The sequence below is a fragment of the Leptothoe sp. ISB3NOV94-8A genome, assembly GCF_043421595.1.
Taxonomy (GTDB): domain Bacteria; phylum Cyanobacteriota; class Cyanobacteriia; order Phormidesmidales; family Phormidesmidaceae; genus Leptothoe; species Leptothoe turfae.
In genome coordinates this window covers 3114265-3229607 of the sequence record NZ_JAXSQW010000001.1, presented here as the reverse complement: position 1 = coordinate 3229607, position 115343 = coordinate 3114265, and the positions used below count along the sequence as shown (strand labels likewise).

General features: G+C 47.9%; 71 protein-coding genes (2 of these 71 only partly in view). 22 read left to right on the top strand and 49 right to left on the bottom strand.

Going from position 1 to position 115343, the window contains the following annotated elements; all coding sequences use genetic code 11:
* The 6 genes from SPB21_RS13705 to SPB21_RS13680 form a co-directional block, all read right to left on the bottom strand.
* A protein-coding gene (locus tag SPB21_RS13705) for a ComEC/Rec2 family competence protein (protein WP_499866861.1) crosses the window boundary here: on the bottom strand, nt 1–499 show its 5' portion. The gene continues 629 nt to the left of window position 1, outside the view; the window shows 499 of its 1128 coding nt (coding positions 1–499); its start codon is at nt 497–499; its stop codon lies off the left edge, out of view.
* Nucleotides 500–1063: 564 nt separating this feature from the next.
* A complete protein-coding gene (locus tag SPB21_RS13700) occupies nt 1064–16603 on the bottom strand; it encodes a Tc toxin subunit A-related protein (protein ID WP_499866859.1) in 15540 nt (5179 codons plus the stop codon).
* Between the two features lie 560 nt (nt 16604–17163).
* Nucleotides 17164–17292: a hypothetical protein gene (locus SPB21_RS13695; protein ID WP_499866858.1), complete on the bottom strand. Its 129-nt coding sequence runs from the start codon at nt 17290–17292 to the stop codon at nt 17164–17166.
* A 71-nt stretch (nt 17293–17363) separates the two neighbouring features.
* Entirely contained in the window at nt 17364–18473 is a 1110-nt protein-coding gene (locus tag SPB21_RS13690) for a DUF1822 family protein (RefSeq protein ID WP_499866857.1), read from the bottom strand.
* Nucleotides 18474–18548: 75 nt separating this feature from the next.
* Nucleotides 18549–19892, bottom strand: a complete 1344-nt coding sequence (locus SPB21_RS13685) for a hypothetical protein (protein WP_163663048.1) — start codon at nt 19890–19892, stop codon at nt 18549–18551.
* Between the two features lie 25 nt (nt 19893–19917).
* Nucleotides 19918–20067 (bottom strand): hypothetical protein, encoded by a 150-nt coding sequence (locus SPB21_RS13680; protein WP_499866856.1) that lies wholly within the window; start codon nt 20065–20067, stop codon nt 19918–19920.
* A gap of 344 nt (nt 20068–20411) precedes the next feature.
* Between SPB21_RS13680 and SPB21_RS13675 the strand changes: the two genes are divergently transcribed.
* Nucleotides 20412–21920, top strand: a complete 1509-nt coding sequence (locus SPB21_RS13675) for a CAP domain-containing protein (RefSeq protein ID WP_499866855.1) — start codon at nt 20412–20414, stop codon at nt 21918–21920.
* A 150-nt stretch (nt 21921–22070) separates the two neighbouring features.
* Here the strand turns inward: SPB21_RS13675 and SPB21_RS13670 are convergent, their stop codons facing one another.
* The 8 genes from SPB21_RS13670 to SPB21_RS13635 form a co-directional block, all read right to left on the bottom strand.
* Complete coding sequence (locus tag SPB21_RS13670; protein ID WP_499866853.1) at nt 22071–22865, bottom strand: ABC transporter permease; 795 nt, start codon at nt 22863–22865, stop codon at nt 22071–22073.
* Nucleotides 22866–22869: 4 nt separating this feature from the next.
* Entirely contained in the window at nt 22870–23553 is a 684-nt protein-coding gene (locus SPB21_RS13665; protein WP_499866852.1) for a response regulator transcription factor, read from the bottom strand.
* Nucleotides 23554–23579: 26 nt separating this feature from the next.
* Nucleotides 23580–24977, bottom strand: coding sequence for a HAMP domain-containing sensor histidine kinase (locus SPB21_RS13660; RefSeq protein ID WP_499866851.1), 1398 nt, complete (start codon nt 24975–24977; stop codon nt 23580–23582).
* Between the two features lie 192 nt (nt 24978–25169).
* Nucleotides 25170–30719, bottom strand: coding sequence for a CHAT domain-containing protein (locus tag SPB21_RS13655; RefSeq protein ID WP_499866849.1), 5550 nt, complete (start codon nt 30717–30719; stop codon nt 25170–25172).
* Nucleotides 30720–30936: 217 nt separating this feature from the next.
* Nucleotides 30937–31734 (bottom strand): DUF928 domain-containing protein, encoded by a 798-nt coding sequence (locus SPB21_RS13650; RefSeq protein WP_499866848.1) that lies wholly within the window; start codon nt 31732–31734, stop codon nt 30937–30939.
* 30 nt (nt 31735–31764) lie between these two features.
* Nucleotides 31765–34143: a CHASE2 domain-containing protein gene (locus tag SPB21_RS13645; protein ID WP_499866847.1), complete on the bottom strand. Its 2379-nt coding sequence runs from the start codon at nt 34141–34143 to the stop codon at nt 31765–31767.
* 298 nt (nt 34144–34441) lie between these two features.
* On the bottom strand, nt 34442–35380 hold the full coding sequence (locus SPB21_RS13640; protein WP_499866846.1) for a DUF1822 family protein: 939 nt from the start codon (nt 35378–35380) through the stop codon (nt 34442–34444).
* Between the two features lie 65 nt (nt 35381–35445).
* Nucleotides 35446–36339, bottom strand: coding sequence for a hypothetical protein (locus SPB21_RS13635; protein WP_499866845.1), 894 nt, complete (start codon nt 36337–36339; stop codon nt 35446–35448).
* A gap of 349 nt (nt 36340–36688) precedes the next feature.
* On the opposite strand from SPB21_RS13635, the gene SPB21_RS13630 reads away from it, so the two are divergent.
* Both SPB21_RS13630 and SPB21_RS13625 read left to right on the top strand, forming a co-directional pair.
* Nucleotides 36689–38224, top strand: a complete 1536-nt coding sequence (locus SPB21_RS13630; RefSeq protein WP_499866844.1) for a calcium-binding protein — start codon at nt 36689–36691, stop codon at nt 38222–38224.
* Between the two features lie 364 nt (nt 38225–38588).
* On the top strand, nt 38589–38792 hold the full coding sequence (locus SPB21_RS13625) for a hypothetical protein (protein ID WP_499866843.1): 204 nt from the start codon (nt 38589–38591) through the stop codon (nt 38790–38792).
* Nucleotides 38793–39003: 211 nt separating this feature from the next.
* Here the strand turns inward: SPB21_RS13625 and SPB21_RS13620 are convergent, their stop codons facing one another.
* The gene (locus tag SPB21_RS13620; protein WP_499062314.1) at nt 39004–40596 is read right to left on the bottom strand and encodes a helix-turn-helix domain-containing protein; all 1593 of its coding nucleotides are present in this window, start codon (nt 40594–40596) and stop codon (nt 39004–39006) included.
* An 873-nt stretch (nt 40597–41469) separates the two neighbouring features.
* Between SPB21_RS13620 and SPB21_RS13615 the strand changes: the two genes are divergently transcribed.
* The 7 genes from SPB21_RS13615 to SPB21_RS13585 all read left to right on the top strand — a co-directional run bounded on the left by SPB21_RS13615 (nt 41470) and on the right by SPB21_RS13585 (nt 50762).
* The gene (locus SPB21_RS13615) at nt 41470–41988 is read left to right on the top strand and encodes a hypothetical protein (protein WP_163663087.1); all 519 of its coding nucleotides are present in this window, start codon (nt 41470–41472) and stop codon (nt 41986–41988) included.
* Between the two features lie 322 nt (nt 41989–42310).
* Nucleotides 42311–43312: an arsenosugar biosynthesis radical SAM (seleno)protein ArsS gene (gene arsS, locus SPB21_RS13610; protein WP_499866842.1), complete on the top strand. Its 1002-nt coding sequence runs from the start codon at nt 42311–42313 to the stop codon at nt 43310–43312.
* 93 nt (nt 43313–43405) lie between these two features.
* Nucleotides 43406–44179, top strand: coding sequence for a TVP38/TMEM64 family protein (locus SPB21_RS13605; RefSeq protein WP_163663093.1), 774 nt, complete (start codon nt 43406–43408; stop codon nt 44177–44179).
* Nucleotides 44180–44342: 163 nt separating this feature from the next.
* Entirely contained in the window at nt 44343–45011 is a 669-nt protein-coding gene (locus tag SPB21_RS13600; RefSeq protein WP_006514881.1) for a TVP38/TMEM64 family protein, read from the top strand.
* A gap of 146 nt (nt 45012–45157) precedes the next feature.
* Complete coding sequence (locus SPB21_RS13595) at nt 45158–46807, top strand: mechanosensitive ion channel domain-containing protein (protein ID WP_163663096.1); 1650 nt, start codon at nt 45158–45160, stop codon at nt 46805–46807.
* A gap of 792 nt (nt 46808–47599) precedes the next feature.
* A complete protein-coding gene (locus tag SPB21_RS13590; protein WP_499866841.1) occupies nt 47600–49408 on the top strand; it encodes a calcium-binding protein in 1809 nt (602 codons plus the stop codon).
* Between the two features lie 505 nt (nt 49409–49913).
* Nucleotides 49914–50762 carry an XDD3 family exosortase-dependent surface protein gene (locus SPB21_RS13585; protein WP_250564955.1) on the top strand — a complete coding sequence of 283 codons (849 nt, stop codon included), beginning with the start codon at nt 49914–49916 and terminating at the stop codon, nt 50760–50762.
* Between the two features lie 64 nt (nt 50763–50826).
* Here SPB21_RS13585 and SPB21_RS13580 read toward each other — a convergent pair whose 3' ends face one another.
* The 6 genes from SPB21_RS13580 to SPB21_RS13555 all read right to left on the bottom strand — a co-directional run bounded on the left by SPB21_RS13580 (nt 50827) and on the right by SPB21_RS13555 (nt 63954).
* Nucleotides 50827–53463 (bottom strand): CHAT domain-containing protein, encoded by a 2637-nt coding sequence (locus SPB21_RS13580; protein ID WP_499866840.1) that lies wholly within the window; start codon nt 53461–53463, stop codon nt 50827–50829.
* A gap of 105 nt (nt 53464–53568) precedes the next feature.
* Entirely contained in the window at nt 53569–56865 is a 3297-nt protein-coding gene (locus SPB21_RS13575) for a two-partner secretion domain-containing protein (RefSeq protein WP_499866838.1), read from the bottom strand.
* A 191-nt stretch (nt 56866–57056) separates the two neighbouring features.
* Nucleotides 57057–59255 (bottom strand): pentapeptide repeat-containing protein, encoded by a 2199-nt coding sequence (locus SPB21_RS13570; protein WP_499866837.1) that lies wholly within the window; start codon nt 59253–59255, stop codon nt 57057–57059.
* A 54-nt stretch (nt 59256–59309) separates the two neighbouring features.
* Nucleotides 59310–61628, bottom strand: a complete 2319-nt coding sequence (locus SPB21_RS13565) for a HEAT repeat domain-containing protein (protein ID WP_499866836.1) — start codon at nt 61626–61628, stop codon at nt 59310–59312.
* Between the two features lie 473 nt (nt 61629–62101).
* Entirely contained in the window at nt 62102–62476 is a 375-nt protein-coding gene (locus SPB21_RS13560; protein WP_163699238.1) for a RidA family protein, read from the bottom strand.
* Between the two features lie 26 nt (nt 62477–62502).
* Nucleotides 62503–63954 carry an alpha-amylase family protein gene (locus tag SPB21_RS13555; RefSeq protein ID WP_499866835.1) on the bottom strand — a complete coding sequence of 484 codons (1452 nt, stop codon included), beginning with the start codon at nt 63952–63954 and terminating at the stop codon, nt 62503–62505.
* 154 nt (nt 63955–64108) lie between these two features.
* On the opposite strand from SPB21_RS13555, the gene SPB21_RS13550 reads away from it, so the two are divergent.
* Nucleotides 64109–66268, top strand: a complete 2160-nt coding sequence (locus tag SPB21_RS13550) for a protein kinase domain-containing protein (RefSeq protein ID WP_499866834.1) — start codon at nt 64109–64111, stop codon at nt 66266–66268.
* A gap of 81 nt (nt 66269–66349) precedes the next feature.
* Here the strand turns inward: SPB21_RS13550 and SPB21_RS13545 are convergent, their stop codons facing one another.
* The 3 genes from SPB21_RS13545 to SPB21_RS13535 all read right to left on the bottom strand — a co-directional run bounded on the left by SPB21_RS13545 (nt 66350) and on the right by SPB21_RS13535 (nt 73401).
* Complete coding sequence (locus tag SPB21_RS13545; protein ID WP_163664879.1) at nt 66350–68143, bottom strand: asparagine synthetase B family protein; 1794 nt, start codon at nt 68141–68143, stop codon at nt 66350–66352.
* Nucleotides 68144–68550: 407 nt separating this feature from the next.
* Complete coding sequence (locus SPB21_RS13540; RefSeq protein WP_499866833.1) at nt 68551–71799, bottom strand: cyclic nucleotide-binding domain-containing protein; 3249 nt, start codon at nt 71797–71799, stop codon at nt 68551–68553.
* A 99-nt stretch (nt 71800–71898) separates the two neighbouring features.
* Nucleotides 71899–73401, bottom strand: a complete 1503-nt coding sequence (locus SPB21_RS13535) for a DNA recombination protein RmuC (RefSeq protein ID WP_499866832.1) — start codon at nt 73399–73401, stop codon at nt 71899–71901.
* 386 nt (nt 73402–73787) lie between these two features.
* On the opposite strand from SPB21_RS13535, the gene SPB21_RS13530 reads away from it, so the two are divergent.
* The 4 genes from SPB21_RS13530 to fmt all read left to right on the top strand — a co-directional run bounded on the left by SPB21_RS13530 (nt 73788) and on the right by fmt (nt 78273).
* Nucleotides 73788–74396, top strand: a complete 609-nt coding sequence (locus SPB21_RS13530; RefSeq protein WP_163664873.1) for a DUF3038 domain-containing protein — start codon at nt 73788–73790, stop codon at nt 74394–74396.
* On the top strand, nt 74393–75934 hold the full coding sequence (locus tag SPB21_RS13525; RefSeq protein ID WP_499866830.1) for a DUF4335 domain-containing protein: 1542 nt from the start codon (nt 74393–74395) through the stop codon (nt 75932–75934). The genes SPB21_RS13530 and SPB21_RS13525 overlap by 4 nt, the downstream gene beginning before the upstream one ends.
* Nucleotides 75935–76071: 137 nt before the next feature.
* Complete coding sequence (locus tag SPB21_RS13520; RefSeq protein WP_163700228.1) at nt 76072–77088, top strand: OmpA family protein; 1017 nt, start codon at nt 76072–76074, stop codon at nt 77086–77088.
* Between the two features lie 195 nt (nt 77089–77283).
* Complete coding sequence (fmt, locus tag SPB21_RS13515) at nt 77284–78273, top strand: methionyl-tRNA formyltransferase (protein WP_163668070.1); 990 nt, start codon at nt 77284–77286, stop codon at nt 78271–78273.
* Nucleotides 78274–78453: 180 nt separating this feature from the next.
* Here fmt and SPB21_RS13510 read toward each other — a convergent pair whose 3' ends face one another.
* Nucleotides 78454–79440, bottom strand: a complete 987-nt coding sequence (locus SPB21_RS13510) for an RNA polymerase sigma factor, RpoD/SigA family (RefSeq protein WP_006514862.1) — start codon at nt 79438–79440, stop codon at nt 78454–78456.
* Between the two features lie 1458 nt (nt 79441–80898).
* Between SPB21_RS13510 and SPB21_RS13505 the strand changes: the two genes are divergently transcribed.
* Nucleotides 80899–81105: a hypothetical protein gene (locus tag SPB21_RS13505; RefSeq protein ID WP_163700234.1), complete on the top strand. Its 207-nt coding sequence runs from the start codon at nt 80899–80901 to the stop codon at nt 81103–81105.
* Here the strand turns inward: SPB21_RS13505 and SPB21_RS13500 are convergent.
* Nucleotides 81102–82289: a n-acyl-d-glucosamine 2-epimerase gene (locus SPB21_RS13500; RefSeq protein WP_163700237.1), complete on the bottom strand. Its 1188-nt coding sequence runs from the start codon at nt 82287–82289 to the stop codon at nt 81102–81104. The genes SPB21_RS13505 and SPB21_RS13500 overlap by 4 nt on opposite strands.
* Nucleotides 82290–82567: 278 nt before the next feature.
* Here SPB21_RS13500 and SPB21_RS13495 point away from each other — a divergent pair, with 278 nt between their 5' ends.
* Nucleotides 82568–82771: a hypothetical protein gene (locus tag SPB21_RS13495; RefSeq protein WP_163668076.1), complete on the top strand. Its 204-nt coding sequence runs from the start codon at nt 82568–82570 to the stop codon at nt 82769–82771.
* A 249-nt stretch (nt 82772–83020) separates the two neighbouring features.
* Nucleotides 83021–83884, top strand: a complete 864-nt coding sequence (locus SPB21_RS13490; protein WP_490794937.1) for a M23 family metallopeptidase — start codon at nt 83021–83023, stop codon at nt 83882–83884.
* 72 nt (nt 83885–83956) lie between these two features.
* On the opposite strand, the gene SPB21_RS13485 is transcribed toward SPB21_RS13490, so the two are convergent.
* The gene (locus tag SPB21_RS13485; protein WP_499062327.1) at nt 83957–85198 is read right to left on the bottom strand and encodes an SGNH/GDSL hydrolase family protein; all 1242 of its coding nucleotides are present in this window, start codon (nt 85196–85198) and stop codon (nt 83957–83959) included.
* Between the two features lie 358 nt (nt 85199–85556).
* On the opposite strand from SPB21_RS13485, the gene SPB21_RS13480 reads away from it, so the two are divergent.
* Complete coding sequence (locus SPB21_RS13480; protein ID WP_499866829.1) at nt 85557–88112, top strand: CHAT domain-containing protein; 2556 nt, start codon at nt 85557–85559, stop codon at nt 88110–88112.
* Between the two features lie 121 nt (nt 88113–88233).
* Here SPB21_RS13480 and SPB21_RS13475 read toward each other — a convergent pair whose 3' ends face one another.
* Nucleotides 88234–88575, bottom strand: a complete 342-nt coding sequence (locus SPB21_RS13475) for a hypothetical protein (RefSeq protein WP_163700246.1) — start codon at nt 88573–88575, stop codon at nt 88234–88236.
* A 540-nt stretch (nt 88576–89115) separates the two neighbouring features.
* Between SPB21_RS13475 and SPB21_RS13470 the strand changes: the two genes are divergently transcribed.
* Nucleotides 89116–89256, top strand: coding sequence for a hypothetical protein (locus tag SPB21_RS13470; protein ID WP_499062329.1), 141 nt, complete (start codon nt 89116–89118; stop codon nt 89254–89256).
* Between the two features lie 40 nt (nt 89257–89296).
* Here the strand turns inward: SPB21_RS13470 and SPB21_RS13465 are convergent, their stop codons facing one another.
* The 6 genes from SPB21_RS13465 to SPB21_RS13440 all read right to left on the bottom strand — a co-directional run bounded on the left by SPB21_RS13465 (nt 89297) and on the right by SPB21_RS13440 (nt 94740).
* Nucleotides 89297–89806, bottom strand: a complete 510-nt coding sequence (locus tag SPB21_RS13465; protein WP_163668087.1) for a DUF1993 domain-containing protein — start codon at nt 89804–89806, stop codon at nt 89297–89299.
* A gap of 156 nt (nt 89807–89962) precedes the next feature.
* Complete coding sequence (locus tag SPB21_RS13460) at nt 89963–90910, bottom strand: nucleoside monophosphate kinase (RefSeq protein WP_499866828.1); 948 nt, start codon at nt 90908–90910, stop codon at nt 89963–89965.
* A gap of 366 nt (nt 90911–91276) precedes the next feature.
* Complete coding sequence (locus SPB21_RS13455; RefSeq protein WP_163700251.1) at nt 91277–91711, bottom strand: GNAT family N-acetyltransferase; 435 nt, start codon at nt 91709–91711, stop codon at nt 91277–91279.
* 87 nt (nt 91712–91798) lie between these two features.
* Nucleotides 91799–93115 (bottom strand): hypothetical protein, encoded by a 1317-nt coding sequence (locus SPB21_RS13450; RefSeq protein ID WP_499866827.1) that lies wholly within the window; start codon nt 93113–93115, stop codon nt 91799–91801.
* A gap of 27 nt (nt 93116–93142) precedes the next feature.
* Nucleotides 93143–94030 (bottom strand): DUF1349 domain-containing protein, encoded by an 888-nt coding sequence (locus SPB21_RS13445; RefSeq protein ID WP_499866826.1) that lies wholly within the window; start codon nt 94028–94030, stop codon nt 93143–93145.
* 68 nt (nt 94031–94098) lie between these two features.
* The gene (locus SPB21_RS13440; protein WP_163700260.1) at nt 94099–94740 is read right to left on the bottom strand and encodes a cytochrome P460 family protein; all 642 of its coding nucleotides are present in this window, start codon (nt 94738–94740) and stop codon (nt 94099–94101) included.
* A 135-nt stretch (nt 94741–94875) separates the two neighbouring features.
* Here SPB21_RS13440 and SPB21_RS13435 point away from each other — a divergent pair, with 135 nt between their 5' ends.
* Nucleotides 94876–95802, top strand: coding sequence for a LysR family transcriptional regulator (locus tag SPB21_RS13435; RefSeq protein WP_163700263.1), 927 nt, complete (start codon nt 94876–94878; stop codon nt 95800–95802).
* A gap of 322 nt (nt 95803–96124) precedes the next feature.
* Here the strand turns inward: SPB21_RS13435 and SPB21_RS13430 are convergent, their stop codons facing one another.
* The 3 genes from SPB21_RS13430 to SPB21_RS13420 all read right to left on the bottom strand — a co-directional run bounded on the left by SPB21_RS13430 (nt 96125) and on the right by SPB21_RS13420 (nt 97838).
* A complete protein-coding gene (locus tag SPB21_RS13430) occupies nt 96125–96655 on the bottom strand; it encodes a GNAT family N-acetyltransferase (protein WP_163700265.1) in 531 nt (176 codons plus the stop codon).
* A gap of 104 nt (nt 96656–96759) precedes the next feature.
* Entirely contained in the window at nt 96760–97185 is a 426-nt protein-coding gene (locus tag SPB21_RS13425) for a hypothetical protein (protein ID WP_499866825.1), read from the bottom strand.
* 224 nt (nt 97186–97409) lie between these two features.
* Nucleotides 97410–97838 carry a GFA family protein gene (locus SPB21_RS13420; protein ID WP_163700271.1) on the bottom strand — a complete coding sequence of 143 codons (429 nt, stop codon included), beginning with the start codon at nt 97836–97838 and terminating at the stop codon, nt 97410–97412.
* Between the two features lie 295 nt (nt 97839–98133).
* On the opposite strand from SPB21_RS13420, the gene SPB21_RS13415 reads away from it, so the two are divergent.
* Nucleotides 98134–99369, top strand: a complete 1236-nt coding sequence (locus SPB21_RS13415; RefSeq protein ID WP_499866823.1) for a hypothetical protein — start codon at nt 98134–98136, stop codon at nt 99367–99369.
* Between the two features lie 98 nt (nt 99370–99467).
* Here the strand turns inward: SPB21_RS13415 and SPB21_RS13410 are convergent, their stop codons facing one another.
* From SPB21_RS13410 to SPB21_RS13355, 12 genes are all read right to left on the bottom strand, one after another.
* Nucleotides 99468–100247 carry a DUF8692 domain-containing protein gene (locus SPB21_RS13410; RefSeq protein WP_499866822.1) on the bottom strand — a complete coding sequence of 260 codons (780 nt, stop codon included), beginning with the start codon at nt 100245–100247 and terminating at the stop codon, nt 99468–99470.
* A 978-nt stretch (nt 100248–101225) separates the two neighbouring features.
* Entirely contained in the window at nt 101226–101519 is a 294-nt protein-coding gene (locus SPB21_RS13405; RefSeq protein ID WP_163668103.1) for a hypothetical protein, read from the bottom strand.
* 12 nt (nt 101520–101531) lie between these two features.
* Nucleotides 101532–105038: a DUF6519 domain-containing protein gene (locus SPB21_RS13400; protein WP_499866821.1), complete on the bottom strand. Its 3507-nt coding sequence runs from the start codon at nt 105036–105038 to the stop codon at nt 101532–101534.
* A 42-nt stretch (nt 105039–105080) separates the two neighbouring features.
* A complete protein-coding gene (locus SPB21_RS13395) occupies nt 105081–107339 on the bottom strand; it encodes a hypothetical protein (RefSeq protein WP_499866819.1) in 2259 nt (752 codons plus the stop codon).
* On the bottom strand, nt 107336–110005 hold the full coding sequence (locus tag SPB21_RS13390; RefSeq protein WP_499866818.1) for a putative baseplate assembly protein: 2670 nt from the start codon (nt 110003–110005) through the stop codon (nt 107336–107338). Before SPB21_RS13390 ends, SPB21_RS13395 begins: the two co-directional genes overlap by 4 nt.
* Nucleotides 110002–112482, bottom strand: coding sequence for a putative baseplate assembly protein (locus SPB21_RS13385; RefSeq protein ID WP_499866817.1), 2481 nt, complete (start codon nt 112480–112482; stop codon nt 110002–110004). The genes SPB21_RS13390 and SPB21_RS13385 overlap by 4 nt, the downstream gene beginning before the upstream one ends.
* Before the next feature lies 1 nt (nt 112483).
* Nucleotides 112484–112843, bottom strand: a complete 360-nt coding sequence (locus SPB21_RS13380) for a GPW/gp25 family protein (RefSeq protein WP_499866816.1) — start codon at nt 112841–112843, stop codon at nt 112484–112486.
* Entirely contained in the window at nt 112843–113166 is a 324-nt protein-coding gene (locus SPB21_RS13375; protein WP_499866815.1) for a hypothetical protein, read from the bottom strand. The genes SPB21_RS13380 and SPB21_RS13375 overlap by 1 nt, the downstream gene beginning before the upstream one ends.
* Before the next feature lie 39 nt (nt 113167–113205).
* A complete protein-coding gene (locus SPB21_RS13370; RefSeq protein ID WP_163668115.1) occupies nt 113206–113739 on the bottom strand; it encodes a phage baseplate assembly protein V in 534 nt (177 codons plus the stop codon).
* The gene (locus SPB21_RS13365; RefSeq protein WP_499866814.1) at nt 113739–114881 is read right to left on the bottom strand and encodes a hypothetical protein; all 1143 of its coding nucleotides are present in this window, start codon (nt 114879–114881) and stop codon (nt 113739–113741) included. Before SPB21_RS13365 ends, SPB21_RS13370 begins: the two co-directional genes overlap by 1 nt.
* Entirely contained in the window at nt 114874–115194 is a 321-nt protein-coding gene (locus SPB21_RS13360) for a LysM peptidoglycan-binding domain-containing protein (RefSeq protein WP_163668119.1), read from the bottom strand. The genes SPB21_RS13365 and SPB21_RS13360 overlap by 8 nt, the downstream gene beginning before the upstream one ends.
* Nucleotides 115194–115343, bottom strand: partial view of a CIS tube protein gene (locus tag SPB21_RS13355; RefSeq protein ID WP_499062339.1) — the end only. 507 nt of this gene lie beyond the right edge of the window; 150 of the gene's 657 nt are visible here — the last part of the coding sequence; its start codon lies beyond the right edge, outside the window; the stop codon is at nt 115194–115196. The genes SPB21_RS13360 and SPB21_RS13355 overlap by 1 nt, the downstream gene beginning before the upstream one ends.

Below are 115343 nucleotides of genomic sequence, written 5' to 3'. Positions count from 1 at the left end.
TCACCTCCTCTGCTATCGGCGCGTCAACTATTGCCTGACTCGGCGACTCTCCATACAGCACCCTACCCATGGATTTTAAATCAGCTTTGGTGAACTCGTGGTCTGCGTGTCCGTGGGTGTTAAATCCTACCTCGTTCGCCTGATGAGTTCCTATGTCCTCCGCATCTGAATCATATCCTTTGTTTATGTTTACTCTCTTTTTCTCTCGTTTCCTTGCTGCCGTGAGGAATTTTTCTCTATTCTTACGTTGAGTGCCCGCGCCTCCATCAATTTGCAATAACTTCCGCGAATTCATTATGTCTAACACACCTGCATCACCAGCGCGGCTGTCAGTTCCTCCACCAAATTGCCTATATTGCGACAATATTGGCCTCCTTGCATCCCATGGAGGAGGCCCCTCTTTTTTCCTTTTCTTTTTACTTGGACCCGATGTTTGAGAGAAATCGGTAGATCGATCTGCCTGTTTCCGCTTCCCTCGACGACTCGGCTTTCTTCTCATTGCGTGGTGCTCCTTTTCACTGTGTGTAGTAATGCAGGTGTTGGTTGGAGTTTTGAGTACAGATGTTTATATTTCGTGGTGCTTTGTGCTTATCCGCTATGTCCCCCTGTGACGTGTCGCATACTTTACCTTTATCTCCGCATCTGTGAATGCGTTATAGCATAAGTATGTGAAACCAATTAGCTCTCAGGTATACAGGCCCCCTTTCCCTCAAAAGATAGATAGCGCTCATTACCAAAATTCAACTCAAACAATAGACCTTATCGGTTATGAGACAGCTACGCTGTTAGTAGAGTTTGCTAATGCCAATAATCTTGTTCTTGGCACTGTGTATGGTGCAGCCATATTATTTCCGATCAAGTCTAATTTATTACTCGTTTTCGAATATCGATCCATAGATGAATCGAAAAATAGCAGTTTCAGATATAGAACAGTGTGAATACTCATCGGTCATCTTCCTATTAAATTCATTAAATATTAACCGCCTTCTTGTCAGCGGCCAACACTATTTTATGGCGCAACTGCGTTAGCATTGCATTCATCATTTCCATTGCAAATACCTTATTAACTGACACTTGCTTTATAAGACAACACCAAATGCATGTTGTCCAGTCTCCCTTTCTCTCCTTTTGCGTCAAATCGCCAATTCATTCCAGCATGTCCCACCACCAAACTGTCCACCAGCAACAAACCATGACTCCGCAAAGTTAAAGCCGGATTCTCGTTCATCACCATCGTCACATTCTCCTCCTCTTCCATTTCAAACACACTATAAATAGCCGTTAGTTTCTGTCCCGCCATATTCGGGAACATATCACGCGTTACCGAAATCTCCAGCTCTTCTGTTTCCCCATAAACAAACGCAAAAAACTCATTTGGAAACATCTTCGCCATATCGAAAAGCACTGCCGCATCATAGGGCTTCAACATCCCCTTCACGGCATCGGCAAATACTTGCCCCCCCTGGCGCGCCGTATATTTCATCTCAATTGCCGCATCTGCCAGCGCGTTGATATCATACGAACCCCGTTTTCCCCCTAACTCCAACCGCCAGGACGACACCGCCCCCGTCCCCTCAAATGGCAGATAACGTTCATCGCCAAAATTCAACTCAAACACCCCACTGCTCGTTTCTGAATATTGATCCACCTCGGAAACTGCAATCTGTTGGTTGGGTCGCCAATCACTACGAATGCTTAAGGGTGGGTTGTCCTTCATATCTATCAGGTACTTCACTGCCTTCGGGTCAGGTTCCATTACTGTTTTATGGCGCAACTGCGTCAGCGTTGCGTTTACCGTTTTTCCTTGCCCCGCATTCAGCTTCACCGCAACCGTTTTTATCTGCCGACAATAGTGACCGGGAAAGTCATAATCAAACAGGGCTTCGGTAAACTGAAATTCACAAACACCCTTGCTCTTGAGATCCAAATAGGCCATCGGATCCAGCTCAATTAGAGAAATGGTTTTCGTAATCTCAAAGTCACGGCTGTGCGTTTCTAGATAGGCCTTTTCCATCCGGTCTAGATCAAAGTCCAGTTGCTCACTGGCTAACAGGCCCCTATGCAGACTATCCCAGTAGGTACCACTAATAAAGTTCACCTGACTTTCCGGCACACCCCGCTCAAAGCTATAGGCCTTCTCCGCCGACTTGGCAATATCATGGGCCATCTTATAGGTTTGGAAATACAAAGCTGACAGCTTACTCTCCATCCACTGATACAGCTGCAGATTCGAGAACTTCTCTCGCATAAACGTGGTGATAGATTCGTTGTGCTCTATCTCTTTGTCATGCACTGCTAGCTCCTGCATGGCTACCTGAATTTGCAATTTTGCTCCAGCGATTTGATGGTCCAGCTGCTCAATCTCTTTTTTGGCCATCTCCAGTTGCAGCTCCCAATCCTGCCGGGTACGTTGATATTGGGCCACAATACCGGCTACCTCGCCAAGCATACTGACACCTTCGGCAACAGACTCTATGGACTCGGCGATAAAGCCCAGCGAAGCGCCCACCGTCGAGCCCCCCGTTTCAGCCCCAATGGTAGTAGGTGCCCCAACTTTCACATCAGGAGCAACATTGGCCACCGCCGCCCCCAGTTGCAAAAATGGTATCAGCAAAAACATGATGGATGCTACACTCATCAGCCCGATCTGCGCCTTTTCTGCCGGAATCAATCCGTCTTTAATGAGAGCATCGTAATGCTTCTTCTGGTACTCAATACTTTCTTTACTTATTTTCAGGCTCTCTAAATTTTCTTTGGCTTCAAGCAGTTGAGCCTCACGGATCTCACGGGTCATCTGTAAAATGACACTTTCCTGTCGACTCTGTAAAAGACTCAGTTCTTCTGCATCTTTCTTTTCAATCGTGCCTAATAGCTCATTGCCAAACTGGCCCAGCTTACCTACCAGCTCCCGCGCCTTGTTGAGCATAAAGGTAAACCGATAATGGGGCACTGCCACCATTTGTCCGGCCAGGGCAGCACTCAGACCACCGCCACCTGCCACTGCCCGCACCAGCGCCATCGGATCAATCGGCGGCTGGAATAAAGGCAGAGGCTGTTTCTCACCCAAAATGTTCAGACTATGGCGAATCTTATAAAGCCGGTCCTCCACCCGGTCCCAGTACTTCAAAATCTGGTCATTCTCCGGGATATAGAAATAAGGATTGCCAACACTTTCATGCATCACGCCCGCATGGGTCAGACTTCTCTCCTCACGCTGATCGTCAGAAATATCAAAGAGAAAATCATAGGCATTATCATCTGTCTCCGCTCCTGTATCCTTCAAAGCTTCGTATGCGATCTCCTCTGAAAGCACCTTTGTACCCAAGCTACTGGGCTTCTTCCCAAGCAAATCATAGGCCAGAATATAGAGCATCCGAGCCTCGTTGATGCTCTCATGGGTATACTGGCCAAATAGCATATCGCCCCAATCCAGCAAATTGTCGATATAGGCCATCACCGTCGTACGACGATAAGCAATACGACGCAACCTAGCAATGGCGTGGGGATCAAACGGATCATCGAGATAGGTTTTTATCTGTTCCAGACCATTTTTTGTCATTAGGGTATAGCGGATCGGTAGCCGTTTGATTAGCGCTATAGTTTCTTGAGCTGTGGCAATATTCGCTAACGTTCTCTCATCATCTGTTTCGGAAAGACTATCTAAAGAGTCTTCAAAATTTGTCACTTCCTGCCAGGTCGTCAAGTTACCCTGGTCATCCCATTTACCAAGGCTGTTAAATATAGAAGCCTCAGCCTCAGCCATTGATGTCTGACCAGACAAGGCAGACGCAAAGGGCATCAGTTTGGCAATAAGCTTTGCAGCTGCGCTCGTCGTATCCTCATCGTTTTCTTTCCAGGGTTCAATCACCGCTATCAAGGCATCAATATCCACCGCCCGGAATGGCAAGAATTTCCAATAATCATCACTTTCAGTTGGGTCAAAAATATACTCGTACCATTGTTTGGCCTCTTCAAATTTCTGAGCTGTATTTAAAGATTGCGCGATCAGAGCGGGAGCATGATAAAACAACTCCCAGTAATACACTCCATTGGCACCTCGAAATTCAAGGTGAGAGTTGACAGGAAAATGGATCTGACTCACTTTGTCAGGGGCAACTCGAATAATCGCATCTTCGGTTGAAGCTTTAGTCAGATCTTGGTTAAAGGTAAACGTTGGCAGCTCATCAATTTCCTGATTTGAGCGCCGCATCAGACCATCAATACCATCAATAAAAAGTGTTTGACTCAATTGACTGCCCGTCATTGAGGAAAGACGAATAATGTCGTAGGGCGGTTTCTGATATTTGAGATACTTCTGCCCAGCAATCAAATATAGATGCTTATCTGTTTTGTTGTAATAAGCCGCATCGAACTTTTCAAACCCTTCTGGCAATTGCCATTTTTGGCTAACCAATCCGTCGCTGTTGCTGCCAGTCTTGGGGGCAAACTCTTGATATCTACTATTTGAAGACTCATGTCCATCATCAAGTAAAATTCCAACGATTTTGCTATCCTGCTCAAAGATTTTGCCCCCACGCTCAAGAACATTACTTATCCAATCTGGAAGCTTGTCGATATTATTGGCTAGCTTTTTGGGATAGCCTATTTCAAGAGAATATCCCGCTTCAGGTAGGGGCACTGTAAGCTCACTCGTAGCGTATCGATAATACTGATCGCCAGAGATCAAATAAGCCCAATCATCGATAGTGAATGCTGCATCGACCCACCCTGTTTCTTGAATATTGTTCCTGACTTTTCCCCAATCCTCCTTAATCGAACGTGGGGACTGACTAGAGTCATCTGATAATGGCTTGCTTTTGATATAACTTTTACTCTTAAAGAACCAAACAATGTCATCGGGTCTTTGTTGGAATGCAGCATCGATAGTGTCCCAACTAGGCAAGCCATCACTACTACCATCTTTTTTGAGAGTTTTAGGATAACCAGAATCTGGAGCAGCCAGAGTTTGCTTGGAGAAGCGCAGGTATTGTTTCCCTGAAACAAGGAAAACCTTGCCATCTTTATTGAACGCTGCATCGACTGTAGATATAGAAGATACAGTCTTTAGCGATGCGATATATTCCTCGATCGTACCTGCTTTTTGCCATTGAATAGGACCTGGACGACTACCTGGAAGTCCATCGAACACCATATACTCCAGAGCATCATTTTCATTTGCTCTTATGGAGAAAAGATACGTTTTTTGCTCTTGACTGTCATAAAAAATACTATCTACATCCTTTCCAGGAGCATTGTGAATCTCTATCTCAATTCTTTGCGAATCATCCTTTGTGTCTTTCTTCCATCGGACGATCGAAGGATTAATTCCATTTCCAGGATCTTGAAGAATATATAAATAGTCCCCCTGAACAAAAACAGCCTTCATATTTTGTGCATTATTTAAATCCTTAAACACTAAGGCTGAAGATCCTCCCTCGTACCTCATATATTCAAGAACTGAATCATTCTCGACAGTTAGGTATACGACTTTACCCCAAGCAAAAGCCGCTTTTATTTTCTCTAAGTCGATATCTGTTGAATTTGTCTGCGTGTAAAGCTTATTCAGTCGCTCTTTTAACGTTTTAGGAGATATGTCTTCAAAGAGAAATTCCCTACGATGATTGAATGAGTATTTCTTACCTTTGTACATGAAGACACTACGAATATTCGACAGCTGCTGCACTGGTGGCCATAGCTTGGAAATCTTCTTAGGTTTCGTCAAGTCTGAAGACGTAACATACTCATTACCGTTGAAAAAGTAACTCGTTTCGCCAATCTGGAAAGCGGCATCAATGCGTTTCCATTTATCTATATTAGGAAGTCCATCAGTATTTCCAGTTAAGAGTCTGGGGTAAGACTCATCGACGTAGTCGTCATATCCGCCATCCGCTTTATGAGTATAGGCAACGTATTGATCGCCACTAAATAGAAAAGTTTTACCGCCTCGAACCAACGCGGCATCTATCTGACCGTTTGATCGAATATTATTTTTGACAAGCCCCCAGGCCTCAGTTGTTTTTGTTGCACTTTCACCCTCAATGAGGAACTCACTTTCTTGGCCACCTTTGTTGGAAAATAGGTAGGCTTTATCGTTAACATGCAAGGTGGCAGAGACAGGTGTAAAGTTATCTGGTAATTTATCAAGTTTTACCAGGTCTTCAAGGTCTCCCGGCTGATTCTGCTCAGTCTGACCGCTAGTAGGTTTGCAGAGGAAACTTCCCCCTTTATAGTCATAACAGACCCAAGATAATAATTGTTGACCCACTGGCACATTTAATAGTACAGGCCGCCCAATCTGGGTAACATCTTCCTGAGGAAACAGTTCTCTAAACAGATCAACACCGACTATCGATATGGACGGTAGCTCCTGCATCACCTGATTGACACTGTTGGTCTCGGGATAGAAGTGAAATGTATTTTCTTCTTCTTTACGGGTGACTAGTTTAAATGTGACCTGTGGTGAATTGGTTGAAGACTCTAGGGCACTCTTATCTTTCTGCTGAACAACGATTTCAGCAGTGCCATTTTCTTGGTAAGCGAGAAATGTATTAGGCTTAGAAATGGGTTGCAATGAATATCCATCCCCTTTTTGCCCCTTAGTGATAAAAAAGAATCTTTCTTGTGCCGCTGTACCCTTACCTGTCTGTCCATTTAGTTCTTTCAGCTGGACATTACCATTAGCCGTATCACAGTACAAATAATGCTTTGGTTGGGATACCGACTCAAAAGCAACTCTTGCAGGGCCTGAGGAATTACTGGGATCAGAAACGACCTTAAATTTCATCCCTGCACTCAAACGCTCTCCTGGGGGTATAAATTGTATGGTCACCTGACCATCTGCCTGTTTGGTTTCCCAAGAATCTAAATAGTGGGGGTTATGCAAATTGGATGCTTTTAAGGAAATTGCTAATTCAACATCTTCATAGTTTTTGGAATCTATCGAAGCATTTTCATCTTTAGTCTTTTGGTTGTTTTCGGAATCTTCTGGAGCGTCTTCATCTGCTGAATTATCTTCCTTCTTAGGGGGCAACGTCACTTGCTTTTCAGTAAAATACTTTGATACATCGTTGCTGCTAAGAAGTAAGCCACTGCCATTATTGAGCTGTGGCTTAATTTGTCGCTCGGTGGTATAGTGGCAACTCACTTGAATATGGTCTAAGTCAGTGGCAACCGCTTCTTTAAGACCATTAAATGTCAAAAAGAAATCGACAATCGTATCATCAGAAGTAATGTCGTAATGGATTTTTTGTGGAGGTACCCATTGTTTATTTAGATTAAAATAGGAGTAATACACCTGCAGCACCGACTCATTCACCACATCACTTTCTGGCTCAAAGCCGCTGCTCATATCTCCTTTTAACCTAACCTTAGTATCAGAACCTACGTTGCTACGTATTTCAACCTTGGCCCAAAAGACAAATATCTTATTGAGGGCAAATACAGGATACACGTGGTCTGCATCAATTTGTACATTGACCTCCATCCAAGGCTTCCACATCACTGAGTCGCTTTGCCCTTCCACAAAGGTGGCCATCCGATAGTAATACTGATGCGGCTCACTTTTAGTGCGTCCAAACAGAATAATATCTTTGTCACCTTCGTTTTCAATACTGTCATAAACGTAGCCACCGGCAATGGTAAGGCGAGAGACTTCGATATAGCGGTCGATGTAGTGGTTAAATGCTCGTGTGATCGTCTCCTCAGTCATTTCTCCCTGGAGTAGATCGTTTTCTAACGTCTGGAACTCAGGAGTTTTCGTATCTCGCAATTCTGGGCGAATGTAGTTTTCTGGATATAGAAATACCTTACGATTGGCTTCCCACACTCGATAGTTGCGCATCCATCGCCAGCGCTCTTTTAAGTCCTCTTTTTGAATGCCACCATTATCAGAAGGCTTTAGGGCGATGTCTTCTAAATTGATAAAATAACGATGGAGGTAAAGCTGAACCGCAGAAATCGCTTCTTTAATGCGGGATATCTGAGCCGACTCCCCCATTTGAACATCGATCAACAGTTTCTCATAGAGGTCCCTGGCATCCTCAATCTCAGGATCTTGGAAAATGATATAGGGAACCAGGGCATCTCTTTTCAGCAGGTTGAGTTTATTGTGAACTTCATCCACCAATACCTGCCAATCGGGGCTGTTGCCATTCTTGACTCCTAAAAGCTCCAATAAAGCGTCAGCCGCTTCTCTTAAATTGGGCTCTGTGTCGTAGCGCTTTAACCAAATATCCTCATAGGCAGACTTTGCGCCAGTCGCCATTTTGTCAGTCAGCGCAAGAATATCAAACATCCGACAAATCAGCTCAAGATTAAACTGAGTTTCTTCCTTGGCGGCGGTTGGCAAAAAGGCATTGTTTCGCTTAAGCCACTTAACCTCTTCAATATCCCAGTTAAAAATATCCGCCAGCAAGGCATAGGGGTGCTTCACATAGCCCTTCAGAAGCTCGACCAGGGTATGCTCCCCGCTGTAGCTATTCTGTAGTGCTTTAAACCGAGTGATTAGCCTAATATCTTCCAGGCGGTAGTCCGACCAGTCACCCCAGCGGTCAGTAAAGTTAACCGGGTAAAACCTTGGCAGACAGCCATAGTCATCATTGAGATAGCGAACATACTGTTCACCTTTGACCAGGTAAGTACGCCCCTCAAAGGTGAACGCACTATCAATGCCGCTTGCAAAGGAATCTGGCACATCAAACGTGGCATTAATACGCTTGGGATATCCGGTTTCCACATAGTACTGCTCTGTATCAGCATACCGAATAAATTGATTGCCCTTGAAGGTATACAGCCTGCCCATGGCATCAACAAATGCCCCATCGATGGGGACTTTGTCGGTGGTTGCAGTGTCGAAGTTATTGGTGATTTTACCCCAGGTGTCTTTGATCGCCTTTAACGTAAGGCTTTCAGTATCGAAATATGTTTTGTCCTTAAAGAGGTAAACAACGTCATTTTCATTTTCATCGTCCTTCCTATCTATTAATGCAGCATCAATGCCAGAGTAGAATTCCATTGGAATGCTGCCTGCTGTTTCAGTGGCCAAGTCATGCGCTAGACCAGTGGCAATCCGTTTGGGATATCCATCGTCAACATAGTCATAATTGGCCTTGGAATATCGCACATATTGATCCCCAGAGAACAGATATGTCTTCCCATCTGTTGTGACAAATGCAGCATCCACATCACCGGTTTCAGCCAGTTGATTACGCCGATGGCCTAAATTCTTGATGCCACAGGTATAGGTTTTATTGTTAGATGAGACATAGCAGTTATTACCCATAAAGACATAGATATGGCGATTATTTGCCACAACGGCATTAATAATCACCGCGTCTTCACTGCTGTTTAATTCCCCTGCATGGCTCTCAAAATCGGGGGGCAGATTCTCAAAGCCTGGCTCTTGCCGGAGATCTTGGGTAATCAATTTGGGATACCCGTCATCAATATGGCTATAGTCGTTGCTGGAATAGCGAATGTATTGATCACCTGCAAACAAATAGGTAACAGCCCCTTGATAAACAAAGGCAGCGTCTACCCTATCTTTGAATTGATTTGGCAGAATCCCCCAGTCATCGCTAATGGGTTTGCGTTCTTTAAATTCACCGTTTGTATGGGCGATATAGCATTCGTCACCAAAGAAGTAGGCTGTACCGTCAGCCCCCATAAAGGCAGCTTGCAAATTTTCAAACAGGTCATCATCCTGATGAATGCCATCCCATAGTGTATCCAGCGACTTGGGTTGAAACCAATGACCGCTAACAACATTGAACTGTAGAAACTCTTTACCTTTAATAAACAAAAGGGTGTCATTATTTTCAAATTCAATGGCATCAAAAGCACCCCATCCCTGAGCCTGGTATTCAGCCGGCATGTCCCAGAAGTCAGCATCGGCAACTTTAGGAAATCCTGGGTCTGGTTGCTCGTAATCGGTCGAGGAATATCGCACATACCGGAAAGTACCATCATAGTCGGGCTTTTCAAATAGGTACGTGTACTCTTCCATCACGTAGGTCACATGAACGCTGGTCAGTCCACCCCAGTGATCTGCAATGGGTTTAATGGCGGGGGCATGGTTTGATTCCCGGAATACATCCTTACCAGGGTAGGTGTCGCCTTCATAGACTACATACTGATCACCACTGAAGATATAGGTTCTGCCATCACGCCCCACAAAACCGGCGTCGATTACATTTTTATCCTGAATATTGTTACGTACTCGCCCCCATTGATCGGCAATGGAAAACTCACGGTTTAACCCCTGATTGAAGAAAGTATCGCCTTTGAACAGATACCAACAAGTATCTGTTCCCTGGAGAACGACATCCAGCCCAATCTTGTAGTTAGGTGGAATATCGACATCGACCAACAGAGGCGGCATTTCGGGTGTCAGCATAATGTCTTGGCCTGGTAGCCCGCTGTCTCTACTTTCTAGACTACTAATGTGATGCCAATCATAGGCTTTAATCCCTTTCTGTCCATTGTTTATCTCCAATATATGGTAAAGAATAGGCAGTTGTTTGATCAGGTCAATCGCTCGTTGGGTAGTAGCAATTTTTCCTAGGGTTGCTTGATCACCATCTGTTGGCAATTCACTTTCAAAAGCCTCTAACTCGGGCCAAGTTTTGTATTTGTCAGTACTCTCATCCCATTCGCGTAGCTGATTGAAGCTGTCAATCATGGCCTGATCAATAAGAGCTGAATTAGATAACGCAAGAGCAAAGGGCTGCAGTCGTCGTACTAACTGCGCAGCCAAATCATTATCGTTTTCTTTCCAGAGTTCAAGATCTTCAATCAAGGCATTAATATCTACTGCTTTCGCAAGGTATACTGCCCCCTGATCCATAAAGGCACAGCCTACATTTATAAATGCAGTATCTCCACTACCCAGGTACTTAGCACAGGGTTCGTCGGAAACAATATGGAAGGTAGAGCCCTTGAGCAGATAAATGTTGCGTCGATCGCTAAAGGCAGCATCAATCCCTTCTTCAAACACCATATCGAGGTCTTTAAACCGGGGCTCATCTTTCAGCAAACCAATGACTTTGGGATATCCAGGCTCGATACGAGTATGGTCAGCGCCTCTATAGCGGAAAAATTGATCGCCACTAAAGAGGTAGGTATGCATGGTCTTAACGATTTCAGTTGTGCCATTCTCCTGTTGTTCTTTCTCCCTGGATTCCACCACGAGAGCCGCATCGACTTTGCCGTATTCTGCAATATTATTTTTTACGTTGCCCCATAACCGGTTTGTCGTACGAGGATAGCCATTATCTAAGTGGCAGTAATCATCACCAGAAAAACGGAAATACTCATTACCACTAAAGAAATAGGTTTTACCATCTTTGCCGGAGAATACAGCGTCGACAGCTGTAACCCCCTCCCACATTTCACTGATTAGTCTGGGTTCTGACCACCAGTTTTGACCACGATCGAAGTAAACAAATACGTTCTCGGGAAAAGTACGATCTAGAACTGATGCAATTTGTCTGATTAGGTCACTTTTTGTTTGATTAGAAATTGATTGACTATTAAGTGTTTCCGCTAAATTCTGAATAAGGGCTGAATCACGTAAAATCTCACCATTTTCTTCACTACCGATAATGATGACGCCACGCTTATCAAAAATACGAGCATGATAAGAATCGCCAATTTTAGCCACAATGACTAAGCTCTTACCTTCTGAGGGAAGGACGGCATCACTCTCAAGTGAAATAAATTTTAGGTCATACTCACGTGAGAATAAAAATGTCTTACCATCCGGTGCGTTAAAAACTGCATCAACTTCTTCAAAATTGTGAGTGCTTTTTATCGCCTCGGGCAAACTCCACCAAAAATCATCAGTTTCTACCTGCTGTTTAGGATAACCATCATCTGGTTGCTCGTAGTCGTTGGTGCTATAGCGAACATAGGCTTTCTGTCCGGTTTTAGTCCCGTCAGCTTGCTCAACCTCACCGTTACCAAATAGGTAGGTTTTGCCATCACGAACAAAGGCTGCATTAATTGCAGTTAATCCACCCCAATCCTCACTCACATCACGGGGATAGCCTGAATCAACCTCAGAATAATCGCTGCTGGAGTATCGAAAATATTGGTCACCACTAAACACATAAATTCGCCCATCTAACCCTGCCAAAGCAGCATCAACATTACCACTGGTCGTCAAGTGGTTTGGAATGACGCCCCAATGTTCTCTGATATTCACGACGGTTGCAGGTTGAGTCGCATCTATCCCAGCGATCGCAACCGATTTTTCACCTTTGAAAAGATGGATATGGCCATCCTCACCTTTAAATGCGGCATCGACGCCAGCGTGAAACTCTCCCGGTAGACCGGGACCAAAGTGATCGACTAAGGGCTTAGGAAAGCCCTCCTGAACCATCACATCCTCATTTTCAAGGCAGTCACGATAGACAAAGACCTGGTCTCCTGACAGAACAAAATACTGAGAGCCGTCTCCGTAAAAAGCATCAACCCGCTGTGTGACCTTTAGGTTATTCTTAACCTTGCCCCATATTTCATGTGTTGACTGAATGTCATCTGGAGCGTTAGTGCTAATAAACTGACCATCTTTAAATAAGTATGTCTTGTTGTCTATTCCATGAAATGCTGCATCCAAAGATCTCTGAAACTCTTCTGGCAGCATGTGATTCCTTCCTTCATCTTTCCAGCTATCCATAATGTTTTTGGGATAGCCATCATCGACGTTGGTAATATCATTGGAATATCGCACATATTCATCGTTAGAAAAGAGATAGGTATAACCAGATTCATCGGTAAACGCTGCATCGATCACCTGTAGATCTTCAAAGTCATGATCGACCTGTCCCCATTCTCGCTCTTGAATTTGCCAAACGCTTCCGTCCTTGGCATCTGTTTCTTTGACATAATAGGTGCCATCAACAATAAGAACATCACGTCCTCGACCGTCTACAAAAGCAGCATCCACACGAGAAGTGCTGATGGTATTGTCTTTGCCACCGGTCAGAAGTGTAGAGAGTTTATTGTCCTCGGCCTCAATTAATTCATGGGTTATAGAAGAATAGGCCCAATATCGAGCATCGCCATTTTTCTCTTTTGCACTTTTGAATAAATAGATCCGACCGTCTGTACTTTCTAGAAGAGCATCCAATTTCGTGCTCTGTTCTTTGCTGCCATCGCTAATGACTTCTGGTAGTCCAATACTCTCTGGATATTTCTCCACCAGATTCTGATCGTGAAAGGCAATGTCAATTTCGTCTTGGTCAAGCTTTAATTTGGCAGCTAGCAAAGAAAACTGCTGGATTCGTCGATAGGCTGTATTAAAGCGGCTGCTATCAGGCTCGCGATCAATTGCATCATGGATATTTACTGTTGCTAAAATGGGCACTAGCCATTCATCTCGCACATTGACAGCATCGCCAAACACCTGCTTAGAGATAGCTGCAATACTGTCTGCTGGGACCCCAAATACATCTTGTAGCGACTGATAAAGCGCACTGTCCTGGTCAGCTACCAGTTTTTTGTGAAGCGCTACGATTTCTTGAGCTGTTTGATCGACTTGTTTTGCGATCTCATGCAATAAAAAGAAAATATCTTTGTTATAGTCTTCAAATGCCTGCACCGTGAATTCAAGGGCATTATTGATATTCAAGAAATACGGCAGCTTATTCGCCAGAATCTGACGCTCTTCTGTGAGATAACCAGTAAAGATTAAAATATCGACTAGTTCTTCGATTTCAGATTGCTCAAACTTGAATGCTTCAAAGGGTGCATTAGTTAGACGGTATTGATCGGCTGTTTGAATAATGGATCGAACACGCTCAAACACGACTCGATTGTGGTTAGGCTCAAACGGCCACGCAATATCTAAGGTTGGTGCATTTTCTAAATTCTTAAAATAGTCTCGCTCTTGTTCCAGGATGCGATCATCTTGTAAATATTCACTGGCCATTGCTTCAAATGCCCAGTCAGCAACTAATTGATCGGCTACATCAAAAAACTGCTCTTTCTTAAAGGTATAGGCCTGACTCTTATGCCGCTCGATATGTGTCTTCAGTACAGTTAAAATTTTGTGTCGGTGCGGATAGAAACGTAATTCTAACAGCATGTCTTCTGCTTTGACCTGTAGCACTGCGATATGATCAGCAAGTACATTCTCTTCATTAATGTATTCGTTAAATCTGAGATTTTCGACCAGATCGTCAAGCTCCAGCTCAGCTAACGGCAAATCAGCGAAAATACTCTTATTAATAGCGATTTTAGTTTGTATGAACTTCTCAATGGCTGTAGACAGAAGAGTATGTACTTCGCTAGCGTATTCACCAATGCCAGCGTGGATCTCAAACAAGTCTAGATTGTCAATAGAGTCAAAGGTTGAGCCCTGCAATAAGGTGCCATCTTCACTCAGAAAACCATTGAAGATCAGGTTGTCATATAGCTCATCTAAATGTGCTTTTGAAAGATCCAGGGATTCAAAATCAGACGGATAGATAGCCGCATCAACATTCTCTTCATTCAAAGATTGGATTATTTCAAACAGGTCTTCCTTGATGTCCGTAAAATCGGTTTCTAGGCTAAAGCTGGATGCAGACTCTGGTAACATCGCCCCGTCTAGCATGCCCTCGTTGCTTAAGTAGCCCATAAGGGTAAGGTTGACAAAAATCTTATCAGCAATTTTTTCTTCAAGGCCAAGCCCCAGAAAATCAGCCTGTGTGATCAGATAAACGCGCTCGATGGCACCAAGAGCGACCTCCATCAACACTTTTTCATGGGTATGAACGAGGCGTTTGTCGGCCTTTACAGCGAGAGCGCTGTTCATGACCCCATTATAGATAATGCGGGCAAATCGGCTGTCAAACGTATTGGAGACAAAGGATGCTGCGTCTAGTAACGAAGGTTTTAGTTGGCCATACACATTATTAAGAAGGGCAATCTTCTCCTTTTTAGCCATAACCTCTGCCGATGATTTTTTCTCATCATTCAGGTCAATGGCTTCTTTCAAATTACGTCGATGCCGGCCAGTGGAAATCTTTAGTAGCTCTTCCGCTGTCAAGCCATTGTCCATCAACCATTTAGTCAGGCTGTGGAGAAGCTGAACCAACCATAGCAATTCCTCGGCTGAGCCCTGCCATAAGATTTTATAACAGTTTTGCTCTGTGATGTTGTAGTCAATAAAAACTCCTGTATTACCCAGCTGACGAACTATCGGATCCCACTCTAGAATATCTAGAAGTATAAAGAGATCTTCGAATGAAGTATCTAAGACCTCTGCGAGTTTACTAGTCCGATACAGGGTGGACAGCATAGACATTTCCTCAGTGGAGCTAGTCCATAAGCTGTCATGATTATCTTCGTCTTCAACATCTTCGTTAGCCCGACTACGAAATCCTCGAATGGCTACCTCTAGCTGTTTTTCAGAAATTTTTAAACCTTGGGCAATGCGATTTCGATAGACTTTATTATCTAATGCCAGAATATCGCCATTGTATTTCAGCTGAGTAAACTCATCAAATTGGATAGGTTTAGGAGAGTTTGCACCTATATAGGTTTTACCCAAACTTGCAAAACTTCCATTAAACACACGGTTGAACAGATCTGTAGGGAGGTCCTCACCACCATGCCCCATATCGCTCATGATACTAAAAAGGGCACATGTTTCATCGATCTTTAGGTCAAACGCTGTGCCTAAGTTTTTGATAATTGCAATTCGCTTAAGACTTTCAGTATTCAGGCTATGGTCACAGCAGTCTCGAATGATGAGATCTAGATCTGAGATCGAAATACCCGTAATTTTAGACAACCGAATGAATCGTTGTACTCGATCAAACCAACTCTCTGGAATGGATGACGGTGAAGTTGATTCAGCACTACTCAACCAAACGATAGCGTCTTCAGTATCGTTGTAGCTGGTACAGCCATCGAGTGCAAAATTGTAGAAGAAGTCCGATTGCCGTTTTTCCGTTAATTCTTCTTTGGACAGCTTGCCTGTAATCAGTTCCTTGAGTTCCAGATGGGTCAGTTCTATGATATCTAGAAAATCTTGGGCTGAAATACTGGTTGTAGCACCTATATCTGATAGGCGGTTACCATATCGAGATCGCAGTTCGTCTCCGCTAGTTTCTGTGGTGATTACAGTTACTTCTTCTGCAGAAAGACCAAGATACTCCCAGGCAACCATCTCCTGATCGTAGGATTGGGCAAATGCTTTATGAAATTTTTCTGGTGTGATGCCCAGGTATTTTTCATACAGAGCAATGAGATCGCACTCAAGGTGAAACGGCAGATTGAACGGATAATTAACCTCTCTTAGAAGGGCATAAGCATCTTTATCAGACTTTGTTTTAACATTCTTTTCTAGGACCTCATTCACAATATCGAGGTATGGAAGGAGTTTAGACGTATTCTCAGCGTCTAGAAGTAGCTCCTGGAGATCGCCCCGTCGTTGGTTAAAATTGGTAGAACCATCAAACTGGTCATCCTGGTCATCATCAAACTGATCATCGAGTAACTGTAATAGATCGACCAGATAAGCGGCTGGAGAATATACCGACCGTTCTTTATCAGCTTCTCGAAAATCAATGTTGCCAAATAGCTTTACATAGTTGGGAAAATTAGAATTACTCATGGGGGCAAGTCTCAGAGTAGATGCGATAGATGTAATCGTCTTAACAGAACATTGAAGGTCTGATGTAAATTCGTCCGTTGGGGATTTTCTCGTAGAGATAGGTATAACTTAAGAAAGCTGTAATCCAATACAATTAGAATTTTAAAGGCATTACTATACTACATAGATCTCAATGTTTATATTTCTGGAGAAGTGATATCCAAAAATCAGAGATAGCCTTAACTCTAAGGAATTCCGTCTAGGTAAAACTAGACTAGTTTTGTTGGAGTAATAGTATATTATTAACTGTTCTTAACGATATACAACCATTAAAATTGAGGCTCACTTTTATTATGAAAATTTATATTTCAAATATTTCAAACAAGTCACAAGAATCCAGCATCTGAAAACTTCAGAAAATTGAATCATAGAATCTAGACATATCAAGAATGTCGCTGAATGAATCACTCTATAAGGATGACTCTCCTCTAGAAGTCATGGATCCCTGACTGTCAACCCAGATAGGGGTGAGTGGCTATGGGGTGAGTGACTGCGGGTGCGATCGCACCCGCAGTTACCCCCTATGCACCTGACACCAAAATGCCCCCAGCGATACTAAGACCAGCCCCCACTAAAAGCTGTAAAGGATTCACCACACGCCATTCTGCAAAAATAATCAACGCCAATCCCGACGTTACCAACGTATTCATATTGTCTTTAATACAACAACCCGTTGAGTATATGGCTGTTTAGCATACGGCTTGTCTCAATCAGCAAGCGCTTATCCCTGGCTGATTTCAAAGCCGAACGGAGGCAGAGTGATGGTAGGACCATTGGGTAACCCGACATCCACTATGAACTGCTCTTGCCAGTAACCAATGACTTGAGTGTACAGATAGGTAACTGACGTCTCTTGGGTAAGTGTAGAACGCGACAATATCTCCTGCTGATCACTCACCATCAGCTCAATGCCAACCGGTAAGGTTTCTCCTGGTGTCGGTCCTAGAATTAAAAACAGGCTCCACTCAGGTACATCATCGACCATCAATGGCCAAACCCACGCATAAAGACGGCAAGGAAAGCCCGCTAAATTAATCTTTTTACAAGCACCCCTTGCCCGTATAGGGATTTCAATGCCCTGAGATGTGAGTTCTTCTACAATATTTTCTATTTCTTCTTTAACAGGTCGCAAGCCATGGGCTGGCGTCAAGGGTGGCAGTAACTCCCAGGCAAGCTGCTCAGCCATGGCATCTAGCTCACCCTGTAGCCATCTCCCCACATTAACCACACCTGTGGTTATAGTCTCAGCAATCGCACTCAGCTGACTAGACGGAGCAGTCTGAATAATTGTCTCTGGCTCTAGACAATTGAGATATAACAAAAGTTGTTCTGGAGTGACCACAAACCGATCAAGGGGAACCGTATAAGCCTGAGTATCTGTAGGGGTATGTTGTTGCACATATTGCTGTAGCTGATCATGGCGTAAACCTGTCACTACACGCACCTGGTTCACTTCTTCTTGCACTTCCGCCAGGACATATAAATGGGCTGCCTGATCCCCTGTTACAGCGACTGTTGGGATGCTCACGGCATCATCAACCACTGAGCCCATGGGCAACACCCATAGACGATAGTCTCCAACATTCAAATTAGACGATTGGGTGAACGTTGTCTCTTGTAAGTCAGCAGGAAGTAAACCAGTATCTTCAAGCCATTGTTTTACCCCTGCCATAGCCAATGCTCTCAAAAAAGTTTGCCATTGGCTATCATCATCCGAAATATCTTGACAAATGTCTGTAGCCCATTGTGTAGAGGTGGTAGATAGCATAACTGTTTCTGTTGAGAGGGGAATTATATCAAATTGTTGAGGATCGAGGGATGAAGTATTCATGGCGTGAAAAAGCGCTGTGACAGTGTGGGTTAACTAGAATGAGATCAGCTTACAGGGAGTATTTTTATAGAGGGGCTATTCATCAGGAGGCGTAGAAGATAAAACTGTTTCACACAGACGACGGGAAAATATGCTATTTGCCGTACGATTCTTAGGAATTTGTGCCTCTGAGGCAGCTTCTGCCATCACTGTTTCTGTTTCTTCAGTCAAAATGTAATCCAGTTGCTGGGCAATTTTGGTTAGCCGGTCAGCAGAAACATGCTGTAACGCATCCGCCTGGACTTGCTCTTTAAGTTGATTTAACCAGTAGATACAAACCTTGGCTCGAAATTGCTTAAGCTGCAACAAACGGGTTACCTTTACCTGATTAGTTAACTCTAACTGTTTCGCAATCACTCCCATGGATAATCCCTGACAGTGAAATAGTATTAGGGCCTTTCGATAAACGCTATCCTGGGGTGGTTTCCTCCTTTTATAGTGGGTGCTATAGCTTTGCACAATATGGTGAATTGCCTGGTCGAGAGTCGTAATAAAGTGAGTCCGATAACGCTTTAAAAAGTCATCTTGAGCTTTCTCTGCGTCATCAGAAGTCGGTGCCGAGAGATTGGAAAGACCTGTCTCAGTGTTATCTAAAGATTGGGTCAATGGGGTACGTCGACGCACTGCAATCCGATATTGTCGCAACTGATCTGCCAGCTCATGTAACTGGGCAAATACCAGGTTAGGAGCCTCATTGGGTACAATCTTTTGGAGCTGTTCATCGGTGGGGTCAACACAGCGACGGGCACGACCCTGGCGCTGTTTTAATCGGTCATTACGATACACCCGATGATAGGCACTGAGTAATTGGCTAGCTGCAGTCAACTCACTTTGACTGAGGTGGGGCAACGCTCTGGGCAACTGCGATATGCGGGTATCGTTGAGAATTGCCCATGGGCTAATGCGATATAACCCTTGTTCCATAAAGAAACGGTTGAGATTCGGATGACTTTTAGTCAGTCGACTGGTCCAGGTACTCAAGGCCGACTGCCTGGGATCGTATTTAGCTAGAATTTGCATCGCCACAGCAGGGTAGGTTGCAGGAACCTGACCATCGTCATCCAAAATCAGGGGCCATAGATCTGCGCCTGTAAAGTTATAGGTCTCACCAAATTGACGAACTAACTGGGTACAGGCAGCTTCAATCTGGTGGGACAACCAACAGCGCAAACACAGTTGAGCTATGGCTGCATTCTCTGCATCGGTTTGGGTTAACTCCCACAAAGCTAACTGACAATCGCGTTCGGACAGGATTTCAGCTTCTAAACGCTGGCCAAATTGGGGCTGAAACCAGCGTTGGGCATCGGGGAATTTCTGTCGCTGTAGTCGCCCTGCAGCCGTTAAAACCATCATTTGCCAATAACGCGATGTGTTAACCATGGTGAATGCAAACAATTACCTGAAATCAGTCTAGAACGGTCGTTGCAGTAGTCAGATAAATTTGAGAATTTATTGAATAATTGCCAGTCGATCCACCGGGTATGGAGGTTGGAGCCAACATACGGTAAAGGATAATGGCCAACAGTAAGGATATGGCATGAAGTAGTTTACTCATGGAGCAAGGCCTCCTCAATGTTCTGTGAGAACTTATTGCTTCATAGCCTTGACTTATTCAAGGTTGTCTTGGGTGTATCTAAGCGCACAATAGCTCAAGAAAAATCTGAGACGGACGACCTCTTATCACCATGGGTAAATGCACTGACGTGTTTTATCAAGTAGAACAGTTTTTGTGTTCTACGGTAACAATCCTAGTCATAGTTTGCTCGGTGGATCTACGACTAATCCCCAACTTCTTCAAAAAAGATGTATGAAGTTGGGTGTTAGCACCATGGGGATGGCCATGGGCCAAGGGATAAAAAAGAACAGTACGGCACGCACCGATCCGAAATACGTATAAAAATGGCTACATTTGTTCAGCAGTTTCTCGCGCTCGTTAATGGTGTGCGCGTTAGGGCAGGCTTGTCTCGACTCACCATCGATCAACAACTCAATCATGCTGCTCAGCGGCATACTTCTGATATTGCTCATAATGATTTAGTTGTTGGCCATAGGGGTTCTAATGGTTCAAACCCAACCCAAAGAGCGAGAGTTGCTGGTTACCAATCTCGAACAGTTGTTGAAAATATTGGTGCGGGGCACTACACAGTGAGAGAAGTGTTTGATGACTGGATGAGCAGTCCAGGCCATCGCGCTAATATTTTAAATCCCAATGTACGGCAGCTAGGGGCAGGCCATGTCTTTTTAGCCAACGATACTGGTAACCATAATTATTTTGATTATTGGACAATTGTCTTAGGCACCAGAATTCCAGGTACTGAACCGGCTCCTCCAACACCACCAAGGCGTCCGACACCAAGGCCCACACCCCCTGCGCCAGCGCCAGCACCCGCACCTGTGCCAGCGCCGACTCCAGCACCTGCGCCAACTACTCCTACTCCAGCACCCGGGCCAGTGCCGACTCCAGCACCTGTGCCAACACCGCCTCCAACTTCTCCTAACCCTACGCCAGCACCTGTTCCCACACCTACACCCCCTACACCTACACCTACACCCACTCCTCCTATTCCGGAGCCCCCTACACCTACACCTACACCCCCTGCTCCCACACCTACGCCTATTCCGGAGCCCCCTGTTCCGCTACCCCCTGCTCCCACACCTACGCCTATTCCGGAGCCCCCTGTTCCTACGCCAGCCCCTCAACCCGACTTACCGCAGCCAGACCTGCCATCACCGCCTATATCCGCACCTTCTCCTACACCAACACCTTCTCCTACACCAACACCTCAGCCTCAAGAGCCCACTCCTAAGCCAGAGCCGCAGCCACCCATAAACAACCCTGACAACAACACTTTAGGTATAGGAACTCCTGGTAATGACAGTATTGAAGTTCGTGATAATACTCAACCCACTGCGGGTGGTTTAGGTGATGATCAGATTTTAGGTAGTGATGGTGATGACATATTGCGCGGCGATCATAATCGGAGAGATCCGGGTGGTCGGGTTGGTGGCGATGATGTTATCTGGGGCCGTCTTGGTAACGATCGCATTGGGGGCAAAGGGGGCAATGATACTCTCTTTGGTGGCGCGGGTGATGATTTGATCTGGGGTGATGATGGCGATGATCTGTTACGGGGTGGCTTAGGCAACGATATTCTCACTGGAGATAACTTTTCTGGAGGTAGCGGTGCGGATAGGTTTATCCTGGCTGCTGGAGAAGGCAGAGATATTATTCGAGATTTTGAAGTCGGGATTGACTTGATTGGTTTAGCCGATGGACTAACCTATGCTGATCTTTCCTTAGGGCAGAGCGGTGATGCCACAGTGATCTCTGTAGATGGAGAGACCCTGGCTCAGGTAAATAACGTGGTTGTCACTGATATGACGAGTGAGATGTTTGTTTTGGTTTAAGTGCACATTCCGATGTCAGAATCCAGGACCTCACTGACCCCTGACCTCTAATACAAAATCCTGACTGATCGCGCCCGGTACCGCAGGGCATCCACAAGGGAATGCCCCTACCCTGGATGGCATCAGCCATCTCAACAGACTTTTCCAACTCTACTTCTGTTTTTTAGGATCAATGAGTTGCATGGCTTGATTAAAAAACTGTCGCTTGATGGCATAGGCAACCAAGATGGCAGTGGTGAGTGTTGCAAAGGCCAACATAAACATAATCAACATCTGGTAAAGCGCGGCATTCAGGGGGTCAGCTCCCCCTAAAATTTGGCCCGTAATCATGCCGGGTAGGGTGACCAGACCAACAACCATCATGGAATTAACTGTGGGAATCAGACCGGCTTTAATGGCCTCCCTGCGATAGGTTGCGATCGCTTGACTTGGGGTTGCCCCCAAACTCAGGTGGGTTTCAATCTCACCACGATGGTTGCGGAGGGCACTGACTAAACGCTCACCTGTCAAAGACGCCGCTGTTAGGGCATTACCCAGCACCATGCCGGTTAGGGGAATGAGATAGCGGGGTTCATACCAGAGCTCAGGACGCACCACGACCGTCATGGTATAGGTAATCGTCAGGGCCGTGCTGGTTAAAATGGCCCCCCACAGCCATAGCATCAGCCGAGGAATGTCTTTCCCAATGCGGTTGCGGGCAGTCAGCGCGGCAACCGTTGTCATCACCAGCAGTACCAGGATAATCAGACCCGGACTGCGGAGGGTAAACACAATGGATAGAAAAATTCCAACCGCAAACAGCTGCACCACGGTGCGCAGGGTGGCCAATACTAGGGTGCCAGCCAGGCCCAGCTGTTGCCAAAGGGATAATCCAATGGCGACAGCGGCTAACCCCAAGGCCCAGGCAATGCGGATCAGGTCAAGTTCGATGGTGGTTGGGTTCAACGAATCACTCCCGCAAAACGTAACCCACACCGCGCACAGTCTGGATCAAACGCTTTTCGCCCTCTGCCTCTAGCTTCAACCGCAGGTAGCGAATGTAGACCTCAATGATGTTGGAATCCCCCATGAAATCATAGCCCCAGACTTTTTCTAAAATCTGGTCGCGGGTCAGTACCTGCCGAGGATGGGCAATCAGGTAATCTAATAAGTCAAATTCTTTTGCCGTTAGCTCAATGCCACGGTTACCTCGAAACACTTCGCGAGTTTTGCGGTTGAGGGTGAGGGTTTCAAACTGTAGCGATTCTGCTTCTTGGGGATCGTTGCGGCGCAGGTGGGCACGGACACGGGCCAGCAATTCTTCAATGCTAAAAGGTTTAACGACGTAATCATCCGCTCCGGCATCTAGCCCAGCCACTCGATCGGCCACGTCGTCTTTCGCTGTTAGGAAAATGATCGGCATCTGCGCACCGGTGCTGCGCAGACGGCGACAAACCTCTACGCCAGCCAATCCTGGCATCATCCAGTCGAGCAAAATCAAATCTGGCATGTTGTCGCGGGCGGCCATGAGACCGGACAGGCCATCGTTGGCTATGGCCACATCATAGCCTTCGTAAGAGAGTTCCATTTGCACAAACTTGGCAAGTTGGGTCTCATCCTCTATGACTAATATTTTGGCTGAAGGTTCTGTCATGATGATTGACTCCAGGGATAACCTGACTACGAAGGTAGGCTGACGGTGAATATACTACCTTCACCTGGCTTGGACTGTACCTTAATTTTTCCTCGCATGCCTTCAACTAATGTTTTAACGATGGATAATCCAAGACCGGTACCTCCGGTGGCCCGTGAACGGTCTTCATCCACTCGGTAAAAGGGCTCAAAAATTTGACTGAGGTCAGCCATGGGAATGCCACGACCGCGATCGCAAATCTGAATCACTGCCCATTCGTCTTCCTGCCTTAATCGTACGGTAACCACCGTACTGGTTTCAGAGTATTTGACGGCATTACTAATCAAATTGATTAACACCTGCTTCAAGCGATTGCGATCGGCCCTGGCATCGATACCTGAGCTTTGAATATCCGCCTTGACCCGATCGCTAGAATAACCGCACATTTCAATGGTGTTCAAAACCATGTCCTTTAGCGGCAACCGTTCAATGTGGAACCGCATATGGCCACCATCGGCCCGCGCCAAATCTAGCAAATCCTGCAGTAGACGAATTGTCCGGTCCGCTTCAGCCGCCGCAATTTCCAGCCCCTCTCGCTGGGGTTCAGTCAGGGTATTGCAACGACGTAAGGTACTTTGCAAATAGCCATGGACCAGAGTTAAGGGAGTGCGCAGCTCATGGGACACATCGCTGACAAAACGACGCTGCTGATCCCAGGCTGCTGACAGTCTGCCCAGCATCATGTTGAATGCCTGGGCTAGATCCCGCACTTCGGTTGGAGCCCGGTCAAATTCCAGATGTGTATCTGCCAGATTGTCAGGGGACACATTGGCCGCCAGCTCATTCATCTTACAAATCGGCTTGATGGACTGGCGCACATAAATGGCAATCACAATGGCAGATAGACCAATGACCAAAATGCTAGCCAGGGTCAAATCACGATTAACCGCCGCAAAACTGCGCTGGTTTTGGGTAATGTCATCAATTACAAACAGATCGCCGACGAGATTCCCCCTCACCTCCAGGGGACTAATGCAAACAATTAGCTGTCGGCCCTGAATATTGACACTTTCCAGTCGACTTTGGGGAGGCAGATCTAACACATCTTCTGCCAGGCCATCTTTCTTCCAAGACCCCATTTCGAGGGTATCGGACTGGGCAACGAGCTCTCCTTCTGGGGAACGAATCCAAATGGCTGTATCCGCAGTTGAGCGGTAGTTGATCACCTTTTCCAGGGCCATGGTGGATGGCATTGTTTCGTCCATCCAAGCAACATCCTGGCCAAAGCGCTCGGCAATCTCCAGGGCATTTTCCTTATGCCCCTTAATCAGAATTTGCTGCATTCTAAAATTGCTCCAGGCGGTCATACCACCAAAGCCAAGGATAGATGCCAACACCATTCCAGCAGTGAGGCGAAATTGAATGCAACCTGGATCAAATTTCATTAGAACAACGCACAGAGGGTGACAGCACAGATTAGAACTTTTTTAACTGTCATGACTGTATCTAGGCAAGCTGAGATAATCCTGATAAATCCCCCAGATGACGCTAATAGAAATGGCTGAAAAATGGGTATCGACTTAAGCAGGAAAAACTAAGTTGGGCCAGGAGACAGGAGAAAAACAATTAATATCTCATTACTCTATGGCACCAATCAGGGTAAAAGCAGCCCAGGCAGCCGGATCTTTATACTGTTCACGGGTTGCCAGCATTGCCTGTCGCAGGGCTTGGGCGTTGTCTAAGGCCTGGCGCTGTTGGTAAAACTCAATCATCAGCTGGGCAGTGGCATCATCGGGCACCTGCCATAGGGAAACCATGACATTATTGGCTCCAGCTGCTAAAAATGACCGAGATAGACCAATTACGCCATCGCCAGTAATTTGCCCACGTCCAGTATCACAGGCACTGAGCACCACCAAGTCAGCCTGTAGCGATTGCCCGAGTATTTCTTCGGCGGTGAGGAAGCCGTCCTGGTTAGCCGTGGGGGCAAAGGCCAGCGAGCCTTGCAAAGGATTGGATTCATTAAAGAAACCGTGGGTGGCCAGGTGAATCAGCGATGCGGTGGACAACTGTTGTTTAATTGCCGTTTCTGTCGCTGCCTCACCGATCAGTGCCGATGTAGACAACAGATCAGCAATGCCATTGGCTTCGATACCGGCGTGGGGCAAGGGCTGTAACCGTTGGGGCATGGGGCTAGGATTGCCCACCACCAGGGGTTGACTAGCAACCGCCTCGTTATCGCTGTCACTGGTTAACCCTAGAACCTGGATGGCTGGAGCTGTGAGAATGGTGTGATGTTCAATTAGGTCGCTGCCATCTTTTGCCTGAAGGGCTGGAAAGGGCACCAGGAAAAGCTGCTCTTGGGGAACAAAAACAACTCGGGCATTGGGGTCGCTGGGCAGCAAATCTGCCATGGGCTCAATTAATAGCTGGTATAGATCTTGCCAATGCTGACGCTGGGTCAAAACAGTTGCAAAGGCTGAGCTATTAACTTTATAAACTTCGCTTAAGGGCACAACCGGGTTAGGCAGGGCAAAGTCTGGGTGATTGAGGGTGACCGTGCGGGCACGAGGATCGATGGTAACAACCCCGTAGGGGGCCCAATCTTGGGGATCTCCTTCACGGCGCACCTGATCGCCAGGGCGAATCGCCAAAGAGCGACTGGTCTCAAAACCACCACGGATGCCGCTGCGATCGCGACTGGTCTCCACCAGCTTCACCAAGGATGTCCCCTGGGCCTGTAATGACGACTCCAGGTCCACCTGGCGTAGATGCATGTCTCCTGTGGGCTGCACCACCCAGATATAGAGCTGCACATCCTCCGGTTCCACCCTGGTTTGCACCGATGCCCCATGGGGCGTATCTGCCACCTGGTCCCGAATAATGGTGTATGCCACCAGGGTGGAGTTTTGAGCCCTGGCGATTTGCTTCATCTGCTCAATGGACGGCGGTGTGATCGGCCCGGCCTGGTTGGGATTTACCTTGCCCCTGGCAATCAGCTCAACAAAGGCTCGGGCGCGACCCCGCTCAGAAATTTCCAGGGCCGGCTCTAGTTTGTTTTGGGTCACCAAAACCTCTTCTAAATTGCGATAGGCTGCCACCTGGGTTTCAAAAATTGCCACCTTAAAGGCATCATGGGTGCCCAGACCGGCCCGAAGAGATTCCCAAATCGTGATGGCATTGTGCAGCACGTCTTCTGCCTCTGGCAAACGGTTGAGATATAGCAACGCATTTCCCATATTGGTCAGGGCAATGCCTTCACCCAACCGTGCCCCCAGCCCTTGGGCAATGGCCAAACTCTGTTGAGCATAGTCATAGGATTGATCATAGCCTTGCTGATAGGCATAGGTCGTACTCAACCCCAACAACATTTGAGCTGTCTCCAGGTCATTGTTCAAATCATCGGCCAAGGCCAGACCCTGTTCATAGGCAGCAATCGAACCGGCAAAATCTCCTTGAATCGCATAGGTATGGCCGAGGTTGCCATAGGCCTGCATTTCACCATAGGTATCCTTGATGCCGCGAGAAATATCCAGACTGGTCTGTTGATAGTCAGCAGCACGGTCATACTCTTTTTCGGCAAAGTAAGCGTTGCCTAAATTACGGTAGGTCAATGCTTTCCACTGGGGGGCTGTTTCGATGGGCATCTTGTCCAGGCTGCGCTGGTAGTAGTCAATGGCAGTGGCATAGTCACCAAGGGCTCCATAGACGGCACCAATTCCCCCCAAGGCAATGCCTTGCTGAGTTGCATCATCCAACTTGATGGCTTTTTCTAGCTGTTGTTCATGAAAATCCAGGGCGGTTAAATAGTCCCCCACCACAAAATGGGCAATGGCTAAATTATTGAGGGAATAGACAACCCAGGCGGAATTATCTAACTCAACCGCTTTGGCCAGGTTTTGCCCATGGCAGTGGATCAGCCCTTCGTAAACCGTCTGGGTACGGGCTGTAGTCATGGCAATCTCTTGCGCCTGGGCCTGACAGCTTTCTAATCCTTGGGGAGGACCCACAACAGTATTTGTATTGAGATGAGTGCCCTCTGGCGTATTGTTGTCTGGTCGTCTGGCAAGGGTTTCCGACCCAGGCACCCCAGGGTCGGGGGATGTACCCGGTTGACCGGGGGCAGAGGGCTCAGGTCCGCCTGGATCGGCGGGCACATCGGTAAGCTCTGGATTTGGCAGAATAATTGGAAAAATATCGGTTGTCGTGCCTGGGTCACCGGGGAGACTGGGAAGTGGATCATTGCCCCCCGGCGTAAATTGCAACCCTAGGTTGGGCAAAAAGCCAGGATTAATGGTGCCGGACGTGGGTACCCTGTTCTCAGGTAAAATCGACAAATTTCCAACAATCAACAAGGAAGCTTCTGGCAGAACGGCTCCTAAAATAGTCAACTCTTCCAAAAGAGGCGATTGGGCCAGCGGCATGCCCAGCACAAAGGTTTGTTCTTCAGGTGCTAAGGCGGGTAGTGGGGGGGCTTGAGCCACTCCTAAGGTGGGATCAAGGGGAAGGTCGATGGTTGGAGGAATATCTGTTAAAGCGACAGAAACTGGCACTGCGGCTGACTGAGAGACGCCATCACTGGCACGCAGGGTAAAGGCCGTAATTTGTCCGGTGGCATCAGTGGGGGGAATAAATTCTAAGGTATCGGTGAGTGCGATCGCATCCCCTGGTTGCACTGCCATCCCGTTCAACAACAATGTCCCCGCTGCAATCGACGCTATTTCGAAAGTGATATTGTCGCTGTTGCTGTCGGTCACTGCTGGGTTGATGTCAGCTAGCGTGAATGTTAATGCTTGATTAGCAGGCGTATCTGGCAGCTGACTATCAGCACTCAGGGTGGGTGGAGCATTCACCGACGTGACCGTTACCCCTGTGGCTGGATCAATATTGGTATCGTTACCCCCATTGGGTAAAACCGGGGAAGAGACTCCACTAAGAACACCATCGGCAATAATATTGCCCGCAGTGCCATTTTCAGAGGCATCTCCCATGGTAAAGGGCACATTGTCAGGGCCGCCATCGTGTTGAATTTGTACGGTGCCGTTCCCCGTTAGCCCCGTGGTTTGAATTGTCGTGCCAGGGGTGACTTCGCCTGTTCCTTGCACCGTACCGTTGGCCGTCAGCGTCACATCCCCACCAGCCCCAACACTCGTCCCGGTACTACTGGCATTAATGGCTTCAAAGGAGATGTCACCTGCAGACGTTACATTCACATCTCCACCGTCTGCAAAGGCAGCTGTAGTATCGATATTGGCCAATTGCACCTCAGCCCCGGTGACATTAGCAGTCCCTCCATTGGTGATCAATTGAGTCCCGACGATGGCGGTGACGCCACCGGTACCGTCACCATTGACATCTGCCGTCACAATCAGGTCTCCACCATTGGTGTCAATAGTGCCTACTTGGACCGCTTCGCCAGAAATGTTGGCATCTCCACCAAAATTTTGCAGCTGAGCCCCCGGATTGGTAACCACTGAGCCGGTGCCATCACCATCAGTGTCAGCCCCAAGGGTAAGGCTACCGTCAGCGGTGACATTGCTATTGATATTGATGTTGTCTCCAGCCTGAAAATTTAAGTCACTGTCAGTGACAATGTTGCCGTTAATGTTGATGTCATTATTTGCGATCGCACTTAACCCCACATTAGTGTTGACATCAGTACTAAACGTGATGTCGTTACTCGCCTGTAGCTCAATATTGGCATTGGCATTGTCTAAAGCAGCAACATCGATCCGGGTGGTATTACCTGCCCCCAAGTCAGGGTCGCTAACGTCATCCACATCCCCCAGATTATTGGTGTCACTTCCAGCCGCCACCACTTCGATATTGGTGGGGTCCAGCAAGAGTGTTCCTGTAGCGCCGTTGGGTGCTGAGGCGTCTACCTGTCCCACAAATACCAGCGAATTACGGCCAGAAATCTCAACAAAACCGCCATCACCTGTGGCACTGGTAACCCTGGCCTCACCTGAGAAATGAGTATGGTCATCGGCCCACACAATAATTTCACCAGCATCACCGATACCATCAGCCTGGAGTTGAGAACTGCCATCAACAAGGGTACGAGATGCATTGGGTACATTACCCTGCCCCTGGAATCCACCTCCAACCCGCACATTTCCTCCAACACTACCGGAGGCATCGACATCAGCACCCAGAAGAGACACACGCTCACCCAGCAGCGCAATGTGTCCACCCTGGTCACCGGCAGTGCTCACTTGCCCTGACACTACAGTACTTCCCGAAAGCAAGGGCACTGTGCTAGATGTCGTTTGAATCTTGACCGTACCGTCGGTATCTGTCACTAATGCCAAATCGGCTGCTCCCAAAGAACCACCGGTCAATAATTCTGGCAAACTCAGTGGGTTTGAAGATTGTGAAGCATCTGCCGTGGGCAAAGCAGAAACCTCTAAACCCAGCAATGTATCTGCTTGATTAATGCGGACCAGCTTTTCTCCCGGCACAGCCAGCAAAGTAAGGGTGCCATCGGCTGCCGACAATTCTCCTCCATTGACCACCGTCCCCCCCATGAGCGTTATATTTTGCCCGGGTGTAACCGATAACGTGCCCAAATTCACAACGCTGCCCGGTTGCTCAGCACTAAACCCAAACTGGTTGGGCGCACCCACCAGCAGCGGATAATCCCCGGTAGAAAGCGCATCCAGCCACTCATCCCCAAACCCAAGGCGATCCGCTGTGGTGGCCGTAAAATCACCATTGAGATTTAGCGCTGCATTAGCTCCAAAAACAATCCCTGCCGGATTGATCAAATAGAGGTTCGCATCGCTGCCACTGATCTGTAGTACACCATCAATCAAGGAGACATTACCACCGCTCACATTGCCCAGGATATTTTGAATCTCTGGACTAGCAATAAAGTTGGCGATCTGGCCTTCCGTGAGGCCAAATTCTTGGAAACTATGGAATAGGTTGGCACCATCGCCAGACACCTGACCACCGGTAATGTCGATCTGGGTGGCACCAGGATTGACAACAGTGCCCACATCGGCAGAACCAGGCGTAATTGCCTGAGCTAGCAGTGTGTCTGTCCTTACCCCATTGCTAAATACGGGGGATGTGGAAGACGTTTCTGCATTGCTCAGTTTGACATCAGATAGGGCAGACTGTCCCAATTCGAACAGAAGTGGGGGGTGCGGAATGTTACCTGGCAGTAGAACAACTGGCAACATGGGAGAAATCTCCAGTTATGAAGAGAGTCTTAGGGGAAGCTATTGATCAAATCCGAAAGTAGATATTGGAGAGACGTTGCATGCAATGCCTGTATATCTAAGCATGGAATCTGATGAATTTTGTTTCCTTGAAAGAGTCGTTAGGATTTGAGTGATGGGTAAAGTCTCAGTGGGAATAAATGAGTAGATAAACAGAGAGAAAGCAGCGGGTCTTTCTCTACAGAGATGTGGATAAGTCTAGTTCTGTATCCGTATGGGGGCAATCGGCAGCTAAACAACAATCGATCGGAGTCGCCTCCATCAGATGATCGAGCTGTACCATAGGATGGGTTAATAAACTCTGCCACTGCGCCGTCCAGGTGTCTGTTTCAGGAAATGTCAAACGCCAGGTGAGTAGAGCATCAACCGTGTCATACCAGAGACCATTGGCCGCCAACAGTGATGGCTTTTCGTTATTTGATGTAGCAGCTAGGGCCGTTTGTAGTTCGTCACCAGGGGCACGACGCACAATCATACCATCCGAGGTTCTCATCCCCCGCTGTGGAACTTGCACCGTACTAAACTGCTCACATTCCAGGCTCACCTGCCAGCGATAGGGACGATTGACTTCCAGAGCTGGTGCTGTATCTGGCAGTGTGTAGAGACTAATTCCTGGCCCTGCAATCTGTTCAAAATTGGCCTGATGAAGAATCTCTCCTGAACTCTCGTCTTTAAGTTCAAACGTTAAATGGGTGGCGGGGGCATTTACGTAAATGCCAAAGGTGGGACGCGCCGCTAACGTTTCTCCCCAGTTAGTCTGGGTGGGTTGTACCGCAGTCAGATCCCCACAGAGTCCAGCCCGGCTCAAGGCATTACGCGTGTGTGACGGTGCACCACGGTTGGGAGGATTGTAATTAACAGCGGTAAGCTCAGGCTGAAGCGCAGACTGACCCATGGCTGGAGTAAACAGACTCAGTGCCGCCACAGGCGCAGCAAACAAACTGATTAAACGAGTTGAATACTGTTGTTTGGCCATGGGTAGATTCTCTCTCTGTATACGTTTTAACTACGATGGTTTGGGTGCTTTTCCGGAGTTGTTTAAAGTATCGTTGTTATGGCTTGCTGTTTTGGACCCATGGGCTAGGGCGATCGCACCCACATTTGTCCCCACTAACCCTAGGGCCGCTGGCACTAACGGCACCCACAGCCCCATGGCAAACAGGCCCCAGCTCGTGCCATAGAGCACAATTACGGCCCCGCCCAGACTGAGTAACCAAACTGGCCAGACTCGCGGTTTAACGGTTAGCCCTATGCCTGCAAGCGTCCACACCGTGATCCACAGTCCGTCACTCCATGCGGGCAACGTTTGCAACACCGATAAGTCATCCAGTGCTGCTGCTGTCACATAGTTAAAGATCTGGGCATGAATATCGATGCCGGGTAGAGTTTCTCGGGGCCATTTTCCTGCTCCAATCGGGGTCAGAAAATACTCCGTCGGATTGGACGTCGGCGCACTCATACCGAGTAATACAGCACGAGTCTCTAAACTTTCTAACGAAATCTCATCCGAGAGTACTTCCGTCAGGGTTATCCGCTGGGCAATATCAGAATTAGGTGAGTACTTTAACAGCGTTTGAAAACCACGACTATCAATGTCTTGATAGCCACCGCTACGATCTTCTAGGGGCGTAAAAATAGCCGCACCCAGCTGTAGCCGATCACGATCCAGATTTTCCGGCTGAATCCCCAAAGCATCTAAATAATGTAACGCTGTGAGCATGGCCAAAGACATCCGACTCGTGCAGAGGCTGGTGGTATCTGGCTGGGCAAACAGCAGCTGCCGCCTCAAAATACCATCCGGATCAGGCACCACATTCCCAAAGCCTACTCGGTTTTCCGGCATACTAGATGGGGGGCCTATGCCAGATTTATTGGCGTCACCGGCCTGGCCAAAACTACAAACAGCCACCAAATTATCCTGTTGCTGAAAATGCTGTCCTAAGGGCCCTGATTCCGGGGTTACCCGGTTACGCGCAATATCAAAACCGATAACGTGCGGTTGATACGGCAGTAACCGATCAATCACCTGCGCCAACACATCATCGGGAATGGGGTACCCATAGGTATTGACATCAGCTTCTGTAACCTCGACAACAAGCAACCGCGAGTCATCAATGGTTTGGGTCGGCTGCTGTCGCATGAACCGATCGTAGGCCAGCAGCTCTGCCCGTTGTAACCCACCTGTCCAACGCAGTAGGCCAACGGCAGCGGTGACTACGGCACTGATGGTCAACAGAGTTTTAATCGGCAAACCACCTACTTTAGGGATAGTCCTAAACCTATGGGGCTGAACAGGCGCAACATCTGCCTTGGCCAGCTGCGACCAGCGTTTGGGCAGAGTTGGATTGACCTGAAAGATAATTGGTAACCAGCTAGCACAGGGAAACCGATCTTCCAGCCCCTGGAGTCTTTCCCTTGCCTGACGAGCCGCCAGGTAAAGGGATTCACCCGCCACAAAAGCATCTAAAAAGTATTTCAAAAATGTTTGAGCAACCCGATCAGGTACAGGTTCACGCATCAGAATCATTTGTGGCAAACCGAGGGGGGCCAGGGCTGACGCCAGACCTAACCCATCGCAAGCGTTAAAAATCGCTAGCTGTAGTCCCTGTTTAATCGCCTGGCGTAACCCATACTTCAGCTCATCTAATGTGAGACTTTCTTGAGGGTTAATATAAATCGTGCCTGCCCCCGACTCAGTGCGACCATGACCGGCAAAAAAAAGTAAGTCCCAGGGTTGTTCCCACAGCTGATCGGTAATCTGTTGTCGCTGGGGTTCCACTAAAAAAGTCACCTCCGCCCCAGGAATCGTCTCCAATAGCTGACGATCTGCGTCTACATCAATGCCACTGCTATCACCGAGAATGGCTAAAATTTTAACGATCTCCTGTGGGGTTTCACGGTCTTCGCCTCGTTTAATCGTGGGCGTGCCCAGGGCAATCTCCACCTTCGGATAGCGATCCACTAACTCCCACAAGTGCCAGGGTAGATGGTGCAAATGGCCATTGGTTGTACGCATTACCATCCGCACCGTATCCGTTGGGCTCAGCTCTTCTCGCAGCGGTTGATCAATCGAGGCAAACGTGGATGATTGTAACCAGGTTTTAAACTGCTGATCCAGATGTTTAGCCTCCTGCTGACAGGCATCAACCGTATGCAGAGACCCCACATAGGTGATTTCTACTGGCTGGATGCGCGAGGGTGTATCTAGGAGACGATAGCTATCTTGCCACTTTTGCAGCTGTTGCAACAGCTGGGGATTGGCAGGCAGAGAGCCAATGGCTTCGATATCTGGCCGAGCACCTTCTTCGCCAATCTCTAGAAGCACGTGAAATCCAGTGGTGGCAATATCACCCTCAAGTTTTAGAGTTACCAGTTTTTCGGTCATGGGTCTGGGAGAGGGATGGGCAGGATTCTAGCGAAGGGAACACAGGAGAGGGGGAGTTTTGGGTTCTTAGTTCTTAGCTGTTTGGTAGGTACTCCCAATTAGCTATCAGATATCCAGGCCCCCTTCCGTTTCCAAGACGTTAAACGGTTGGTTCATATCTTATAAAGGATTGAGCTAGCCTACTTAATTTTGAGCTAATAACTATTTGGTAGATGCGATCTAAGTAAACAGCTCGAATTCAAAATTCAAAATGCTCAGCAAGCTTAGAAGAGCAAAGCTCTACAAAACTCAAGACTTTCTAAATAATAAAGGTTTCAGCAAAGCTGGCGTTTTGCAATGCGACTCTAAGGCTAAATTGTTCGCCGGGGCTGCCGGTAAATTTGAGCTGAATTGCTTCCGTGGCCCTGGCTTCGGCCTGCATCACGTCTTGGTTGTCGGCATCTAGAACACTAAGTTGTAGCTGGGGAGGCAGGTAAGTTTGTTCTTGCGTACAGTAAACCTGCACCTGAATCTCTGTTGAAGATTCGGATAAGGGCAAAAGACCCAGGGCAAGGGTGATATCTTGGTCATTGAGACTAATGCGTTTGCAACGGCCAATTATGCCTTCTCCCAAACCTGTTGTTTGGTTTCTGAAGGCTAGGCTGGCTGGGTTAACAAAGCTGTCTAATGCTTGCCAACTGTCATCGGCCAGGTTTTGTAACCACTGGCTGAGCTGGGTAATTTGTTCGCTGGCCTGTTGGGTCGCTTGCTGCATCCTCTGTTGAGCCATAGACGGTGTGAGCAACTGCGAGAGATCTTCCATGGGCTGCAGCTGCGCTAGGGGAACTGGCTCAGTGGCTTCGCTAACAAATCCAAGCAGGGTGGCCAAGCGTAAATTGTTGTCGAGTTGTACAGCGACATAGCCAATGCGATCGCAACTGACCTCAGGGGCAATGGTCAATTCAGTTTCACCCGGTAGCACCGGGCAACACTCCAGCTGCCCCTGGTCGGCCACCGCTAACCCCGCTGTTCCCAATAACATTTGCTGCACCGGGTTAAGACCATCGCTAGCGTCTAGATCGGGCTCGAACCCCAGACATTCCAAGTAAAAACGAGTGGCATAAATAGCCAGCGTATTGAGATAAACCTGCTTGCCTTTCTGCGGATTTGACTGATTTTTGCGGAATTGTTCGGCCTGGTGATGAGGTTCTAAGGAGAGGGGGACTGTAAAGTCCGAAGGAGGAGGGGAGGTGTTCATGGCGTGTGTCTCACAAGTGGGCAAGCGTTTAAGCGAGTTGTTGAAATAAGTCTGGTAGATTGGGTCTAAAGCAGCTCCCGGAATTGATCCGAAAACTTGTCACAGCAGCGCTGAAAGAAACTGCTAAGGGTGGGGATTTTGATATCAAACTGGGTCGAAATCTCTTCCCAGCTTTGGTCAGCGAACCGAGCTAGGGCAATGGCTTGAAAGCTAGCATCCGGTCGCTTACGAATGTGTGTGGATTTGAATACGTCATCGCGGTCGGCCGCGATATAGTCCTGGACATCCTTCGCCAGGGTGGATGTCGGTTCTGGCTGAGAGAGCCGCTCCAGGTCGTTCAGGTTAGGCAATTCCTGGGTGTTGCGATCGCTAAATTGCCGTCGGCATTCGATCACCATGCGGTCTAGCCGAAAATTCACCCAGTTCATAAACTTTTGCGCCTGACCCCGCTCTGGGTCGTAGGTGTCAATTTTTTGACACACATACACCAGGGTGCGGTTGACGGCTTCTTCATAGAGCAAGTCATAGAAAGAAGGCGAAAACTTGGCCCGGTGGGGATGGGCCAGCCTACCACTGGCCCGAATAGCCTCCACTAGCTGGAGGAGGGCATGCTGCCGTAGAGGGCTAGGATTGGGCTGGCCTTGGGCTTCTAGGGCCAGACCTTTGAGTAAGGGGTCAGTTAGGGCATCTTTAGTCGCCTGGGCCCGCAATTGATAGCCCCAGTTGGGGTCAGTGTCTAGAAGGCTCTGGTCGAGGCAATCCTGTAAAGCCTGGGTGAGCTGTTGGTGAATGCGATCGCAAATTTCCTTATAGATACCGGTCAGGGGCTGACCTCGGGGGGGGCGTCCTATTTTTCGCGATCGCATCATCGTTTCAACCAAATCAGAGAATGCGCGTTCAGCCTCCCCTGGTGCTTGCCCCTGGAGAACCAAGATAAGTTGCTTAAAATGCGATTCCATAGACGATCTTGGTGAAATGTAATTCGAGGGTTCATGTAACCTCCTCAAGATTATCGACTCGTTTCTCCATAACTCGTTCAATTCGATCATTTTTTATGCAAAATGCAATATTTTTCGATGATTGCCACCCTTACCCATCGAAAAATATTTTCTGAAATCCATCAAAGCCTTGCATAGCAAAGGAAATGGCGATCAAGAAAAAACTAATTTCAAAAAAACTAATTTTTTTGCATAAAACCCATTGCAACGCCACGAGTGACTACTGAACGGAAAGAAAACAGCACCAAAACAAACCTGTCAACTTCTTTCCAAAATCTTGTAAGTCTTCACCATTCAGGAGAACCCTTCCATGGCTTTAATTAACGGCACCCCTTTTAATGACAATTTAGTTGGCACAAATCTAAACGACATCATCAACGGTCTCGCAGGCAACGACAGAATTCGTGGTCTCGCAGGTAACGACATTATCTTTGGTGGCTTAGGCAATGACTGGATCGACGGTGGCCTAGGCCTTGACCGTATGGACGGCGGTGCTGGCATTGACACCCTAGATGTGCGCTTCTGGAACGGAGCCTATGTATTCAATATGAACACAGGGGTGACCAACTACGCTGGAGAAACCGCCACCAACTTCGAGAATGTTTTCACAGGGGCAGGCAACGACACCATCACCGGTACTGCTGGCAACAACGTCATCAGCACTGGCGCAGGTAACGACCGTGTATTTGCAGGCGCAGGCAATGACACGATCTACGGCGGCCCTGGCAACGATGTGCTCCGGGGTGGACACGGCAATGACCGCATCTTCGGACAAGCGGGTAATGACTGGATTGACGGTGGTTTTGGTGTTGACCGCATGGACGGCGGTGCTGGCATTGACAGCTTAGATGTGCGCTTCTGGAACGGGGCCTATGTGCTTAACATGAACACAGGGGTGACCAACTACGCTGGAGAAACCGCCACCAACTTCGAGAATGTTTTCACAGGTGCAGGTAACGACACCATCACCGGTACTGCTGGCAACAACGTCATCAGCACTGGCGCAGGCAACGACCGTGTATTTGCAGGTGCAGGCAATGACACGATCTACGGTGGCCCTGGCAACGATGTGCTCCGAGGTCAAAATGGCAATGACCGCATCTTTGGCCAAGCCGGTAACGACTGGATTGACGGTGGCCTAGGCCTTGACCGCATGGATGGCGGTGCTGGCATTGACACCCTGGATGTGCGCTTTTGGAATGGGGCCTATAACCTCAACATGATTACGGGGGTAACTAACTACGTCGGTGAGACTGCCACTAACTTTGAGCGGGTCTACACTGGCGCCGGTAACGACATTATCACCGGTACTTCTGGAGCTAACTATATCCACACAGGGGCAGGCAACGACAGCGTCTTTGCGGGCGCAGGCAACGATACTGTGGTTGGTGGCCTTGGCAATGATGTGCTACGCGGCGAAGCAGGCAACGACTACCTGTTGGGTGATCGTGGTAACGATATCCTAGTCGGTGGTCTCGGCAACGACCGCTTGAATGGAACAACTCTTACCGCCGAAGGCACCGGTGAACGCGATATTCTATTTAGCGGCAACACCAATGACACTGACGTCTTTGTTCTAGGTCAAAATGGTCGCGTCTTCTATAACGACCAGGGCAATACTGACCATGCTGTTCTGCGTGACTTTGATGCCTACAACTTTGTTGGAGATATTGCTGACAGAATTCAGCTAGTTGGTAGCGCAGCCTCTTACTCCCTATCTAACGTCTCAGTGAATGGCGTAGCCGGTGCTGGCATTAGCTTTGGTGGAGACCTAATTGGTATTGTCCAAGGTGTCAATGCCGCTAGTCTCAACCTAGCTAACACTAACCAATTCACCTATGTCTAAGTTCTCCTTGACTGGTGTGTGACGAGTTCAACCCATAAGCGTTGACTGTAATGGCCGATCGGAGCTACCGATCGGCTTTTTTTGTGTCAAGCCCTGGTACTTTTTGGCGTCAGTTTGCCCACTATCCAATGGGGATGGGGGGATGCAATTGCTGTCCTATTCACAACTCTGGAAATTTTGTCCAGTCTGCCTAGGCATCTCCCTAGGCGATTTTTCGGTGCTGTGTGCGGCTGGCTACAGATTTTCTCACGCTTCAGTCGTATAAGAATCCATAGAAGGTGAATCAGTAAAGAGCATATTTCTAAAGCTAGGACTAAAGCTAGGAAGTTGGGGCTAAAACACTCAATACAGGGAGTCAAAAAGAATGAACTACATCATAAATGAAAGCCAAAAAAGGAAAATCATTGATGCACTTAGGTTTGCAGCTGACATAGGCAATGCTAGAGCGGCACAAGATTGGAATAAATTGGCCGACTACCTAGAGGTTTTAGAGTCTGAAAAACCCCAAACCGACCAATTACTATCTGTTTCATCCCCCTCTAAGCCGCCAGTCGCTACACCCCAGTAAGTGACTGGCGCTTGGCAATTGTCTGTAGCCATTTTCTACCAGGCGCGATCGCATCTTAGAAACCACTTAGTTTCCATAACGCCCCTGACCCTCTCGCTTTGGTTTATCAGGGGCTTTTTCATGTGATTTAAAATTGCGCTCTGCTCCACAGCCATACTTGTGTTGAACTCACTTTACCCATGTTAGTGCGATTGTGAGCCTGAGAATCTCCCTAGAAACCCAGGGCTTGTTGCAAACGGACGTGGTCTACAGAACTAATGTTAAATCGCCCTTTTTCGACATCGCGCACCCAACTCTGACTCTTGCCAAGGCGCTCGGCCAGAGCACGCTGAGAAAAGTTTTGGCGTTGGCGGGCTGCTTTGATGGCATGACCGGAAAGCGTCCCTAACGGGTCTGATTGAGACTTCCTGCGACGACGTTTAGGGGCACGGCGATGTACTGTTTGTTGCCAGTCTTCTGATAGCTCAAACCCTGCAAGTCGTGCATTGATCAGCCGCTGCCACTTATCTCGGGGAGCCGTGTCCGTTAAGCTCCGGATCTGGTTAGCATCATTCACCCAAAACTCAAGAGCATCGTCAACATCATCAGGAATGTCAACCGCTTTGGCCCATAACGGCTGAATATCAAAAGAATAAGTCTCTGGATCAAACAGGGGGGTGAGCCCATAATAGTAAATGGCTTCCAGATCGCTTTCAAAGGTTTTAAGCAGACGCTTATGGGCACCCCGTACAGTGGTTGCTGCCACTAATCGATCTGTGCCATAGGCAATGCGCAGCAGGGTGCGAACGGTCAGCCGATGATCACTCCCCAGCCGCAACTTAAACAATAGCCATAGAAGCAAACGGACGGCTCCTTCATGCTGTTGCCAATTACTGAGGACTTCTGTAAGCAAAGATTTGGGTAAGTTGCCGTACTGGTAAAAAGCCGTTTGGTTACGATAGTCTCGCTTATTGAGAAAGTGTTTAGCCCAAATACCGGCTCGCACAGTAAAACTCAGACCAATCAGATGGCGATCTCCCTGGGCATCTGCTTCAAAATAATATTCGGTGTCAAGCAGATGCCATATGGGGTGTTCATCCAGGGAGAAGGCATGGACTTTGCCCTGGCGAGGCCAGTCGACTGCGACGAGCAGTTGACAAGCTTGATACACCAACTGTTTGATTAGAGTAAGCTTATCCAATTTGGTCAGATCTTTACGCTTATCAAGCCCCAAATATTGCTCAATGTGTTGGTTGTTCAATACGAAGGAAGTTTCCCAGGGACAATCAACCGTGACCGCATAGGCAGCAAAAATTAAATGGAGACAGGTGGCACGAATATCGAATTGAGTGATGGCAGCTGTTGCCTCATACTCAGACATGGGAACAGGAGAATGACTTTCGGGGTTTATGGTCAGTCGAAATCGCATTTCTCCTCGATCGCGGTGCACTGGACGGCGATAGCAGAGTTGGCCATCCGCATCAGTTTGCCACGACAGATGCTGGCGCTGCGCTAAAATGTTGCAGGCCTCCCAAATCACCATGGAAGAAGCAAACGGTGTGGTTTTGCCATTGAGAAAGATGTCAGGAATTGCTGGTGGCAATAAGCTACTTTTGTAGCGCCCTTTTTTGGGGCGCAGTGGAGCCAGTGCATCAACGTCACAGGCTTCTACACAGCGTGGAATGTCTACATCTGGGCAACCATCGCAGCGGGTGGGATCAATCCAATAGCTTTCGCCGTCATCTGTAGACTTAATTGCTCCATGGGGGCACTGCGGCTGGCAAATATTACACGCAATACAATTGTCTTTGACAGTGTAGACCATAAACAAAATGCATCCACTGATCAACCCATTAGATTGGTGGCGTCCTATAGATTTTGATCTTTATTACTGAGGCTTGAGTGCAACAATCCTTGTCAACAAAACCTTATGGGTAGAGGGCTCAAAAAATAGGAAGTTGTTACGAGGCGCGGCTCTATTGTTTCTCACTCACATCACTAGATATAACAGCTTAACTGATACCTTGGTTTCTATGTGACCTGGATGCGATTTAACAATTTTTTTAGCAACTATTGAGAAGATGTTTAGGGCGGACCTTTGCCGCTAAAAAAATGTTACTTAAATCACTGTTTTCTAGACAAGAATAACCCATAAAAATCATGGATACTACGCCCATGGTTCGCTGAAACGAACTATCAGATTTGAGTCTTCAAAATACATTCTTCTGTAAGGCCTAACTTTGACTGACACTGCTCTTAAGGGAAGTCTTCTGGGATTTAGGATATGGACTTTGGCTGGAAATATTCCAGGGGTTTCCTGCATAAATTAATCGGTTATATTGTTCTTTTTATAGGTATAGATATTCTTATATGCCAACCCCCAGTCAGTTCGTTATACCTGAGCGTTAATGAAAATTTATTTTCTTGACACCCTATCCGACGTAGAACAACGGCGATGACTCCCCTAGCTGGCGAATGACAACTCAGTAATCGATGGAGACTTGAGTGAAAGATGGAACCTAGCAAAAAGAGAAGCGTTGCAACAGAGCTAGATGATCCAGAATCGTTGTTCTTGCTCTCGGAGTCAGAGAAGATGAGTGAGACGGATGCTGGCGCAGGATGATATAGAAATTGAATGATGTAGTATGGCTAGGCAGTGCGATAGCTGCGATTATTGGGGCTGTTGTCGAGGTATGCCATGAAAGTATCCATAGAACATCTCTATCACTTCAGTTGCGATCGCTGCCAGAAATGGTGGGCTATTGGCGATTTCCCTTGGGGTAGTCAGGCTATGCTGTGGTGCCCGTGGTGTGGACATGAGAACAGGCTGCCAGAGAAGCCGTTAACAGGAGATGATTTCATTGATAATCAGAAGGTGCTGAACCCGTCCCCTGGTCAAATCTATCGCCACTACAAACATAATCCAGCAGCGGGCAAGTGGCATGAATATGAGGTGGTTGTCATCGTTGAAGCTGGGCAAGGGTTTCATGCTTCACCCGCTTACTTCACAGCGATTCATACAGAGTCAGGGAGCTATCATGACATTCTTCCCGCAACAGAAAACTCTACTACAAAGCATACTGGTAATAAGCACTGGGCATTTCCTGAATTAAGTGAGCCACATGTTTGCTACAAAAGTACCCAAGACAATAGCGATAAGTACTGGTTGCGCCCCCTCTCAATGTTTACGGATAAGCGCTTTACACTGGTTTCCTGATATGAGCTTCCATCTCACTAGTGATGCCTTGGTCTTTTCTACTATCAAAAAAAAATGCTTCAGTTAGCAGTTTTTTGATAGCTGTCTATATCAGCTAGTGGCCTGGCCTTGGCATGCTTAAAACTTGGATTAATAAATCCGAATATAAGCCCCCATGATCAATCCATCTATCCCTATTAAAGTCATTGACTGAGCGAGATTGTAGGGCATTAAGCAATTTAGTGTTTTGTTTTCAGGGAAAATTCAGCAAGGTATCGTTCAATGACAGTCGTGGAAGTCAAGCTTCCTGGCTGCAAGCCGTCAACTACCCGTTTATTTAGATATGGTCCAGTCAATTCCTGCTCCACAGACATTGCCCAGTTTCGAGGCTGCTCTAGGTCAACCATTGACCAAAACGCCCATCAGCGTTTTACAAATCAATTTAGGCCGCAAGTGCAACCTCAGCTGTAGTCACTGCCATGTGGAGGCTGGCCCCCATCGCACTGAGGAATTATCCCCTGACGTGTGCAATCAGCTAGTGGAAATGATTCATCAGTTTCCACAAATCCAGACCGTAGATTTAACCGGTGGTGCGCCGGAGATGAACTATGGGTTCCGTCCCATCGTGGAAGCTGCCCGTGCCCAAGGGAAAGAAGTGATTGTCCGTTCAAACCTGACAATCTTTTTTGAATCTGGCTACGAAGATCTACCTGATTATTTTGCCAAAAACCAATTGCGAGTAGTGGCGTCACTGCCCTGCTATCTAGAAGATAATGTGGACAAAATGCGGGGACAGGGCGTCTACCATGACTCGATTCAGGCACTACAGCTATTGAATCAACAGGGATATGGCAACGATCCAAATCTGGTGATTGATTTAGTCTACAATCCGCCCGTGCCCACCTCTGAAAACTTTTCCCTAACGCCGGGACAGACCGGATTAGAAAAGGATTATAAGGCTTACCTCAGCGAACATTTTGATATTCAGTTCAATAGCTTATTCACCATCACCAATCTACCGATTGGCCGTACTAAATTTCATCTGAAACATCGTCAGCTCCATGATCCCTATCTGACGTTTTTAGCCCAGCATCATAATGCTGGCACGGTAGCCCATCTAATGTGCCGCAGTGAGCTATCGGTGGATTACTTAGGTCAGGTCTATGACTGTGATTTTCACCAAATGGAGGGGGTGCCAGCCCTGGATGCCCAAGGGCAACCCGTCACCATCAAGTCCTTGCTTGAGCGTGGCACATTAGACGTGGTCGAACAGGTGCAAACCCGTCCCTACTGTTTTGGTTGTACCGCCGGCAGTGGGTCTAGCTGTGGAGGTTCTCTAGTTTAGAGACCAAGCTCTCTGGAAAGTCTGGGCCTAGACTTTCCAGAGGGGATAGGGAACACCGTCTTTTCAAGATAAACTTACACAGGAGTATTTCTAATGACAGGCTCAAAAAACATGCTTGGCCCTTTGCCAAGTAATCAGTCGAAACTAGCTAAAGTACTGACTAAATTTATGTCATTTGCTTTTATCGGGATGGTGTTGCTGGCAGCGGCTCCAGCTATGGCTCAGGACGCCAGCGGTGGTATCCAGGGCACGCTTCAAAACGCTCTCAACTGGGTTGAAGGCTTGGGACCGGTGGCCCCCATTGTCTTTATCCTTATGTATATCGTTATCACCGTATCGTTCTTACCTGCATCGGTGGTGACTTTGGGCGCAGGGGCCGTATTTGGCATTGTCAAAGGCACCATTCTTGTGTTTATCGGTGCAATGCTGGGCGCTACGGCAGCATTTCTAATTGGGCGCTATCTGGCCCGTGACTGGGTATCCAATAAGGTATCGGGTAATCGCATCTTTAAGGCCATCTATGACGCTATTGAGAAAGAAGGCCGCAAAATCATCTTTTTGGTACGTCTTTCTCCAGCCTTTCCATTTAACTTGTTGAACTATGCTCTGGGACTGACCAATGTGTCTTTAACTGACTATGTGTTGGGCACGGTGGGCATTTTGCCAGGCACTATTTTATATGTCTACCTCGGTGGTGTCGTCGGTAGTGCTGCCACTGGACAAGAGAGAAGTCCTGCAGAATGGGCGTTTTTACTTGTGGGTTTGGTGGCCACATTTGCTGTTGTCTTTATTGTGACTAAGGTTGCTCGCAAGTCTCTACAAGAATCTCTTCCTGAGACTAATCAACCTATTGAAGCCGAGTCTTAGACGCTGAGTCTTAGACGCTGAGTCTTACGGATTACTCAGAAACACTCAGGAGCTCAGTAACATTCATCACTCTGCACCCTGAATTTCCCTCGACGCATCCTCCGCTTATTCTGGGAGGAGCGAGGGAACTTGGTATCATACTCACAATGACACTCGTATCGCCATGGTCCGAAAAAAACATATCTGGGGTCTGTTGATTGTGGCTACAGTGGCCCTTTGGGGTTGGCGATTAGTACATATCCTATTGGACCATCAGGCACTGACCGAGCTCATCGAAAACTCAGGTAATTGGAGAGTTGCTGTTTTTATTGGTGCCCATACCATAGCCGCTGCCGTGGGGATTCCTGGAACAGTGCTGGTGGTTATAGGGGGGGCCCTATTTGGCTTACTTTGGGGCACACTGTGGTCCATCCTGGGGGCAACCGCAGGCGCATTGATGGCCTTCTGGCTAGCGCGATATCTGTTCCATGGTTGGTTTGAGCGACGGTTTTGTCGACACCCTCGGTTTAAGGGGATATTTTTACGGTTAGACAAAACCATGGAACATCAGGCCTTACCCTGTGTGCTGGCGGTCAGGTTTGCCCCCATTTCCCCCTTTAACGTGGTGAACTTCCTCTTCGGTTTAACCAATATTGCAGTGACGCCCTATGCCCTGGGTACTTTGATTGGCATTATCCCTGGCACCATGGCCTATACCTGGTTAGGGGTTACAGGGGTTGATGCTCTGCGCAATGGTGACTGGTGGCCCGTTGTTATTTGTTTAAGCTTATTGGCATTGCTATCCTTAATGCCGATCTTGGCTCAGAAATATCGCCGGAGTGAACTGCGGTAGACATTGAACCAGTGCCTGGACAGCCAGGTCTCTTTAAAACACTGTAGGATAGGCCCAGATCGATGGGATAGCGGACAGTGTTAAGTCAATTTTTTGATCAGCACGTTAGAAAACGTCAGCAGTACTGGCGACTTACGAGCAGATTTGTGATTGGCCTTCTGCTGAGTGTGGCCTTAGGCTTTACTATCTTTGCTTCGCCTGAGTCCTTTGCCCAGGGGATTAAAAACCAGGAAAGTACTGTCCAGGAAGAGGAGATTTCCACCGAGTGGATTGTGGTGGATGGTCAACGTCTATTCCAAGTGGCAGAAACTAAAGAACTGACAGAAACCCGAAGAGCCCAGGGCATCAACTGGGAACTGGCAGAGCTTATGAAATCCAGTGAACCTCTGTCGGTTAGGGTAGATATTTCTAGATATACGCCCATTATCTACAATGGTTCATCGGCGAGGACAGGCCGTCGGTTGTTATCGGTGACGGCCAATGACCTGCGGGCCATGAACCCACCTGTAAATGTTAAAGAAGATACCCTGGATCGCCAGGCTCGAATTTGGGCTGAGAATATTGAGGAAGGGTTGAAGCAAGCACGGTTGGAACGCAGTGGGGATTATTTGCTGCGGGCTACGCTCACATCCCTTGCTGTCTTGTTAGGAGCCGCAGGACTGCATTATTTCCTGGGGTATCTCTGTCGTCGTTATGTATTGCCCCTCTTTCCCATAAGTGTTGCTCAACCGCTACCGGGGACAACTGGCATTGGTCGCACTGAGTTTTCACTGGCACGCTTTAGTCTTCAACTATTACTGTTGGTGTTGCGGGTGGCTCTCTGGCTATCGGCAGTACTCTTCGTGGTCAGGCAGTTTCGATTCACCAGGGCTTGGACCCATCGTATACAGGATGGACTGGCGGAGTTTTTTATTGATCAAGCACTGCCGTTAGGAGAAACGAGCCTCTCCATTGCCGATATTCTGGCTTTGTTTGGGTGGCTGGGAATTTTAGTCCTGGTGGCTAAAATTGCAACAAATGTGTTGCGATCGCGACTTTTACAAGCTTCAGGTCTCAGCCTGGGCATGCAGGCGGCCATTGCTATCTTAATCCGTTACTTCATCTTATTTGTCGGCATCATTGCAGTATTACAGCTGTGGGGCATCGATCTCAGCTCTCTGACGTTGCTTGCCAGTGCCCTGGGTGTGGGACTTGGTTTAGGCCTGCAAAATATTGCCAAAGACATTAGCAGTGGCTTAGTGCTGGTTTTTGAGCGCCCGATCCAGGTGGGCGATTTTATTGAACTGGAGGGGAAAATGGGTCGGGTGGATCGCATTGGCCCCCGCAGTACGGATATTCGCACCCTTGATCAGGTGTCGATTATTGTGCCTAACTCACGATTTTTAGAGCAGGATGTGATCAACTGGAGTCACCGTAATCCCCTATCGCGCATTCATATTCCGGTGGGGGTTTCCTACAACAGCAACCCAGAGACCGTTAAGGCAATTTTACTGGAGGTGGGACGGCAACATTCCCAGGTGATGGCAGCCCCTGCCCCTGAAGTATTCTTGAATGACTTTGGCGAAAGTTCCTTTAATTTTGAGCTGCTGGTATGGATTCGCAAACCTCAGCTATATCCCCAGGTGAAAAGTGATTTAAACTTTGCGATCGCAACCGCTTTCCGCAAAGTTGGCATCGAAATTCCATTTCCCCAGCGAGATATCCATCTCCCCAAAGGACCGCTGCCAGTTACCCTATCCGAAGATAGTCTGAATAAACTCGACAAGCATCAGCGTTGGGATAATAACAAAACCTAGTCAGAAACAGCTTATAGAACAGTTGAAGAGCAGCCTTGCAGATTTCTGCAAGGTGACTTCTCAGATTTTGTCATTCAGGCTTATAGAAAAACCCGATGACGCCCCCTATTTCATCACCTAGTCTTTAGATGGTTCAGTTGTCATAGAACCCATAGGCTGTTGTTTTGAAATACATCTAACAAGACGTGAAACAGTTCCGCATCCATAGGAGTTCAGCCAGAGTCAGAGCTTCGCAAGACGGGTTACGTACAATTGATCAAGCACGTAAACGAAAAGGCTGGGCCAAAAATTCTAAGGTTTGGTACCACTTAGCCTTTATCAGTGAATCTACACTGAAACGATTCTGGCGTAAAAATCGTATTTGTGTAGATAGCTTTATTGGAATCTGTTCAGCTGTGGGGATCGATGATTGGGAAACGATTGTTGACTGGTCAGAGTAGGTAAACGACTGTTAATTCAACCAATTTAATATTCGAAATTGACGTCTGGGCGATACACGTTCCAGACGTTTTTACTTTGAAGATCTAGGAAGAAATTCGCTTATTTTAAAACTGGAAAGGACTCTTGCACTTTTCGTCAAGGAGCCTCTCATGATTTGTCGTTGAAGCTTATAGGAAAACCCGGTGATTGAAAGTTTTTCTCACCCTATTCTTTAGATGGTTCAGTTGAGAGCCACCCCAAAGACAAGAAGAGATATTTGATACAGTAAAAGAATTTTCTCTTTAATCTCTTCAGGTTCCCTGGGTCGTGTGAGTAAAGCATCTAATTCCATTCATTCATTTTGAGGAAAACATGGCTAATATCTACGGCACTAACTACAATGACAACGGCACTTTTAATGGTTTTCCCTTCATTTTCCGCTCCAGTCTTTATGGAACTATTTTTAATGACAACATCTATGGGTTCAATGGTAATGACACTATGTACGGCTATGCTGGAAACGATTACCTCAATGGTGGGTATGGCAACGACTACCTAGATGGCGGGTACGGCAACGATTCCATGTACGGCGGGTACGGCAATGACACCTATGTTGTTAACAGCAGCTTTGACAAAGTTGTTGAGTATTTTGGCCAGGGTATTGACACTGTAAAATCATCCGTTAGCTACACCCTTGGAAACTATGTAGAGAACTTAACACTGACGGGCAGTGCCTACCGAGGAACTGGCAACAGCTACAGCAACGTGTTGAGAGGCAACAACTACAACAATGCACTGTACGGCTATAGTGGCAACGACACTATCTATGCCTATGGAGGCCATGACTACCTGGATGGCGGGTACGGCAACGATTCCATGTACGGCGGGTACGGCAATGACACCTATGTTGTTAACAGCAGCTTTGACAAAGTTGTTGAGTATTTTGGCCAGGGTATTGACACTGTAAAATCATCCGTTAGCTACACCCTTGGAAACTATGTAGAGAACTTAACACTGACGGGCAGTGCCTACCGAGGAACTGGCAACAGCTACAGCAACGTGTTGAGAGGCAACAACTACAACAATGCACTGTACGGCTATAGTGGCAACGACACTATCTATGCCTATGGAGGCCATGACTACCTGGATGGTGGGCACGGCAACGATTCCATGTACGGCGGGTATGGCAATGACACCTATGTTGTTAACAGTACCCTTGATAAAGTTGTTGAATATTTTGGCCAGGGTATTGACACTGTAAAATCATCCGTTAGCTACACCCTTGGAAACTACGTAGAGAACCTAACATTGACGGGCAGTGCCTACCGAGGAACTGGCAACAGCTACAGCAACGTGTTGAGAGGCAACAACTACAATAATGCACTGTACGGCTATAGTGGCAACGACACTATCTATGCCTATGGAGGCCATGACTACCTGGATGGTGGGTACGGCAACGATTCCATGTACGGTGGGTATGGCAATGACACCTATGTTGTTAACAGCAGCTTTGACAAAGTTGTTGAATATTTTGGCCAGGGTATTGACACTGTAAAATCATCCGTTAGCTACACCCTTGGAAACTATGTAGAGAACTTAACACTGACGGGCAGTGCCTACCGAGGAACTGGCAACAGCTACAGCAACGTGTTGAGAGGCAACAACTACAACAATGTACTGTCTGGCCTAAATGGCCACGACTCCATGTATGGTTATAGTGGTCACGACTCCATGTATGGTGGCTACGGTAATGACTCTATGTATGGTGGGTACGGCAATGACTACATTAATGGTGGACACGGTAACGATTCCATGTATGGCGGAGCTGGCAACGATACCATCATAGGGAACAAAGGTAGTGACGTCCTAGTTGGTGGGGGTGGCTATGATATCCTCTACGGTGGTAAAGGTAGTAACACCGATCGTGACAAGTTTGTCATTGGAAGTGAATATAAGGGCAGCGGTTACGCTACTATTAAAGACTTCTTTGGCCATGTGAATGATCATTTTCATATTGTTGGCCATGAGTTAGATACGATTCAATTAGGCAAGAGCGATCGCTACTCATTCCATCAACAAAATGGAGATGTCATTATTAAATATCGGGGCACAAATGACTGGGCAGCGGTCGTTGAAAACGTTACATATGCTGAATTAAAAGACAACATTGTCTATGTGTAATCTTTGTCAAAACCCACATTCAATCTGATTAGTCTATTGACTTAAAAGCTCGAAGTTAAAAAACCTGGCATGAATATGCCAGGTTTTTGACTCTGCGGGATCTCATATGCTGGTATGACATTTGGCACACATTTGAGTGATGCTTCCTTGATGGTAATGATAACAGGGTATTTGACGCCAGTGATGTTCAAATCGCTAATTCATCACGCCGTGGCGTAAGTAATGCTGACACTACAGATACCTACGCCTTCTCCCTAGGGGTGTTTAAGGGTGTTAATGTCCGCTTGAATAGTCTATTCAATAATTGCTTTATGTGGCTTTAATTAGCCTTTTCAATTTGGTTATTTTTTTAACCATTAAGTCAGTGATTTTACGAAAGACGTGACTCTGACACCTAAGTAACAGTAAGGCCGTATGGCGGAAGGCGACACCTAGGTGACGGAGTTATACCTATAGTGTGACTTTTATCACAAGACTCTTCGCTAGATACTGAAACTGCACTCCTATGAAAGGCTTAGCTTTACTGATTGGTTCGGCGTTACTCAGCCTCACCGTTCCCCATGCAGCCCATGCCAGTACATTCCACCAAGGTTGGAACTATAGTATCGATGCATTTACCGATGGCTCTGGCGGCAATCCCTATGAAATTCGAGGCCTGGCCATCAAAGAGACTCAAGACCATGTTTATGTGTCAGTGAGTGGTGGGAGCCCTCTGACTGGCAACAGTTATCATGGTGCAGCTGATGGCAACGTGGGGTGGGGAGATCTGCTCTTCAATGTCACTGGTGACGATATTAATACTGCTAACGGTTCTCTATTCGGCGTACGCTTTGCTGGCACCAATGATTCCGGTGTTGATCAAGTGGGTGTTTTTGGTAATGTAACCGCTCAATCGGTCACTCAAAGCAATGCAGGATATCAGCACTTGAAGCAATATTACCAATACGGTTGGGAACGCCAAAATACCATGGGTGACCTGACCACTAAACAACAAGCCTATGACTATATGGGTGAAACTGACGCTGTACTAACATCCATTGCAGATGGAACGTTATTGGGCAGCATTGACTTTTTATCAGACCAGGATGCAGCAGCAGCAGGGCTAAATTTTGGGCATTTTGATGCCGTTGGTAGCGATACCCACACCTTCCGATTTAACCGTTCTCTATTGCCAGGGGGAGAGTTTATTGCAACATTACTAATGGAATGTGCAAACGACGGTATTGCCCTAATGGGCAACCTAAATCCTGAGCATACTACTCAAGATGTTCCTGAGCCTTCTGCGGTTCTTAGTTTCGCTGCTGTTGGGTTCTTAGCAAGTCTTAGGCTTCGCAGGTCTGAGTCACACTCTTAAATCAAAAAGTGATACGAAGCATTCTCTACTCCCCTATAAACAATCGGCTCCACGGCCATCTTTCCTACAGCCAATTACCAATCAAAATAAAGGGAGCCCAATAATAGGGACTTTTAGAATATTCACCCGCTTGAATAATCTCCAGTTGAGCGGTACGGAGAGCTTCTGCTTTACTGAGATTGGGATCCAGGAGATGCTTATAAAAGCGAGTAATCAGGTCAGCTGTAGCCGCATCATTAACCGCCCATAGGGACGCGATCGCACTTCTCACCCCCGCCCGCACAGCCACACCGGCCAGTCCTAAAGTAGCCCGACCATCACCAATAGCGGTTTCACAGGCCGTCAACGTCAGCAGGTCAATGGGCTCGCTATCGATGGACGAAACACTCCGAATCAGAGCATCCAGTTCACTAATGGTTAGAGCCTTATGGTTTCTCTCGTCAATCTTTTGCCCAGTGACAATAAAGTTGTCTTTGGGCTCGGCTCCAAAACTACCGTGGGTGGCAATGTGCAAAATCCGGTAACTTTTATCCTGTAATGCTTTACGCAGGTTAGTTTCTGAAAATTCTTTATTGCGCAATACTTTACTGCCAGGAAATTGAGCGTTGACTGTGGCCACTTCATCATCCACTTCACTGAGGGGCTGAAAGTATTGATCATTGACATAGGATTCTTCGCTCAATCCCAGAATAAGGGCATTGAGATTATTGCGATTCAACATATTGGGATCCGTTAGCGTCAAACTTGGTGTGGTTGCGATCGCAAATTTCTCAATTAAAAACTGTTGCCCATCAAAGAGAGCGGCCATGGGAATACTGCGCAAAATACCATCGTTAATGAACACAAGCTCATTGACCTGTAGCTGATTTAGCATCGCTTCAAAGGGACGAACCAATTGGTCATACAGCTTTTGAGATGGAGCTTTATAGGCATTGGCGCGAGTGAATCGCCTGCTATCTTCTAGGGCAAATCGTAGTCCATTGATTTCCTCAACCAGGTCCTCTTGTTTGATGTTGATCCATTCGATCTGTTGTTGACCGTTGGGAAAGCTGGCAATAATCGCCGTGCGGTTAGGTAAAATTGCAGTACTAATCACCGCCGTGGCCAATTTTTCACCCACCGTATCCACCCGTGTGGCATTGGGGACAATGACACAATCATTGGCAAAATAGTTTTGCAGTTCTGCCAGTTTGAGAGAATCTAAGGTGGCTAGAACACTATCCACACTCTTAGATTCCACATCTTTGGAGATGGGTACGGAGGTGGGTAACTCCTGAAGCTTGAGGGAGGCAAATTCTCGGTAAATGGGCTCTACGCGATCGCGAAAGTCAAACTGTAACTCCTGATTAGAATTGAGAATATCGCTGCGGATAGCATCGAGAATCTCCAGGGCTTGCGTGTAAGCTACTTTAGCTGCCTCTGAATTACCCTGGGCTTCAAGAATTCGACCCTGCTGCCAGGCCCACAGGTATAAACTATCTTGAGAAGACCGGTCCTGGTCTGCCACCAAACGTGCCTGCCGGGTTAATTCTAGAGCTTTTGTGTCGTCTCCACAACGTTCATATAGGTTGCCAAGCTGCCCCAGGGCAAAGGATTCAGCCCGAGCACTTTGGATGGTTCTCGCAATTGCGATCCCATTCTCCAATAGCTCAGTTTGCTGAGCAACAACCGTCGCACTAGGGCATTGCCGTGTTGACTGAGGCTCCAAATAACCGGCCAGGGTTAAGATGGCAAACACTTTTTCTTGGGAGTCTGGCAGATTGGCAATCAAACTGCGGGTCGTTTGTTGAGCCTGAGATACGTCGTTGGCCTGGTTGAGTGATTGGTAAAGGGGAATCAGATTAAGTAGCGATCGCACCTGGGCAGCGACGCCACTGGTGTTTTTTGCAGCATTGTAGCTCTGCCGCAAAAATTTAACCGCCTGCTGAGTTTGGGTATTGGCCCGTGCGGTCAGCTCCCCAACAGCCCGCAGGTCTCCTTGGGTATCAGCGGATTCAGCACGGCGACGGCTCACCTGGGCTTGGGCGGCATAGGTATTACCCAAACTGTTAAGCACCGCAGCCCTAGCATTGAAACGATCTGTGCCCACCACATCAATCACCGTGAGGCTTTGGTTAAGGGCAACAATCGCCTGTTCATAGTTACCAGTCAGGCGATAGGTTTCTCCAAGACTGCCTAGGGCAGCAGCTTCTCCCCCTGCATCGGTAAGTGCCTGGGAAATCTGGAGAGCACTCCCCTGGTTACAATCGGTAATGGTTTCTCCACATAATAGCGCTAGCGCCCGGCGATGCTGTCCCAGCTGATTATAGGCCTGGGCTTGCTCGGTTAGAGAACGGCTTAATGCTTGTAAATCGCCCAGTTGTTCGTAGCGATCAATGGTCTGTTCCCAATAGGTGATCTCCTGGGAAAATTGTCCAATTTGGCGATGGGCACGGGCCAGGTTTTCTAGCAGAATACTCTGGTGTGTGAGATTATCAGGATCAACAGCATCTAAGGCTTGTTGCCAGGTTGCGATCGCACGGTTATACTCCCCTGCCCTATAGTCATCGACACCACTTTGCACCAGTCCAGGAATATCAATCGCCTGGGCCACCCGCTGTGGCACCCATAAGCCATTGAACCAAATACACAACGTAAAGCTAACAATACAGAGTGCTACAAGAATTTTTCGCAGCTGCGGTTTACGTAAGTTGGGGAACATAGTACAGATTGGCAGAAGTCGCATCTAGATTTTATGGGAGAGTATCTGGATCCAATTAGCAGTGCTACATAATATATTTAAAGAGGGATAAGCAACGCCATAAAACTACCCCTCGCAATCTTTACTCAACACCAAACGACCATCAGACAATTGATAAACAGCCTGGGGCTCCGCAATGGGAGTTCCCAGTGTCCGGCTTTCAGCCTCTACTGAAGCTGCCGTAGCACTATTCGATAGCGTCCGCACAGTATTTGTCTGAATAATGGCAATGCCTCTATTGCCAGGCTGTAGCGGAATACCATCAGCACCCGTTACCACAAGACTGCCGCCGCTTTGCGCCACCTGAGCGATACAGCTAGTGGCCACTAAAGATTCAGTATCAATCAAGGTGTCAGGTAGTTCTGTCAGGCTATTTTCGATAAAGCTAACGTCGGGAAAAGTAATGACACCAGAAGAAAGCTGGCCACTAGCATTAACATCCACACGACCATTGAGATCCAGGTTATTAGGACCATCGCCAGATGATGACGGCACAAAGTTCTGGCCAAAGAAGATAGGCAAGGTAATATTTCCTCCGGCACCATCTTGAGCAAAGGCAAGAATATCACTGTCATCCAGAGCAATTAAAACCTCGGCAAAAACAACAATGTTGCCACCATTACCAGCACCGCTAGCAACGTTGGTGCGAATATCACCATCCCCCGTCATTAAAACTGTGCTAGCACCAATATTAATGCTGCCTCCAGCGGCTTCAGCAGCATCGGTACGAATATCACTGTCAGAAATTTCTAATGGCCCCACGATATCAATAATAATACCCCCAGCATCCCCTGGTCCTGAGGTTTGGGCACCAATAGTTGCACCATCCATGATCAACAATCTGCCAGCACCAATATCAATAAATCCACCAGCAGATTTAACGGCATCGGTACGAATATCGCTATTGGCAACGCTCAGGTCTCCAGAAATATCCACAGTAATGTCTCCAGCATCTCCCTGGTTTAGCGCCCGAGCACTGATGGCAGCTCGATCTCGCATTAAGATATTCAGGGTACGATCAGAGGCTTCTCTAAGAATTACACTACCAGCGTTACCCGATCCTTCAGTAACCGTAAAAATCCCACTTGGCGCTGGATTGTCAGAATTATTCAGCGCCAAACCATTAGCCCCTTCACGATTAATCGCATCCCTTATATTGTCAATATCACCTTCTCCGAAGAGACGTTCTGCATTATCAACCTGTTGACCAAAACTAGGATCTTCGCCTGCAATTAAAATCTGTTCTAAGCCAGTCACTTCAATACTTCCAGCCTCACCATCATCAAAGGTAGAGGCCACTAGCTGCCCACCATCCAGCAACTGCACCCGATTAGCCGTGATATCAATATCGCCACCGCGTAAGTCACTTTCGGTACTCGTATTAATAACTGCATTGCCCTGCACCCGCAGCAGATCAGCCGTGACAATAATATCTCCCCCAGCCCCTGTAGCTGTGGGCAAACTGCGGCTAAACAAGCCGCTGGATGGGGTGCGGGTTTCTCCTAAAATATACTGGTCGCTGATATTAACCGTATTCGCTGTAATATCAATGCGCCCCGCAGTATTTTCACCCTCTGTTGAAACCTCAATCTTGCCCTGTTGAGATAACGAAACGGTATCAGCGTTGATCTCGATGCTGCCCCCTATATCGTCAGGCGCAGCATCCGGATCTCGAAACCTACGAGTAAACGCGTTAATGGAGCTGCTGCCACTTACCTCTAACGCCTGATCGAGCGTGATAACAATGTTGCCAGCTTCACCCACGGTTGTATTACGCGCAGAAATAGCACTGTTATCTAGCACACGTAAGGATTCGGCACGAATCACAACATTGCCACCCCGGCGAGGAAGTAAAGACCGACCCTGGATAACGGTTTCAATCTTGCCACGCTGAGTCATCAGCATGGGGCCTGTAACCGTAATCAAAACAGAGCCAGCATCACCAGTCGCTCGACTGCTAGAGCTAGAAGAAATCCCACTAGAACCAGACCGGCCAGGACCAATCATGGTCAGGCGACCCACATTAATGGTGACAACGCCACCATCCCCATTTCCATTGGTACTCGTAGAGATACGCGCTTGATCAGACGTAGATGTGCCTTCAGCCGTTCTCATCAGTAACGAAGCTGCATTCACCGTCACACTACCCGATGGGTTCTCTCCTTCACGGGTACTGCTGCCGATTTTATTAATAGAGCTACCAATTCTTGACGTATCTACAATTAAGTCTCCTAGAGCTGTCAGCGTAATACTCCCCACATCAGCCGATTCGTCAGGAAGAGTGATCTCTGTCCCCTTTACCTCAGTATTAATTTCGGTCAACAAGAGTCGAATATCACCGTCAGAGTGGAGTCTAATATTGCCACGAACACCTTCGGTACCACTATCGATATTGCTGCGTATCGTTGATTCAGTTGCAACAATACTATCTGTAGCATCCACAACAATATTCCCTACTTGGCGATCTACGGTACTACGATTGCCCCGGAGTCCAGCCTTGAGGGTACTATCCTGTAAAGTGATCCTATCTCCGTAGAGATTAATATCACCATCACCCCTACCTTCAACATTAATTTCAGCATCATCCAGGGTGATATCAGCTCGGCTAATGTTATCAGGAACGTCCAATCTACCGTCAACAAAACTGACACGCCCAGGGGCATCAAGTGCCAGAACTTCGATAATACCGCCGCGAGTGCGAAGTTCTATATCTCCCCTGCCAAGCCTTTCAAGGGTAATGTCGCCACCCACCAGTTGAAGCTGCATTTCATTTTTAAGCTTCAGGTCAGATTGAACAGTGATCGGTTCGGGTAGTGCATTAAAGAGTAATGCTGATGGCCGTATAACGAGTAGATTGCCATCGGGAAGTGCATTACCACCGTCTGCGGCGCTAAAGGTAAAGTCTCCAAATTCGATACCATCGGCAGTGGTGGCCACAAATGAGCCTTCAATATCTAACTCTGCGTCAGGGCCAATAAAAACTCCGTTGGGATTAAGGAGAAATAGGTTTGCATCACCATCATTACGAATCCGAATTTCGCCAAGAATTTCAGAGCGATTACTACCAGTAACTCGGGTAAAGATAGATTCAATATCATCGTCCACAGAGAACTGGATGCGTTCGTTCTCCGGAACATTAAATTCTTGAAAGCTATGGAACAGTAACGTATCGTTACGAACGGCCCCACCTTGAATGCGGTTTCGGTTGGCATTAAATTCTGAGCTATCAGATCCAAGACTAGGATCAGGAATAATCTGAGCCACTACAGTGTTTGGCAGTGCAATCTGACAAACGATATGCGTCACTAGGGTTGTGCCGATGAGGCCAGCACTCTTTTTCCAGCCCTGCCAGTTAGGAAACATGCACCACACTCCTCACCCAGGATATGTATGTCTATACAAGCAGCATACCAGCGACTTATTTGAAAGAATAGAGGCCTAATTTACATTATTAACAATTAAAGGTGTGATAACTGGTGATTCAGTCTTCAAAACCCCTAGCTTTTCTATTTTTTGGCGGTTTCAAATGATTCAGAAAGTAGGGAAAGTCAACTCTAGACTAACGTCAGTAACGCAGCAATGGCCGGTAAAACACTAGAACAGTCTTGCACTAGTTGAGCAGTGCCTGACAAGCCTGCCATTGTTCCCTTAAGTATCTTCATGGCCGTCTTTGCCAGCTTTTTCATACCACCATCACCTGGGTTTTGACCCGTTTCAGCTAAAACTTCTACCTGCTCTAAGGCTTCAACCTTATCTTCATCAGAGAGTTCGGGTTCACTTTCAATGGCATTTTGCAACTGTTGCAATAATTCTTTTAAACCAGGTTCGTTGGGTTTTGATGAATCGGCAAGCTTATTAATTGAGTTTTTCACATTACCACTGATAGTTCCTAAATTTAGAACGCCCTCAACATCACCAGCAACCAGTCCACTGATGTTACTGACATCACCACCCGCTTTAATATTGATTGATTTCTTCTCAGCCACGGTATCACCTACATTACAGTACGTTTCAACATAAAACTTCTCGCTATTAAGAGCCGTCACTAACATGCTCTCTAAACTGCAGATTCTTTCATCCTTCTCTGCACTGCTTGCCAGCAGCGATTGCAAATTGCCATAGGATAAAGACGTAAGCTCATTATACTTATCAAAATATTCCATGCTCAAATGAGAGCGATTGGCCTGGTCCGTTACCCGCGCCTGTACTCGCACCTTCTCATTCCCTCGCCCTTCCAACGATACAACCTCTATGCCAGCTTCTGGATATTGTTCGGAAAGCTGTTGCAATGCTAAGGCTGCAGCACCAGGATCAATGCCATCATGGTGAAAAAGATCAATTGTCTTATAGGTTGTCTCTATGGCTCGAGGATCAACATTTTGCTGTCGGTATAGGTCAAGAACCTTAACAATTGGCGTAATAAATGCTGTAAAATCTCCATCCTCAAAGTTTTCTCTCCTATCATCAGGTTTACGATAGGGGTCAGGATCGTCCTTTGTGGGCAAATGCATATAGACATACTCACATTTAATATCGTCAAATTGAGTATCTGTGGAGATTGCCCAGTCCTGAATGTATGCCCCCGTCATACAGACAGAGCGGAGATTTGTGCCGTAAAGTTGCGCCTGAACCAACTTAGATCTCGATAAATCCGCTCCTTGGCAATTAGTCTCATTTAGTTTTGTACCAATAAAACTAGCATCGATCAGGAGAGCATTCTGTAAGTTCAAACCGGTTAAATCAAGACCATCAAAAATTTGTCCCTGACCTTTCCTTGAGATCACTAGCCGCCGAATCACTGGATGATTTAAATATGTTCCTTCAACTCGCGCTAAATGAATGCCCTTAGCATCTAACCAACAGGTGCGTGTGAGAGTCGCTCGCCTAAAATCGGCATTGGTCAGCAGTGCTTGACTAAAATCGGCTTCTGTTAAATTTGCACCTCTAAACTTCGTTCCTCTGGCACTAACAACAGCAATGGAGATTTTCTTTAAAATAGAAAATCGTTTGTCCTTTTTTGGCAGCTTTAAATTTGTTGTTTGGTAGCTGATATAACCCCCTAAAGCAAATAAAATCAATATTAGTGGAATCACTATGAGCAGGATATTACCTAATTCGTCTTCGGGAATTCCTTGGATACCGGCAAAACATCCTAAGAACGAGCCTATACTCACTGTAGTCAGGATGCTAATGGCGGATGACAACTGTCCAACAGCAGCACTTCCTACCGCGCTTGCTATGGCTGTGAGCAACACTCCTGCACCGATGCCTGCGATCGCAACCGCTTGCAATACAATCAGAGTCATTAGCCCTTCGGCTTTGGTGCCATGACTGACCACAGCAATACCGATCACAATGACAACAGCAATAAAAATGCTTGTCAATCCTAGGGTTATGCCAATACCGCGAGTCAGGGTAATAAAGATAAACAGACCTAAGGCCAAGGACGGAACAATAGCAGAAACAATCAGTTCTTCAAGATCTCGAGAGGCCAGTAGCACATCCACAAAATAGACAGCCGAGAAACCGATTAGGGTGCCAGCTACCAAGGCTAGAGAAACAGTCAGAAAACTAAATACAGCTTTCCATAGGTAGGGCAGACCCACGTTAGCTTCTTTGAAATTTGCTCCAATCAAAATAGCATTCGAAAAATTAGTCCCCCGCAAATTAGACTTACTAAAATCAGCATTGGCAAGATTTTGGCCCCTAAAATTGCGTCCCGATAGATTAGAAGCGGAATAATCTTGAACCATGTAAAAGTACTCCTGTCACCCCAAAACCCTGGAGGAAAATTTATTAAATGTATGTCAATTCCCCCTAATCCGATTGAGCACCTGTCTTACTCGTTTCCTGAACTGTCTAGAACCGGAGGTAGTAGAACTAATATCCAGCGGTTTGAAAGCCTGAGTCGCCCCATACCGAGCAGGGGTGTCGCCATCCTGAAGCGTTTTAATGACTGCCAAAAAAGCCGGTGGTCCTATTCGCCGTAACGCATAGGCAGCAGACTCTTGAGTAGATGGTGAACAACAGCCATCATCGTCTTCTTCAAGTACCTGCATCAATACATCAATGGCTGCCTGTTCTTGAGGAACAATCTGCCCTAATGCATGGGTAACTCGCCAGCGAAGACTGCCGCCTTCATTCTCCAGTAACTTCAGTAACTTTGGAACCGCCGCTTTGGCATCCCAGCCAATTTTGCCCAACGCGCTGGCAGCCGTTTCGCGCTGATCCACATTGCTACTATCAAGCGCCTCAATTAAAGCTGGAACCGCCGTAGGGCCGATCTTCGCTAACGCATAGGGAGACTCATGGGACAGTGATAGCTCAAGCAATACTGGAATAGCAGCATAGGCATCAGGGCCGATATTCCCTAACGCATAGGCAGCCGGGCTCTGCACAGAATATAAGCTCTCACGCTCTAGAAGTTCAATCAGTGCTGGCACAGCCGTACGGGCAGCTGGACCAATATCCCCTAAAGCTGCAGCAGCAGAACTACGGAGGTTTGAATCCTCACTCTGTAGCAGTTGCGTCAGCGCTGGAACAGCTGCCTGGGCGTCGGGACCAATGCCTCCCAGTGTAATAGCTGCATAGTTTTGCATATTTGACGTTTCATCCTGCAGCAGATTGATCAACACTGGCACAGCTGTACGCGCATCCGGTCCAATTTCTCCTAAAGCCGTCGCTGCATTCCTTGCCACCAGTTCATTATTATCTCGCAATAGTTCAACCAATGTCGGCATTGCTGGAGCACCAATACTTTTCAAGTTTTGCCTCAACTCAAACGTTAAAAATTCATTGTCTAATAAGCTAGGCAAAGCCGCTTGGAACGCAGTAACAACAGACGGATGTGCCATCAGTACAGCTGGATCTGTATAGCTCATAACGTCAACAGCTGTCAGGAGAATATCAACATCATCACTTTTAAACGCCTCCACTAAAGCATCAGCGAGTGCTTGTGAATCGCTTATTTCTCCTAAAGCATAAAGAGCCAGGATACGTAGATCAGCATTGTTATCTCGTGACATATCCCTGAGTTCAGGCACAATGCTTGAACCATCAATCACACTTGACTCATCGGTAGAAAGTGTAGCCAGTGTGAACAGAGAAAGTCCTCGCAATTTAGCATCTTTCCCGTGCAGTGTCTTGGTTAAAGCGGGAATAGCCGCCTGTGCCTCTGGCCCAATCTCTCCTAAAATAAATGCCGCATTTCTACGAATGGTTATATCATCAGACTCTAGGGACTTAATCAATTCAGTAATAGCCGCAGGGCCTATTTGACTCAACGCTGATGTTGCCTCAGCTGTAATCAATGCAGACACTGCTGCCTCAGCATCAGGGCCGATATTGCCCAACGCAGTCATAGCATTGCTCTGCACCACATCGTCACTATCTTGAAGTGCATTGATCAGGGCCGGTACCGCATTACGGGCATCGGGGCCAATCTCACCTAAAGCGTTAGCAGCCCTACGACGAAGAAAAACATTTTGATCTGACAGTGCTGCAATCAGGGCTGGCACGGCTGCATGCGCATCGGGGCCAATTTCACCCAAGACTTCAGCAGCGATGGCACGAATATCTGAGTCTTGATCTTCAAGTACTGTAATGATTGCAGGCACAGCATCACGGGCATCAGGACCAATTTGACCTAAAGCGTTGGCAGCATGGACGCTAAGGTCTAAATCTTGGGTTTGAAACGCTTCAATCAATTCTGGCACAGCATCACGAGCCTCAGGACCAATCTGTCCCAAGGTGATCACCACATTTTCACGAACCAGCTCATCACCGTCCTGAAGAGTCTCAATCATAACTGGCACCGCAGCATAGGCCGGTGGCCCAATGGCTCCCAAGGCCTGAACTGCACCATTACGCACAGTTATATTTTCATCTTGTAGATTCTTTATTAGTGCAACAACGGTTGTTTGCACTAGTAAATCATTATCTGCCCAACAAGAGAAAATATTTGTATATGCGGCGGTGGTGTCACATGACGCATCGCGATCGCCAATCACTAAAGTATTTTCTTGCAAAACCTCTATCATCCCAGGCAGTGCATCAGATCCAATATTAACCAAGGCCTGGGCTGCATGGCGAGTCAGGTCACTATCCTCACCCTCCAAGATAGCCATCAAAGCCGGAACTGCTTGGGGACCACAATCAGCTATGGATTTAAATGACGTGGGATTTAGATCATTTGACTGCTCTAGTAAGGCTCTAATATTTTCATTTATACATTTTTGCTCAATAGATTGTTGAACAATCTGTGTTTGCGTCAAATGTGATTTTATACCAAGCGATCTAGGCATTAGGCCTAATGATTGACCAACTATACAGATAAAACTGATAATGACTTTAAGCCATAGATGCGCCAGATACATAATCGATACACCCCTTGGTACGATGCCCGAATTCTACCGACTATAGTCATTTTCGTCCGTTAAACGACTTTTATCGGTATTTCGATTATGTATTTAATTTCTCTAAAAATGTGATAAACAACTAAATTCTTAAACTAAGTCCGTACCCAAAATCCTGTTTCTGATCAGCGCAATAATTTATGGTGTCAATGCTTCACCTCCAAAGAAGATCTGTTTTGAGCACTCTAGATAGCAAACACTGCCTCAATTTCGATCGATACCTCCGGTGAAAACAAACTCTTCACCTGTACCAAAGAACTAGCAGGTAAATGCTCGCCATAATGACGAAACAACACCTGTCGTAATCCATCAATCCCTTCTAGCTCAGTCACAAAAATTGTCACCTTCAACAACGATGCCAAACTCGTATTCTCAACCTTGGCTAACTTGCCTAACTGAGAGAAAATAAACTCCGCCTGCTGATCAATGGACTGTCCCTGAGCGGGTGAGCCAAATGCCGTTGTCCCAGACACATAGAGCGTCCCATTATGCTTTACTGCATGGGAATAAGGTCCTACAACCGGACCTAAATGGTCATAGTTTTTCCGTTCAATTGCCATCTAACTTATCCCAAAATCAGTTTTAATCAAATCGCAAACCACATACGAGCCCTGCGTGCAGGTACTTCAAATGTAAATGAAGACTCCGTAATTTCAATCGGCGGGTCCTCTGTCAGACTATCTTGATAAGGATGAAACCACTTAAACTTAAACTGCGTATCTACGGTAATCTTTCGAGGCTCTTCACATTTGTTGATAGCAACAATACCTTCTTCCTCGCGTCGCCATAGGAGGGTGCAGTCATCGGCGTGTAGTACCTCCATGCTGATGCCTTGCATACGATTGTGGAACGTGATCATGCGGACCATGCGATCGCGATTCCAAACCCCTTGCCAACGACCCCCATCCGTCTGCCCAAATGGGGGATCAGCCGTCGTCCCATCATCAAACACCATGGGCGTTCCACCATCCCGTCCCATAATGTAGGCGTAGGCCAGATCTTCATCTACAGGGTCTAATATCAAATAACGAAACGGATCGTTATAGGGAATATCGTGGGTGGTCACCACAGTCACAGCTCGGCTATTTTCTAGAGCATTACCGGTATCATAGGGCTGTGCAATCTCCGATAGGGGCCTGCCAACGCTAAAGGCTTGTTTGATCGCATTCAACAACGGAAAATCATAGGCTGCAAAGCTAGCCGGTAATTCTCTCAAATAGGGCTCCAGAAACAAATTATATTCATGGTCTCCCACCCCCCCTGTGGTAATGATCTCTGCAAAAATTTGAGTATTATTGGCAATCTCATCGGGGATAAAATATCGAATCGCTGCGTTGGGCATATGTTTGGCAGCATCTACCCGAAACCCACGTACACCCAGATCATAAAGTGTTTGAACATAGTGTTTCCGTTGCTCCAACACCCAGTTATCTCCCGATACGGTATCTCTTAAATCAGGTAAACCGGGATCATCTCCTGCACCACAAATACGTCCCTTAACGACCTCATCGCGGTTGCCATAGTTGCGAATGCATTTGGGCGCATGAAAATCTTGGGAGTTAAACAAACCACCGTCTAAGTCACCGTATAGTCGCTGTCTTTCCCAATAGTCAGGATCTTCAGCGTACTCATCTAATACATCCATCCCAGGAAAGGTGGTCGACCCATTGCGCTCATTCGCCATATGATTCACCACCACATCGGCGTAGGTGAGCACCCCCACTTTCGATAAGGCATTAATCATGGCAACAAAACTCTCTTTATCCCCATCACAGTTACTGATCACCCTAAAATCTTGGGGTTGATAGCGCTGATACCATCGACATTCCTGTGTGATCGGTGATTTGAGAGGGGGCGTGACCAATACAGCCCCATAGCCTGCAGCTGCGATCGCTGGGGCTCGTTCCGTCACAGTAGCATAGCTCCAATCAAACGCATGCAGGATGACATTAGCCTGGGCTGGCTGGTTGGCCGATAACAAGACGGTTACTGCCACCGTGACGGCAGTCAGACAAAAGGTAGCCAATTTTCGAAACATGGCGACATGAGTTAGCAACGATAATCAGAACAATGCTATAGCACCGCTACTTTTACGTTTGACATGGTGAATAAACTCTTCAAATTCAAGGGTTTCTACCAGGTTCCCGAGTAGCGGATGGTACATTATCTAGGACCGCGCATCCTTTCTGAGGATGGGCAAGTTTATTTACGTCCTTGTGGTTCTGGAATGGCTGGATAACCAAGGTCGTTTTTCAGGGTGGCTGATGAGTTTATGCATTAATCCCGATTGTCCCCGGCCTGATCACCCAGGCAATAGTGAGGTAAATAGCTGTCAAGCTTGTGGGACAACCCTCCTTTTACAAGGGCGCTATCGTGTCATGCGCTTGCTGAGCAGCCAAACCGGCTTTGGCATGGTCTACGAAGCCTACGAGCGGGACCTGCCTAAAATCCTAAAAATACTGCGGCTTGAGCATAGCCAAACCTCGAAAATTGTGTCCATGTTTCAGCAGGAGGCCGCTACACTGATCCAGCTGAAACATCCGGGTGTGCCTTTTATGACTGAGGATGGCTACTTCACACTGACACCCACCACCATGACTGAACCGCTGCACTGCATCGTCATGGAAAAGATTGACGGTATCAACCTGACCCAGTGGATGATACAGCAGGGGAATCATCCCATCCGTGAACAGCAGGCGCTACAGTGGCTGACCCAGCTAGTGGAAATTCTGGAGCAGATTCACCAGAAAAATTACTTCCACCGAGACATCAAGCCTGACAATGTCATGATTCGTACAAGCGGTCAGCTGGCCTTGGTGGATTTTGGGGCCGCTCGGGAAATGACCCAAACTTACTTAAATCAGGTGAGCAAAGGTGGCCTCGTCACAGCCATTAGCTCGGCTGGGTATACGCCGCCCGAACAGGAACAGGGTCAGGCGGTACCCCAGTCTGACTTTTATGCTTTGGGTCGCACCCTGATTTATTTATTAACCGCCAAAGTACCGACAGATTCGGCCCTTTACGATCCCTTACACAATCGGTTTGAGTGGCGCTCCTATGCACCCCAAATCTCAGCTGGGTTAGCGGATTTACTCGATAGCATGATTGCTCCACGGGTGGTGGATCGCCCGACCACGGCCCAAGACATTCTGAGGCGGCTAGAGCCGTTGACTGCTCGGGGGGCTGCTCCACCAGACTCAGGCCCACCAGTGCTACCCGCCACCACGCTGCCTAACGGTGCACATCCCCCTAAAGAGGCGACAGCCTTGCAAATGGGCATTACCACGCCATCGTGGCAAACCCTGCCGCAGACGATGCTGCCAGTGGAGCAAAAACGGCGATGGCCCTGGGTCGTTGTCGCTTTAATGGGGGTACTGGCAGTCGGTGGCAGTGCGATCGCACTCCGCCATTACCTAAAGCCTGAACCCATCCCAGTCCAGCTACCAGACCCTACACAGCTTCAGGTACAACTCCAGCGCACCCTATCCGCCCACACCGGTACCATCAACGACTTGCTCATGTTTGCCGATGGTCTACGGATGGTCAGCGCCAGTGCCGATAAGACTATCCGTCTGTGGGATTTAACCTCTGGACAAGTGCTGCAAACTTTCGGCGATCAAACGGGCTTCGTCAATACGGTACTGCTCAGCCCCGATGAAACTCAGCTTTATAGCGGTAATGCCGATGGCGCACTCCAGGTATGGACCATTGCCAGTGGCAACCCCCTTTGGCAAGAATCTGACGCCCACAGTGGTCCCATCAATATCATTGCCCGTACGCCCGATGGTCAGCTGCTGATCAGCGGTGGGGCCGATGGCATGATTCACCTTTGGCAGGCCAGCACGGGAAACTTGGTGCAATCGCTAACCACTGAGCAGGGCACCATCAATAGTCTTGTGGTGACATCGGACGGTCAATACATCATTAGCGGTGGTAGCGATCGCACCATTAAGCTTTGGCGCATTTCTACCAGTGAACTGGAGCGCACCCTGGAAGGGCATGAGAGTTTTATTAACGCCCTGGCCATTAGTCCCGATGGTCGATTTTTATTTAGTGCCAGTGCCGATGGCACCATCCGGCAATGGCAGATCAAAACTGGTGAACCCTTGCACATTTTGTCAGGCCACACCAGCTTTATTAACGATATGGTCTTTAGCCGAGATGGTCGAACTCTAAGTACGGGGAGCGCAGACAAAACCGTACGCATCTGGAATGTAGAGACTGGTGCAGCAGAACAGGTCTTAACTGGATTTAACATGCTGATCGATCATTTGGTGGTGTTGTCGTCCGACCAAATTATTACAGCTAGTCGAACAACCCCCGCTATCAAAGTTTGGCTCAGGAATAAATAGGCCCCCGCTTCTTTGGGGCTAACCTCTGGGGTGCGCGATTCGGGCCATATGCAGCGTCGAAGTGCCCATGATTTTGCACATTTATTCTGATAGTAGAAACAGCGTTGCGATGTCCCAAAGCATGCCGGTAAACTGACGCTGTGTTGGTGTAGTTATCTGTTTAGGTATAATTTTCTCAAAAGCGGAACGTTTGACAAAATCCCAAATGGGAGAATTAATGTGGTCTAGACAATAGTCTCTTAAGTAAATCCTTTTGTTTTCTATCAGTTGAGCTGTTTCTGAATCTGCCCTGTGTATTGTTTTATTTCGGGGGCGTATCTTTCTCACTAATCTGTAGTCTAGAGAATTTCTAATGATTTCATACCAACAATTTACAGTTGATTGTTGAATCTTCCATGTAGTCTCAAAAGGGATGTTACATAATTCGGGTGAGAGACTCAGGATTCGATAATGTAGAGGTTCTGTATATCGCTGTTTTGCTGGAATTGAGTAAGCGGCTTTTATAAAAGGCCGAGTACAGAGGGGAGCAAAGGAGATATGACCTGGGTGCAACGAGCAATTACTGCCGGCCCAGCGTCTAACGCGTTCATATGTATACAAAACGCAGGGGATATCGACTAATTTAAAGCCTTCTTCTAGTGATGTTTCGATAAAACACTTTAAATATTTAGCAGCAGTTTGTACTATTTCATCCTGTAGCAAATCGTGTCGCCGCCAAGTAAGCTTGGCATCGTTTAGATACCTGTAAACATAGTCAAAATTCTTTTGATGAAGGAAAAATTTTGCATTACTGTAATACGCTCTAGCAATCTCGCCACCGCCACCATTTAAGACAACTCCTAGCTGATTGTCCACTGCCTGGTCATTAGGGCGAAATTGTCTGATGGAAATTAAGCCATCTCTCTTGGTAATCCACCTTTGAGCACTTTCGAGCCAACTTTGAAGATTTTGCTCCTTTTTTTCCTGTATTACAGTCCATTTCAATTTGAACTGTTTAGCAATTTTGCTGGCGATTTCTACATCAATTGCCTCTGACGTAACTAGAGAAAAGAATTCTGCATCTATATTATTTTTAATAAGCAAAGAAGCCAGGAGTCGAGAATCACGACCTGCGGTTAAAGGGCAGTATACAGAAGCGCCAAAAGAATACGTTAGCGCTTTCATCATTTGCTCTAGATCGTGGGTAAGGCTTTGTATTTGTTGCTGTGATGTTAGGTGTGTTTGAGGTAGTTGGGAAAGCCGAGCACGCTGAAAATATTTGTGTTTTTGGGGTTCTATGTGACCTTTTTGCCATTGCCAATGTTGACCAGGAGGCAATACTTGAATGCCTTCTCTCAACGTGCGGTCACTAGACGCCCAGCCCCAGGTTAAATAAAGGCTGATCCCTAGCGAATCAAATTTACTGACTTGACCGATACGTTTTAGCAAGTAAACACTATTACTAATAAACCACTGATTTCCCTGTTTCAAGTAATAGACCTGATACATCCCTAAGGGATCATTGATAATCTCTAATGAACTTTCTAGGTTTTTGTGAATACGGGCAATGACAAACTGTCCTTCCAAAATATCTTTCAAGCTATGCCAGTGTTGGTTAAGCTCCTCAAGGTTGTAGACATTAAAATCACCCCTTGGATTGATCATACATCCGTCAAATAAAAGAATTTCCTGCTCAGTCTCCTTGACATAAACTTTTGGTTCAATCAGATGTCTAGATGTATGAATATTGGCTGTAAAAAGATAGTTATTCTGCTTAAATGACCAAAGGGTATTCGGATCAAGTTCAGGGAAAAATTCTTTTAGCTGTAGTAGCTCTGACAATATTTTTGGTATTTGGTAATCTTGACAGTTTAATCCGATTAAGAAAATATTCATTGATGGTGTCTGAATTAATAAGTTGGGTTTAAAAAATCAATAGATAGAGTCTTTAAGAGGATATTGAGTGCTATGGAATTAACATCATTTACTGTTTGTTTGATGAACTAGCTAAAAAAGAGAAAAACTTAGCTTATGCGAGCAAAATTAGCTCTAAACGGGCACCAACTTAGGCCCAAAAACCTTGATTAGCCTAAGAAGGCGAAAAAAGCTTGAATTCAGATTCCTTTCCTGAGGAAGATGTTCTGCTTAAGTGGTATCCGTTAAATGATTCTATGCTTGCATATTGCGAGTAAGGCTCAACTGATTACTGATGAAAATTAGATGATTTATTGATAATTCCTAATATATAGTTATCTTTTGGCTAGACAGTATATATCCTTATCGTCGCTACTAATTACAAGCCTCTAACAATTTTGTAGTGTCTCATCCTCCACATGGGCACCACTCGCCACAAACTTCTTTGCTGATCGAAATTTGTCTGTCTCCCGCAGTTGCTGACTCATAAATCGGCAAATCTCCAACAAAATGTGAGGGCGCTGCGTCGTTAAACTAATAAACCGCTGTTTCTCCAACTTCAGCAACATGCAATCATCTTTCGCAATTGCCCCATTCCAACGGGGTGCATCGTCAAACAAGGCAATCTCACCAAAATAATTACCTGTCATCAGCTGCTTAATCTCTTTTTGTTCATCATCTACAGTCTTCACAATCTGCACTGTTCCCGACGCGATGATATACAGATGAGACCCCCAGCTACCCTCTTCAAAGATAGTTGTACTTGCCATAAACTGCTGAGGCACAAGAGCTTCATCAATTAGTAATAGCTCATCTAAAGAGAGATTTTGAAACAGGGCGACATCTTTGAGGATAATCAGACGATTCATAAGTGTGTCGGGTGTAGATGGCTGTAGTGCTGTGTAGACATCCTGTAGCAGGGGTGGCGTGGGGAACAAGTCACGGGCCACGGACTGAACCACAGGATCTATATCTTTTAACGATGCCCGAGGAATTTTGGCCAAAGCGATTAACGCTCCGGCTCGCAACCAGCGATCTTTAGATTCAATTGCTTCTAACAGAATCTTATAACCTTTATTCCGTAGCCAGTGAAGCGAGGGTTGAGACCCTTGGGCTGTCCCCACGCCGTCGGTATCTTGCTCTAGTAATGGTAACAGTGGCAAGATAAACCGACGGTGGCTGAGGGATGCTAATACCTCGACTGCATTGGAGCGATCGCGACTGTCTGTGGTGGCAAAAATCTGGTTCACCGTATTCACAGTGCGGCTATGGCCCAGGCTGGACAGCACATAGAGCACCTTTTGAATCAGCCGCTGATGATAGTCTTCAATGGCAACGGCCAGGGGCTTCCAGTTGGGGTCATCCTGGGGAATCTGGGTTTGCCAACGACGGGTGTGACCCACCTGCTGAAAATCATCTGCCAGGTGGGCATACAAAATGTCGCTGGCCTGGCGGGTGCGAATTTTACCGATAGCTGCGATCGCACTATTTACTGTCTGTCGATTATCAGACCCCAGCTGTTCCTTAGCCTCAGTCAGACCTCCCTTAGCCGCCAGCAAAGTAGCCGCCTGTTCCCGTACCCGAGGGTGAACGTCGCCTAAGGCAGTGGCCAGGGGCACCAGATTCCCATGGCTTTGTTGCCATAGGGTGAGGGCCGCAATTCTCACCCCAGGTTGCTCGTGGGAAAAATGCTGCTGAGCCAGGGCCAGGGTCTTGAGGCGGGCCGCATCGGGCATGGTTTCACCCAACTTAGTCAGGGTTTCTAGGCCTAGCTGTTTCGTGTCAGCACTGCCGTGGGGCAAAAGGCGTGTGGTCAAAAATTCCAGCAGTGTTTCATCGGCACTGCGTGCCACTACACGGATGACCGCCTTTGCCACCCCTTCATCCAGCCCATACTGTTCAATCTCTGAAAATGCCGTATCCGTGAGCGCAGTTCCCTGCAGTCTGGCCACCATGGCTAGGGATCTCAAACTTAGATCAGCCTGCGCAATCAGCTCATCCAAAATCTCATCCGCAATCGGCTGTTGCTGCACCATGAGAATTTCCAACGCCGTTAGCCGACAGGCGAGCGGCTGCTCTGGTGTCAGTTGCTCTTGCCAAACAGACCAGAGTCCGGCTTCTCCTGTCTCGTCTGGCTCTAGCTCAGCGTTTGGCCCTACCCCTTCTTCTGAAACTCCGTCGCTAAATAACGACACCACCGCCGATCGCACCTGGCGATCTGCCCCTGGCAACAAGGTTAGCACATCGTCTAAAAACTCCCCCGGTTCTCCCACCCGCGTTGCTAATTCCAGACCTTTAATCTGGTCGTAGCGCTCGTCTGACTGTAGCAGGGTCTGAATCGTTGCCTTCAGGGGTAATACCGCCTGACGGCTGGCCAGCTGATCGAGGTCAATGGCATCTGTGCGAATTAGATCTTCTAGCCCAGCGGTATAAAAGCGTCCCATGGGCAGCCGCACTAGCAAAAATAGCATGACCAGACTGCAGACTAGCCAGGTGATTTGCTCCAGACTGAGGGTATGTTCACCCAGCCATAAAAATGCGCCTGCACAGGTTAGCCCCACGGCATAGATAAACCCGTCGCTCAAGGTGCGAATCCGCCCCATAAATTCTTTGGGGATGGCGTTGTAGTTAAGCTGATGGACCGGTAGATTAATCGCTTTATAGAGGGCATCGCTGTTGAGCTGTAAACCAATGGCAGCTGGCAGCTGGCCGTTGACCCCCAGCCCCATAAATGCGGCCAGGGTGGTCAATGGAAAGACCACGTTCATGCGAGCTACCCCCAGCCAGCGCAGTAGAGGCCGAGTCAGACCGTAAAGCACCACCATTTGGACAATGCTTACCACCACTCGCATCAGGCCCAAAAAGCCAGTCAGGGCCCGTTGTGTAAACTCCTGACCGTAGATGCTAAACCAAAGAAATTCAGAGCTGAGGTAAATGATCACCAGCAAAAAGCTGCTGGCCGCCAGAAAAATAACCAGTGGATAGCGCTTGGCCAGTTCGGGAAATGACTGGAGCGATTCGATGACACCAACGGTTTCACTGGGCTGTTTGCTGAGGGGGCGCTGGGTACGGTCGAGATAGGCGAGTTGCAGCAGTGCGATCGCAATCACCACTGGCAAACACAGCAGTAAATTCTGGGTGCTCAACCACCGCGATAACCCACCCACCAAACTACCGCCGACTAAGGCACCCACCGCCTGGCTAATACCAATATAGGGAGCATACTGCTTGTACTCCAGGGTATTAAAGTAGTCAGTCAGCAAACTGGGGTAAAGGATATTGTTACAAATATCCCACTGAAAAAAACTGACAATCAGTAATCCATAGTAAACAGGAGCCATATCCAGGGGCAAAGCCAGCCGTAGAGCGACCACCAGCATCAGCAATACCACCAGTGCTCCACAAAACAGCTCAGTGCTGCGAACCCGCTGCACCACCTGGCTGATGCAGATATAGGCAGGCATGGAGCAGAGGCCAATCAAAATAAATGCAATCGGTAGCCGTTCAGCCCCCAGCTGGCTGACAAAGATAGAATTAGCCACCGCGATCGCCATCACACTCTGCACCAACACCGTCACTGCAAGCAGTAACAGCTGGGTCAGCCGGCTATCCTGTAAAGATTTAAACGCGGTTAGCATCAACGACATCAGTTCATAGCTTTTCCATACTATTAAACGTCCATGACAAAAAAATGAAGAATTTAGTTATCTCGTATTGGTGTATGGCTATGAATGGGTCTAATCTTCCCCCATATCCTCTAATGCTAAAGGCTGTACAGAACGGGGTAACCGATCGATGGGTTCAATGGTGTCCAAGTCATCACCGGCTGCTGCTCCTAGGGCTTTAAATTTACGCGCACTCACCAGCACCCGATTTTCTAAAGATCCCACTGCTTTATTAAAGGTGTCGACGGTAGAATCCAACCCCCGCCGCATTTTTTGCAGATGTCCGGTAAATACCCGCATCCGGTCATACAGTTCTCGACCCAGGGTACTAATCTGCTGAGCATTTTCTGTAACGGCATCCTGCTGCCAGCCATAGGCCACGGCCTTAAGCAAAGCAATCAGTGTGGTGGGGGTGGCTAAAATCACCCGCTGGGCAATACCGGCTTCGATTAGACTAGGGTCTTGTTCCAGCGCAGCACTGAAGAAGATTTCCCCAGGTAAAAACAACACCACAAATTCAGGGCTGGGTTGAAACTGATCCCAGTAGGCTTTTTGACCCAGTTGCTGAATATGTCGACGCACCTGCTGGGCATGCTCCTTGAGTTTATTCAGCCGTAGGGCTTCATCGGTCATATCCAAAGCTTCCAAGTAAGCTGCCAGAGGAGCCTTGGCATCCACAACAATGCGGCGCTGCTGGGGTAGCTGCACCACCATATCAGGGCGTAGTGCACCGTTACCGGTCGTGACCTGCTGGGCAAAATCACAGTGCTCCACCATCCCCGCAATCTCTACCACCCGCTTCAGCTGAATTTCTCCCCAGCGACCCCGCACATTGGGAGCCCTCAGCGCCTTGGTTAAATTGGCAGTTTCCGTTTGGAGCTGCAACTGTCCTGTGGCCAGCTGAGTAATTTGCTCGCTCAGCTGACTATAGGCCGATAGCCGATTACGTTCTAAATCCTGTAAGTAGGTTTCTACTTTGCTCAAAGACGATTGCAACGGCTGCACCAGGCCATCAATGGCTTGCTGTCGTTGCAGTAACTCACTGCTCGACTGAGTATGAAACTGCCCTAGTTTTGTTTGGGCCAGGTTCAAAAACGTCTCGTTGTTAGTCCGTAAAGCTTCAGCTGAAAGGACCTTAAATGCCTCCACCATTTGCTCTCGGGCTTGGTTTAACAATGCTAGCTTTTCGTCGGTGGTCTGCTGTTGCGTTTGTAACTGGGTTTGGCTCTGGGCCAGTCGCACTGTGAGCTGGCTCTTCTCTGCCTGCAACCGTTGATTTTCTGTTTGCAAAGCTACGGTCTGAGCAGCTTTACTTTCAGCCACCGCTCGCTGTGCAGCCTCCTGGGTCAGCGTTTGCCGTTCTTGTTCAAGTCTGGTCTGCAAACTGTGGATTTGTTGTTGCAGAGCGCTGAGCTGTTCATCTTTAGCGTGTAACTGCTCAATCATGGTGGCGCGTTCTGCCACCAGATCATGCTTGGCACGTTCCCTCACGGCTTGATATCGAGACTGCCAAATAAGCCAACTCATTAGACAGCCCAACCCTGCCCCTGCCAGAAAAATTACCGGCCACTGCATAGGCTAAGTACAGATTTACTATTGCACCATAGAGTATCATCCTAATTCTCAATCGTAAAATCGCTACTCAACCCGCCATAATGCGCAGGTGTTTAAGTGAGTTGCGTTGATTCTGCCGTAGTCACCGGGTACTTTCATAAAAGATATGAATAAGGGTTGATGATAAATGTGGTATTCGCAGCCCATGGCTAATCTATAGACAGGGCCATTGGTCTAGTTCAGCTGAGCCATATTAACTGTGAGAACTTAAGTTTTTCTAGTGGAAAACTCAGGGTTTCAACATGGATGTGGTTTATGTTTTGATAGGAGCTGGTCTTTTTGGACTACGCGTACACATCCATTTACATTCAGCGCAGCGACTAAATTCATCAAGAGCCTTATAGGGAATGACCGTTAAAAGCCCACCAGAGAAACTTCTCAGATCTCCGATATTGGACAAGCTGCCAAACTACGGAATCCAAAGCGATGAATGCCCCCGTCGGGCAAAAACGCAGCTAGACTTTATCATGCTTGCCGTTGAGGCCCTTGAGCTTAATGCATCTCAAGTGATGTTGGCAGCCATCAAAGATCTGGGGCTGCAAGATGTACTTAGGAGTCGCGTTCATCTTTGGCGGTTGCGTAGTACCAATCCGCTGCGAAAATTTAATCAGCGTCAGCCCCTCACTCTAGAAGAAGCTAAGGCTCTGGTGTTAGTGGTCTGCTATCTATGTCGTAAATTAACGGTGCTGATTCGCCAGCTGTTTTTGGGCTACCAACAACTCCAAGATCACCAGCTTTCTCTCGATCACCATTTTCGCTTAGCTAAATACTTAAAGCGATTTCGCTCCCATTTCCGGGCTCGTATGAATCCCAAACGGGCGATGGTGATTACCTACAGCAAAGATGAAAAACTCGATCAGCTGGCACTCTCGCTACTAACTCAGCTCCTGATCTGTACAGGCACTCGCGGTGAAGAACGACTCTGGGCCAGCCTCTTTGATGGGGAGATATCATGACCATTAAACGACAGTATGTGCTGCCAAACTGCAGTCTAATATTAGAAGGCCTCAGTGCAGATGCCTCCAATGTGCTCTCAATACTGGCCAATGCTGAGTTTAAGATCGTAGGAATTGAACAATCTCTATCGGGGGGGACGGAGTTTTTTAAGGCGCTCAACAGTGCGGTTAGCGCCTACTGTCAACGTTTGCTGAGTGGTCTCGACCATCCCGAGCACATGGTATCCCAGACATCTCTGGTGACGGTTGAAGCGGATGAAGGCCAATACCATCGTCTCATCGTCCAGCCTGAGTGCCTCAACGACTCATCCGGTGATGAGACAGATGGGAAGGCTCCCAAAAACATTAAGCTTTCAACGGTACAGCTGTTTGATATGGCTGAGGCTATCGATCAGTTTTACGCGGATACTCAAACCTTACCCGATGTGACAGTGCCCCTTGCGCCTCTGCCTCGTAAGTATGTCAGGCCTGAGGAACCGCTAGCGAAACGAGCTGTCCCGCCAGTTCTCGGCTTAGGCACATTGGCTGTGGCTGCTCTGGGGCTGTTCTTCTTGCCGGTGCCAGAACTGACTGAACCAGAAGGTCTGCAGCAGAATTCTGCTGCATTGGAAGAGCAAATAGAGAATGAAATCGCCATTGATACCGATGCAGACGGAACGGCACCGACATCCGAGGTGCCGGAAGAGGGGGCTGAGGATGGTGAGATCAGCGAAGATGCAGAAACATCGTCTCAACCCCCTCTTATTACTGATACTGAACAGCTAACAGCTCTACAACAGCAGGTGCAAGGGCAAATTAGCGACGGTTTATCCGGTGATACAACCTTTGAGCAACCACTGCGCTATCAGATCTCCGTTGCTGCCAACGGCGATATTGTTGGCTATAACCCAGTGGATAGCGCTTCCCTGGAAAACTTGGATAGTACTCCCCTACCTGAACTGACCTACATTCCAGTGGATGAAACATCTGTAGCATCAGTGGCTCAGTTTGAGGTTGCCTTCGCACCAGATGGCACCGTTGCAGTGGTGTCTGACCAGCTAAGCACAGTTGAACCCGAGGCGGTGACCCCTGATGCGGTGAATCTTGAGGTGGTCGAGTCGGAGTCGGTAGAAGACGAGGATCTGCCAGAAGAGTCTGACAATGAAACATCCGAGCAATCATCCGTGCCAAACAGTGAGACTGTTACAGGGCGGAGTGCTGAAACGGCGGCTGATACCCTTGCGGCAATAACTACACCCATTCAAGACGTAGATCGTATTGATGCTCTCAATCAAGGGCTGCGACGTACCATTATCCAAAACCGTGCCCCAGATCGAACCGGACCAGAAGTGCGCTATCGGATTCGTCTCGACCAGGAAGGTAATGTGACGGGTTATGAAGCCACTAGTGCAGTTTCCGAGCGGTATGTAGATGATTTCAATCTACCGAGTCTGATCAAAGACTCTAGTGACGAGCAGCCGCAGCTGGATTTTTTAGTCGTAATTAGTGACGACAATATCGTGGAAGTTAATCCCTGGGATGGTTGGCCTGAGAATTAACTAAGTTCTTAGTTCTAAATTTTGTGGGGCTTTACGCTTCTCCATGAGTATTTTGGGTTAAGCTCACAGCTTAGAACAGCCTTGATCCTGGTCTTTACCGGATCCTCGGCACTAATCACGACTCAAGGAGCATTGCTGTGTCTAATGAGCAATACCCTGAACTTCCTTCACTCTATCCAAGCCCTGACCCCTCGCCCACGGCTCCTACCATGGAGGCTGTGCCGCCGTCGCCCTCTTGTCGTCGTCGTTGGATAAACCGGGCAGGACATGGCTTACTGGCATTAGGACTATTGCTAGCCGGTGTCCCGGTTGCCTGGTTGTTGGGAATTGGTGCATCTAGAGTAGTCTCAGCCCCCACCAAACGGATGCCTCTGCAGGAAGTGGTGCTGCGGCGAACCAATCGAGTGTTTACAGAAATCTATCGCTTGCCTAGCCGTTGGCGACCTGCGCCCCCTCTAGAAACTCGTATTGAACCGATACCCATACCCACTCAGCCGATTGAGCCTTTAACGACACCACCACCAGCTTTGAATAATCGAGAACGTCAGATCGCTGAGGAAGAATTCGCCGCTCTTCAGCAAGAATTTGAAACCATTCGTAAGCGTTTGTATGACTTGGAAAGCAAACTAGGTCGAGCGCAGTCCACTGCAGATGTTGAGAGTAGGCTGGCAAATTTAGAGCGACGCCTTATCCCTGACCAGGCTGATGAGCCAGGTGTGCAACCTGTTTCCACAACCGCCGTTGCCGATGAGCCGCAACCAGAAGAAAATACCCCACAGGTGCATCATCCCCTATTAGAAACCACCGAACTGAAGATCACCCTACCGAGTGATGCACTGTTTGCCCCTGGAGAAGCACGTTTGTTGGCTACTGCTCCAGAACTCCTCAACAGCATTTTTGGAGATCTTCGCCAATATCCGAAGGCTACGATTTTAATTGGTAGCCACACCGATGACCGGATGGTGCCATCCCAAAGCATGAGCTTGGCATTTCAACAGGCAAACGCCCTCAGGGCCTATCTGGCTGGCAACTTACCAGACGAAAACCGTTGGGTTACCATCGGCTATGGCCAAAGCCAGCCCATTACTGACAATAGCAACCCTCAATTTCGTCAGCGCAATCGCCGTATTGAAATTGCTATTGATCGCCGTTAGCGACATCCGGGATATCTTGCCGTATTGAAATTGCTATTGATCGCCGTTAGCGACATCCGGGATATCTTGCCGTATTGAAATTGCTATTGATCGCCGTTAGCGACATCCGGGATATCTTGCCGTATTGAAATTGCTATTGATCGCCGTTAGGGGCATGCTGATAATCAACTCACTTATTCAGTGTCCATTCCTGTAATGAAAGTTGTCTACTTTGGTACTCCACAATTTGCGGTACCTGGCCTTATTCGTCTGCTTAAAGACCCTGATTTTGATATTATTGCCGTCGTTACTCAGCCAGATAAGCGGCGGGGGCGCGGCAGTAAAGTGACCCCTTCCCCTGTGAAAACAGTGGCTACCGAAGCCGGGATTCCTGTGTGGCAACCCCAAAAAATCAAAAAAGATGCTGAGGCTCTAGACTTCCTCAGCCACTGTCAGGCTGATGCCTTTGTGGTAGTTGCCTATGGCCAAATCCTTTCCCAAGAAATTTTGGATATGCCGCGACTGGGGTCAATCAATGGTCATGGCTCGATTTTACCCACCTACCGTGGGGCTGCTCCCATTCAGTGGAGTTTATACCATGGTGAGGCGGAGACCGGTGTAACCACCATGTTGATGGATGCCGGTATGGATACAGGCCCCATGTTGCTAGAGGAAAAGATTCCCATTGGGCTTTTGGATAACGCCTGGGCAATTGCTGATACCTTGTCTAAACTCACAGCTGAGCTGCTGTTGAGCACACTTCATAAGCTAGATGGCCAAGCCATTCGTCCCATTCCTCAAATTGAGGAGCAGGCCACCTATGCGCCGCTGATTAAGAAAGCTGATTATGTCATTGACTGGCAGCGTCCGGCTCTGGATATCCATAACCAAATCCGGGGCTTCTATCCCAACTGTGTCACTCAGCTACAACAGCAGCCGCTTAAAATTAGTGAGACGATTCCTCTGTTTGATGGCGTCTGGTCTCAACTGCCTGAGGACTATCGGACTTTAAAAGATGCCTATGGGGCTCTAAAGCCTGCCGAGCCTGGCAAAGTTATGGCTGTTTGGAAAAATCATGGCCCTGTCATTGGCACAGGTGATGGATATTTATTGCTCCGTCAGGTTCAGCCAGCGGGTAAAAAATCTCAGTCTGGGTGGGCCTTTGCCAATGGCAGTCGTTTAGCTTTAGGAGAGAACTTAGGTTAGGCATAGGGGCTGCTGGTCGTCGATGGTTGCCCTTCGATACCGGGCGTTATCGGTCAGGATTGCGTATCAATTTTGGGACAAAAAAAACTCCTGGCTGAGGCCAGGAGCTTGTTTGTAGATGTCCAGGAAAAAGCTAGTCTAGCCTTGGGAAAGTCCGCCAAGGTTACTTGAACATTGGCCTTAGCCAGCTGCCAAATAACCTTGGAACGTTGCCTTACGACGACGTAGATGCTTAAGGGCCTGTTGTTCTAGCTGGCGAACCCGCTCGCGGCTGATACCCATCCGCTGTCCTACCTTAGCTAGGGAGAGCTGGGTGCCGTCGATCAGGCCAAAGCGTAGATTGATCACTTCCTTCTGCTGAGGAGTGAGTTCTGTCAGCATATTGCGAATATCTTGACGCAAGGACTGCTGAACCGTGTAATCCTCAGGTGACACGGTGTCGTCCTCCAGTAGCTCCTGTAGCTCTGTATCCTGGTTGTCGCCGATGCGGACATCCAGAGATATGGGCTGACGGGACATGGTTAGGTATTCCCGTACTTGTTCAGGGGTGAGGTCAAGCTCTTGACCAATTTCACCAACCGATGGACTACGGCCTAACTTCTGGGCAAGTACGCGCTGCTCACGCTTAATTTTATTGAGCTTTTCGGTGATGTGAATGGGTAGACGAATGGTGCGTGACTGCTGTGCGATCGCACGGGTAATTGCCTGACGAATCCACCAGTAAGCATAGGTGGAAAACTTATACCCTTTCATGGGGTCAAACTTTTCGACACCGCGCTCCAGACCTAAAGTACCTTCCTGGATTAAATCTAGGAATTCTAAATTACGCTTTTGATACTTTTTAGCCACTGCTACTACAAGGCGCAGGTTAGCTTCGATCATTTTGCGCTTTGCCCGTTCACCGTGCCGTAGCTGATGGACGAGTTCTGTCTCGGAAATACCGGCAGCCTGCGACCATTCGACTCGATTCGCATCATGACCGAGTTCTTCGTCTAACTTATCTTTAGTCTCCTGCAGAGCCATCAAGCACTGTACCTGCTTACCCAACACAATTTCTTCTTCATGAGTGAGTAGAGGTACGCGACCAATCTCTTGAAGATAAGTGCGTACGGTATCAGTACTGTAGGCAACTGGTGAAGTTCGTTTTGGGGCTTTCAGCTTCGACATAGCTTGTAATGGACCTCCACTGCTGGAAAAGTGTGCCAGGTATAGGGTGTTTATGTTTATGAACCCTTAACCACGAGTTGAATTCGAAAGGTTGAACTTTACTGGTAATACGCAGAACACAACAAATCGGATTGCAATTAATGGAATCGCTCTAACAATCCGCTTCAAACGCCTAGGTCAAGGCTGAACATGTACCTATATTTCTGAAAAACGAACTTAAAACGGATTCATTATGAGTTTAATTTTACCCTAAGTAACACAAATGATTACACTTGATTAAACAACTCTCATAAACACATCTCTATTTCGTTACTTTAAGGTAAATAGATGAGAAATCTAAGAAGTCTCAGATTAGAGTTGGCTGAGAGAAGAGCGGGTAAACGACAATCTCCGTAGTGCTAGTATGCCTCAAGCTTTCAGGCGTTTGGGTGAGGTTTTCCTTGGGCGATAACCGAACCGAATGGGCTGATTATGGATTATTTATGCACGTATCCACAAATTCTTATACCTGTCTGTTTGAGAACTTAAGCGACTATGAAGTTTAGGGGCGAACTAGAAACAATTTTGTAGTCATTAGAACAACTTTTGTCTTGTTTCGAGACTAAACCTAGCAATTAACATCCACCATATGTGGGATGAATGAGGTCTATGAATGAAATAAATAAATCCCTTTTTTATAAACAGAATTAAGACCTTGCCAGGGTTAATAGATATCGGTGGATGATATCATAATTTAGTTCATTTGTACTGAAGGATGCGTAAAAATAAGTAGAGGACTATTGGTATGGACGTAGGTAACGCTCATAATTTCCCCATTATTGGGATATTACTGAGAATAAGACGTAATAATGCAGTCCAGGTAACGCAAGGAGAACACGGTTGGCGACATTATAGCTCCACTTTTAAGCAGCAATAATAATTACTGTGACACCTATGACTATCCCTAAGAGTGTCACAGTACTTAAATTTATTGCTAATCATTCTCTAAGAGATAGAGGTTTCTGATGTTGGATGCTGGTTAAGGCCCATGGGTTGCCTGGCGTTAGAAATAACCTGATACAGCGGTTATCTCATGTCTACATGTTTTATTATCCTTGTCAGTCAAAGCTTTGGAAGACTTTTGGTGATTTCTCTGTTCCAAAAATGCGACTCATAATGTCGTGGGGGCGCGCATAGGGGGCGGCATCACCATTGCTGGTTTTCTGCTCCGATGTTCTTGGGCAGCCCCCGTCTAAGTTCCTTGTGCATAAGTAATGTGTATTGGTAGCTATATTTACGTACCCAGGGTGCCAGAGTGTTGTTAAATAAGGACATTCCTGGTCAAAACCACGTGGTTTCCGCAATCGGTTTGTCGTCGATATCACTTGAATTTCCTCAGTACCCTAAAAAGCTATGTATCATTGGGCACCTTGAGATTGGTTGAGTACCCATGACTTATTCAGCTGATCAAGGAATTTTATGGCTTCGAACAAACCTGTCAACAATTCATATGATCACACCAGTCATAATCAGGATCCGGAATTTTGGCGACAGTTGTCTAGGGATTTTCCGTTTGAGGGTGTGGATGAGGAGCAGCTACGCCAACAGACGGAACAGTGGATTAATTGTGCTAACGAGCTTTTAGGTCCGCTCCCGTCTCGGATGAAGAATAAAACGAAGCGTTAGAGCATTGCTTGAGTGTGTTCCCAGCCCAGGTATAGAGCCCTCGGTACATGGAAACAGCCTTTCCACTTTCCTCCTTTTAGAGGGAGTAGTACATCGCCCTGGCGGTTTAGATAGCCAAACCATTCACCGTGGTCTGGGTCATTAAACCGGGACCATGCATAGTTATGAACGGTGCGATACCATTGCCAGCAGTCATCTCGCTGGGTGAGTCGATAGCCCAATAGCAGGGCCACTAAGGTTTCTAAATGAACCCACCACAGTTTTTGGCTCCATTCTAGTTGCTGAGGGGGATGGCCCATGCGGTCTAAGAAGTAGAAAATACCGCCATACTCATTGTCCCAACCCCGTTCAAGAATTGTTAGGGTGGTGTCGATGGCGCGATTAATTAAGGTGTTGTCCTGGCGTCGCTGGCCAATGTCCATCATGAACCACATGGCTTCGATGCCATGGCCAGGGTTGAGTAATCGACCTTCAAAACAGTCGATGGGAGTGCCATCTGGAGCAATGTGTTCATATATCAAGCCGCTCTCAGGATCTAGGAACTCTTCCATAACGGCGTGAATGGTTTGGTTTAATACTACATCTAGGCATTCTGTTGTTAGCAACCAGTCCATTTCTAGGGTGAGGTTGGCCAAAATCATGGGTATGGCCAAGGACTTCATGGGGCGTGTGCCTGGGTAAGCTTTGTTGTACTGGCCTTTAGGATTATCTTGACGACGCAAAACATTGTTATAGGCCTGTAGGGCAATTTCCTTAGCTTCGCTATCTCCACAGGCCTGGGCGTATTGACTGAAGGCCATGGCGGCAAAGCAATCGGAAAAAATATTGTAGGGCTGTATTAAGGGACGGCCTTGGCGATCTAGGGAAAAGTACCAGTTACCCTCAAGATCACGACCGTGCTGGGTCAAAAAGTTAACACCGTGGCGGGCCATCTCTAACCAGTCTGAACGTTGTTCTAGGCGGTTGTACACCATGGAAAAGGTCCAGACTTGGCGGTTTTGCAGCCAGATAAACTTATCGGTGTCGTAAACATTTCCCTGTACGTCTAGACAAGTAAAGTAGCCGCCGCACTCACGATCTAATGAGTGGTTTTGCCAAAATGGCAAGACTGTCTCTAGCAGTGTGGATTTGTAGAGTTGGGCAAGGGCGCTAAAGTCCTTGTGGGATAGACGTTCGATCAGCATCAGTCAAATGTTGATAACTAGATAGGGAACACTATCTCACTCTTTGTCTGGATGTAATTGGAGAGAAAGTTGAAGTTTTTTAGGAACAAACTACACCAAGCTACAGGCCACTGCACAGGACTACCTATGGTTTGACGCACTGGTTTGACCCGCTGGTTCGGCGCGCTAATTTGACACATGAGTGTAACTTGGTGAGTTGCCGATCTCCTCGGGCAGTCTATGGAAAGCATCCAATAGGGATCTACTTAGTAAAACTGCTGATGACTGGATGAATGTCTATGTTGCTCTCCGAGGACTTGATCGAACTGAAATATCAAGAGATTGTGGAATACCAGGACGTGGTGACCAATGCAGCCATGGAAAGTATTGCATTTGATGTGATCGACACCCAGATGGCTTGCTTAGGGACAGCGATTATGACAAGCCTGATAATGGGGTGTTGTGCCAAGGTATTTATACCGAGTCGCAAACATCCACGGTAGTCTTAGTCCAACTGCTCCCACTGGGCTATTTTAAATGGCATATATTCACGAACAGATAAAAAATCTCTGTATTATTCTGTAAACCTAGCCACTAAGAGCATGGTATCGACGACATGTCATTAGTGGTCAATCAATCGTCAGGGGATATTGGTGATTAATACCTAGTTGGGTGAGATATCGGCCAGGTTCTCACCAAATCAAAGGTCAGATTAAACCAGACAGAACATAAGGAATTAGCAGAGTATGGTGATGCAGCGGCGAGAGGTATTAGCAGGGCTATTGGTAACCGGTGGGTTGATGTCATGGGGATTGATGGGCAAAGCGGCCCATGCCTATGATGTTATTATTACGCCCAACGATCCTCAGCTGGGCGATACCATTTCTGTCATGGTGAAAGCTAGAAACGGTGCTAGCTCTCCTCCCACAGTTATTGCCAATGGTAAAGAATATCCCAGTTTTCCCCTATCCGATAATCGCTTTCGCGCGTTTGTTCCCACCAGTCCTCTGGATACGCCGGGGCGTATCGTGATCCAGGTCAGTGGTGATGAAGAAACCCGCAATCTGGCCGTCGGTTTACGCAACCGTAGCTTCCGGACCCAGCGGATCACACTGCGGGGTAGCGGTAGCCTGGGCACGGACCATGAATTTGATCGAGTGGATGCCTTTAAGCAACTGGTGAGTCCTGAGCGCCATTGGCGGGGCACATTGTTGCGTCCGAGTCAGGGCAGGGTGAGTTCAGAATATGGCGTACGGCGTTATTACAATGGTGAGTTTGCCGAAAACTACTACCATCGTGGTGTGGATTATGCTGCGGGAACTGGAACACCGGTAGTAGCTCCTGCGGCTGGGTATATCCGCCTAGTGGGGCGTGTGAGTGATGGATTTGAGCTCCATGGTAATACCGTTGGCATTGATCACGGTCAGGGGCTGTTGAGTATCATGATTCACCTCAGTCGCATTGATGTGAATGAGGGAGATTTCGTAAGTGCAGGTCAGCAAGTGGGGGCCATTGGTTCCACCGGTGCGTCCACTGGCCCCCATTTACACTGGGGGCTCTATGTGAATCAGGTGGCGGTTGATCCCGTACCCTGGCGCTATAACGGCTTTGAGTAGTGAGCAGCTGACCTACTTTAGGAAGAGAGTTTGGTTGTTGTTATTGAGATTTTATAGTTGCTCTTTTCTTCTTTATTCTAAGGCATTCAATTTTTCTAGCACTAATGGGTCGCGCGCTAACTGTTGCGCGATGCTGGCTGCGCCTGCCTGGTTTAAGTGACTGGGGTCAGCAAAGAAGGCATTTTGTTGACGCCATTGCAGAAGCAGATCAATGACGGCAAACCCCTGACGCTGGCTTTGGGTTTGTAAAAACCGTTGAAAGCGTTGATCAAGGGGGAGGCGAAAGTCATCTAGGTAGTCGCCGCTGAGGGGAAGATGAACATAGACCAATTCAATATTGCGGCTTTTGAGATAGCCCACTAGCGATCGCAACGACCCCAGCTGTAACCCTGTCAAACCAAACGGGTTATAAAACCCATCGTAGCGTCCGCTAATGCGCGGATAGGTTTGATAGAACGCAGCCGGGTCAAATACATCGGCAACTGGCAAAAAGCCATAGGCATTAATACTGCTAGGCGGTCTGGGGATAGAGGCTCGATTGCTAAACCCTGGCTTTTCCCCTGCCAGCACGGCCCGGTATCCCGGTGACTTGAGAATGTTGGCAAAGGTGGCATCAACACGACGGCTGTTAAATGCCCGCGAACCATCCCCCCAAATCACCAGTCTGGGCAGTTGATCTGAGGTGAGCAGTCGCTGGAGGACAAAGTTCATCACCTGGGCCGTAGCGCCGTTAATGCTGAAGTTAAACACCCGCACGGGATATCCCTGTGTTTCTAAATCTGTTTGGAGGATCTGTGGGTTTATCCCCTGGATGGTGCGGGAGCTACCAATCACCAGGATGTCCGGTGGGCCAAACGTGGCTAAATAGCTCAGGTAGAGCCGCAATTGTTCATCTAAGACGGGGCTGCCTAAACTGGGAAACACATTGGGCCAGCTGAGTTGGTTGGCCTGCCGTTGGGCAAAGGCCAGATTTTGTAAGTACTCCTGCTGCTTACGCTGGGCAAAGAAGCGCTCCGGGCTTTGGGCCGGAATGGTTTGCAAGGTTGCGATCGCATCTGTCCATGCTTTAACGACCTGATCCCATTGGTCAGCGTTACTGGCGGTTTGGCCTAACTCCGCTGCCTTATCAGCTTGCTCAAACCCAGACTCCAGGGCTGCCGCCACGCGTCGGTCGGCCCAAAAATTACTCCTTGCCGCCCAAGCAGTATTGGGACCATTCACATCGCCACGGCTGAACCAAAATCCCAGCGACACCAAAATTGCCAAGCCAAATAGCAAGGCCATGATCCGGTGTCGTTTATCTAGAACTTTCATGCTGTCAATTTGCTAACCCACCAGCGGTATATATAACCACAGTGTGACGGCGGTGGTCTCTGATTGTGACTATTTCTCAAAGGATAGCAACAGCTTTTGTAAACGTTGGGTTAAGGTTGGACACTTCGCTGTGGCGAAACCCCGCAAAAATTTGCTGGCCTGGCCCCATGTCCATGGACTGGATGAATCAAATTTCATACTGTATTCGTCAGAGTAAGCAATGTGCCCCACGGGCGATTAAGTGGATAACCGTCCTTAAATTACCAGTGTGGGATTGTAGACACGGAAAGATTGATGCTTTTATCAATCTTTCAGGTGGCATAGATTTTATGGTTGGTTGTCACAGATTTAGGCATTTATGGCAGGTTTTCGAACGGTTAGCTGGCTGTTAGGCATCAGTCTGTTAATGGATGTGGGTCAGGCAGGCGAGGCTAGAACTGCCCAAGTGAATGGGCCTGTCAGGGCCAAATCTGTTGAGGCTGCCCAGATCCAGTATCAACAAGCAAAAAACTTTCTACGGATGGGTAGCAGTCGAGCCGCGCTGCGTCCGTTGACCATGGCCAGTGAGCTATACCGCAGTGCAGGAGACCCGATCGGCGAGCACAATAGCCTGGTGGACCTGAGTTTTGCCCACTATCGTTTGGGCGATTTCAACCGGGCCCAGCAGACCCTGAATCAAGCAAATCAGCTAACCATACCCGCCTCTACAGCCGTTGCTCAACGCCATCGAGGTTTTTTAATGCAGGCGTTGATCTGGCTAGAACAGGGAAATATTACCCGTAGTTGGCAGCAGCTGCGTCAGGTGCAGCGGGGGTTCCTGCAAGATTTTTCAGAACAAAATCGGCTTAATTTAGCCCTAGGAGAGGTCTATCGGCACACGGGGCAATACGGTCGGGCGCTTGATACGCTACACGCTACCCTGTCCCGAAGCTCAGACCGGGTGGATCGCACTCGAGCCCTGGGGGAAGTGGGCAGCCTCTATTACATGCTTGGGGACTACGGCCAGGCAGAGTCTGCTTATCAAACCGCCCTGGGGGAAGCCAGATCCGTAGGGTATTGGGAGGGCATACCTCGGTATCTCAATGGTTTAGGGCATGTTTATCGGCAGCAGCAAACCTATGACAAGGCGCGGGCCACGTATTTAGAGGCAAAGGACATCGCCATTTTCCAGGGGCAGTGGCACGAGCTAGCCAATATTCTCAACAGCTTGGGAGAGCTCTATGCCGAGCAGGGGGCGTTTAACAAGGCACTGGAAACGTTTACTGAAGCCCTGGGCTATCGAGACAAGTATGTCGGGCCAGAATATAGCCGCACCCTAGATCATTTAGGGCAGCTCTACGTCAGGCAGGATCGGGAAACAGCCCTTGAGTACTTTAATGACGCCTATGCCTGGGCCAGACATCACCATGATGAAGTGGGGCAGATCAATGCCCTCAGTGGCCTGGCTGAGATTTATCGGGCCAAAGGCAATCTATCTCAGGCTAAAGAAACGCTGTATGGGGTATTGGATAAGTTTGAAGCGTTAGAGCCTGGTCTACAGGATAGTAATAAGGTTTCGCTGTTTGAGACCCAATCTTATCGGTACGATCAGCTACAGCAGGTGCTGATTGAGCAGGGGGATATGGAGGCTGCCCTGGTGGTGGCAGAGCGGGGACGGGCGCGGGCCTTTGTGGAATTACTGGCTGCCCAAACCCTGGAGACGGCCACACCTGTGCCTGTGGCAGACCTAACGATTGCTCACATTAAGGCACTGGCTAAAAAGCAGGGGACCACACTGGTGCAGTATTCCATTATTCGCCAACCGTCCCCTGGACGCAGCCAGTTTAACGATCGAGCCCTATTTATTTGGGTGGTTAACCCCGATGGAGAGATTGCCTTTGAACAGGTGAATCTGACTCAGCAGCCCCATGCCCTGAGGGATAAGTTGACCGCTAGCCAGGATAGTCTCGGGGTGCGTGGGTTTAATTCGTGGGGTGGTGGGGTGCAGACCGCCCAAGCCAGCCAAGATATGGCCCAGGCAGACTTGAAACAACTTTACGATCTGCTGATTGCTCCAATCGCTCAGTATTTACCCGAGGCCCCAGCGGAAAAGGTCATCATTGTTCCCCATCGGGAGCTATTTTTGGTGCCTTTTCCGGCTTTGCAAAATGCCCAGGGGCAGTATCTGATTGAGAATCATACGTTAGGCACAACACCGTCGCTACAGACGCTGCATTTTCTACAACAACGCCTGGTGCAACAATCCGGTGAGGCCCTGGTGGTGGGAATTGACCGTGCTCAAGCGGCATCAGCGGTGATCGTGGGCAATCCTGAAATGCCGTCGGTGCCCTTTAGGGTGGGGGGGCCACCCATGCCCCTGACGGATTTACCGGGGGCAGAGGCAGAGGCCGTTGCGATCGCACCCATTCTCAATACTGTTCCCTTATTGGGGACTGCGGCGACAGAAACCGCCGTGCGTGAACGGTTGGCCGATGCCGATATTATCCATTTAGCCACCCATGGTTTACTGGATGAACGCCATGGGTTGAGTAGTGCGATCGCATTGACCCCCACCCGTGAAAAAGGTGACCGTGACCAGCCTGACGATGGGTTGCTAACTGCCCAAGAAGTAATGCAGCTTGATCTCAAGGCCGACCTGGTGGTGCTCAGTGCCTGTAATACAGGACGAGGGCAGATTACGGGTGACGGTGTTGTGGGACTTTCCCGCTCATTTTTAGCAGCGGGTGCCAATAACCTGGTGGCTTCCCTGTGGGCCGTACCCGATGAGGCAACGGCAATGCTCATGACTGAGTTTTATCAGCAGCTACAAATTGAACCAAATAAGGCCGTTGCCCTGCGACAGGCCATGTTGCATACATTGGCAGATCATCCCGATCCTCGCGACTGGGCCGCATTCTTTTTGATTGGGCTCTAAGACTAGTTCTGAGTTTTGTAGAGCCTCACATTGCATTCACCCCACTCCCTATTGCCTACTCACTTACACCGACAGACTATAGTTATTCCAACCGAGAGCGGCTATAAATTAGCCCAAAAGATTATTCAGCCTCAGAACTTTCTCCAAGCCTAGCTAAAACCCATTTAGCTTCAGCCACCTTAGCCTCTAACTTCAGCAGAGAAGACCTGAGTTTAGTGACTTGATGAGTATGTTTTTTAAGTTTGTATTCTGCATCCCTAGGCATATCTTTTGCATTTGCTGCTGATTCTGCAAAAGGCTGTTGTGCAATACGATGGTCAATAAACTGTCGAAGCTGTTCGATATCTACAGAGATCTCAGCAATTAGCTGAACCAGGGTTTGCCCTGGTTCCTCAACGGTACGAATTAGGGAAGAAATGTCCAGCTGAAGATCTCTATTGACACGCTCAAGTAATCGTTCCATGGGTCTTGACCACAGTGCTCAGGTAAATATCAAGTCATCAAGCACAGCGCGCGAGTGATATATTCTCGGCCCTTTTTAAATTAAGCGTTTGTTGCCAATAGCTTATTCATGATATCTGATGAAGTGATCTTCCATTGTCCTTCAATCCATTTGAGCGCTATGGGGCCAAAGCCAGGGGGCGTGATTGTGATGTCACTGTCATTATCTATGCCTTGCCATGCATACTGCTGGGGTAATCGTAAAGTTGTTGTGACGAAATGATGAAAAGTGTTGTAGCCTTCATCACTAAGGGGTAACTATCTGTGCCAAATGAAAATCCTGTAAAGAATGCAGCTGTTTCACGAAATGTTTTACAGCCGAACATTGGAGTTCGTTGGCAGACTTTGGTGACGATGACTATAAACCTTTCATAACGGAAACAGGCCCAAGATCGCCTATCACGGGGCAAAAACTATATCGACTACGATTGCTTTGACGATGCCATTGAAGAACTGATCCAGGTGGGCTAGCCTGCCCCCCCTGGATCAGCCTGAGATTGAGGTGGAATTGGACCTGCCTGAGCGGGATATGAACTTTGGCGATGCCGCCTTGTTGCCAGGTGAGGTGCGCCCGATTCATGTGATTGAAGAGTTGGCTAATGCGTATAAGCGCTATGAAGTAAAGGTGGTTGAGGCTGAGTAGGGTACTAATTTAAAAATTATACTGGCTGGCGTGAGGCTGATTATGGTCGGCCCAAATAGTCTCGTTTACCAATCTCGACGCCATTGTGTCGAAGAATATCGTAAGCCGTTGTCACATGAAAATAAACATTGGGCAAAACAAAAAATGACAGAAACTCCCATCCTCTGAAATCCATAGTTTGACCTTCACCAATGGGCAACGTGAGGATTGTCTCTTCTGTGTTGTTAATTTGTTCAGGGGTAAAGGTTTCTATGTAAGCCACGGACTGATGCATACGCTCGATCAGTTCAGGGAACGTGGTCTCTGTGTCTTCCATGGCAATCACCTCAACACCTGCAAGCCTGGCCACACCTCGTCTGGCCAGATCTGAGACAACCTGAACCTGTCGAACAAAGGGAAACATATCGGGGTATAAGCGGCTATTGAGCAAAGCCGTCGGATCGATATTTTTGGCCTCTGCGTAGTCTTCACCCTTTTTGAGAATGACAACCATGTTCTTAAGGGCGCGGATTAATAACGGCACCGAGGCTTGATACATGGAAATTGTCATAACAAACCCTCCTAAGGTTCAGTTAATTTGCCTGTTTCCCTGACACCATACTTAATGAATGAATCTGTGGCTTTAGCCATTTCATTGGCCCCTAGCCATTTCATTGGCCCTAGCCATCTCATTGGCTCCTAGCCATCTCATTGGCCCCTAGCCATCTTATTCCAAACAGCGACTTAGCGCCGCATTATAGGCCTGGTAAGGTTTTACGCCTGTCAGTGTCTCCACCAGTTCACCACTCTTAAAAAACATAACCGCTGGCATGCCTTTGAGCCCAAACCGTTTGGGTACCTGCTTATTGACATCAAAATCTATTTTCATCACATTGACACGGTCTTTATAGGTCTTGGCCAGCTGATCAATTAGGGGCGTTATCAGTTTGCAAGAGCCACACCAGGACGCCATGCAATCCACCACCAGCAGAGGTTCTTGTTCCAGAAGAGAATTCAGTTCTGATTCATCCTGAATAAAGCGGGCTGCCCCTGCTTCTTCTGCAAATAGCTCAGCCAATGCCTGGGTTATTTCTGCAAACGAGAGGCTAGCATTAACAGTTGTTAATTGCTCTTGCTGCCGATAATACTCCAGTACGGGCGCAGTCTCTTGTTGATGATGGGCTAACCGGTGACGGATAGCTGGGATCGGCTCATGATTCTCTGTAGAAGATAATCGGTTAATCAATAGCCCCGTCATGGTCTTTAAGTAGGCCACCTTTGCTACAGGTTGACCTACCTTTAACAACCATTCATTCAGCCCTTGGGCCTGAACCAGGGTGCGGGGAAACCCATCCAACACCCACCCCTGTAGCATCACATCCGGCTGCTCAAACCGCTTTCGCAGCAACTTTATTGCTAAAGCATCGGGGACTAGCTCACCCGCTTCAACGTAAGACTGTATCTCCAGACCGATGGCCGACTGTTTAGCAATAGCCCCATGGATGAGCTGCCCCATGGACACATGGGGAATATGCCAGCGATTGGACAGTGTGTTTGCCTGTTCCTTAACCCCTACACCAGGAGGTCCTAAAAGAATAAGCTGCTTGAATTTCATGGAATAGACCTTAGCAAACCGTAACGTTGGCAGTCTATGGAGGCATGGAGATGTTTCCATAGACTGCGCTTACAGCTCACCAGTATGTTTTACGCACCCAGTTTGTCCTTATTTTGCTGCATATTCTTTTAGATTTCGCCGATGGCTGCTGGAGTTCAAAGATCAGGGCGAAGCAAGTTAAGGCTACAGATGTCAGTGGCTCAAACAGCCAGGAATTGGTAGCAAATCTTTTGAATATCTGGATGTTTATTTAACGTTTATTCAAAAAACTATAGAATGCTGCGACTTGTAATCCCAACAACAGCAATTCTCCTTGCCCTTGGAGCTGTGCTGTTAATTGTGGGGATATTTAATGCCTTAAAAACTCAACAATAACGAAGAGTTTATCTGGTTAGTTTGGGACATGTAGCTGAAGTTTGAAGACTTTCATTTTTTGGTCATCATAATCATTTTAGAGTGATGTGAGAATCCACACTTTTCATAGAAGGCTGCTGCTGGGCTATCTCTCATGGTCAATAAATAAATTATGCTTACACCCTGGTTTATCAGCTGTTGGTAAAGCATATCGATTATCTTTGTGCCAATTCCACTTCGTTGCTGAGTGGATTGGATACACATTTCTTTTAGAAAAAAATGTTTGCCTTCGTACCATGTTTCAGTGTGGCCGATGGCAAACCCTAGAATTCTGTCCTTTTTGATCGCAACAATTCCATAAGACCCTGGCATACTATAACAGTCCTGCAATCTACCCAGAGCTATTTCCTGACTCCACGTTTCGTTCCAAGGTGGGCTGTTGAAGACTGCAGCAAATAAAGCAGCACATTTCTCAAGATGAAAATCTTCGATAGGTTGAAGGTTCATACCGATTTGTCAGATAGCGCAGCGCGGGTTCTAAGGCCGATAAGAATACTTCTTGCAACCCAGCGTATGCCTATCAGTTAACCACAATCAGTGAGTGAGCGCCAGGTCCAGTATCAATCCTGTAATCTGTTTGTTCCAAATTTGTCCCATCAACCACCCGCAAAACTCCAGGGCTCCGCGTCGTGGTTCTGGTGTCTCGTATTCAAACACCCCTGCAACAATATATTGATCAGACGCATCAAATGCAATGCCTTCTGGAAGAATACCGTCAAAGGTCCAGTCACCAGTCTTGGCCATTTGACCTGTGATCGGATCGAACTGGATTAAGGAAAGTGAGGACTGGCTATACCCTGGCTCATCTGGAGAAAGCCATGTCTGGCCGATATTACTCGTCGCAATCAGCGTGCCGTCGTTTGAGAAGGCAATGCTTTCAGCATGTCTTGGCAGAGAAACTCCGGCCACAACAAAATGTTGGGCTGCATCAATCTGATCCAACGGTGCTAATTCAATGACTGTCAGCTGTGATGGTGGTGCATTGACATAAAATCCCCTCACATCTGGCCCCCACTGCAAATCATTGGTCACATAAAAACGACCATCGGGAGAAAACTTTCCAGACATTGGCCATTTAGAGGTGACAACACGGTTACCCCAGGGCACCACATCGCTGACATTGCCATTGGCATCACGAACAACCCGAGAAAACTGAACCTGGCCACGAAAATTAGCATTGACAGCAATAACATCTGCTGTAGGGTGCCACTCTACATGGTGGGGTAGCATCCCACCGTCTGGCAGTTCTGCCACTGGCGAGAAGCTCCGCATCGGCAGTTGGACCGGTTCACCAAAGCGACCATTGGTAAAGGTGACAAACGTCAGCGGTGCATCTGGGTCCTTAGTTGCCAAGGCTAATGTTGTGCCGCTAGCATCTAGGGAAACACCTTGAGGATCAATACCTACCTCCACTGACGCAATGACTCTCGGGTTTGCCCGATCAGATACATCAACTGCCCGTAACGTTGTACCCAGATCCAGATCGCTGATTAGCTGATCTTCTGGTTCGCGTTGCTCTTTGGTTTCAGCAACAAAGATAGTATTGCTATCTTGAGAAGCCACCAAACTGTAAACAGGGTTAATAACAGAATTGGAGACTTCAATTGAGCTAGTTAGGGCGGGTGTAGCAGGCAATGGTAATGTTACCAATGAAAGCTGATCAGGACCGCGTGGATCGCCAAGCTGCCCGTCAATGTAAGCATAGGCCCGCATATCTCCATCAGATATCGCTGCAATGTATCGGCCCTGAAAATTTGGGGGTATTTGGGCATTGACGAGCTGGATATAGGCAAACATCACAGCAGTGGCAAGCCCTATCAAAACGGTAGCAACTCGCTTTAAATTAGACATTATTAAGAATCAAAAGTGCCATCAGGACTAATTACTCATCAGTTCTCTTAGCCTCGTCTCCGAAAGTTGAGGATTAAAAGAAACCCTTGGATCAAGTGTTGCGAGCGGGAAGCGCGGTGTGCTGGGTCGACGAAAATCAATCGACTCGACATAGGCCACCAGGTCCGCATTTTGAGTAGCTGAGCCCTGCTCATTGTATTGCTGGTAGTTGGGATAATCGGGAGCTAGTGAATCCCAGTCTGCATAGGCTGTTAGGCCGACGTTGAGCGTTTCAGGCAAGTCGGGGCGAATAAACTGGTCAAGAACTTGCCATTCTGTAGAGTTTTCGGCCTGATACAACAATGTAAAGAGTTCACCAGAACGCCCAACTCGTAATCGAATCCAGCCCTCTGGTGCGTCAGAAATCTTTAAAGTCGAAAGACTGTTGTAGGTCGATTTTATTTCAAACTGCGGTTCACCTGCTGGGAAGGCTGTGCCAGCACTAAAGAATAGCCAGTTTTCTTGATTGGGTTCCCAGTTTGCTGGTGTGATAGCTCGCGGTGTTCGAATGAATAGCCCCGCTAACGAGAACGATCGCTGAGGCATAGTACTTTGAGTGCCTTTTACCCTGATACGAGTGGTAATGATAAAGTCTCCGGTAACCTGACGATAAAGATGCCCTGCTGTATTATCTTCAAACCAGCCAGAGGATCTGGGTCGCAGCACTAAGCTGCCATTTTCGATGCTAGGAGGCTCCCACTTAGGCACCCAGCCCTCAACTTGGAATTCTTGCCAGCCTTGAAGTGCCTGTGGACTGTCAAAGCGAGTCGATAGCGATCGCAAGTCATCATCTACTTGAGGCTCAGCAGCCTCAGCTGCTACAGGCTCAGCCGCTGGGCTATCTATAACGGCCCCCGTAGTTGTTAAACCCGTCATTATAATTCCTCCTAAAACTAGGGAAATGAGACGTCTCATAGACTTCCTTTGGTATCGTTAAATGATTTTTATCGACAAACAGAAGTGCCAAACTCTGTTATCTGGTGCTGCACCTGTTGTGTTTTTGCCGCTGTGAGCAATGCCGGTAACGTAAATAAATAGTCACGATCGCGCACCATCGTATGGCAACCAATACAAGACCCTTGACTACTGGAAACTAATCTTCCAGATGGGCTGTACCAGGCCGATTGCCACTCGCCACTGTCAGCATTGACCTGCCACCCACTACGCTTTTTTCGAATAAACACATTGTTTAGTTGAGTCGGTGTCAGATGGCCATTACTTCCCTGACGTGCTGAGTGAGTTTCCATCACAATCACTGTGCCACTGGAGACTGTTTCACTGGTTTCAAGGGCCTCAAGAGATGGACGATTTACGTACATCTGTCGGATAATGTTGCTATTGGGACAGTCCACGATCGCATACTGAACAAACTGCTGTTGATAATCAGCTGGAAACCGTACTGAAGCAGCGTCTGTTGAATCTGGTGCGTAGACAACCTCTGGTGTTACCCGATCAGACGCAAGACTGTGGTTAACACTAGACTCTGATGATATTCCAGAGGGAGATAGGTGGGTAATTGAGATCGCAACCCCCACCGTCATCAAAAAGAGAACTAATCCTGAAATCCATCTTGGACGTGCCATCATGTGTCACCTCTCGTAACGTCCAGACAGGACTCACATAAATTTTGTAGAAACAGCCTATGTATCCCAACATAAACAGGCGAGAATAATACTGTCCAATGCTTTTTAGGACAGCATTAATAACATAAAGTTATTACTATGAAACTTCACGCCTTTCAGTACTTCGTAACCGTTGCAGAAGAACTCCATTTTGGTCGCGCCGCTGCTCGCTTACAGATTACCCAGCCTGCCCTTAGCAGACAGATTCACAGGCTAGAAGCAGAACTGGGTGTAACGCTGCTCCACCGCACAAAACGCATGGTAGAGCTAACCGAAGCAGGGGCTGCATTTTTAATCGAAGTTCGCAAAGGACTACAGCAGTTAGACTCAGCCATCCAACTAGCCCAGCGCATCGATCGAGGAGAAATTGGCTCGTTACGGATTGCCTTTACAGCCTCCTCCATGCATACAGTGCTGCCAGAAATTTTGCGACATTTTCGCGATCGCCATCCCGATGTCAAACTAGCCATGAACGAAATTTGCACCCTTGACCAGGTGAACAGTCTCAGAAAAGAAACTATTGACATCGGTTTTTTACATCCACCGGTAGAAGATTCATTTCTCAACCTCTATCCACTACAAGGAGAAAAACTAGTGCTGGCTCTACCTGATAGCCATGCACTAGCCGAGAAAAAACAACTATCGCTACAATCCCTTGCCACCGAATCATTTATTGTCCACCCACGCCATGAAGGACCCGTGCTGTATGATCAAATGTTAGCCCTCTGCAAAGACGCTGGATTTGCCCCCAATATTGTTTATGAAGATAGCAAATATCAAACCCGACTGGGCCTAGTCGCTGCTGGTACCGGCATCACATTCGTCCCCGAAAGCCTTCAAAAAGCAGGTTTATCCGGTATCTCTTATTGCCCCCTCATCGGCAACTTCCTCCAACTCCAACTAGCCGTTGCCTGGCGACGACGGCATATATCACCAGTGATTGAAGGCTTTCTAGACGTAGTTGAAAAAGTCACAACCGAGAAAAGTCATCACTCAAAAAAAATTGCAAAATCAATAACAGATTGAAAACTCAAAAAGAGTATAAATAATTTGCTTCCAAAACTGTAGCGCTTAAGTTCTACAGTGTTGAGAAGGATAAAAATATCGGATGAGTTAGTTTAGCTCTTACCCTAACCTTGACGTAGCTCACCCCTCACCAGAATATTTGCTACAAACGATTACCCTGTCGGGGGGTGGGGGGGAGTTTAGGCCCCCACGAATAGGAGGGTTTCAGGGAGGAAAGCCCTGAGCAGCCCTATCGCTACTTATCAATTCCCATCACTATGAACTATTGAATCATTCCCCTAGCCATTCATAGCCAAAACCATCACTTACCCCCTGGCAAGCTTCAATCCGCATCGTTTATCCTCTCCTTCTGCAGTACAAATTGTCGCACCAGCTCCGGAAAGTTTGCCTGTCTCACTACCCCACAATCTTCAAAACCAGCCTTTCTTACAACAATCTGCGAATACTTATTCTCTGGCGCAATCGGAGCTACTACGCGGTGATAACCAAGGTCGTTAAGAGCATGGTGGGAGATTGCGATCGCAATCTCCGTCCCATACCCCTGTCCCCTCGCCGCTGGCATCACAGCATACATAACCTCCACTGCTTCATCATCATGGGGATTCAACCCACAAAAACCCACAAACCGTTTGCTGTTCTTTTCTTCAACCGCAAATGCAAGCATCGGTTGCTCAGAACCATAGGACGCAATCGTAAACTCAATCAGACGTTTAGCACCCTCCCTGGTGGTTTGTTCGTCTGTAAACGTCAGAAATTTTGTCGACTCAGGATCTGTCATAAAGCTGATAAAGGCATCAGCATCAGCAAAGATGAACTCGCGAATTGTTAATCGCGCTGTGTTGATTGGCTGCATGACCCAGGAACTAAACCAATAATCCAGTTAGTGCGAAGGCTAATCAAAAGCCTAGCAAACAGATTCTTGACCAGAACTATTCGTAAATAAAATCTATGGTGAGTCTAGTGTGGTAATTTTTTTGACGGCTCCCACCGTATGGTCAGCGTTGTGCTTTCACGCTCGACAAATGCTTGATGATACACATTTGCACCCCAGGCAATAAAATCTCCTCGTTTTTCAAGCAAATAGTTGTGCGTGTCAGGAGCCTTAAAGTCAGGACGGCTTGAGAACTCTATCCGAAAACCGCCGCTGTCACTCATTAGCATAGTTATGGTACGACCATAGCTAATGGGTTTGTTCAACCCTTTCGTTTCTCCGACAAGATGATGCATCCACTTTGCAGATAAATTTGAAAATCCTTGACCATGGGGGGTGAAGCGTAGATTAACATCCTTAGCAGGATCTGCCTTGGTCCAATCACTAAACCCAATAAACCAGCCAGTGCCATTGGTATCTAGGTTGTCGAGATTACCAAATTCAATATCCATGTTTAAGTATTATGCTCAATTTTTCAGGAAAGCTGAACCGATAATTTCAGCATCGATATTATATAGGCTGAACTTTGAACATAATCACCGCATGAGGTGGACCATGGTGAGCCATGCAGCTGAGTTTTATTGCTTTAAGCTTAATCAGATCCTGTTGTTGTGAGCTGTTAACCATCACCCGTGCAAGATTTATTTTGCTATGTGATGCATCCCCTAAAGCAGTCTTATGCCGAAGGTGGTGCATATTTTGCAAACACTTCAGCCTCTGTCATATTTTCAGTCTTATTTGAGAAGTCGTAAAATTCAGGTTTTTTGTCAATAAATACTTGATGCTCAAAGATAAACTGACTATCATCATCGAATAGCCCAACCAACATACTATATTCGTTGTTGCCTTTGAGTCTGTAAAAAAGATGGCTACCACATTTTTTGCAAAAGCCGCGCTCGGCCCATTCCGATGAGTCAAAGACCGATATATTCTCCGCTCCTTCAAATGCAACCTCTGTACCGCAGCTGACGGCCATAAGAGGCCCACCGTTCCATTTTCTGCACATGTGGCAGTGGCAGGCACCCATATTTTTATGGATAGTCTTTGCAGTGAAGTGTATGGCACCGCAAAGACAACTTCCTGTTCCTGTCATTAGATCTGTCATTTATCTCGAAGCTATGATTGGTTAATGAGTTTCAGCGTGATTGAGCAAAGAACTCTTCCCGATCTTAACCACGGTTTTAGCCTGCTATTCTGTCTATTCACAGAACTTATACAGCCTGTATGCTAAGCCTTGTAGCTTTTACTTCGTATTACTTCGATGAACTTCACCCTATGTCTCTGGCAGCGTGATTGATTCAGGGGGGTGCAAGATACTCATGGAGGATGCATTGCCCACGGTGGCACAATGGGCGCACAGACACACATTATCTTTGCGGGGCTTTTGCTCAATTAGTTTTATGTTTTATAGATTATGTCGTTCCCTGCGACGGTTCTTTCATCGCTCTCGAACTATCAATAATGAACCGCTGAACAAAGTTAGTTTAGTGGTCATTATCCTGATTGATATTTTTATTTTGACCAATGTGTTTATTGGCTTAAACGATATTGGTCAGTGGTACATGGCTCCTTCTGAAGTCTATCCTTGCTATGCCGAGTGGGATAGCTATCGTGATCAGACTGCTGAGGATAAAGACTTTAATCTGGTCCGATGGGCAGCTGATGAAAACAATGTTGGCTTGAAGCAGCAGTATGGGTGGACGGCTGTTGATCGTTTGGGGGAAATAAACAGTGTCTGTTTACAGTACGCGGATACTAAGGATGCCATTAAACAACCCAGTAATACTAACCGATTGGAGCAGTTGAATGGGAAGGAAGATGAGATCGCAACCCTAGAAAATACAAATCGCACCATTCGCCAGCAGTATGACTCTACGCTCCTAGAAGAAATTGCAGAACAACCCCGTGATCAGTCCATTAATCTAACCAGTGCCGCCCAGGCCAAGGCGACACTAACAGAGAATGAGGCTCAGATTACGGCCCTCAAAGCGGAAATTACAACCCTTAAGGATGAGCTCCTGTCCAGCTCAGAAAGTACAGCCTTTCTCACCCTGCTCAACCAAGATTCTGCATTTCAAACCATTGAGCAAGGGTATGACCGAGCTAGTTTCTGGTATCCCAGTATTCAGCTAGCTTTTCAGGCGATTTTCCTTGTGCCGCTGATTTTGGTGGCTTTTGGCGGTTACACCATCGCTCAGCGTAAACGCTATGGCCTCATTGCCCTGATTAGCTGGCATCTCCTGGTCATCTTTTTTATCCCATTGATTCTCAAAGCGTTTGAGTTTATGCAAATGGGAGTCTTGTTTACCGCTGTATTTAATATTGTCACCGTCCTATTTGGCAGACTTCTGTTTTTGGTCAGCTATATTTACATTTTGCTGATTCCGCTGCTAGGCTTTGGCATGATTAAGTTCGCTCAACGGTTTATCTTTAACCCTAAACTCCAAGCTGCAGGGCGTATACAAAAGTCACGCTGTATTAAGTGCGCCAAAAAGCTACAGGCCCATGACAGCCATTGTCCACACTGTGGCTATCATCAGCACCAGGAGTGCAATCACTGTCACCAGCCCACATACAAGTATTTACCCTACTGTCATCACTGCGGCACAGCGCAGCCCGTGGCAAATACCCGATGAGTTATTCAACTAGATGAGGATTCAAATCCGACGCGCATGATGGTCATGATAGTAGCAACACTCCGTGGCAGTTAGGTGATGCGTTTAAAGTGCCATCGTTAACGATCTTGACCAATATGGAGACCTTTGTGTATTATCTGCTGTTTTGCAATTCCATCAGAATAGTAGGGCAGCTCAATGTTTGGTTTGGCTGCACTGACTCTAATTGAGTATTTGCCAATTTGGAAGCAATAAACAAGCCAGCTGATAATACCGATAAATTTTGCACCATCTTCAAGCAGATACGAGATTCGACCTGATGTCAGGAGTGGGATGGGAGCGGCAGGATACACTATGGCTAATGCAAAATCTAATGTGTATGAAAGACCAAAGAAAACGAGTGCAAGAGCTATAAATATATAATCTGTTTTAAGAATAAGTTGGTGAAATCTAAGCAAGTAAAAAAGTAGTAACCCACCATAGCTTGCATAGGTGACACCTTCTGGTATGCCCAGTTTGGGCAGAACTTTTTCATGGAGTAAGAAGGCGTCATCAAAACCGAGGATTAAGGTTAGCAACGTCGAAGCCAACAAAAACTGCTTGATCTTGTGGTGATTGCCATTGTTTTCAATAACGCTAGCGCTAAAAAAACAGAGCATTGCTGCGGCAGCCCAGCAGAAGAGACCTATTTGAGAAAGAAATCCTGCATAGACAGGAATGCGACCGACAGCAATTATATCCCTGGTGAGCTGATCGATGGGAACGTCATACCAGAGATGAATAAATACTACCTTGCCTAAGAAAATAGTTGAAATAGCTGCGATTAATCCGATTGAGGGCAAATTCCCCCTAAACTGTATATAAAGAGAGCCTAGAAAGTTCTTTCTTTTTGTGATCATGGAAGAGTTGTAGATAAAAAATATTAGTAGGGTAGAGCATTTAAGTTGGGAAATTTTGGCTGGGTGGGGAATCAGGTGTCAGAAATCAGAAGTTATGCTGTAATTAACTATCATGTTTAACTTCGCTTAAATTTCCCTTAACCATTGTGGCAGCTTTTAACACTGGCTGCTACTACAGACTTATTGCAGCCTGACCATAGCAATAAAGGGCTTTTAGCATCACATTGCATATGGTGAGCATCGGATAAGTATTAAGAATAGGTTAACTATTGTTTAAGGGTCTCACCTGTAGGTAAGTATCCTATGAAAGCCATATGGGAGCTTTCTTATGTCATGGCAAAAATCATAGAAAAGCCCTTGCCCATGGAAGTGTTTTGTAACAATTTATAGTCTTATTGGACTGACAAATAATGGCAGAAATAGCTGTTTTGTAAGGAATGTAGTGATCGATAAATCAGTTTTAGACTATGAATAGATATGTATTTAAATTTTGGGCATTTTTCATCGTAGCTGAGCGATTTAGGCCATTTTTTAAGGAATATAAATCTAATTTTTAAGACGTTTCAACACTTGTTGAGGACAATTTAGCACCTGGCAACAGTTTGCAAACAAGAAAGAGTGCTAATGCCAGAATTATCGCTGGCACAATAGAATCATTACATCTGATTAATGTGTTGTAGGGCTGGTAGCTACTGTTAGGTAATCTTTTGGGCACTGCTGATAGTTCAGGATGTAGTAACCTACAGGTGCAGCTTCTCGGTAGGCGATAATGCAAGCATACTGATCAGGCGATAAAATGCTAATTGCTTCCTCATTGGAATAGTTTTTAGCGCAGCATGTGCGAAGGTTCTCTGGGCTATGGAGATCTTGATAGGCCTGTGTAAAGGTTTCTGCCCAAAGACTGGTGACGGTATTGGCTGACTCTACTCCAACTTTCCTAAAGGCATAAATTAACAAAAATGTGAAACGATGTTGTCATCAACCTTGCTGTTTACGGCGCACGCCAGTGTCATTTGCTTGAATTTCACGTTTTAGACGTTCTATTTCCTGATCGTAACGGCGAATATCAGTATCAAACCGTGAAATCGAAGCCTCTCTGGCTTTCTTTGTAGTATTTAAACGCTGCTCATATTGTTGTAGCTGACGTTTTTTGTCGGCTAGGGTAAAGCTGCCAGGGCTTGTTTGTTGGCTAAATTGCTGCATTTGCTGCTGGAGTTGCTGCGCAAATTTTTGCTGCGCTGACAATATGTCTTCGATACGTTTGATTTCCATAAAACCTCCTGGCTATGAATAAACATTAAAGTCACCGGGGTTCGGCGGGGTAACACCAGAACCAAAGTTAATAATTGATCCGCTGGCAATATTACCCATTACAGTAATCCTCTCTGGATTTGATAGATCCATGGAAGGGAAATTGGGATTATCCGCAGCCTTGACCTGATTACCCATCACCACCAAGTGTCGTCCCCAGGTCACCACGGTCGCATTGCCTTGGCGGCTAGTAATAAAGTCTGTAGGGGGCTGAGAGGTTTGCGATCGCAAATGGAAACATTGGTTCTGACTAAAACTAACCTGTTCAAAGCCCACCCGGGGCTCATTCGGATTGCGCAAAAACTCGACAAGATGGGGTAAGCCAATCCCTTGAAAAATATTATCATTGACCATGGCATTGCCGACTTGAGGAAAACGAACATCAACATTCGTTGGGGCAAACCATCCCAATAGCAACAGCGACCGATGGGTGGGGATCAGGTTCATCTGAGCTACAGCCTCTGTATCACTGTAAAACACATGGTTTTGAGTGATATCGCAAGATAACACCAGGCCAATTGCAATGCCCCAGAATGCCGCTGTCGCGGCTACTTCTCCCTGGCGTGAGATGCCTGTATTGATAATCTGAGAAGACTGTAGAGTCAGGTCTCCTAGCACTGAGATAATAAAAATACCAGCACCCACAGCGGTTGTTGCCGCAATACTGGTGGCGTTAGATGTGGGTGGTCGATAGCCACAATGATCTAAACGGTTGTTGGCTAAGTAAGCCTGTTCAATCAAATTGCTAGCCGCAATACCTGCCACCGTCATATTATCAATTTGGTTGCCAGAAATCTCCAGGGCTGTTTCTGAGACTGCACCAATACCGTAGGTGCCATCGCTAATGTGGTTGTCAAGTACGCGATTACCTACACCTTGGATGGGAGGTGTGCCCAACAGAAAAACACCAAATTCAGCACCACTAATGTGATTATTTTGAACCACGGTCCGCTGGGTATTGGCCAGCGCCACTCCCATGGGAACAGCTGCGGAGAAATTCCCCGACACTGTCATTTGATTTGCTGAAATTTCAATCCCTTCCACATTAGCTGCGCCAATACCCGTGAGAATTCCTGTGATTTTGTTCCCTTTTACAACGCTGGCATTGAGTTCCAGGACAGGCAGGGGGGCATCATCGTTCTCGGCAACTTCTCCTAAGAAAATTGATAGGGGTAGCTGGGTGTTGCCGATCTGAAGCCCTCGATCCAAATTGGAAATTATAGTGTTGTCTTCCACTCGGGTGTGGGTTCCAAAGACTCGAATCCCTCCCCAGGAAGGAGAGTCTAGATTGATGGTGTTATTTGCAATCATGCAGTGATTACCGTAGGTGATAATCCCATAGAGATAGGGATCGCTCCCTGCTAAATATTGATTGTCAAATTCTTCGATGGGTAGCTGTCGAATTGCCGGACGACGAATCTGGTTGTTAATAATATGACAGTAGTCACTGTGAACGCCCGTAACAATGCCGATAAAACTATCCTGAATTAAATTATCTGTGATTTGACAGTTGTCACCTAGTAACACATTCTCCGAGGTCAGTAGGTTTAACAAAATGCAGATGAGCCCCACCGGGTAGGTAAAGTCATCAATTTGGGCTGTGGGGCCGATAAACTGATTATTGGAAAAATTGCAGGTTGCGATCGCTTCTGCCCAGATCCCCGTGAACATCAGACGGAAGACATTATCCCGTAGGGTAATTTGTTCACTGTTGACCACAGCAAATCCCAAGGCAGGTCCCATGGGTAGGTTTGAACCAGTGTTGTCGGTATCCTGGGCTAGCTCTACCTCAAACTGACAATGGTCTACTTGCACATTGAGGCCGTTACTAATGACCGCCACGGTTAGATCCAACAAATTTGAAGGTTCAGGGTCTATACCGGCGGCTTCAAATCGAATTTGATGGACGACGACATTGACCACCTGTTGATTGCGAAGGCGCTGAATTCGCAATAGATTAAGCCCATTGTTGCGGACCACACGAGTGCCAGGACTCTCTCCTTTAAGAACAACGTTGGATCGTCTGATCCAAATCGCTTGTTGGATAGTATGGGTCCCCGTCTTGAGGCAAACACATCCTCCCTGGGGTGGGAGTGAATCTAGGGCTGCTTGAATACTTTCTCCCGGTTGTACTACAACAGTGCAGCAAGATTCTCCAGGGTCTAGTTCGGTCAGGGGACAAAAGCTATGATCGCAAATCTCCAGAACTTCCAGCTCGCCATTGCCATCGGCATTGGTTAAAAACTGAGCGATGGCCAACCGACAGTATTGGTGGTCGATGCCCAATGGCAGCTGGGGAATGGGTGTAGGCACAGGGGTATCGGTCACCGGCCATTCAATCTGGCCCGTGGCGGTACGGGCTGGAATTAGCCAATAATCACCGGTTTTATAGGTACCCTCGGAAAACAGCACTTGAATCCCGCCTTCTAAGGATGTCCAGTCTGCTGAGACTGGCAGTCCACCGGTTGCTGCTCCATCCCAGCGACGCAGCTTCGGATGGTAATCAGGATTGATGCCATTGGGAAACTCAGCGGCTAAGGGGGTAGGCGCTGAGGCCAGCACAATCACAGGACGACCGGCAGCATCATTGGTAAAGTCGTCAATCTGTAACAATTCCCCTGGTTGGCCATTCAGCTCAAGGGCATCGTCTATGATTTCGACCCACTGGCCTTTGGCAAACCCCAGCACATCGTCGGGGCCCAGATCAGCCACGGTGATTTCCTGGCCATCCATACCGTTGATGGCTGTGACCACAGAACCATTGTCCCGTGACCACTTGAAAGTGGCAGTGTCGCCATCGCCACCGGCATGAATTTCCACCCGGTATAGCTGATTTTCTAACCTCAGGTAGCCCGCACCGGGAGGAATTAGACAGGGATTGTCCGTGGCCTCGGCGGCAGCTGTGCGGGCATTTAACATGCCAGTGCTGGGGGCGATCAGATCATCCCATTCGGAGAGATCACCGTCGCAGCTGAGCTGATTGACCGGCTCGGTAATGGGCAAGACTTTAACTTGCCATAGGGTTTTTAGCCTTGTTGCGGTACTGGGTCCACCCAGCGCCACTTCACGAATCTGGGGATCGTCAATGGGCAGAATATGATGTTTCCAAACATCCAGATAAATAATGGCGTTAGTGGTACCGGCCTCAGCAAACAGGCTACTTACATCGGGAGGATTGGGTAAATCGGGTTGTTGACTGTAGGCGACATCGGTCTCATTAATGCAGAGAATACCGTTAACGTAAAAGCGGCCAGCACCGATGGTAAAGTCATTGTCGACGGCTTCAATGCCAAACCCTGGATCGTCTTTAGGAGCCCCACATGGACCAATCACATCGCGGGCTTCGGTTTCAATCCGATGTTGATGGATTTGTTGTTGTTCGACCCAGTCTGAGTCTAACAACAAGCGCCCCATCTGCAACAGCACCATATTGTAGTGCTTGGTGCTATCGAAGGTATCTCGACTAAAATCTCCCTTCATGGAGGCCTCCTGTTAAATCCATCGCTAGGTACTAGACAATCACTAGGTGATGTAAAAAATGCCGGCTTCTAGGCTGAAGCGTAGATATTCGTCCAATCGTACTCGTAAATTAGTCTCTCGTTGGGGTTGATAGAGATCATGAAATACTCCCATTTCGGCTTCGTCATCGGCTCCCCGACGAATTGCCTCTGCACAGCGCTGACTGAGTTGACCATAGGCCGGGTCGCCATAGCGTCGCGAAGTAAATTGGGGGGATAGACGGCGTTCTATCTGGGCTTGCTGATCGGGGTCTTCGATGGCAGGCAGGTTGAGTTGTGTGGCCAGGGCGGCCAGGGCTAAATTGGGCTGACATTGGTAACGACGTGGGGCTTGTGAATTGAGCGGTAGTGATGAGAATCGAACACAGCCAACCTGACGGCGCTGGACGGTAACTGTGTGGGTAAAGATGCTGTTACTGGCTTCCAGACTGCGTACCGTGGTGGTGCCTACAAGGGTACTGGTTTGGATATGGGTGGGGGTGTCAGGGGCTGCGATCGCAACCTCTCCTCCTCCATCCACCAAACTGGTTACCACCCTTAAGTCTTCAATCGTTTCAGCAATAGTGACAGGGCCTGTAATGGTGTGGTCCAGTTGGACGGTCAGCAACGAATTATTTACCTGAACAGCCAGACTACGGGGTACCGGTTCAGTGTTAGTAAAGGGAACAAGGGTACAGTGATCTAATTGAACTCGATTCACATTACCTGGCTGCACCGTAAGTGAACCTTCTATCCAAAGACCATTCAAAAACAACTCGCCGGGGCTGTCGTTGCCGTCGGGAGCAGTTCCCGCTATTGTCAGGTCACCCTGTAAATGGGGACGCAAGAATTCTGGTGCTAAGTCTCCCAGCTGGCGCTGTAGTAATGGTGAATCCGTTATGGGCACCAGGGGCCAGTCTGCTGCTACGATTAACAACTGACTCCCTTCAGGAATATTAATGGTGGGAAAGTCTTCTCCATAGGTTTGGCTGTCGATAATGGCAATAACACCAAAGCTGCCAGGGGGGCGAGCATTCCACTGGTTAATAGCCTCACTTAATGTCGGTACGACATCGGCATCGGCAGGATCAGCAGCGAGACTCACACCCCGCTGCCAGGTGACTGGACGCTCCAACAGGGGGAAAACGGAGTCTCCACGGTCGTAGGGACCCCCACCCACATCGTGACTAAAGCCATAGGTGTAGCCGACATTAACCTGTTCCGGCACTACCTCTGGTGGGAAAGAGATGCGCCCGAGCAGTGGATCCACAGCCACTTGAATTGGCAACGAGACGGGAGCCTGGTCTGGATCAGAGGGCTGATAAGATTGTGTTGTGGGTGGACGTCGCCAATCAGCCAGATTACAGATGAGAATTTCTTCAGGGGGAATGGATGTTTCTACACCATTGTCCACAACAACAACCTCAAATACCGGCTGTCGAGCCCCAGTCTGACTGGAATCACCCGTAGCAAAGTACTCAGGTTGAAACGATTGTCCATGGGCAATGGCCTGTCGCCAGGCCTCCAGCTCCTCATAGAGCACACGACGAGGCAAGGGATCTGGCACATTAATCGGGGCGGCCAGGGTAAACAAAATTTCTGGTAAAGGCGGGTTAAACAGGGGGGCATCTAGCCCCACCGGATGGAACCGGTAGCGGCCATCGGCTAGGGGGACTACGGGTCGAGCAGCACTCAGAAAGAGACTGAGGCTGTAGGGCTGTAACCGCCATAAATGTAGGCCAATATTGGGAATGTTATACCGTCCCCGTTGGGAGGCAATCCGTCGCATTTCGGCCAGGTGGGGCGTTGTTTCAAAGGGACTGCCAAGATAGGTCAATGCCTGCCAGCGACGCAAATCGGGGGTAACAAGATTGTGCTGTCGGACATGGTTCATGGACTGAGTGGTTGACAACAGCTCAAAGAACTCCACCACCCGAGCTGGCCACCCTGTTACATCTCGAGCCAATTGTTCTAACATGGCCGCCGTACCCTTACGACGGCGATAGCCGATGGTATTTGCTACCTGGTCACGATTACTGGGGAATTGAGGCAAATTCGTATAAAGGGGACGATTCCCAATCAGATCGCCAATGTAGGGCACCACCCACTCGGCACAGGTTTCAATAAACTGGTCATCATAAAGCTGTTCCAAATCCGTTTCTAGAACGGCCACTTCCCTTGCCAATACCTGAACCAACGCCTTCAGGGGTTCTCCCTGATCGATATCACGGATGCGATAAATGGCAGGCAACAGTTTGTAAAGGGTTTCTGCATCAAACGTCATGACAGTACCCCCAATTGATCGAGTGCCGCTGGGTCCAGGGTTAACAGTTCTGCCGCCAGCAAGTTAGAACCATCGTGCTGAGGTACGGCTGCCGGTAGTGGCCTTTTCAGACCGTTGATCAGCAACAAACCATAGCGTCTGAGTAAATCCAGGTCCACATGCACCACACCAGTCACACGTTGCATCACCGCCAAAACCTCACTCAGGGCCACCCCTTGCCCAAAAGCACGGGCTTCAAAGGAGAATGCCCTGCGCATAGCCTGTTTTACGGCATCCAGTACGCTATCAGCCTGAAAATCAGGATTGATTTGAATCTTGCCTGCCAGCGTAAATTTGGCCGCTCGATAAGACTGGACCTGTATTGGCACATGGGGATCGCCAGACTTCTGCAATTGTTTTAGCAGTTTAGCAATCAGCTCAGCTTCAATGGCTTCTCCGTTGGGACCGGCCACCGTGACAAATACCCCCCGATGTTGGCCCATCCAGGTCCAGGTGGCCAGGGCCTTGGCAATGCCCCCAAAGGCTCTAGAAAAGTCTTCAAAGTCCTGTAGCGACACCACCCGATCAAGGGTGAGTACGGTCAATGGCGCATTGTCGCGGGCGTTGGCCAAACTCTCGCCATTGTCCCCACCGGTAGCGGGTAAGGGATTAGTGACAGCTTTCAGTCCCAGGGGACGAGACATTAAATTGGTCAGCTGATCAGCTCTGACATTACCTGCCAGACCCAGGCCCTTACGATATCGGGCATCGATATTGTTAATGCCAGTAGGCAATCGCTCACCGGTGTGCCCATCCCCAAATTTCACCAGGGTGTTACCCGCTTCAGTGAGGCGAGTGATAAAGCTGCGATCTTGAGGTGTTTGGCCATAGAGCATGGGCGCTTCATGCCAGCGGATATCATTTACACGAATCTCTAAGGTGGAGAGGGCACCACTGGGGGTGGCATCACTGCTGACATGGGTGAGTGGCGACTGTCGCAGGGTAAATGTTTGATACACCTGGCTGGCATCGCCATTGCTTAAAATCTCTTGAACAGTCTCACCATGGGTGGCCGGGGCCACATTGGCGTTGATGGTGACAGTATCTCGCCGGTAAGGATAGGTAAGACCTTTTTGTAAGATAATTTGGGTGTAGCCGCTTTGAATGGTAATTGTTTTTAGGGTAAGAACCTCACTTTGGGTCACTCCAGGAAGATCGGCTCGTTCCCCGTTGAGAATAAGAGGCTGCCCTGGTTGCAATCCCAGGTAAAAGCTGTCCAGTGTAATGGTGTCTCCTTGCACTGCTTCTGTTATTGGTAAATTTGCCAATGACAGAGCTTCGCTTTGGGCATAGACCAGGGTCCGTCGGATAATGTGAAAACTATTGGAATTGGCCTTCCACCAGTCGGTATCCAAAATCAGGCGAGTGGTTTTACCGCTGAGATTATACTCACTGCGGGTCAGGGTACTCACCTGGTTGATTGTGGTAATAACAGGGTTAGAGCTGGGGGCTTTGCGAATGGCCACATAGCCACCCTGGGTAATGCCTTCATAGGCATTATCTAAAAATAACCAGTTGCCAGATTCCCCCGCAGGCTGCCATTCTATCTGCTTAAGCGTGCCATTTTCGATAACAGGTGTGGAATAATCACCACTATCGTCATATTCAATTCGTTTGGCTGCATTATGGCCAAACACGGGCGCACTCAGGCGAAAAACGTAAATCTCTGCCGGTTGAGGGGGGGCAGTTTGTTGAGTAACGATTGTTTCTGTGAGACTGTCTACAGACCATCCCTGGTTTTCTATCAGGGCTAACAGATCTTCCTGGGACCAGCTTTTGCCAATAATGCGACTATCGATTTGGGCCTGGGTGAGGGGAACTTGCTGGTTAGGTTCCACACCTGGGGGAAAGGTGGGATTATTAAATCCAGGCAATGCCGGTGGTGCACCCGAGATCAGATCCAGACGAGTGGTATTGGCTGCCTGGTCGAGGGTTACGCGAAAAACAGTTTTGAAACTGCGGCTTGGGCCTTTGACAATCAGGAGTTTGTCTCCTTTTTGGAGACTGTTGGTAATTCCCTGTACGGTAACGCTCTGATTAACAGAACTGCTGGTTTGCGGCTGTGTCAATCGGGGTCGCAGGCTGTTCCAGGCAATTCTGGCTTCGATGGGGGTTGAGGTTTCGAATAGCTGGGGTAGCTCATCTTTGCCGGGAATACTCTGCACCTTTGTACCAGCGTCCAGGGTAATTTGGGTAGGAGAACCGGGTGCAGTATCCAGGGTAAAGGCCAGCTGGGTGCTGGCAGCGACACCCGGTTGTAACTGGTAGCCAATTAGGCGAGCCAAGTGTCGAATCGATAGGCGTTCGGTGGCGGTATGCAAATAAGATTCTTGAGCAATACGCTCCTGGTAGAAGGTGAGCACATCAGCAACAGTGGCCCAGGCGTCAAGGAGTGCGATCGCAAAGTCATCATCATCTCGGGTTGTCAGCGCCTTTAGGGCTGACAGCTCCGCACTAGATAGCTGGGCCAACATGCTCTGCTTAAACTGGCCATGGACACCAGCGCGGTAGGTGATAGTTTTCAGCCCGGCTCGATTAAACACCTCTACTGGCGTATATAAGCCAATGCCATCACAACAGCCACAGTCATTTAACGCCAGCAGTTCCCGAGCCAAAAATGAGTTCATTTCCCTGCCTCCATCTGCAAGCGTAATACTCCCTGCTCCTGGAAATCAGGATCATTGTTGAGACGGGCAATTTCCAGACGATCCATCTCTAACACCCCAGTGACAAGGCCCTCTTTACTGGGGATACCCTGCCGCTGAAAGAGTTTAATGTGGGCTGACGCCACCCCGGTAACAGCCTGTACAGCAGCATAAATGGGACTGAGATACACCGACTGCCCAAAGGTAAAATTGTCGGGATGAAAGAGACCTAACCGACCATCCGGCAGTCTACGATTGCTCAATACCTGTAGTACCGCTGCCTTAACATCGCTGCGAAAATAATTGGGATGCACACACACCAACATCTCAATTTCCAAAGAGACAAATCGCGGCCCATCCACCTCCAGGTCATAGCCCGCCATCCGAAATCGTTCCAAATGCTCTCGTAGCTCTGTTTCAAACTCAGCATCAACTAATCTCCCCCCCAGACGATCCACGGTAACAAACACGGTGCGCCAGCTCCCTGTCCAGCGAAATGTGGCCACAGCTTTTTGCACTTCTGGGTGCCGTTCAGCAGCAGCAGCGTAGTCCGCCAGGGTCACGGCTCGTTCCTGCACCCTAAAGGCATAGGGCGCAGCCTGACGCACCTGTTCAAGGCTTTCTGGGGCTTGCCCCCCTCGGGCAGGCAACGGATTACGAATCTGTTGAATTGTGCCTAGCTCGCTCACTGCATGGGCTAAGGTATCGGCTCCGATATTACCCGCGAGACCATTGCCAATGCGATAGGTGGCACTAAATCGTGTCCCTGGACTGGGGTGTAGCCCATAGCGATCGTCTCCAAAGCGGATCTTGGCACTACCGTCATTCTCAGTTTCGACCACAAAGTTCAAATCTTGACGCCCACTACTCAGTAAATCTCTGACGGGTCGCCATGTCGCTGGCTGACTGCTGAGTTCACTCTGCAACGTAATGGCCGGTAAGGCCGTTCCCAATTGTCGTTGGAAGGCCACCTGGGCAGATGATGGGGGAGATGTGTAGGCGGTGACCTGGGTCAGGGGGCCTGTTGCCAGACCCGGTCGAAACTTAGGAATAACCGGATTGGGAACCGTTGGCTGACAGCGATCGCCTGCTGCCACGGGCACTTTAAACAGCGTTGGCGACGGTACGGTACCCAGAAATTCTTGAGCAATAGTGGCCCCGTGATCGGCGAGAACAATATTACCCAAAGCCACTGTAACGTTCGCTAAAAACTGTTCCCCCTGGACGGCATCTGCCTGGGCAGACAGACATAGGGCAAAGGGTAGCGCATCGGCATCATCCCAGGTGATTTGGGTGACATTTACCGGCTCATTGTTGGGGGGCTCAGCAAACTGTCCACCGATGGGATCTGCCATTAAGGTGACCTGGGTTAACCGTACGGCCCAACGGTGGCTGGGGTCGGCATCTTCGGGGTGTCCCGTGCGGGGTCCCAATATCTCTTCAAAAATTAAAATGTCGCCCGCATTCAGATTAGGATAATGATCGCTAAGGGTGGCCTGGGTGCTCCCCTTGGGCAAACAACAGTCTTGATCTCCCCAGGTGTAAAACTCTAATTGATTGTGGGTGGGAAATAGGACGGCCTCCGTCATGGTTTCAAAAATGACAGGCCGTTGCCCGAGGGCTATTTCGTATTGGGAGGAATCCGGTGGAATCAGCCTGGGTTGTCCCGGCACCTGGGTGAGTACCTGGGTGCCCTGGGGTAGGTTAATGCTGTTGTTGCCGCTGGCCTGTACCTGCACCCAGGTGCGGGCATTACAGCCATCGTGCATGAAATAATCTACAAGGCGGGCATGGCGACGCACAGAGGGGCGTTTGCGGGCTGTGTCGAGATAGGCTTCGGTTGCGATCGCATCCTGTTCATAGCTAAGATAATCCCCCACATAGGCCATTAGCTCCACCAGGGCGATGCCGATATCCGCCGGATTCCGCTCAAATCCCTGGGGCATCAGCACCGCCAGCCGATCCAACATTAACCGCCGAAAGCTAGCATAATCCTTGGCCAGGTAATTAATGGCTGGTGTGGGCGTTGGTTCTGGAGAACAAATTCGTTCTGTTTCGCAATCAAAATCGCTAGGGCAATCAACCTTAAACGAAAAATTAATCGCCGACAAAATCGGATCTAGCCAGTTGGGCGGTCCGTTACCCTCAACAATTTTGAGGGTATAAGTGGAATAATCTCCCCATTGATTAACCCGCAGTCGAATTTCTACAGAGTCATTAGCGGTAACAATCTCCGTTACCTGAATATCTCGAATTCGCTCGCCGCCCTCAATCTGAATATTGTCAGCATCGAGACCATTGGCCCCCAGCGGCTTTAACAGAAAAACCAATAAAATTAGCTGCCGATCACTGTTGTTGGGTGCATCATTATCAAGCACCTCCAAATAATCAATGCCATTGAGACCACTGGCAAGAACAGCAGCGCGACGGCGATGATCACAACAGAAATACCGCAGCATGTCACACCTCCCGCGTAAACTGTGCAACCTGCTGTTGTTGGGTACGGCGTACCAAATAACGCACGGTGACACGCAGGGTAGACGCTTCGTTTTCCACCATCACCTCATCCACCTGGATTAAATCCCCCAACCACCGTTGTAAGCTCCCCCTCACCGTGGCCTGGGTTGCCGCCGACAAAATGTCACTGTTTGGGGCAAACACAAGTTGTAATAACCCACTCCCAAAGTCCGGTCGATTTACCCGTTCCCCAGGCGCTGTAAACAACACCTGCTCGATTAGATCACGAATGTGACCTGACCCATCGGTCAGAGCTGTGCGCCCTCGACTCCGATCAATGTGGAAGGGAAAATCTGTCACCATCAGATCGCACTTACCCTCCCCTGGGTGGCCGCAATGATCAACGGAGTGCCTGTTGGGGTACAAATTGCCTGACTATCCAACAACAACACAGGAATACCCATGGACGTCACCCGAGTTGAACTGGTTACCCACTGGGCCGTCACACAGGGACCATTAGCCGCTGGCGGCGGCGGCAGCGTACATCCCGCAATTCCATAGACCGTCGGCTGAGTCACAATCGGCTGACCACTCACCGTCACCCGAGGGTTTACCGATGTGGGTTGAGCTTGTCCAGCATGGCTGCACAACACCGTTGCTCCTTGATGCAGAATAAATCCTGGCATTGTTCTTTGATTCCTCCCTATACACTCCCTTCTGTACTGCTAAGTCACCTTTAAAGCCCCCGCATTAATATCCGTAATGCCTGTAATATTCACCGTCGTCGCCTTGAGCGTGATGGTAGGTGCTGTAATCGTCACGCCACTAGCATCAACGGTAATAAAAGAAGCCGGTCCGCTATTGACCATCACCCCCGGTGCCGTCATCGGAGGAACTGGAGCATCGCTAATCACCACAGCTCCCTGGGTGACACTTTGCATCACCGCTACTGGAGTTCCAGGCGTCGTTTGTCCCGCCGCCGTGGTTGGCACCTCCGGTGTAGACCCCCACCAGCAGCCCACCCAAATCGGATAGTCCGGATCACCCTGTTCAAACTCTATCCATACCCCAGCCCCAATTGGCGGAATAAAATACATCCCCATTTGCGGTCCAGCCCAAGGGAAACAGGGTAAGGCCCAGGTGGTAGATGGCAACAACGAAAAATCCGTTATTGATACTTGAAGACGTCCCCGTCGTTCAGGGTCAACGTTATTGACCACCGTGCCGCGATATTTACCATAAAACTTCTGTCCATTCATTATGCAGGCACCTGGGAAACAGTGGATACTAAACCATTGCGAGAGAGTTCAAAACTTTGCTTGTGGGCATCACGGGTGATGGTGTGGGTAACATTATTAACGTAATACAATCCATCAAAGGCCACACCTGCCCCCCGCACCCCCACCAATTCTCTTGCTTTTAGCAAGCGGCCATAGCGCAACACATCCAGACTGCCCGAGCCAGTTACCGCTTCGGCAGAACGAGCTGCCTTGGCAAGACCCATCATGGTAGCTCGTACAGGCGAATATTTAGCTGAGTCAGAAATCACCTCAAACTGTTGAGGGATAGGCGACACGGCCCCCAGGAGAGGATTTAATGGTGTAATATCAGGAATAGGGATGGGAATCGGAACTTTTGTTGTGGGATTTTGAACTGTCACAATTGGCAACACCTTTGCACTATCATCAAATCGAAAGCTGAGAGATTCCACATTGGTGTAAGCGTCCATATCTACATTCAATGCCGGTTGAGGCTGACCCACTTTTATTTCAGGTCCCCAATAGGCACAGCTAGTCAGGGGAGCTGGTCCTGGCTCAAGGTAAAACACATAGCCCACCTCATCGGCAAGCTGTTGAATATAGTCCAGATCGGTACCTTTTTGTTGGGGCACCCGGTCGGTTGGTAGCGGCACATCTAACAAAACACTGGGTAGTGCTTTAGGAATAATCCCCAAAGCAGCATATTTGGCCAGGATAGTCAGCACTCGAGTAAACGGCGGCATTGCTGGAAAAGGAGTACCCGGCGGATTACTAAACCGGGGGTAGTTCATCACTTCAGTGAGATCGCTGCCCATAATCGTCAATGTGGCTGGCTGGCTGCCAACGCCAGGTGCAATTGAATGCTCCTTAACTACCCCATCAATCAGTACCTGAGGTGTGCCATTGACTGTGACGACAATAACCACTCTTAACAATGGAATCGTTGCTCCTCCAGAGAGCAAGAAAAGGGTTTGCAAGGGGGAATTGTTGCTAATTTCAAAACTCAATTGAAATCCACTGGCGGAGCGTGCCGAAATGCTGATTGAGACTTCTGTTAAGGCATCCAAAACAGTTTGTGGGACTGGTACTGGTACAGCCGGTCCCACCATGAGGGTAAGCAGGTGCTGACTACCCCTAATCATTAGCTGCCCCTGGAATACCTTCAGGCAGAGTAATCCGCAGCTTTTGCCCCGTGGTTGCGGTCAGGTCATTGGGACGGATGGCACCGTTGGCATCACATATTCGCCAAAACTGTTCCGGGTCACCTAGATACTGGGCAGTGAGATTATCCAGTCGCTCTCCGTCCCTGACGGTATGTTCTTGCAATAGGGCAAATCGTTCTGGTGGCGGAACAAATCGACGACACAAATACGCTACAGACTGGCCTGTCTCACCCTCAAGCGTCTTGGTTTCAATAGTATGGTATCGACTGGTGGGAGGAAATATGTCATTCATTAGGGCAAGCCTCCTATGCCAGAACTATTGAAACTGCCACGGGGTATTTTGGTTGCAAACTGTTCTTTTTGTTCTAGATAGCTCATAAATAGTCCCCCACCATAGCTTTCAACGGGAATATCAAAAATGCTGAGTACCCGCATACCCAG

Coding starts and splice junctions, on each gene's coding strand:
- SPB21_RS13420 (WP_163700271.1), bottom strand. CDS start 97,838: ATGACAGATCTAATGACAGGAACAGGAAGTTGTCTTTGCGGTGCCATA.
- SPB21_RS13580 (WP_499866840.1), bottom strand. CDS start 53,463: ATGTTCCCCAACTTACGTAAACCGCAGCTGCGAAAAATTCTTGTAGCA.
- SPB21_RS13510 (WP_006514862.1), bottom strand. CDS start 79,440: ATGTCGAAGCTGAAAGCCCCAAAACGAACTTCACCAGTTGCCTACAGT.
- SPB21_RS13675 (WP_499866855.1), top strand. CDS start 20,412: ATGGCTACATTTGTTCAGCAGTTTCTCGCGCTCGTTAATGGTGTGCGC.
- SPB21_RS13435 (WP_163700263.1), top strand. CDS start 94,876: ATGAAACTTCACGCCTTTCAGTACTTCGTAACCGTTGCAGAAGAACTC.
- SPB21_RS13445 (WP_499866826.1), bottom strand. CDS start 94,030: ATGACGGGTTTAACAACTACGGGGGCCGTTATAGATAGCCCAGCGGCT.
- SPB21_RS13370 (WP_163668115.1), bottom strand. CDS start 113,739: ATGAATGGACAGAAGTTTTATGGTAAATATCGCGGCACGGTGGTCAAT.
- SPB21_RS13530 (WP_163664873.1), top strand. CDS start 73,788: ATGACCGTTAAAAGCCCACCAGAGAAACTTCTCAGATCTCCGATATTG.
- SPB21_RS13545 (WP_163664879.1), bottom strand. CDS start 68,143: ATGAATATTTTCTTAATCGGATTAAACTGTCAAGATTACCAAATACCA.
- SPB21_RS13555 (WP_499866835.1), bottom strand. CDS start 63,954: ATGTTTCGAAAATTGGCTACCTTTTGTCTGACTGCCGTCACGGTGGCA.
- SPB21_RS13565 (WP_499866836.1), bottom strand. CDS start 61,628: ATGGCTATCTTGGAGGGTGAGGATAGTGACCTGACTCGCCATGCAGCC.
- SPB21_RS13360 (WP_163668119.1), bottom strand. CDS start 115,194: ATGAATGACATATTTCCTCCCACCAGTCGATACCATACTATTGAAACC.
- SPB21_RS13500 (WP_163700237.1), bottom strand. CDS start 82,289: ATGCTGATCGAACGTCTATCCCACAAGGACTTTAGCGCCCTTGCCCAA.
- SPB21_RS13430 (WP_163700265.1), bottom strand. CDS start 96,655: ATGCAGCCAATCAACACAGCGCGATTAACAATTCGCGAGTTCATCTTT.
- SPB21_RS13480 (WP_499866829.1), top strand. CDS start 85,557: ATGGCAGGTTTTCGAACGGTTAGCTGGCTGTTAGGCATCAGTCTGTTA.
- SPB21_RS13650 (WP_499866848.1), bottom strand. CDS start 31,734: ATGGCCAAACAACAGTATTCAACTCGTTTAATCAGTTTGTTTGCTGCG.
- SPB21_RS13635 (WP_499866845.1), bottom strand. CDS start 36,339: ATGGAATCGCATTTTAAGCAACTTATCTTGGTTCTCCAGGGGCAAGCA.
- SPB21_RS13365 (WP_499866814.1), bottom strand. CDS start 114,881: ATGATTAGGGGTAGTCAGCACCTGCTTACCCTCATGGTGGGACCGGCT.
- SPB21_RS13405 (WP_163668103.1), bottom strand. CDS start 101,519: ATGGAAATCAAACGTATCGAAGACATATTGTCAGCGCAGCAAAAATTT.
- SPB21_RS13475 (WP_163700246.1), bottom strand. CDS start 88,575: ATGGAACGATTACTTGAGCGTGTCAATAGAGATCTTCAGCTGGACATT.
- SPB21_RS13625 (WP_499866843.1), top strand. CDS start 38,589: ATGAACTACATCATAAATGAAAGCCAAAAAAGGAAAATCATTGATGCA.
- SPB21_RS13680 (WP_499866856.1), bottom strand. CDS start 20,067: ATGAGTAAACTACTTCATGCCATATCCTTACTGTTGGCCATTATCCTT.
- SPB21_RS13655 (WP_499866849.1), bottom strand. CDS start 30,719: ATGTTGCCAGTTGTTCTACTGCCAGGTAACATTCCGCACCCCCCACTT.
- SPB21_RS13600 (WP_006514881.1), top strand. CDS start 44,343: ATGGTCCGAAAAAAACATATCTGGGGTCTGTTGATTGTGGCTACAGTG.
- SPB21_RS13505 (WP_163700234.1), top strand. CDS start 80,899: ATGGCTTCGAACAAACCTGTCAACAATTCATATGATCACACCAGTCAT.
- arsS (WP_499866842.1), top strand. CDS start 42,311: ATGGTCCAGTCAATTCCTGCTCCACAGACATTGCCCAGTTTCGAGGCT.
- SPB21_RS13535 (WP_499866832.1), bottom strand. CDS start 73,401: ATGCAGTGGCCGGTAATTTTTCTGGCAGGGGCAGGGTTGGGCTGTCTA.
- SPB21_RS13585 (WP_250564955.1), top strand. CDS start 49,914: ATGAAAGGCTTAGCTTTACTGATTGGTTCGGCGTTACTCAGCCTCACC.
- SPB21_RS13615 (WP_163663087.1), top strand. CDS start 41,470: ATGAAAGTATCCATAGAACATCTCTATCACTTCAGTTGCGATCGCTGC.
- SPB21_RS13665 (WP_499866852.1), bottom strand. CDS start 23,553: ATGACAGAACCTTCAGCCAAAATATTAGTCATAGAGGATGAGACCCAA.
- SPB21_RS13690 (WP_499866857.1), bottom strand. CDS start 18,473: ATGAATACTTCATCCCTCGATCCTCAACAATTTGATATAATTCCCCTC.
- SPB21_RS13605 (WP_163663093.1), top strand. CDS start 43,406: ATGACAGGCTCAAAAAACATGCTTGGCCCTTTGCCAAGTAATCAGTCG.
- SPB21_RS13560 (WP_163699238.1), bottom strand. CDS start 62,476: ATGGCAATTGAACGGAAAAACTATGACCATTTAGGTCCGGTTGTAGGA.
- SPB21_RS13440 (WP_163700260.1), bottom strand. CDS start 94,740: ATGATGGCACGTCCAAGATGGATTTCAGGATTAGTTCTCTTTTTGATG.
- SPB21_RS13410 (WP_499866822.1), bottom strand. CDS start 100,247: ATGATCACAAAAAGAAAGAACTTTCTAGGCTCTCTTTATATACAGTTT.
- SPB21_RS13490 (WP_490794937.1), top strand. CDS start 83,021: ATGCAGCGGCGAGAGGTATTAGCAGGGCTATTGGTAACCGGTGGGTTG.
- fmt (WP_163668070.1), top strand. CDS start 77,284: ATGAAAGTTGTCTACTTTGGTACTCCACAATTTGCGGTACCTGGCCTT.
- SPB21_RS13415 (WP_499866823.1), top strand. CDS start 98,134: ATGTTTTATAGATTATGTCGTTCCCTGCGACGGTTCTTTCATCGCTCT.
- SPB21_RS13590 (WP_499866841.1), top strand. CDS start 47,600: ATGGCTAATATCTACGGCACTAACTACAATGACAACGGCACTTTTAAT.
- SPB21_RS13660 (WP_499866851.1), bottom strand. CDS start 24,977: ATGAAATTTGATCCAGGTTGCATTCAATTTCGCCTCACTGCTGGAATG.
- SPB21_RS13630 (WP_499866844.1), top strand. CDS start 36,689: ATGGCTTTAATTAACGGCACCCCTTTTAATGACAATTTAGTTGGCACA.
- SPB21_RS13685 (WP_163663048.1), bottom strand. CDS start 19,892: ATGGTTAACACATCGCGTTATTGGCAAATGATGGTTTTAACGGCTGCA.
- SPB21_RS13495 (WP_163668076.1), top strand. CDS start 82,568: ATGTTGCTCTCCGAGGACTTGATCGAACTGAAATATCAAGAGATTGTG.
- SPB21_RS13380 (WP_499866816.1), bottom strand. CDS start 112,843: ATGGTGACAGATTTTCCCTTCCACATTGATCGGAGTCGAGGGCGCACA.
- SPB21_RS13550 (WP_499866834.1), top strand. CDS start 64,109: ATGGGCAAGTTTATTTACGTCCTTGTGGTTCTGGAATGGCTGGATAAC.
- SPB21_RS13575 (WP_499866838.1), bottom strand. CDS start 56,865: ATGTTTCCTAACTGGCAGGGCTGGAAAAAGAGTGCTGGCCTCATCGGC.
- SPB21_RS13540 (WP_499866833.1), bottom strand. CDS start 71,799: ATGCTAACCGCGTTTAAATCTTTACAGGATAGCCGGCTGACCCAGCTG.
- SPB21_RS13465 (WP_163668087.1), bottom strand. CDS start 89,806: ATGACAATTTCCATGTATCAAGCCTCGGTGCCGTTATTAATCCGCGCC.
- SPB21_RS13425 (WP_499866825.1), bottom strand. CDS start 97,185: ATGGATATTGAATTTGGTAATCTCGACAACCTAGATACCAATGGCACT.
- SPB21_RS13485 (WP_499062327.1), bottom strand. CDS start 85,198: ATGAAAGTTCTAGATAAACGACACCGGATCATGGCCTTGCTATTTGGC.
- SPB21_RS13695 (WP_499866858.1), bottom strand. CDS start 17,292: ATGAATACGTTGGTAACGTCGGGATTGGCGTTGATTATTTTTGCAGAA.
- SPB21_RS13395 (WP_499866819.1), bottom strand. CDS start 107,339: ATGACGTTTGATGCAGAAACCCTTTACAAACTGTTGCCTGCCATTTAT.
- SPB21_RS13375 (WP_499866815.1), bottom strand. CDS start 113,166: ATGCCAGGATTTATTCTGCATCAAGGAGCAACGGTGTTGTGCAGCCAT.
- SPB21_RS13460 (WP_499866828.1), bottom strand. CDS start 90,910: ATGGAAACATCTCCATGCCTCCATAGACTGCCAACGTTACGGTTTGCT.
- SPB21_RS13645 (WP_499866847.1), bottom strand. CDS start 34,143: ATGACCGAAAAACTGGTAACTCTAAAACTTGAGGGTGATATTGCCACC.
- SPB21_RS13390 (WP_499866818.1), bottom strand. CDS start 110,005: ATGAACTCATTTTTGGCTCGGGAACTGCTGGCGTTAAATGACTGTGGC.
- SPB21_RS13640 (WP_499866846.1), bottom strand. CDS start 35,380: ATGAACACCTCCCCTCCTCCTTCGGACTTTACAGTCCCCCTCTCCTTA.
- SPB21_RS13400 (WP_499866821.1), bottom strand. CDS start 105,038: ATGAAGGGAGATTTTAGTCGAGATACCTTCGATAGCACCAAGCACTAC.
- SPB21_RS13455 (WP_163700251.1), bottom strand. CDS start 91,711: ATGAACCTTCAACCTATCGAAGATTTTCATCTTGAGAAATGTGCTGCT.
- SPB21_RS13385 (WP_499866817.1), bottom strand. CDS start 112,482: ATGCTGCGGTATTTCTGTTGTGATCATCGCCGTCGCGCTGCTGTTCTT.
- SPB21_RS13620 (WP_499062314.1), bottom strand. CDS start 40,596: ATGGTCTACACTGTCAAAGACAATTGTATTGCGTGTAATATTTGCCAG.
- SPB21_RS13450 (WP_499866827.1), bottom strand. CDS start 93,115: ATGTCTAATTTAAAGCGAGTTGCTACCGTTTTGATAGGGCTTGCCACT.
- SPB21_RS13700 (WP_499866859.1), bottom strand. CDS start 16,603: ATGAGTAATTCTAATTTTCCCAACTATGTAAAGCTATTTGGCAACATT.
- SPB21_RS13525 (WP_499866830.1), top strand. CDS start 74,393: ATGACCATTAAACGACAGTATGTGCTGCCAAACTGCAGTCTAATATTA.
- SPB21_RS13570 (WP_499866837.1), bottom strand. CDS start 59,255: ATGGTTCAAGATTATTCCGCTTCTAATCTATCGGGACGCAATTTTAGG.